At 46.9% G+C, this 115,343-nt stretch carries 110 protein-coding genes and 1 other annotated feature (1 of these 111 running past the window's edge); of the genes, 72 read left to right on the forward strand and 38 right to left on the reverse strand.

The features are described 5' to 3' along the window. Positions 1-329: 329 nt before the first annotated feature. The 3 genes from MZO40_RS09465 (at position 330) to MZO40_RS09475 (ending at position 2,900) form a co-directional block, all read left to right on the forward strand. Positions 330-518 carry a hypothetical protein gene (locus tag MZO40_RS09465; protein ID WP_088770550.1) on the forward strand — a complete coding sequence of 63 codons (189 nt, stop codon included), beginning with the start codon at positions 330-332 and terminating at the stop codon, positions 516-518. Between the two features lie 481 nt (positions 519-999). Next, positions 1,000-1,260, forward strand: a complete 261-nt coding sequence (locus MZO40_RS09470; protein ID WP_003639915.1) for a DUF2187 domain-containing protein — start codon at positions 1,000-1,002, stop codon at positions 1,258-1,260. Positions 1,261-1,487: 227 nt separating this feature from the next. Continuing rightward, positions 1,488-2,900, forward strand: coding sequence for an MFS transporter (locus tag MZO40_RS09475; protein ID WP_050339926.1), 1,413 nt, complete (start codon positions 1,488-1,490; stop codon positions 2,898-2,900). A 208-nt stretch (positions 2,901-3,108) separates the two neighbouring features. Here MZO40_RS09475 and MZO40_RS09480 read toward each other — a convergent pair whose 3' ends face one another. Beyond that, positions 3,109-4,017 carry a metal ABC transporter solute-binding protein, Zn/Mn family gene (locus tag MZO40_RS09480; RefSeq protein ID WP_050339925.1) on the reverse strand — a complete coding sequence of 303 codons (909 nt, stop codon included), beginning with the start codon at positions 4,015-4,017 and terminating at the stop codon, positions 3,109-3,111. A gap of 169 nt (positions 4,018-4,186) precedes the next feature. On the opposite strand from MZO40_RS09480, the gene MZO40_RS09485 reads away from it, so the two are divergent. The 14 genes from MZO40_RS09485 (at position 4,187) to MZO40_RS09545 (ending at position 16,236) form a co-directional block, all read left to right on the forward strand. Beyond that, positions 4,187-4,723 (forward strand): CvpA family protein, encoded by a 537-nt coding sequence (locus tag MZO40_RS09485; RefSeq protein WP_050339924.1) that lies wholly within the window; start codon positions 4,187-4,189, stop codon positions 4,721-4,723. Between the two features lie 395 nt (positions 4,724-5,118). After that, a complete protein-coding gene (locus MZO40_RS09490) occupies positions 5,119-7,320 on the forward strand; it encodes a glycoside hydrolase domain-containing protein (RefSeq protein ID WP_105961288.1) in 2,202 nt (733 codons plus the stop codon). Positions 7,321-7,403: 83 nt separating this feature from the next. Continuing rightward, positions 7,404-7,925, forward strand: coding sequence for a hypothetical protein (locus tag MZO40_RS09495; protein ID WP_088770553.1), 522 nt, complete (start codon positions 7,404-7,406; stop codon positions 7,923-7,925). A 196-nt stretch (positions 7,926-8,121) separates the two neighbouring features. Then, positions 8,122-8,349: a transposase gene (locus MZO40_RS09500; protein WP_088770554.1), complete on the forward strand. Its 228-nt coding sequence runs from the start codon at positions 8,122-8,124 to the stop codon at positions 8,347-8,349. Then, positions 8,349-8,807 (forward strand): transposase, encoded by a 459-nt coding sequence (locus MZO40_RS09505; protein ID WP_323128386.1) that lies wholly within the window; start codon positions 8,349-8,351, stop codon positions 8,805-8,807. Before MZO40_RS09500 ends, MZO40_RS09505 begins: the two co-directional genes overlap by 1 nt. Beyond that, entirely contained in the window at positions 8,747-9,055 is a 309-nt protein-coding gene (locus tag MZO40_RS17605; RefSeq protein ID WP_157685987.1) for a transposase, read from the forward strand. The genes MZO40_RS09505 and MZO40_RS17605 overlap by 61 nt, the downstream gene beginning before the upstream one ends. 534 nt (positions 9,056-9,589) lie before the next feature. Beyond that, positions 9,590-9,958 (forward strand): dihydroneopterin aldolase, encoded by a 369-nt coding sequence (gene folB, locus MZO40_RS09510; protein WP_105961287.1) that lies wholly within the window; start codon positions 9,590-9,592, stop codon positions 9,956-9,958. After that, entirely contained in the window at positions 9,948-10,460 is a 513-nt protein-coding gene (folK, locus tag MZO40_RS09515; RefSeq protein ID WP_105961286.1) for a 2-amino-4-hydroxy-6-hydroxymethyldihydropteridine diphosphokinase, read from the forward strand. Before folB ends, folK begins: the two co-directional genes overlap by 11 nt. Beyond that, positions 10,453-11,022: a GTP cyclohydrolase I FolE gene (gene folE / locus MZO40_RS09520; RefSeq protein WP_003639909.1), complete on the forward strand. Its 570-nt coding sequence runs from the start codon at positions 10,453-10,455 to the stop codon at positions 11,020-11,022. Before folK ends, folE begins: the two co-directional genes overlap by 8 nt. Positions 11,023-11,030: 8 nt before the next feature. Then, positions 11,031-12,395: a folylpolyglutamate synthase/dihydrofolate synthase family protein gene (locus tag MZO40_RS09525; RefSeq protein ID WP_105961285.1), complete on the forward strand. Its 1,365-nt coding sequence runs from the start codon at positions 11,031-11,033 to the stop codon at positions 12,393-12,395. Beyond that, a complete protein-coding gene (locus MZO40_RS09530; protein WP_105961284.1) occupies positions 12,392-12,979 on the forward strand; it encodes a non-canonical purine NTP pyrophosphatase in 588 nt (195 codons plus the stop codon). The genes MZO40_RS09525 and MZO40_RS09530 overlap by 4 nt, the downstream gene beginning before the upstream one ends. Positions 12,980-13,003: 24 nt before the next feature. Further along, a complete protein-coding gene (gene folP / locus MZO40_RS09535) occupies positions 13,004-14,152 on the forward strand; it encodes a dihydropteroate synthase (RefSeq protein WP_105923979.1) in 1,149 nt (382 codons plus the stop codon). Then, positions 14,145-14,678, forward strand: coding sequence for a DNA-3-methyladenine glycosylase I (locus MZO40_RS09540; protein WP_101874133.1), 534 nt, complete (start codon positions 14,145-14,147; stop codon positions 14,676-14,678). The genes folP and MZO40_RS09540 overlap by 8 nt, the downstream gene beginning before the upstream one ends. A 1,252-nt stretch (positions 14,679-15,930) precedes the next feature. Next, the gene (locus MZO40_RS09545) at positions 15,931-16,236 is read left to right on the forward strand and encodes a hypothetical protein (protein WP_050339918.1); all 306 of its coding nucleotides are present in this window, start codon (positions 15,931-15,933) and stop codon (positions 16,234-16,236) included. Between the two features lie 112 nt (positions 16,237-16,348). Here the strand turns inward: MZO40_RS09545 and MZO40_RS09550 are convergent, their stop codons facing one another. Together MZO40_RS09550 and MZO40_RS09555 are read right to left on the reverse strand one after the other, a co-directional pair. Then, positions 16,349-16,513, reverse strand: a complete 165-nt coding sequence (locus MZO40_RS09550; protein ID WP_003639902.1) for a hypothetical protein — start codon at positions 16,511-16,513, stop codon at positions 16,349-16,351. Between the two features lie 193 nt (positions 16,514-16,706). After that, entirely contained in the window at positions 16,707-17,594 is an 888-nt protein-coding gene (locus tag MZO40_RS09555; protein WP_065674889.1) for a cation diffusion facilitator family transporter, read from the reverse strand. Positions 17,595-17,733: 139 nt separating this feature from the next. Between MZO40_RS09555 and MZO40_RS09560 the strand changes: the two genes are divergently transcribed. The 4 genes from MZO40_RS09560 to MZO40_RS09575 all read left to right on the forward strand — a co-directional run bounded on the left by MZO40_RS09560 (position 17,734) and on the right by MZO40_RS09575 (position 19,924). After that, positions 17,734-18,081 carry a helix-turn-helix transcriptional regulator gene (locus MZO40_RS09560; RefSeq protein ID WP_050339916.1) on the forward strand — a complete coding sequence of 116 codons (348 nt, stop codon included), beginning with the start codon at positions 17,734-17,736 and terminating at the stop codon, positions 18,079-18,081. Between the two features lie 120 nt (positions 18,082-18,201). Then, positions 18,202-18,840 carry a hemolysin III family protein gene (locus tag MZO40_RS09565; protein WP_105960726.1) on the forward strand — a complete coding sequence of 213 codons (639 nt, stop codon included), beginning with the start codon at positions 18,202-18,204 and terminating at the stop codon, positions 18,838-18,840. Positions 18,841-19,215: 375 nt separating this feature from the next. Beyond that, a complete protein-coding gene (locus MZO40_RS09570) occupies positions 19,216-19,524 on the forward strand; it encodes a multidrug efflux SMR transporter (protein ID WP_252133245.1) in 309 nt (102 codons plus the stop codon). 16 nt (positions 19,525-19,540) lie between these two features. After that, positions 19,541-19,924, forward strand: coding sequence for a multidrug efflux SMR transporter (locus MZO40_RS09575; protein ID WP_105960724.1), 384 nt, complete (start codon positions 19,541-19,543; stop codon positions 19,922-19,924). Positions 19,925-20,078: 154 nt separating this feature from the next. Here MZO40_RS09575 and MZO40_RS09580 read toward each other — a convergent pair whose 3' ends face one another. Next, entirely contained in the window at positions 20,079-21,203 is a 1,125-nt protein-coding gene (locus MZO40_RS09580) for a vitamin B12 independent methionine synthase (protein WP_105960723.1), read from the reverse strand. Between the two features lie 452 nt (positions 21,204-21,655). On the opposite strand from MZO40_RS09580, the gene MZO40_RS09585 reads away from it, so the two are divergent. Further along, positions 21,656-22,699, forward strand: a complete 1,044-nt coding sequence (locus MZO40_RS09585; RefSeq protein WP_105960722.1) for an AI-2E family transporter — start codon at positions 21,656-21,658, stop codon at positions 22,697-22,699. A 122-nt stretch (positions 22,700-22,821) separates the two neighbouring features. On the opposite strand, the gene mazE is transcribed toward MZO40_RS09585, so the two are convergent. Then, complete coding sequence (gene mazE / locus MZO40_RS09590; protein WP_088770565.1) at positions 22,822-23,037, reverse strand: type II toxin-antitoxin system PemI/MazE family antitoxin; 216 nt, start codon at positions 23,035-23,037, stop codon at positions 22,822-22,824. A 206-nt stretch (positions 23,038-23,243) separates the two neighbouring features. On the opposite strand from mazE, the gene MZO40_RS09595 reads away from it, so the two are divergent. The 3 genes from MZO40_RS09595 (at position 23,244) to MZO40_RS09605 (ending at position 25,313) form a co-directional block, all read left to right on the forward strand. Next, entirely contained in the window at positions 23,244-23,405 is a 162-nt protein-coding gene (locus tag MZO40_RS09595; protein WP_157685989.1) for a hypothetical protein, read from the forward strand. 390 nt (positions 23,406-23,795) lie between these two features. Beyond that, complete coding sequence (locus MZO40_RS09600) at positions 23,796-24,527, forward strand: hypothetical protein (protein WP_252133246.1); 732 nt, start codon at positions 23,796-23,798, stop codon at positions 24,525-24,527. 144 nt (positions 24,528-24,671) lie between these two features. Further along, positions 24,672-25,313 carry a GNAT family N-acetyltransferase gene (locus tag MZO40_RS09605; RefSeq protein WP_050339934.1) on the forward strand — a complete coding sequence of 214 codons (642 nt, stop codon included), beginning with the start codon at positions 24,672-24,674 and terminating at the stop codon, positions 25,311-25,313. A 67-nt stretch (positions 25,314-25,380) separates the two neighbouring features. On the opposite strand, the gene MZO40_RS09610 is transcribed toward MZO40_RS09605, so the two are convergent. Continuing rightward, positions 25,381-27,423: a KUP/HAK/KT family potassium transporter gene (locus MZO40_RS09610; RefSeq protein ID WP_003639894.1), complete on the reverse strand. Its 2,043-nt coding sequence runs from the start codon at positions 27,421-27,423 to the stop codon at positions 25,381-25,383. A 513-nt stretch (positions 27,424-27,936) separates the two neighbouring features. Between MZO40_RS09610 and MZO40_RS09615 the strand changes: the two genes are divergently transcribed. Continuing rightward, positions 27,937-29,115, forward strand: a complete 1,179-nt coding sequence (locus MZO40_RS09615; RefSeq protein ID WP_252133247.1) for a hypothetical protein — start codon at positions 27,937-27,939, stop codon at positions 29,113-29,115. After that, entirely contained in the window at positions 29,105-29,710 is a 606-nt protein-coding gene (locus tag MZO40_RS09620) for a hypothetical protein (protein WP_252133248.1), read from the forward strand. Before MZO40_RS09615 ends, MZO40_RS09620 begins: the two co-directional genes overlap by 11 nt. Before the next feature lie 133 nt (positions 29,711-29,843). On the opposite strand, the gene MZO40_RS09625 is transcribed toward MZO40_RS09620, so the two are convergent. Then, positions 29,844-31,265, reverse strand: a complete 1,422-nt coding sequence (locus MZO40_RS09625; RefSeq protein WP_105921004.1) for an amino acid permease — start codon at positions 31,263-31,265, stop codon at positions 29,844-29,846. 805 nt (positions 31,266-32,070) lie between these two features. Between MZO40_RS09625 and MZO40_RS09630 the strand changes: the two genes are divergently transcribed. Further along, the gene (locus MZO40_RS09630; protein WP_105960720.1) at positions 32,071-32,541 is read left to right on the forward strand and encodes a hypothetical protein; all 471 of its coding nucleotides are present in this window, start codon (positions 32,071-32,073) and stop codon (positions 32,539-32,541) included. A gap of 242 nt (positions 32,542-32,783) precedes the next feature. On the opposite strand, the gene MZO40_RS09635 is transcribed toward MZO40_RS09630, so the two are convergent. Next, the gene (locus tag MZO40_RS09635; RefSeq protein ID WP_021337322.1) at positions 32,784-32,933 is read right to left on the reverse strand and encodes a hypothetical protein; all 150 of its coding nucleotides are present in this window, start codon (positions 32,931-32,933) and stop codon (positions 32,784-32,786) included. 135 nt (positions 32,934-33,068) lie between these two features. On the opposite strand from MZO40_RS09635, the gene cls reads away from it, so the two are divergent. Beyond that, complete coding sequence (cls, locus tag MZO40_RS09640; protein WP_162937046.1) at positions 33,069-34,517, forward strand: cardiolipin synthase; 1,449 nt, start codon at positions 33,069-33,071, stop codon at positions 34,515-34,517. Positions 34,518-34,573: 56 nt separating this feature from the next. Here the strand turns inward: cls and MZO40_RS09645 are convergent, their stop codons facing one another. After that, positions 34,574-35,356 (reverse strand): tyrosine-protein phosphatase, encoded by a 783-nt coding sequence (locus MZO40_RS09645; protein ID WP_252133249.1) that lies wholly within the window; start codon positions 35,354-35,356, stop codon positions 34,574-34,576. A 604-nt stretch (positions 35,357-35,960) separates the two neighbouring features. Between MZO40_RS09645 and MZO40_RS09650 the strand changes: the two genes are divergently transcribed. The 5 genes from MZO40_RS09650 to MZO40_RS09670 all read left to right on the forward strand — a co-directional run bounded on the left by MZO40_RS09650 (position 35,961) and on the right by MZO40_RS09670 (position 42,529). Beyond that, positions 35,961-37,928, forward strand: a complete 1,968-nt coding sequence (locus tag MZO40_RS09650; protein ID WP_088770570.1) for a peptide ABC transporter substrate-binding protein — start codon at positions 35,961-35,963, stop codon at positions 37,926-37,928. Between the two features lie 102 nt (positions 37,929-38,030). Beyond that, positions 38,031-39,521 carry an ABC transporter permease gene (locus MZO40_RS09655; protein WP_105960987.1) on the forward strand — a complete coding sequence of 497 codons (1,491 nt, stop codon included), beginning with the start codon at positions 38,031-38,033 and terminating at the stop codon, positions 39,519-39,521. 1 nt (position 39,522) lies between these two features. Beyond that, entirely contained in the window at positions 39,523-40,488 is a 966-nt protein-coding gene (oppC, locus tag MZO40_RS09660) for an oligopeptide ABC transporter permease OppC (protein WP_105960988.1), read from the forward strand. 12 nt (positions 40,489-40,500) lie between these two features. Continuing rightward, positions 40,501-41,592 (forward strand): ABC transporter ATP-binding protein, encoded by a 1,092-nt coding sequence (locus MZO40_RS09665; RefSeq protein ID WP_105960989.1) that lies wholly within the window; start codon positions 40,501-40,503, stop codon positions 41,590-41,592. Continuing rightward, positions 41,582-42,529 (forward strand): ATP-binding cassette domain-containing protein, encoded by a 948-nt coding sequence (locus MZO40_RS09670; RefSeq protein WP_105960990.1) that lies wholly within the window; start codon positions 41,582-41,584, stop codon positions 42,527-42,529. Before MZO40_RS09665 ends, MZO40_RS09670 begins: the two co-directional genes overlap by 11 nt. Positions 42,530-42,747: 218 nt before the next feature. Here the strand turns inward: MZO40_RS09670 and MZO40_RS09675 are convergent, their stop codons facing one another. Beyond that, positions 42,748-43,719 (reverse strand): GMP reductase, encoded by a 972-nt coding sequence (locus MZO40_RS09675; protein WP_162937100.1) that lies wholly within the window; start codon positions 43,717-43,719, stop codon positions 42,748-42,750. A 49-nt stretch (positions 43,720-43,768) separates the two neighbouring features. Continuing rightward, positions 43,769-45,058 (reverse strand): adenylosuccinate synthase, encoded by a 1,290-nt coding sequence (locus MZO40_RS09680; protein WP_105960991.1) that lies wholly within the window; start codon positions 45,056-45,058, stop codon positions 43,769-43,771. Between the two features lie 316 nt (positions 45,059-45,374). On the opposite strand from MZO40_RS09680, the gene purB reads away from it, so the two are divergent. Continuing rightward, on the forward strand, positions 45,375-46,673 hold the full coding sequence (gene purB, locus MZO40_RS09685) for an adenylosuccinate lyase (RefSeq protein ID WP_050339902.1): 1,299 nt from the start codon (positions 45,375-45,377) through the stop codon (positions 46,671-46,673). A 955-nt stretch (positions 46,674-47,628) separates the two neighbouring features. On the opposite strand, the gene MZO40_RS09690 is transcribed toward purB, so the two are convergent. Continuing rightward, entirely contained in the window at positions 47,629-48,963 is a 1,335-nt protein-coding gene (locus MZO40_RS09690) for an NAD(P)/FAD-dependent oxidoreductase (protein ID WP_105960992.1), read from the reverse strand. A gap of 136 nt (positions 48,964-49,099) precedes the next feature. On the opposite strand from MZO40_RS09690, the gene MZO40_RS09695 reads away from it, so the two are divergent. Next, positions 49,100-50,218, forward strand: coding sequence for a glycerate kinase (locus MZO40_RS09695; protein WP_105960993.1), 1,119 nt, complete (start codon positions 49,100-49,102; stop codon positions 50,216-50,218). Positions 50,219-50,436: 218 nt separating this feature from the next. Here MZO40_RS09695 and MZO40_RS09700 read toward each other — a convergent pair whose 3' ends face one another. From MZO40_RS09700 to MZO40_RS09710, 3 genes are all read right to left on the reverse strand, one after another. Beyond that, positions 50,437-51,378 carry an alpha/beta hydrolase gene (locus MZO40_RS09700; RefSeq protein WP_101874121.1) on the reverse strand — a complete coding sequence of 314 codons (942 nt, stop codon included), beginning with the start codon at positions 51,376-51,378 and terminating at the stop codon, positions 50,437-50,439. A gap of 449 nt (positions 51,379-51,827) precedes the next feature. Next, positions 51,828-52,154 carry a TM2 domain-containing protein gene (locus MZO40_RS09705; protein WP_065674885.1) on the reverse strand — a complete coding sequence of 109 codons (327 nt, stop codon included), beginning with the start codon at positions 52,152-52,154 and terminating at the stop codon, positions 51,828-51,830. A 904-nt stretch (positions 52,155-53,058) separates the two neighbouring features. Then, complete coding sequence (locus MZO40_RS09710) at positions 53,059-53,757, reverse strand: zinc metallopeptidase (RefSeq protein WP_105960994.1); 699 nt, start codon at positions 53,755-53,757, stop codon at positions 53,059-53,061. Positions 53,758-53,923: 166 nt separating this feature from the next. Here MZO40_RS09710 and MZO40_RS09715 point away from each other — a divergent pair, with 166 nt between their 5' ends. From MZO40_RS09715 to MZO40_RS09730, 4 genes are all read left to right on the forward strand, one after another. Further along, positions 53,924-54,091 (forward strand): hypothetical protein, encoded by a 168-nt coding sequence (locus MZO40_RS09715; RefSeq protein WP_003639876.1) that lies wholly within the window; start codon positions 53,924-53,926, stop codon positions 54,089-54,091. A 705-nt stretch (positions 54,092-54,796) separates the two neighbouring features. After that, positions 54,797-55,636: a DegV family protein gene (locus MZO40_RS09720; RefSeq protein ID WP_050339898.1), complete on the forward strand. Its 840-nt coding sequence runs from the start codon at positions 54,797-54,799 to the stop codon at positions 55,634-55,636. A 176-nt stretch (positions 55,637-55,812) separates the two neighbouring features. Further along, on the forward strand, positions 55,813-56,541 hold the full coding sequence (locus tag MZO40_RS09725; RefSeq protein WP_050339897.1) for an LrgB family protein: 729 nt from the start codon (positions 55,813-55,815) through the stop codon (positions 56,539-56,541). A gap of 19 nt (positions 56,542-56,560) precedes the next feature. After that, on the forward strand, positions 56,561-56,980 hold the full coding sequence (locus MZO40_RS09730; RefSeq protein WP_050339896.1) for a CidA/LrgA family protein: 420 nt from the start codon (positions 56,561-56,563) through the stop codon (positions 56,978-56,980). 463 nt (positions 56,981-57,443) lie between these two features. On the opposite strand, the gene MZO40_RS09735 is transcribed toward MZO40_RS09730, so the two are convergent. Beyond that, positions 57,444-57,986, reverse strand: coding sequence for a GNAT family N-acetyltransferase (locus MZO40_RS09735; protein WP_165861064.1), 543 nt, complete (start codon positions 57,984-57,986; stop codon positions 57,444-57,446). Positions 57,987-58,395: 409 nt separating this feature from the next. On the opposite strand from MZO40_RS09735, the gene MZO40_RS09740 reads away from it, so the two are divergent. The 3 genes from MZO40_RS09740 to MZO40_RS09750 all read left to right on the forward strand — a co-directional run bounded on the left by MZO40_RS09740 (position 58,396) and on the right by MZO40_RS09750 (position 60,220). Then, positions 58,396-59,268, forward strand: coding sequence for a metallophosphoesterase (locus MZO40_RS09740; protein WP_162937045.1), 873 nt, complete (start codon positions 58,396-58,398; stop codon positions 59,266-59,268). Positions 59,269-59,324: 56 nt separating this feature from the next. Then, complete coding sequence (locus MZO40_RS09745) at positions 59,325-59,564, forward strand: PLD nuclease N-terminal domain-containing protein (protein ID WP_181186370.1); 240 nt, start codon at positions 59,325-59,327, stop codon at positions 59,562-59,564. Positions 59,565-59,863: 299 nt separating this feature from the next. Further along, the gene (locus MZO40_RS09750; protein ID WP_101874116.1) at positions 59,864-60,220 is read left to right on the forward strand and encodes a bacteriocin immunity protein; all 357 of its coding nucleotides are present in this window, start codon (positions 59,864-59,866) and stop codon (positions 60,218-60,220) included. A 92-nt stretch (positions 60,221-60,312) separates the two neighbouring features. Here the strand turns inward: MZO40_RS09750 and MZO40_RS09755 are convergent, their stop codons facing one another. Then, positions 60,313-60,795: a Fur family transcriptional regulator gene (locus MZO40_RS09755; RefSeq protein ID WP_003639868.1), complete on the reverse strand. Its 483-nt coding sequence runs from the start codon at positions 60,793-60,795 to the stop codon at positions 60,313-60,315. A gap of 190 nt (positions 60,796-60,985) precedes the next feature. Between MZO40_RS09755 and MZO40_RS09760 the strand changes: the two genes are divergently transcribed. Then, the gene (locus MZO40_RS09760) at positions 60,986-61,555 is read left to right on the forward strand and encodes a hypothetical protein (RefSeq protein WP_105960997.1); all 570 of its coding nucleotides are present in this window, start codon (positions 60,986-60,988) and stop codon (positions 61,553-61,555) included. 248 nt (positions 61,556-61,803) lie between these two features. On the opposite strand, the gene MZO40_RS09765 is transcribed toward MZO40_RS09760, so the two are convergent. After that, a complete protein-coding gene (locus MZO40_RS09765; protein ID WP_105921685.1) occupies positions 61,804-63,084 on the reverse strand; it encodes a hypothetical protein in 1,281 nt (426 codons plus the stop codon). Between the two features lie 341 nt (positions 63,085-63,425). Between MZO40_RS09765 and MZO40_RS09770 the strand changes: the two genes are divergently transcribed. The 7 genes from MZO40_RS09770 (at position 63,426) to MZO40_RS09800 (ending at position 69,884) form a co-directional block, all read left to right on the forward strand. Then, positions 63,426-63,977, forward strand: a complete 552-nt coding sequence (locus MZO40_RS09770) for an NADPH-dependent FMN reductase (RefSeq protein ID WP_056952637.1) — start codon at positions 63,426-63,428, stop codon at positions 63,975-63,977. Positions 63,978-64,012: 35 nt separating this feature from the next. After that, positions 64,013-64,279 (forward strand): hypothetical protein, encoded by a 267-nt coding sequence (locus tag MZO40_RS09775; RefSeq protein ID WP_252133250.1) that lies wholly within the window; start codon positions 64,013-64,015, stop codon positions 64,277-64,279. A gap of 97 nt (positions 64,280-64,376) precedes the next feature. Next, on the forward strand, positions 64,377-65,045 hold the full coding sequence (locus MZO40_RS09780) for an endonuclease III domain-containing protein (protein WP_088770591.1): 669 nt from the start codon (positions 64,377-64,379) through the stop codon (positions 65,043-65,045). A 245-nt stretch (positions 65,046-65,290) separates the two neighbouring features. Beyond that, entirely contained in the window at positions 65,291-67,282 is a 1,992-nt protein-coding gene (locus MZO40_RS09785) for a PTS glucose transporter subunit IIABC (protein WP_105960998.1), read from the forward strand. Between the two features lie 283 nt (positions 67,283-67,565). Continuing rightward, a complete protein-coding gene (locus MZO40_RS09790; RefSeq protein WP_252133251.1) occupies positions 67,566-68,363 on the forward strand; it encodes an SDR family oxidoreductase in 798 nt (265 codons plus the stop codon). A gap of 159 nt (positions 68,364-68,522) precedes the next feature. Continuing rightward, positions 68,523-68,978, forward strand: coding sequence for a MerR family transcriptional regulator (locus tag MZO40_RS09795; protein WP_050339885.1), 456 nt, complete (start codon positions 68,523-68,525; stop codon positions 68,976-68,978). 75 nt (positions 68,979-69,053) lie between these two features. Further along, positions 69,054-69,884, forward strand: a complete 831-nt coding sequence (locus tag MZO40_RS09800; protein ID WP_105961000.1) for a Cof-type HAD-IIB family hydrolase — start codon at positions 69,054-69,056, stop codon at positions 69,882-69,884. Positions 69,885-69,995: 111 nt separating this feature from the next. Here the strand turns inward: MZO40_RS09800 and MZO40_RS09805 are convergent, their stop codons facing one another. From MZO40_RS09805 to rlmD, 3 genes are all read right to left on the reverse strand, one after another. Next, positions 69,996-70,850, reverse strand: a complete 855-nt coding sequence (locus MZO40_RS09805; RefSeq protein ID WP_105961001.1) for an NAD(P)H-binding protein — start codon at positions 70,848-70,850, stop codon at positions 69,996-69,998. Between the two features lie 310 nt (positions 70,851-71,160). Continuing rightward, the gene (locus MZO40_RS09810) at positions 71,161-71,604 is read right to left on the reverse strand and encodes a hypothetical protein (RefSeq protein WP_252133252.1); all 444 of its coding nucleotides are present in this window, start codon (positions 71,602-71,604) and stop codon (positions 71,161-71,163) included. 30 nt (positions 71,605-71,634) lie between these two features. Next, positions 71,635-73,080 carry a 23S rRNA (uracil(1939)-C(5))-methyltransferase RlmD gene (gene rlmD / locus MZO40_RS09815; RefSeq protein WP_252133253.1) on the reverse strand — a complete coding sequence of 482 codons (1,446 nt, stop codon included), beginning with the start codon at positions 73,078-73,080 and terminating at the stop codon, positions 71,635-71,637. A 149-nt stretch (positions 73,081-73,229) separates the two neighbouring features. Between rlmD and MZO40_RS09820 the strand changes: the two genes are divergently transcribed. The 3 genes from MZO40_RS09820 (at position 73,230) to MZO40_RS09830 (ending at position 75,872) form a co-directional block, all read left to right on the forward strand. Beyond that, a complete protein-coding gene (locus MZO40_RS09820; protein WP_105961003.1) occupies positions 73,230-73,880 on the forward strand; it encodes an ATP-binding cassette domain-containing protein in 651 nt (216 codons plus the stop codon). After that, entirely contained in the window at positions 73,877-74,632 is a 756-nt protein-coding gene (locus MZO40_RS09825; RefSeq protein WP_003639855.1) for an ABC transporter permease, read from the forward strand. Before MZO40_RS09820 ends, MZO40_RS09825 begins: the two co-directional genes overlap by 4 nt. A gap of 157 nt (positions 74,633-74,789) precedes the next feature. Further along, complete coding sequence (locus MZO40_RS09830) at positions 74,790-75,872, forward strand: YdcF family protein (protein WP_105961004.1); 1,083 nt, start codon at positions 74,790-74,792, stop codon at positions 75,870-75,872. A gap of 194 nt (positions 75,873-76,066) precedes the next feature. Here the strand turns inward: MZO40_RS09830 and lepA are convergent, their stop codons facing one another. Together lepA and MZO40_RS09840 are read right to left on the reverse strand one after the other, a co-directional pair. Further along, positions 76,067-77,854, reverse strand: coding sequence for a translation elongation factor 4 (gene lepA / locus MZO40_RS09835; protein WP_105961005.1), 1,788 nt, complete (start codon positions 77,852-77,854; stop codon positions 76,067-76,069). Beyond that, positions 77,851-78,513, reverse strand: a complete 663-nt coding sequence (locus tag MZO40_RS09840) for a TetR/AcrR family transcriptional regulator (protein ID WP_105961006.1) — start codon at positions 78,511-78,513, stop codon at positions 77,851-77,853. Before MZO40_RS09840 ends, lepA begins: the two co-directional genes overlap by 4 nt. 293 nt (positions 78,514-78,806) lie before the next feature. On the opposite strand from MZO40_RS09840, the gene MZO40_RS09845 reads away from it, so the two are divergent. Next, complete coding sequence (locus MZO40_RS09845) at positions 78,807-80,015, forward strand: ATP-binding protein (RefSeq protein ID WP_105961007.1); 1,209 nt, start codon at positions 78,807-78,809, stop codon at positions 80,013-80,015. Between the two features lie 49 nt (positions 80,016-80,064). Here the strand turns inward: MZO40_RS09845 and MZO40_RS09850 are convergent, their stop codons facing one another. After that, positions 80,065-80,997 (reverse strand): YafY family protein, encoded by a 933-nt coding sequence (locus tag MZO40_RS09850; protein ID WP_105961008.1) that lies wholly within the window; start codon positions 80,995-80,997, stop codon positions 80,065-80,067. 122 nt (positions 80,998-81,119) lie between these two features. On the opposite strand from MZO40_RS09850, the gene MZO40_RS09855 reads away from it, so the two are divergent. After that, positions 81,120-81,596, forward strand: coding sequence for a GyrI-like domain-containing protein (locus tag MZO40_RS09855; protein WP_088770607.1), 477 nt, complete (start codon positions 81,120-81,122; stop codon positions 81,594-81,596). A 109-nt stretch (positions 81,597-81,705) separates the two neighbouring features. On the opposite strand, the gene MZO40_RS09860 is transcribed toward MZO40_RS09855, so the two are convergent. The 12 genes from MZO40_RS09860 to MZO40_RS09915 form a co-directional block, all read right to left on the reverse strand. Next, positions 81,706-82,644, reverse strand: a complete 939-nt coding sequence (locus MZO40_RS09860; protein ID WP_101874105.1) for a DUF4097 family beta strand repeat-containing protein — start codon at positions 82,642-82,644, stop codon at positions 81,706-81,708. Next, complete coding sequence (locus MZO40_RS09865; RefSeq protein WP_252133254.1) at positions 82,628-83,266, reverse strand: DUF1700 domain-containing protein; 639 nt, start codon at positions 83,264-83,266, stop codon at positions 82,628-82,630. The genes MZO40_RS09860 and MZO40_RS09865 overlap by 17 nt, the downstream gene beginning before the upstream one ends. Continuing rightward, a complete protein-coding gene (locus MZO40_RS09870; protein ID WP_050339868.1) occupies positions 83,263-83,580 on the reverse strand; it encodes a PadR family transcriptional regulator in 318 nt (105 codons plus the stop codon). The genes MZO40_RS09865 and MZO40_RS09870 overlap by 4 nt, the downstream gene beginning before the upstream one ends. Before the next feature lie 337 nt (positions 83,581-83,917). Beyond that, on the reverse strand, positions 83,918-84,277 hold the full coding sequence (locus MZO40_RS09875) for a helix-turn-helix domain-containing protein (protein ID WP_105961010.1): 360 nt from the start codon (positions 84,275-84,277) through the stop codon (positions 83,918-83,920). Positions 84,278-84,302: 25 nt separating this feature from the next. Next, positions 84,303-85,067, reverse strand: a complete 765-nt coding sequence (locus MZO40_RS09880) for an ABC transporter permease (protein WP_216681095.1) — start codon at positions 85,065-85,067, stop codon at positions 84,303-84,305. Between the two features lie 26 nt (positions 85,068-85,093). Continuing rightward, a complete protein-coding gene (locus MZO40_RS09885) occupies positions 85,094-85,834 on the reverse strand; it encodes an ABC transporter permease (RefSeq protein WP_050339865.1) in 741 nt (246 codons plus the stop codon). Further along, positions 85,824-86,711, reverse strand: a complete 888-nt coding sequence (locus MZO40_RS09890; protein ID WP_252133255.1) for an ABC transporter ATP-binding protein — start codon at positions 86,709-86,711, stop codon at positions 85,824-85,826. The genes MZO40_RS09885 and MZO40_RS09890 overlap by 11 nt, the downstream gene beginning before the upstream one ends. Before the next feature lie 306 nt (positions 86,712-87,017). Then, positions 87,018-87,827 carry a transporter substrate-binding domain-containing protein gene (locus MZO40_RS09895; RefSeq protein ID WP_105921035.1) on the reverse strand — a complete coding sequence of 270 codons (810 nt, stop codon included), beginning with the start codon at positions 87,825-87,827 and terminating at the stop codon, positions 87,018-87,020. Between the two features lie 52 nt (positions 87,828-87,879). Next, positions 87,880-88,111, reverse strand: a binding site (T-box leader). 146 nt (positions 88,112-88,257) lie between these two features. Further along, the gene (locus MZO40_RS09900) at positions 88,258-89,019 is read right to left on the reverse strand and encodes an amino acid ABC transporter ATP-binding protein (protein WP_105921036.1); all 762 of its coding nucleotides are present in this window, start codon (positions 89,017-89,019) and stop codon (positions 88,258-88,260) included. An 11-nt stretch (positions 89,020-89,030) separates the two neighbouring features. Next, the gene (locus MZO40_RS09905; RefSeq protein ID WP_003639843.1) at positions 89,031-89,738 is read right to left on the reverse strand and encodes an amino acid ABC transporter permease; all 708 of its coding nucleotides are present in this window, start codon (positions 89,736-89,738) and stop codon (positions 89,031-89,033) included. Between the two features lie 65 nt (positions 89,739-89,803). Then, positions 89,804-90,604, reverse strand: coding sequence for a transporter substrate-binding domain-containing protein (locus MZO40_RS09910; protein ID WP_050339862.1), 801 nt, complete (start codon positions 90,602-90,604; stop codon positions 89,804-89,806). Positions 90,605-91,148: 544 nt separating this feature from the next. Next, the gene (locus MZO40_RS09915; protein WP_105921672.1) at positions 91,149-92,375 is read right to left on the reverse strand and encodes a PLP-dependent aminotransferase family protein; all 1,227 of its coding nucleotides are present in this window, start codon (positions 92,373-92,375) and stop codon (positions 91,149-91,151) included. Between the two features lie 140 nt (positions 92,376-92,515). On the opposite strand from MZO40_RS09915, the gene MZO40_RS09920 reads away from it, so the two are divergent. Further along, positions 92,516-93,412 carry a LysR family transcriptional regulator gene (locus MZO40_RS09920; protein WP_050339860.1) on the forward strand — a complete coding sequence of 299 codons (897 nt, stop codon included), beginning with the start codon at positions 92,516-92,518 and terminating at the stop codon, positions 93,410-93,412. A gap of 889 nt (positions 93,413-94,301) precedes the next feature. Here MZO40_RS09920 and MZO40_RS09925 read toward each other — a convergent pair. Further along, on the reverse strand, positions 94,302-95,132 hold the full coding sequence (locus tag MZO40_RS09925; RefSeq protein WP_105961012.1) for an alpha/beta hydrolase: 831 nt from the start codon (positions 95,130-95,132) through the stop codon (positions 94,302-94,304). 633 nt (positions 95,133-95,765) lie between these two features. On the opposite strand from MZO40_RS09925, the gene MZO40_RS09930 reads away from it, so the two are divergent. The 15 genes from MZO40_RS09930 (at position 95,766) to MZO40_RS10000 (ending at position 114,927) form a co-directional block, all read left to right on the forward strand. Then, positions 95,766-97,556, forward strand: coding sequence for a hypothetical protein (locus tag MZO40_RS09930; RefSeq protein ID WP_105961013.1), 1,791 nt, complete (start codon positions 95,766-95,768; stop codon positions 97,554-97,556). A gap of 493 nt (positions 97,557-98,049) precedes the next feature. After that, complete coding sequence (locus MZO40_RS09935; protein ID WP_105961014.1) at positions 98,050-99,054, forward strand: glycosyltransferase family 2 protein; 1,005 nt, start codon at positions 98,050-98,052, stop codon at positions 99,052-99,054. Beyond that, complete coding sequence (locus MZO40_RS09940; protein WP_105961015.1) at positions 99,054-101,129, forward strand: hypothetical protein; 2,076 nt, start codon at positions 99,054-99,056, stop codon at positions 101,127-101,129. Before MZO40_RS09935 ends, MZO40_RS09940 begins: the two co-directional genes overlap by 1 nt. A 464-nt stretch (positions 101,130-101,593) precedes the next feature. Continuing rightward, positions 101,594-102,877, forward strand: coding sequence for a NupC/NupG family nucleoside CNT transporter (locus MZO40_RS09945; protein ID WP_105962017.1), 1,284 nt, complete (start codon positions 101,594-101,596; stop codon positions 102,875-102,877). 1,273 nt (positions 102,878-104,150) lie between these two features. Further along, positions 104,151-104,885 (forward strand): 16S rRNA (guanine(527)-N(7))-methyltransferase RsmG, encoded by a 735-nt coding sequence (gene rsmG / locus MZO40_RS09950; protein ID WP_021337279.1) that lies wholly within the window; start codon positions 104,151-104,153, stop codon positions 104,883-104,885. 17 nt (positions 104,886-104,902) lie between these two features. Continuing rightward, positions 104,903-105,754: a nucleoid occlusion protein gene (gene noc, locus MZO40_RS09955; protein WP_105921044.1), complete on the forward strand. Its 852-nt coding sequence runs from the start codon at positions 104,903-104,905 to the stop codon at positions 105,752-105,754. 2 nt (positions 105,755-105,756) lie between these two features. Then, positions 105,757-106,524 carry a ParA family protein gene (locus MZO40_RS09960; RefSeq protein WP_003639831.1) on the forward strand — a complete coding sequence of 256 codons (768 nt, stop codon included), beginning with the start codon at positions 105,757-105,759 and terminating at the stop codon, positions 106,522-106,524. After that, complete coding sequence (locus MZO40_RS09965) at positions 106,514-107,404, forward strand: ParB/RepB/Spo0J family partition protein (protein WP_050339853.1); 891 nt, start codon at positions 106,514-106,516, stop codon at positions 107,402-107,404. The genes MZO40_RS09960 and MZO40_RS09965 overlap by 11 nt, the downstream gene beginning before the upstream one ends. A gap of 79 nt (positions 107,405-107,483) precedes the next feature. Further along, positions 107,484-107,675: a DUF951 domain-containing protein gene (locus MZO40_RS09970; protein WP_003639829.1), complete on the forward strand. Its 192-nt coding sequence runs from the start codon at positions 107,484-107,486 to the stop codon at positions 107,673-107,675. Between the two features lie 29 nt (positions 107,676-107,704). Beyond that, the gene (gene ychF / locus MZO40_RS09975) at positions 107,705-108,805 is read left to right on the forward strand and encodes a redox-regulated ATPase YchF (RefSeq protein ID WP_105960752.1); all 1,101 of its coding nucleotides are present in this window, start codon (positions 107,705-107,707) and stop codon (positions 108,803-108,805) included. Between the two features lie 19 nt (positions 108,806-108,824). Beyond that, complete coding sequence (locus tag MZO40_RS09980; protein WP_003639827.1) at positions 108,825-109,550, forward strand: DUF1129 domain-containing protein; 726 nt, start codon at positions 108,825-108,827, stop codon at positions 109,548-109,550. A gap of 470 nt (positions 109,551-110,020) precedes the next feature. Beyond that, positions 110,021-111,172, forward strand: coding sequence for an IMP dehydrogenase (locus MZO40_RS09985; RefSeq protein ID WP_021337277.1), 1,152 nt, complete (start codon positions 110,021-110,023; stop codon positions 111,170-111,172). A 492-nt stretch (positions 111,173-111,664) separates the two neighbouring features. Next, the gene (locus tag MZO40_RS09990; protein WP_003639824.1) at positions 111,665-112,354 is read left to right on the forward strand and encodes a response regulator transcription factor; all 690 of its coding nucleotides are present in this window, start codon (positions 111,665-111,667) and stop codon (positions 112,352-112,354) included. Positions 112,355-112,368: 14 nt separating this feature from the next. Further along, positions 112,369-113,529 carry a cell wall metabolism sensor histidine kinase WalK gene (locus MZO40_RS09995; protein WP_050339852.1) on the forward strand — a complete coding sequence of 387 codons (1,161 nt, stop codon included), beginning with the start codon at positions 112,369-112,371 and terminating at the stop codon, positions 113,527-113,529. A gap of 63 nt (positions 113,530-113,592) precedes the next feature. Next, complete coding sequence (locus MZO40_RS10000; RefSeq protein ID WP_088770622.1) at positions 113,593-114,927, forward strand: D-alanyl-D-alanine carboxypeptidase family protein; 1,335 nt, start codon at positions 113,593-113,595, stop codon at positions 114,925-114,927. 154 nt (positions 114,928-115,081) lie between these two features. On the opposite strand, the gene MZO40_RS10005 is transcribed toward MZO40_RS10000, so the two are convergent. Beyond that, positions 115,082-115,343 carry the 3' portion of a GDSL-type esterase/lipase family protein gene (locus tag MZO40_RS10005; RefSeq protein ID WP_105960755.1) on the reverse strand. Its footprint extends 413 nt past the window's final position, so only the last 262 of its 675 coding nucleotides appear in the window; its start codon lies beyond the right edge, outside the window; the stop codon is at positions 115,082-115,084.

The following is a 115,343-nucleotide window of genomic DNA, read 5'->3' on the forward strand; positions in this document are numbered from 1 at the left end:
ATGTCGAACACAGAAGTTAAGCTTCTTAGCGCCGAGAGTAGTTGGGGGATCGCTCCCTGCGAGGGTAGGACGTTGCCATGCAACCTAAGGAATCGTTAATTCGGTTCCTTTTTTTGTGTCTCGAAGTACCGGTCAAAGATAAAACGAAAATTTGCCTTAAAGACTGTCGAACGTTACAATGGGGTGTAAAATTTGAAATTGCACGGTCGTCTTCTGCGTGTGTTCAAGTTGAGACTTCATAAAGATTCTATCAACTGCACTTAATGAAGCGCCAAAATATAACACTTTCACCGCTGAAACAGCTATCCGTTAAAGGAGATGCCAGATTAATGGACGCACATAAAATAGATTTGAAAAAACTAAATGAGGACAAGCAGAAAGCATTCGATATTTTTGGGAAATATGGTAGTTTTGCCGCGTTGTATCGGGAAGGGACGGAAGCAGACATTCATTTTGTTGATAACTATATCTCGCTGGCAGCAGTCTATGAACAAAGAAAGCTAGTTGGGTTAGAATGACCTAGTGTTATGTGCATATGACTGTTGAGCGGATTCTGAATTGATGACTGATTTAGAGCGAGTGTCTGCAGTAACTGCTAGTAAGATGATTTAATGCGACCTTAAACGGCGATTGTCGATGCACTAATCACGAGTGAAGTGTTTGATAGACGGTTTAAGTACCGGTTGCTGTGAAGCAGTTAGTCATCATTTAGGACCGTACGTCTTTTAACTGACTCGTCATGACTGCGACAGCTATTGTTATGGCGTTACTGGAAAATATTAAAGTATCGCTCGTTGACTGATGAAAATAAACATCGTCTACGAATAGTTTGGCGTACGTATCTGGTTAGATCAATTACTGACACAGGACTAAGGTCATTTAATTTGGACGGTAACTGTCGCAACCATGTAAAAATCTTGTAAATTCGGGAGCAATAATTGTTATTCTTCCAATTACATGCTATGTTATTAGCATATTTTACGAAGTGGAGTGATAGTTATGGCTCAGATTACTGTGGGGGATCGGGTTAAGTGCCAGAAAAACGGCAATACCGATTATGATTTTTATGCTAAAGTTGAAAAGATTTATGAGAACTCCGCCTTTGTCACCATTACACATTACGATGTCCGTGATGATATCAACGTCTCGGAATTACAATATCGTGCGGTGATTGCGCTTAAGAAAATGAAGATTGCGAAACCAACTGCAGGGGAAGCTAAGGAATTACAAGCTGTTAGCCCTGCGATGTTGGCTGAATAAAAGAGATGATTAATGGAACCTTGTCCAGATAATGGACAGGGTTTTTATTTTGGACCCAAATTTGCGAGTTGGTAAACAACACTTATTAATTGTGCACGTTGTTTTATTTGGCCTGGCAAACTTTTTTTGTTTTTGATTTCGCGAATCACCTGTACAACGGGGTTGAGAATGGTACAATAGATATTAGTACTTGATAATAGTTCTAAAGTAAGAAGGAGGAGTTTTTGATGCAGACAACTGGTCAAAACACAACGTTAACCGGACGGCGGCGGTTCTGGTTCATCTTCACATTACTGTTGGGGACTTGGACGATGTCAATCAGTCAATCATCACTATCGACCGTCTACCCGACGTTTATGCGTGATTTCGGCATTTCAGCGTCGACGGTTCAATGGCTGACGACGGGCTTTATGTTGACGATGGTCGTCATGATGCCCATTAGTCCATGGTTACTCAATAATATTGGTTTTAAGAAATTATTCTTAGCGGTGCTGGTCCTATTTGATGCCGGTTCCATAATTATTTACTTTGCACCCAGTTTTGGTGTCATGATGATTGGGCGGTTGATCAAAGCGGCCGCTGTCGGTGTGCTATTTCCGTCATATCAATCGATTTTACTCACGATTACGCCAGAAGAGAAGCGTGGTAGTACTATGGGGGTCGCTGGGCTAGTCATGGGGTCAGCGCTCGCCTCAGGGCCCATCATTTCAGGGGTCGTCCTGAAGTTTACCGATTGGCACGGCCTATTTATGGTCTTCATTACCGTTGCGACATTACTGATTTTAATTAGTTTTGCGACGATCAAGGATGTGATGGTGAATAAGCCATCGAAATTAGACCTGATTTCAATCGTCACGTTACTTGGTTTTGCTGGGATTTTGTACGTGGTTAATGAAATTGGTAAGGCTGGCGTGAACTGGACCTATGCATGGATTTTATTGATTATTTCCATCCTGGCAGTGGCCTACTTCACGTATCGGCAATTCCATTTGGAAACCCCATTACTGGAGTTACGGGTTTTAAAGACGTTTAACTACGACTTAGCCATTTTTCTGACTGCAATTTCGTATGTTGCCCTGATCGTGGTCACGATTATCTTCCCACTGTACTATCAAGGTGTTCTGAAAGTTTCACCGTTCGTTTCAGGGATGTCACTGGTTCCTGGTGCGGTGCTCCTCAGTATCTTGAACCCGTTGACAGGGAAACTCGCTGAAAAGATCGGTTATAAGCAAATTATGTTATTGGGAATGGCGATGATCGTCTTGGGCTGGCTGATTTTAGCGTTGGTCAATGCCAAGCTCAACTTGCTCACGATGATTCTGTTGGCAGCCTTGATTGAAGGTGGCAATGCCTTTGTCATGATGCCAGCGGTTACCCTCGGTGCCAACTCATTGCCAGACGAGCTGATTTCACACGGAACGGCCGTTATTACGACGGTTAGACAGATTCTGGGTTCAGCTGGTGTCGCAGTTGCGACCTTGGTCCTCTCTAACGTGACCCTAGCCCAAAAGCAAGCTGGCGCCTCGACGTTAGCTGCTAATTTAACCGGGTACCACACCGTCTTTTGGATGATGCTCGGAATCGAAATCGTTGGGCTAGTTCTCGCGTTATTGTTGCGTGATGGGCGGAAACAGGCTTGATGCGGTTGCTAGTGGTGCTTAGCTGAGGGCGTAGACGCGCTTTGTTCATATAGCCAAATCTGGCAATAGTCGATTGTTCAGAGTCTGCTCAGATTTTCAAAACTAAACAACAGGTTGTGATCAAAAATGGTTCATGTCATTTGCGTCACAACCAAAATAAGGCCATCAATCTCATCTCCTGGGATTGATGGCCTTATTATTTAACCACTTATTTCTTCGCGGCTTTCTGAATCTTTGCCAACTGGTTGTATTGGCTGAGCATCCAGCTTTCATACGTCTGGTTGGCTGGCAGAGTTTCAGTCACTTTGAGGACTGGAACGTCGTATTGTTTAGCTAATTTGACCATGTTCGTGACTAGGTTACTGTCACTTTGGGTGTTTTCAACAAAGAAGGCGATGCGGTGGTGCTTGATGGCCTGTTGCATTTGCTGAATATCCTTCGGGGACGGGTCGGTGCCTTCCTCGATGGCCCGGGCAAAATGATTGTTCGTGATGTGATAACCCATTGCCTTGAGTGAATAATCGAAGACGGGTTCACTGACTGCGACGCGCTGACCCTTAGCTTGCTGTTTCAGTTGCTTGATTTTGGTTGTAATGGCCCGAGTGCTAGCCTGATATTTTCGGGCTTGCTGGTAAAAGTAACGCTTGTGTTGCGGCTGAATCTTCGACAGGTCCGCCGCAATTCTGGTGGCTAACTTGGGCATCGTCGTAGGATCGTACCAAACGTGTTCGTTGGCGCCGTCCGCCTTCTTGGCAACCGAGGTGCCGACGTTGATGACGCGGGCGCCGGCTTGCTTGTTGACGGTTAACTTTTCCATCCAGTCATCGTAGCCGAGGCCGTTATAGATGATGAGCTGCGCGCTACTGGCTTGTTTGGCCGTATTGACGGTTGGCTCGTAGTCATGGGGATCGACACTGGGACGGTCGATGATAGCCGTGACTTTACCATACTTGCCCGCAACCGCCTTGGCCGTTTGACCATAAAAATCGAGACTAGTCAGAATATTGATTTTATTATTGCTCGTTTGACTTGATGTGGTGGTGCTTTGGCAGCCTGCTAATAAGCTACCGATGCCTAATAGCAGGACCAAAAACAGCCATCTACGTCGCTTAATCATGTCTTGTTACCCCATTCTCTTTAAATCGTAACCATTACTGTTCACTTTACAGAAAGAAGCTTGGTGCGTCAAGTGTTTAAGATAAACTTTAGCCTAGTTTGAAAGTGGTAAATAACTAATGAAAGCTGGTAAAATAGGCGTACTTAGAATACGGAAAGTGGGGGTTGAGATGATATTTACGATCGTGATTTTACTATTATTAGTCAGTGCCATTTTCCGAGGCTTCCACCGCGGATTCGTGATTGAAATGTTGCACCTGATTGGGACTGTCGTGGTCTTGCTGTTTGCAAGGTTGCTCTATCAACCAGTGGGTGCAGCAATCAGTAATTTACTGACTGGCTTGAATTTGATTGAGGGTTCAGCCATGAGTACCCTAATTATTAATCTGATTGCCTTCTTCGTGTTGATTTCGCTGGGGTGGTCCGTGATTCGGTTACTTGGGCGCGTCTCACGCAGCATTACCTGGCTACCAGTCATCAAACAAGTGAACAGTGTTGCCGGTGGTGCGGTCGCGTTTGTGATTACGTACCTGGTTATTTTCGTCGTTCTGTCCCTGGCTAACTTGGTCAAGACTGATTTTATCCAAACACAGATGAACAACTCACCGTTAGCGACATATATTGTCAAACAAACGCCGGGACTGACGAGTCAGTATCTAAGTCATCTAGTCAATTTCGACGACGGAACAACGACATCTGATTCATAAGCGTCGAGAGCACGTATTACGCTAGTTAATTTGTCATGAATTACGATTAAAACATGTTATTTCCAAGTTCAAGTGCGGCCAGCTGAGACCCGCTGGAAACAGTGCGAGTTAGCGTAAATTTGCAGTCGTGTGTCGTCCTACGCCGGCTTCCAGGCCTATCATATCTTTTTAAGTACACAACAGTAATATAAAATGTTAAGTCATTATATTCTTAACTAATATAAGTCTCCTTAGTACCAGTTTTAAAAAAATCGGTTTAAGAAATTCCAAAGGTGGGTTTCTAAGAATGTGAACATTTAAAGACTTTTTTTGTATATTTTATACCATCACTTGTTTATTGCATAAAGCAGCTCATAATAAAAGTATGTCAAAATACTTTTACGGAGGTAAATGTTATGGCTGATCAATTAGTATTAGACACGCAACAATGGTTAAATTCCACTTATGGCGATGTTGATGGTTTTGGTAGCGTTCCTGAAAATGGGCTTACCGGTTGGGACACAATTTATGGTCTAACCCGTGGCTTACAACATGAACTTGGTATTACTGATTTAGTAGATAACTTTGGTCCCACAACTGCTAAGCTTTTTGATGAAATTGCTGACGATATTGTACCTGGTTACTCAGGTAATATTGCATACATCATCCAAGGTGGTTTTTGGTGTAAGGGTATCGATCCCGCCGCTTTTGATGGGAAGTTTACTAGCGATACTGCTTCTGCCGTCACAACGATGAAAGAATACGCCGGATTGAGTGATACTTCCGGGACTCTGGACTCACAGTTCATGGCCGCGCTGCTCAATATGAGTGCATTCACCTTAGTAGCTGATGGCTATGAAAAAATCCGTACGATGCAGCAACAATTAAATCATGACTATCTGGCTTATACTGGCATTCTCCCTTGTGATGGCGTATACCAGCGTGACACAAATACCGCTTTGATTTATGCTTTACAGGCCGAAGAAGGACTTGATACGGATACCGCATCAGGAACTTATGGGCCAATGACCCAAGAGTTGACTCCAACTGTTTCAACTGGTGATGATAATAATTTTGTCCGTATATTGCAATGGGGCCTTTATGTAAATAACCAAGCGTATACGGGTGATTTTGACGGCAGCTATACTTTAGACGTATCAAGTTCAGTAGCAACTTTTGAGAGTGATATGGCCCTTCCAGAAACATCTGGCGCATCGGCAGGTTTAGATGTCTTCATGAGTCTCTTAACTTCCGCTGGCAATCCTGATCGCGACGCTGTGGCTTGCGACACCTCGCATCAAATAGATGCGAATGAGGCTGCGGCACTCAGCTCCGCTGGTTACAAATATGTTGGTCGTTACCTAACTGGTACTGCTGGTACTGGGAGTAGTGAAGTTGATAAAAATTTAACCACCAGTGAAATCAGTATTCTAACTAATGCTGGTCTAAAGATCTTCCCAATCTATCAAGATGGCGCATCCGATGATGAAGATTACTTTACCCAAACCAAGGGTAGCAGTGATGGCCGTAAAGCTGGTTTAGCCGCTATGCAATTAGGCTTTCCGGATGATACGATTATCTACTTCGCTGTGGACGTCGATATTCAGGATGGTGACATAGCAGGCACGGTCGAACCATACTTTACAGGTGTTGCCAACGGGATCAATAGTTTCGGTTTTAAAGTCGGTATTTACGCTACCCGAAATGTTGCCAACACGATTATTACGGATGGGTTGGCCGACAAAGCGTTCGTTTCCGATATGTCTACTGGATTTTCTGGCAATCTCGGTTTCCCAATGCCAAGCGAATGGTCTTTCGATCAGTTCAATGAAGTCACTTTTGACGATTTCTACATCGATAAGGTAGCCTCTAACAGTAGTCGTTCGACAGCTGTTGATGATTTTTCAGCTGGTAGCAGTGTTGGAGGTAGCGATGATTTAGCTAAAATAAATGAAATTGTTCAAAGCCTGAGTGAAACTGATAGTATTTTTTCATTCGTAAAAGATATAACCATTGAAGCAACCAGTAAAACTTACAAAGTTGAAACTCCTGCTGTGGATCTATCTTTAACAGTTGACCTGGAAGGCAGTATTAGTGATGACGATGGTGACACTTCAATTAATTATAATGTTAATGATGGTTCCGTTAATTTCACATTAGATGATGAAATCTCGCAAATCATTGCTGAAAACACAGCTGGATTTACTGATACAACGGTGACCGCTTCATTGGATGGAATAGCTTCAGTAATAAAGGATGGTGACATCAAGTCTGGTATGTCTGTTAAAGCAACCGGTACATCTATCACATTTAAGGTCGATTCTACATTTGAACATGAATCAACAAATGGTAAAACCTACGAGATAGAGTATGAAGTTACTTTGGTAGCAGAGTTCCATTCAATTATCAGTCCTTTACCAGCTTGGGTCACCGCTGTACAAGCGGATGAACACAACACCTCAGTGGACGATGCAAAAGCAAATGCACCTGAAATCACAACTGTGTTACTGCGTGTTGGTACTGCTGCAGTTGTTGCCCTCGCAATAACTGGTTTAATAATGACAGCCACATTTTTACCGTCGATCATCCCAGGGTTAATTGCCTTAGCTGCTGCGTAATAATGGAAAATACTATATAGTTAGACGAAACGATTGGAGCCATCCGATCGTTTTTTATATTAAAATGAGGACTGGTAAATAATATGGACACAACACAATTTTTATTTTTTGTATGGATTATGTTTTTGGCAATTTTCATTCTGAGCTTGCTCTTTGCACTCTTTACACCAAAGGTATTTACTTACACATCACAAAATTCAAAATCTAAACAACTAATCCGTAAGATACTGATAACTAACCCAATTAGAGAATATAGACGACAGTTAAAAATAAGTATACTTTTTAGTACGCTGGGACTAATAGTAATGTGGATCGGAATTATTTTATTTGCGTTTAAGTTTGAGACTGTCTCACTTTTTTTACTTGCCATTGCATCGGCATCATATATTTTTATCGGGGTTGTCACTCCTTACTATGAATATAAGTACTGGTCAAGAGCAGAAAAAGAAGAATTTGGGACGCTACCACATAAATCCTTTATAAAATTAATGACATTTCGAACAATATGTACGATAACTTTGACTCTTTTATTTTTACTACCAGCAATTTTCAACTCTGAATTTCATGATATTTTATTTAATATTTTATTTAATATTTTTTCTTAAATCAAACCATTCTGAAGTTCTGAAGTTGAACAAACCAGATTTATTCACAGAGAAGGCCTGAGATTTGCTCATCGCTTCAGCGATAAGGAATCCCAGGCCTTTTTGTTTTTTTACCTATTTTGGTAAAAAAACAAAAAAGAAACTCCACTTATGTTATTGTGAAGTCACCACAACAAAACAACAAGGAGAGTTTCCAATGACAATCTTACATAAAACCAATTTAATCAGCAATCCCAAAATTCGTATTAATAACCGAGGTGGCCGGTTAACGGTCGATGGTGGAATGACACTCATCACTGAATTCTTACACAAATTGCATTTTGATGAGACTGTGAATGAGCTTATCCACTTCAGTAATAAGCGTAAATTTTGCCAACACACTACAACACGATCAAGCAATGGAATTAATTTTAAATACCAATAATCTGGGTTCACAACCGACTATTACTACGTTTAGCGGATACCATGTTCAAACGTCGTAACCAGCAAATCTTGATTTTGGACATCGATTCAACGCAGGCCGATACTTATGGTAAACAAGAAGCAGCTGGTTATAATGCTCATTATGGAATTGATGGCTTTCATCCCATCTTAATTTTTGATAGTATAACTGGCATCTTGCTAGCAGTCAGACAGCGTCCCGCCATATATGACTTATGTGAAGAAACCGGCTGTCAGTTTTTAGTCAAATTAAAACACAATTCGCGATTAACCGACTTAGTTCAACACCAAGTTACTTATGACGATAACACTGATTTTTCAATGGCTGAAACGCAAATCTTTGAACTAGATTATCAAGTAGAAACTTGGTTGAAGCCTTATTGGGTCGCCGCTCAGGACACACGAAATGGCGGCAGTTTATTTATGACTACGAGTCAGTAGTCGCTAATCTGACAAGTACTAAAGCAGCTGATTTATTTGCGGCCTACGACAAACGGGGCAGTGTCGAAAATAACATCAAAGAGACTAAACTAGGCTTTTATCTGGATAAAATTAATAGCCATGTCTACCTAGCTAATACATTCTGTATGTTATTCAGCGCACTAGCTTACAATATCGTTCAAGTTTTTAAGCAATCCGTTTTACCACCGGCAAAACGTGATTTCCAAAGCACAACATTGCGTTTGTGACTGTTTCAAATTCCAGCAGTACTCGTCAAGCATGCCCGAAAATTCATTTTAAAACTCAGTAGTAACAACGTTTTTGACAACTTTTACTGAGAAACGTTAGCCAAATACGAGTTTTATAGCCGTAGTCTAACGGATTGTTTTTAATTTTTTTGTTCATCCGAGGCGTAGTCCGCCGAAATTAACGAAATGGCGCTCAATATGAGTCGCAGTTTCTAGCTTTGATTGGTTCAGCCTCAAAAAACGAGATTTGAGTGAGTAAAATACTCATTCAGATCTCGTTTTCCGTTTCTGGTGCTTAAAATAAATTAGTTGATTGTAGCTCAAAGACGTGGTCGGATTCGAAGCCGTAAACGTCTTTTTTTAGTGGAATATTGAAAGTCAGAGACAGCCACAGTAGTATAGTCGTCAAACCATTTTTACGGTTTCCGAACGATTATGAGTTTTTGGGGGTTATTTGGCCGATTACTATCACATTGCCGGTGCTTCATGCTATGATTATAAGTAAAAATGAGCAAGAAAGAGGTTGGGATACTTATGGGCATGATTCGTATTAACAACTTACGGTTTCACACGTTTAACGGTGTGCTTCCTGAGGAGCGGCGCAACGGCCAACAACTAGGATTGGACATTGCCATCAAATATCCCATTGAAGCGAAGGTCCGTCACGACGATGTGCACGAGACGATCAATTATGCGGCCGTGCGGGACGTCGTTGATGATTTTGTGACGACGCACTCGTACAAGTTGATTGAATCGTTGGCCAACCATCTGTTAGAGACGCTTTTGGCTAGTTTTCCGACCGTCGATGCCATCAATATTAAGATTCGAAAGTATAGTGTACCGATGCCCGGCATTTTTGATAACGTGGAGATTGAGGTGGAGGGAACGCCACATGTCGACTAATCAAGAACGCGTCTACCTGAGCATTGGGTCTAACATTCACCCGCGCGTTCAAAATATTCGAAAGGCGCTGAGCCGTCTGCGTGCGGTGGCTGGAGTGACAGTGATTGCGGAATCCCATTGGTACGAAACTGAGCCGTGGGGGAATCGCGAACAGGCAAATTTTTACAACGTATCTGTCTCGTTAGTGACCACTTTGACGCCCGCTGAGTTGTTAGATGAATTACATACCATTGAACAGGCTGGTCATCGGCAACGGCTAGTCCATTGGGGGCCACGCACGATTGACATGGACATTATCTTTTGGGGCCAGCGTCGAATTGCGACAGTTGACTTGACGGTGCCACATGCACAAGCAGCTAACCGGAATTTTGTACTGTTACCAACGGCTGAGATTGCCGCGGATGATCCGTTGGTGGGCCCTCAAGTTGCGCGCATGATTGCGGCTAATCAGGACCAGAGTTGGATTAAAAAAGTGAGAAATGTGAGTGAGTTAGATGATTGATGAGAAGAACAAAGCTAAGATAGAACACGCGGTGCGTGAGATTTTGAGCGCTGTCGGTGAAGACCCTGACCGGCCAGGATTGGTTGAAACGCCAGCCCGGGTCGCACGGATGTATGCAGAAGTATTTGCGACTAAGACCGCCGCACCATTTGATAATTACAAGTTATTTAAAGTTGAGAATCCAACCGAGATGGTTTTGCTTAAAGATATTCCATTCTATTCAATGTGCGAACACCATTTACTACCCTTCTTCGGAACGGTTCAAGTTGCCTATGTGCCGCAGCATGACCAAGTAATTGGGTTGAGCAAGATTCCGCGGCTCGTCGATTATTGCGCCCAACAACCGAACGTTCAGGAACGTTTGACCGTTTCAATTGCGACTGAATTGCAGCGCATCCTCGACCCAGCTGGCATTGCCGTTTCAATCACAGCGCGGCATATGTGCATGGAGATGCGCGGTGTCAGCAAGCCCGGTGTCCAGACGGAAAGTAGCTATTATAGCGGTCAATTCAAGACGGATATTGAGTTAAAACGGGAATTTCTACAACGAATCGCAAAGTAGGTGATTAATTGGACGCAGCGACGATCGAACGACGCTATCAGAAATTATTAGGTCAGCTGAACCAAGCCATGCTGGCGAACAATCATCAACGGGTCCCACTGTTACGGCGAATCATGGCGCATCTCGGTCACCCAGACCATTACTATCACGTTATCCATATCGCGGGGACCAATGGCAAGGGCTCGACTGGGGCAATGCTCAGCAGTGTTTTGCAAGCTCAGGGATACCGCGTCGGGCGTTTTAGCAGTCCCGCCATTAATGACGCGCGTGAACAACTGCAATTCAATGGGACGTGGATCAGTCCAGCAGACTTCATCGATACTTATCATGAAATTTTGCCTGTTCTGAAAAATATGGGCTTGGCGGCCAGCGATGTCTCCGTGTTTGAATGGTTCTTCCTGATCAGTGTGGTCTGGTTCCGCAATCAAAACGTGCAGTGGGCGGTGATTGAAGCCGGTCTCGGTGGCTTGTATGATGCGACCAATGCGCTGGCTAGTCCCCAGCTGACGGTGTTTACCAAAATTGCCCTCGACCACACGGCCATTCTCGGACCAACGATTACGGCGATTGCCCAGAATAAGTCTAAAATCATCAAGCCGCACACGACGGTCGTCACTTTGGCGGACCAACATCCCGATGCCTTGGCTGTCTTACAGACCGAAGCGCTCAATCAAGGGGTGCGGTTAGTTACGGCCAAGCACGCGCAATTGACCATCACGCAGCAGACATTGACCCAGATGACCGTCGATGCGTACAGCCAGTGTTTTGACTGGACACAGCTGACGTTAGGACTCGGCGCGTCATATCAGTTGCAGAACCTACAGCTTGTGTTGACCGTCGTGTCCGTGTTGCAGCACCAGCAAGTTAACCTAACAAACGCCGCGGTCCGTACGGGATTACAGCAGGTCAGCTTACCCGGTCGTGCGACGGTCTTACAGACGGATCCGCTGATAATTGCGGATGGCGCCCATAATCCAGATGGCATGCAGGCACTAGTTTCCAGTGCACAAACGTTGCTTGCTGGGCGACACTTGATTTGGGTCGTCGGGGTTTTGCAAGACAAGGCATATACGGACATGTTGGCAGCACTGCTTCCCGCAGCCGACGTGGTCATCACGAATACGCCAGCGAATCCAGAGCGCGCTTTACCAGCAGCACAGTTAGCCCGAACGGCGACGGCCATGCTGACGCCGGCGTTTATGACGGCTAACGCGATGACAACGGCGCCTGAAATCTTGACGGCAACGACCATCACGGATGCGTTAACGCAAGCCCAACAGCGAGCAACGCCTAATAGTGCGATTCTGGTCACCGGGTCGTTTTACGTCATTCGTGAATTGCAACAAGCTGGCTGGAAGGGGTTGAGCCAATGACCGTTGACTGGCTGATTGCGTCAAATAATGCGGGGAAGAGTCGTGACTTGCAGGCTTGTTTGGCCTATGCCGGCGTGACCGCGCAACCTTATTTTAACCAATTCGACCGCCTGACGTTTCCGGCCGAAACGACGACCAGCTACGTGGATAACGCGATCGCGAAGGCCCGTTTTGGTGCTTCACAGCTTGGTGTTCCGGTGATTGCCGATGATAGCGGCATTGAGATCCCGGCCTTGCCCAGACAATTCGGCGTCACGACCGCTCGTGATTTAGGGGTCGCGGTCAGTGGCTTTGACCGTAATCAGGAAATTTTACAAGCCCTTCGTCAGGTTCCAGATGGGCAACGCCAAGCCGTCATGCGAGCAACCTTAGCCGCTGCTTGGCCGGATGGTCGGGTCGTGGTCGTTCAGGGGACCGTTGCGGGCTACCTGGCACATTTTCAGTTAGGCCAATACTCAGGAGGCTTTGACCGGTTGTTTTGGCTGCCACATTATGGTCGGACGTTAGCCGAAATCCCCGCACCATGGCGAATCCCATTGACGCACCGGGGACGCGCCGCACTAAAACTAATCACAAAACTTTAAAAATTGAAAGGATCGGTGGAGTAGATGTTAGTACAAGATATCACCAGTTCATTAGCACAAGCAACGGATTTTGCGAGTCAGGCGTTGAATGCTCAGGTTCAACGGCACCAACAATTAGTTTTACGTTTTAGTGATTATAATCGTGAACAGCAGCAAGGCTTGACCCAACTCTGTCAGCAATTAGATGGTGTGGTTCAGGCGAGTCCCGAACAGCTGACGGTGCTGCTGAATCAATCTGCAGGCCGGCGTTTGGCCCAACAATGGTCGACCGTCTTCACGGACCAAGCGACCGTTCAGATCCAATTGACCCAAATCATGAAGCAATACGACGTGTTCTGGCAGGCTGGCGAACACCGGTTTAACTTAACGAAGAAGCCGATGATCTACGGCATTATGAACATCACGCCTGATTCCTTCTTCGATGGCGGACAGTACAAGACCAAGGACGACGTGTTGAACCACGTCGACGCGATGCTGCAAGCAGGCGCAGACGTCATCGAAGTCAATGGTCAAACGACGCGGCCAGGCTTTACCGAAGTGACGCCGGAAGTTGAGTTGGAACGGACGTTACCGTATATTCGGGCAATCAAAGCGCGGTTCCCAGAAGCCGTTTTAGCAGTCGATACTTATAAATACGACGTGATGGAAGCCGTTTTGGCGGAAGGTGTCAGCATTATCAATGACGTCAACGCCTTCACGGATGATCCGCGGAAGCTGAAGTTGATGGCGGATAGTCAGGTCGGATTACTAACGATGCATAGTAGTCGCGAACAGGAATACACTGATTTGACGAGCAGTATGCGGCATTTCTTTGAACAGAACCTCGCTGCGCTGACGAGTCACGGGATTGATATTGAACGGATCGCCTTAGACCAAGGCATTGGCTATTCCCAAGTCGCACATGGCGAACAAGACTACGTGATGATGCGCAATATTGACGAATTTAATTACTTACGGCGTCCAATGATGGTCGCAATCTCGCGTAAAGGTTACCTAGGTCTGTTGCTTGGACTGAAGAAGGAAGACCGGCTGCCAATGACCTTGGTCACCGAAGCCGCCATGATGCTCAAGGGCGGTCGTATCATTCGGGTGCACGATGTTGCTGAGACCAAGCAATTGATTACGCTACTCGGGCGCATCGAGAACGGCTACTGGCTCGCTAACCATGATTAGTCCAGACGACTTTGATGAGGTTACAGTCAATGGCGTTCGGGATTACGATGCCTATTTTGGAACACCGACTCACGATGATCACGTCTTATTTGAGCTATTAGTCGTCGGTATTCTGCAAGTCGGCCTCAGTTGGCAGGTGGCCGCGAGTCAGTTACCGATTCTGCGGCAACAGATGGCCGGACTACGGATAGATGCGGTCGCGGCCATGGATGAACCGGACTTTGAACGCTTGATGCGCACCCCTAAAGTGATGCACAATGGGCGCAAATTACGCGCCATCATTCAAGATGCGCGGGCGATTCAGCGATTGCAGGCGGAGTATGGTCACTTTAGCACCTATCTGTGGGCATTTGTCGATGACACGCCGTTCATGATGCCGGCGCCGGATGACGATGAAGGATTGCCAACACGTTCACCCCTCGGGACCCGGGTCGCCAAGGATTTACATCGGCACGGCTTTACCTTCGTCGGACCAGTCGTCACACACATGTTTTTACTGGCGGCGGGATTGATTAAATTGAATTAGTAAGCATTAGGCTGGCGGATGCTGGCCTTTTTTTATTGGCGTTAAGTAGTTGCAATGTGCTAGTCAATTTGTCATGAATCCTGATTAAATCATGCCAGGTTGGATTCCTGTTCGTCAGCCGATGCGCGTCTTAGTCCGACTTCCGGGGCCGGCTGACAACGCTGGAACAGGGCGGACATCGATTTGAACTCACGCAGAAAATCACTGCGCAATTTCAAATACGAGTCTTCTTCTAGCCCGGGGACCCCACCCGGACAAGAAGAATTTCGCCCTTGAGCATTGTCAGCCAGCCCCTACAGTCGGGAACCCGCTCGAATGGCAGATGAACGGCCACCTATCTGGGTACAATTGACCATTGAATATAGGTGAGAGGACTTTCAGGCAGACCTTTTGAATTGGTATCGTTGATGCTTTACGACATTTGAGTACTGAGAAGATTGCCCAAATATGATTCACTATATTTAACAGACACTAGTCTTGAATTCATTCGATACAATTACTTTCATTTAGAGTGAAAGATTTTGCCATATCAGTCAACTAGCGAAAATTCAGATAAGTTCAGTGAAGCTGCTGATTCGAAAAGTTAAAACATGGATAAAAGATTTTAGCTATCGTTAGAACCAGTCTGACAGTCGAATGTCAAAATGACCTTGTATCCAGGAACCAACGATTGATTCAACAAAAAGTTGGGTTCGCACATGTCCGCCTTTCGAATAGGATCCCGGCTGGAAGGTATTCTGGGCAAGGCCCAGTGCTTCTCAGAGTGTGAGGTTCAGACGGGTTGGGACTGAGGATTAGCCTAGCTAGAGCGTTAAGCGGTGCATTTCCGCTTGGCGTTCTGGCGTAGCTAACCGGAAGTTCCAGTCTGACCAGAACACGTTTCATCCATATCGCAGGCAACGTGAAAGACCAGTATTTAAGACGTGGGTTGTCGGCTTAAATCTGTGTCCACCACGTCACGGCCATTGCCCAGAATGCCTGGAAGTCGGCGTAGGACGAGCCTATCACTGAATGTTTACGGTAACTCGCACTATTTCCAGCGCCCCTCAGCTGGTAGCTCTTGAACTTAGAAACTAGCATGATTTAATCAGCTTTAATGCTAAAGAATAACTAGCATAACGCGTGTATGTATAAAATGATTACTAACACTCAGATATGCAAAACCGGTGTGATGATGATCTAATCGGGGTTTGATTAATGGCGATAATTAATTCGATAAATTATGATTACTATAAGAAGGGAGGAGCTCGACATGCTATTGAAATCACCACTCATGATTGCAATTTGTATCGTTATCCTCGTCACGTTGATTGGGGTTCAGCTCTGGTTTCCGGCGAGTGCCTTTGTTCGGGGGCTGAACAAGTATAGTGGGCTGATTATGATCATCGTAATCATTGTTACCGTGGTGGTTACCAATCGCATGATTCAGCCACCCCATCAGCTCGTGACGGTGGACCTGCCGGCAGGAGTGTTAGTGTTAGGCTATGGTTATAGCTGGTGGCATCGGCGTAAGCAGAACCAGTCTAAACAAGTCACGCAACACAATCGTTCAAAGTAGTGCAGCTTTGGTAGTTAATTACGGAAAACAAAAACAGGCCTCAAAAGTGGACAAAATCTGCCGTTTTTGAGACCTGTTTTGATTGGATTCACGTTCACTTGTCGTTCGCTAGTTACCGTGTTGCCAGCGTATCTGGTAAGAACCACATCGTTATCAAGCCAAGTAGCCAAGCGCCTAAGAAGAACGTCATGGCAGCGGGTAATTGATAGCCCAGTACCCATTGGCATAATAAAATCAATATGATAATGATTCCGATACTTCGATTCAGTGTGCTCATTGCGGTCCCCTCCCAGTTGCGTCGTTATCCCCGATTTGTAAATAATAGTTAAATTATATAATGGCAGCTGCATTTTGTGCTTGAATGTGCGTTAATGTATTAATTTAACGTACGAACGTTGCGTGAAAGAGTGACAAACACAAAACGATACCGGTAATGTTGCGGTATCGTTGCAAAATCGTTATATAATGTCTTAAATCGAACTATCAGTGGTTTCATAGTCCACCTTTCCCAGTTCAATCTGAATCGTGATGTGGGTCAACGGGAATTGAGCGCTGAGGTCCTTGTTGAGTTGTTCCAAAAACGCGTTATTGTCGGCTAAAGTTGACCGGCAGAGGTGTACGGTCATCGCCGTTTCCGTCGTGCTCATGCCCCAGATGTGTAAATCGTGAATCTGGTTGACCGTGGGTTGGCTCGTCAAATAATCGGCGATTGCTTGGCGGTCAACGTTATTGGGGACGGCTTCTAGGGAGTAATTCATCGCGTCCCGTAATAGCCCCCAAGTCCCAACGAGAATCACGATTGCAATCAGTAAGGAGACGACTGGATCAAGCCAGAACCAGCCCGTTTGTAAAATGATGAAGCCAGCAATGACCACGCCCACGGAGACACCGGCGTCAGCGGCCATGTGGAGGAAGGCGCCCTTGATATTCAAATCGTGTTTTTGACCCTTCATGAAGAGGAGGGCGGTGAAGCCATTGATGAAGACGCCGACCGCTGCGACGATGATGACGTCCCACTCCGCAACCGGCCCTGGATTGCTCAAACGCTGAATGGCCTCGACCGAAATGGCCCCGATTGCGACGAGTAAGAAGACGGCGTTAAAGAGGGCCGCTAGAATCGACGAACTCTTGTAACCGTACGTATACTTGTCATTTGCGCTTTTCTGACCTAGCCACAGTGCGAGCCACGAAATGAGGAGTCCTAAGACATCGCTCAAATTATGCCCGGCGTCTGCGACCAGTGCCAATGATCCGCTCGCAAAACCGTAACCGGCCTCCAAAATGATGAAGGCGGAATTGAGGGCGACCCCTAATTTGAAAGCGCTGGTTTGTTGTTGGATCTGATGACTATGGGTCATATGAATCACCTACTTCTCAGTTGATTTAATGCGGTTAATCGCTATAATTTAGATATGAATGAACGGACATATGAATGTCTGTTCATGTGTATTGTAACACGCTTACATGCCCAACTCAATCAGAAATTGGAGTTTTATGATGGAAAATGAAATGCAACATGATGCGATTGTCAGTCGGTTGAATGAACTGATTCCACCGACTGATGAATTAAACCGAATTACCGCAATCTTTAAGGCGTTAGGCGACCCGACTCGCGCCAGAATTCTTTACGCACTAGCGGTTTCGAAGCTAAGTGTCGGTGAGCTGGCAACTGGGCTCACGCTGACACAGTCGAATGTGTCTCACCAATTAACGGTCCTCAAACAATTGAAGTTAGTTGTGGGGACTCGCAGCGGGCGCAATGTCCATTACCAACTAGCCGATAAACACATTATCCGAATTTTTCAGCAAGTTGCGGCACACGCAGAGGAAGCGGCGGATGAATAAGCAATATTCAAAGTGCTTATGAAAATAAATTCAGATTACCTAGTTTAGTAGACTAGATGTATTGATATTTACACGATGTGATGGTATGCTAGTGTCAACAATAAATATGAGGTGATCAACATGGCACAGTCGGCGCGGCAGTATCAAATAACTAACGAGGTCTTGAACTCAGTGACCCATGGTGTGGGGATTATTTTAAGTATCGTGGCGTTTGTTTTTCTGATGCTTAAAGCCTACGCGGATGGTCAATCCCTGGAATGGGCCGCGTTTATCATCTACGGGTGCTCACTGTTCGTGCTGTATACCTGTTCGACGTTGTTTCACAGCTTGTATTTCACGCGGGCGCGCGAAGTCTTTCGGATCTTCGACCACAGCGGCGTTTATATCCTGATTGCGGGGACCTATACGCCTTATAGCTTGCTGGCAATCAAAGGTTGGCTCGGGTGGACGATTCTAATAACGATTTGGGTGCTCGCCATTGCGGGGATTACCGTCAATGCCATCTGGCCGGGACGGTTGAAAAAAATCGAAACTGTGATTTACGTGTTGATGGGCTGGATGTGCCTCGCTGGTGGTCGCCAGTTGTGGACGCACCTAGGCGTGACTGGCTTCTGGTTGCTCGTTGCCGGGGGCGTTGCGTTTACCTTGGGGGCATTACTGTATAGCTTTCCACACATCAAATACCTTCACGTCATTTGGCACCTATTTGTCATGATTGGCACGACGCTGATGTTTTTCTCGATTTACTTTTATATTTAATCAATCAGATTCGTGGTCGGCCGGCTTGCGGATGAAAAGCCCTAACCGGCATCTTTTGGGGGATGCGGTCAGGGCTTTTTTTAGCTAAGCTAAAATCAGTAATTTCTGCCTAGATTACAGAAAATACGAACCACATTAGACAAGTTCTTTAACAAAAGTCATTCCTAATCGAATGGCTTTTTTGCGTTCACCACCAAATCAGGCGCCCTTTTCGGTCAGTTGGTTTGTTAATAACAAGATGAGATAAGCTAGCGGCAGAGGCGCACATTCAATTTGTCATCAAAATGTAATCAGCCAGGCGTTCCTTTTGATTGCGTTTTGAAATAAATTTCCGTAGAATGGAAGGACAGCGAAATTTTTAGTGAGGTGATAAAGATGGCATACGGGTTATTATTTGGTGGCATTTTAATGGAAGTTTTCGGGAGCTTTTTCTTAAAGCGCGCAAACGGTTTTCGGAACTTGATACCCACGTTAATGGTTTTAGTCGGGTATTTTAGTTCGTTAGTCCTCGTGACGTTTGCAATGCAACGCCTGCCGTTAGGGGTGACGTATGCCATGTGGGCCGGTCTGGGGACGTTTACGACCGTTGTGTTAGCGGTCGTGGTCTACCGGGAACGGTTGAGTTTGTCGCGTTTAAGCGGCTTACTTGCGATCGTGATTGGAGCGATTTTACTGAACATTTAAATACAAGGGGGAATTGATGATGCGTGCATGGATTCAATTAGTTATTGCAATTGGCGTTGAAATTGTGGGGACCAGCTTGTTGAAGTTATCGGCTGGATTTAAGCACCCCTTGGTTGGGATTCTAGGCATGTTGCTGTACGGGTTAGCGATTTTTAGCTTTTCGTTAGCGCTACGCAAGATTCCGCTCAGTATTGGTTATGCCATTTGGGCCGGGGTTGGTACAGCCGTCACGGGTCTCATTGGTATTTGGGCGTTTGGGGAAGTCTTGACCGGCTTGAAGACGCTCGGATTTATGGCAATTATTATGGGGGTCGTTTTGTTGAACAAACCACTCAAGGCCCCTCAAACGGCCCCAACAACATCGCGGACAGCGCGGTGGCGGACTCGTTATAATCGATAAAAATTAAAAAAGACCGAGTATCGGGCTTGCTTTGTGTGTTAAAGCAAGCGACTGATACTCGGTCTTTTAAAATGATTCAGGTTTAGGCACTGCATAAGGCTCCCATCGACTGCATATGACGGAGAACCTTGATTGCTCGGGCTGAACGCAGTACTTAGTCGATTGACCAGACTTCCTTGGCCGTCCCGATGACTAAGGCGAGTTTGGCCCATTGTTGTGCTTCAGTCAGTTGGTTGCCTTCTTCAGTTGAGGCAAAGCCACACTGTGTTGATAACGCCAGGTTACTTAGAGGCACCTTAGTCGTTGCCTCTTGGAGGCGGACTTTAATATCGGCGGTCTTTTCAAGCTCTGGGAATTTGGAAGTGACGAGCCCTAAGACGAGCCGTTTGTGAGCATCGTGATTCCAAATCTGGTCCAGAACTTCGAAGCCCCCGGCCCGTTCATTGTCGTATTCCAAGAATAGGCCGTCGTAATTGAGTTGACCTAAGTAGGGTGCAACGACGTCATAGCTACCTGAGAACAGGTAGGTGGACTTGAAGTTGCCCCGGCAGATGTGCGTCGTGACGGTCAAATCAGCCGGTAAGTCAGCTAGGGCCGCATTGATCACGGTGACCGCGTCGTTTGCCCACTTAGTATAGGTAGCGTGGTCGGCATCTGGGTCGTTGAGCTTGCTAATTAGGAAGGCCCAAGTCGTATCGTCGAGTTGGATGTAGCGACAGCCCAGGTCATAAAAATGCAGAATCGTTTCATGGTAAGCTTGGGCGAGATCCGTTAAGTACGCGTCCCAGCTGTCATAGAATTTGGACCAGTTATCACTGCGGTTGTCACGGAAGAGCATCGTGGGTGACGGAATCGTTTGTTTGGCCAAGACGCCTTCTGGGACGATCGATTGCAAGTATGAAAAGGCATCGAAGAAGGGGTGGTCAGGATTGTAGGCGACTTTGCCGATGAGCTCAGCGTTGTCCGTACGGGTATGGTCGCCCTTGAACTTGTAGCTTTGGTGGTAGTCATATTTGCCGACACCGGTTAGGCCCCAGAGAAAGTCCAAGTGCCACCAGCTACGAGAAAATTCACCGTCAGTGACAGCTTTGAGGCCTAGTTTGACTTGTTCGTCAACAATCCGTTTGATTTCGGCATGTTGAATTTCGAGTTCTTGTTCAGCAGTGATTTCACCAGCGGCTAATTGTTCGTGGGCTTTTTTCAAGCTAGCGGGGCGTAATAAACTGCCGACGACGTCAAAACGGAATGGTGCGGTTAAAGTGGTTGTTGTGGTTGTCATAAATCATCAGACTCCTTAAATTTAGTTGTGGGAACGAAAAAAGCGTCGTCCTGAATAATCAAATTATCCAGGACGACGCTGGGCCGTGGTACCACCTGAGTTCTAGACTAGCGAACCAGTCTACTCGAGACAACTGCCGAATGATAGCGCAATTGCTAACGAAGGTAACGGTTGTTACACCGGCACTGGTTCATGTTCAGACGCTGAGCACTCACCAGAACGAACTAGGGAACCAGACCATCTTCATTGGTTGTGCCGATACCGTTTCACCACCCCGGTACTCTCTTAACAGCGACGCCAACTACTCATCTTTTAATCGTTCTTTAATTATTGTCACCTATCATACTGGTAATTATTTTAAATGTCAAATTTAATTTAAAGCGGGGATGGATGAGTATGGTCCGCTTCGTGCCATGCTATAATGGCAAGTAACATGCGATTGGGGGCAAACTATGGATAGAATCATTCGATTTTTCAAGCGGGACGATGTCGATTTATACTTAACGTTGGCGTTGTTGATCATCATCATTTACTTAATGCGCGGCTTTGCGACGGTCGTGCTCTTAACCACGATTTTTGCGTATTTGGGGGTCAAACTCAGTCGCTGGCTGAATTTGCACACGCATCTGCCGTACTGGATTGCTGTGATCGTCGTCTATGTTGGAGTGATTGCGCTGTTCATTGGGGCACTCTCATACGCCGCTCCGACCTTGGTTGACCAGTTAAAAGTCATTCCTGATATGATTTCGCGGGCAATCACGCACCATCCCGTACTTAATAAGAATATAGATAAGTGGGTCAATCAAGCCATTCATAGTAGTGAGCTCATCCAAAATGGTAAGTCGTTGCTAGTAACTGGTATCAAGGGCTTAAGCGAAGTGGGGACTGGATTTACCCATGTCTTAATGGCCATTTTTTTGAGCTTTATTTTCGCCGTTTCGCGGGGACGGATGATGGTATTCGGCCGCCAATTCTTACAATCCAAGTTCAAAAAGTTCTTCGCTAATGTTTATTATCTGACGCATAAGTTCGTGATGATTTTAGGCCGGATTATTGAAACGCAGTTGGTGATTTGTACGATCAATACGATTCTGATGACGATTGGCTTCATGATTATCGGGATGCCAAGTATCATGGTGTTGTCGATCATCGTCTTTATCCTAGGCTTAGTGCCAGTCGCCGGCGTCCTGATTTCGATGGTGCCGCTCACCTTGCTCGGATTTGCGTCGGGTGGCCTGATTCGGGTCGTTTGGATCATCGTGCTGGTTATCTTGATTCACGCCTTCGAATCGTATTTCTTGCACCCACGGCTAATGGCGGACCGGACCGACTTACCGGTCTTCGTTACGTTTATCACGCTGATTATCATGGAAAGCCTACTGGGTGCTTGGGGCTTGATTATTGGGATTCCAATCGTTTCGTTCTTCTTAGATATTTTGGGCGTGCAGAATTCTGAACCGCGGCGGGTGACGTCGAGTAACAAGTCAGCATCATGATGGGTTTAAATCAATCTGAAGAATCAATTGGATGTTAGTCGTAGTCCAATATTAACTTTCTGATAGACAGAGGCTGCTAAAACACTTTAATATGATGTCTTTTTACTTTGGCAAATCAGTCATTATTCGACCTCATTCCAGTCAACATCAGGCCACGCTTCAGTCATTGGCTGTTTTGTGGGACCAGTATAAGGATTTTCAATACGTGGTACGAGTGTATATGATTCCCCATCTTTGGCTGGGATGAGTAACCAGCGTTGACCTTCTTTAAAACGTCCGTCTTTAGGTAGACTTAATGCCAATGAATTGCCGAGGCTAACTGTTTTTATCTCAACCATGTCAGTACCTCCTGTTAGTAAATATCTTCTTGGTATCACAAATATAACACGTGAATACCGGACAGCGTAGTTAAAACGATTGTGATAACTAGATGATGAGCATATGATTTATGAATACCTTTGAAATCGTACATCCGCGAAGTTGACCATTCATCGATTTGTGCAAGCTTACGAAATGTAATAATTTTAGTAAAGGAGCTGTTTTCATGAATGAAACAGTCAAGAAACAAAAACGATTGCAAGTTAATGTTTCACCCGAATTAGCAGAACAGTCGCAAAATATCTTTCAGAAACTAGGCTTAATAACACAGGATGCCTTAACGATCTTTTTTAAAGCAGGTCGTTGCGACAAAGGAAATTCCATTTGATATCCAAATGACAGCCGAACAAAAAAGTACAATGAATTTACGGGATGCTGTTAGCAAATTGCCAGTTCAGAAATTGCGGACTAAGCAAGACGTTGCAGATTGGCTCAATGAAGAAGACGCTGACTATGAATAATGGAGAAGTTGTGGGCGTATAGAATTCCGACCGCTGCGGGTGACGTCAAAAGTTAAATAATTATAGGTTACTACCTGCTGGGCGTTAATTGAAAAGGCGCTATGGAGAAGGTTCTGGGCGGCTTTTTGTATTGGCATCAGCTCATCTGAAGAGCGATTGAACAAGTCGTAATTGGATAATAAAAACGGCGTATCTGTTATTCGATGCTGAGCTGGGTGATTCTGCTATAATGAGTAAAAAGTAAATGGAGCGGCGTAATGAAGCAAAATGATGAACGGTCTAAGCTCGAAACAATGCATGAACTCGACTTTAGCAGATATGTGAGTCGTCACGATGTTGGACAAAAAGCGTTGAATAAAACATTGCGTAGAGCCTTTTTGCAACAGGGACAACAAGTGTTGGTGATTGGTTCAGCTAGTGTCGAAAAGGCCAGGGTTGTTTTGTGTAATCTGCACCAACTGGAACGAACCTACGCAACACACTTTGTCCGAATTGAGATAACTAAATCCACAACCGTTGAACGCTTTATTGCGGCTGTTTCGATTCAGTTGGGCTTCGCGCGTTCAACGCGAACAATGACGACACTGGTGGCAGAGCAGAAACTGATCGCTAATGTTCAGCAATGGTCGTCATCAGCTGGTACTGAGTCAAAAGTGGTGACGGAACCAGTTACGGAACGGTATGTTGGCACGGATGATTTCAAAATTTTAGAAGAGATTTTATTTAATCGCAATACAATTCTAGTAATTGATGATATTGAAAATTTATCAGCTGACGCTCAGGGGCTGCAAGCTAAGTTAGCAGAACTTGCTAAGAGCATGTCCAATAATGCTGTTGATTATGAAGATCCATATGCAAAACTCGTCTTTATCGGTACTGTAACGACTGCTGCAGAACTTCGGCAAGTAGTTCAATCCCTGCAGGCAGCTCTGATTCCGATAACGACTTTGTGCATTAGCGGAAGTAACCAGCTTAATCAGCAATCATAAGCATTCTCGGTCGTGTTAAAAAACACTAGATTAATCCATGGCGACACACTGCCGTGAAACTTTGATGCGCCTATCCGAGCAAGCGGCCGTTTCAACTCATCGGAAGTTCGTACTCAACGACCTGTGGAGGAAAGTGAATTGAACATAGCTAAAAATATCGTTATTCGTCAGGAACAACCGAAAGATTATCAGCAAGTCGAACTACTGACACGTCAGGCTTTTTGGAATTTATATGAGCCGGGCTGTAGTGAGCACTACTTAGTGCATGTGATGCGGTCGCATCCAGATTTTATTGCCGCACTAGACTTAGTGATGACGATTGACGACCAAATCATGGGTAATATCATGTATACGAAGGCGCGGTTAGTAGCGGCCTCTGGCGATATTAAGCCTATTTTGACGTTTGGCCCTGTAAGCATTGCGCCGGAATATCAGCGGCAAGGGTTCGGCAAGCAGTTACTGAACCAGTCGTTCAAGATTGCCAAACAGCTCGGCTACGATACAATCGTTATCTTCGGTATGCCCAGTAATTATGTTGCTCGCGGATTTGTGAGTGCTAAGCGTCACCAGATTGCAACGGCGGATGGCCGTTTTCCGGCCGCAATGCTGGTAAAAGAGCTAGTGCCAGGTTGCTTGAAAGGCCAGTCATGGACCTATCATGACAGTCCGGTCATGGCAATCGATGCCGCTGAAGTTGAAGTGTACGATCAACAATTTGAACCGTGGGCAAAACGCTGGCAGCCTAGTCAAGAAACCTTCAACATTATCAGCCATGCAACGCTATAACTTGATCATGATTCACAAAAGCTAGCAATCAAGCGCATTAATTGCCTTTGATTGCTAGCCTTTTTCATCAGGATTTAGTTGAATGTTTCTGCGGCGTCCGGGCGTGTCGAACCGTCAAGTTAAGCAGGGTGGCGTCCGTCGCTGGCTTGGTGAACAGCGGAATCGTTTCTTCCAGCACATCACTAAAGGCGAGGCCGTACCAGATGGCCGGTGACGGGGTGATGTTTTGCAATAAGACGCGTCCGCCAATCATTAGTCGGTCAAATTGACTCATGGTCGGGTTGCTGGCGAGGTCCATGATTTGTTGATTTTGGACGACAAACTTGAAATCCCCGACTTGCCGCGGTTGTGTAATGCCGTAGCGTGAATATTGGGGGTCGATACTGTGGTCCGCAATCAAGTTAGTGACGATTTGTCGTAAATAAAGGTTGATATGCTGGGATTTACGGAACCCTAAATTGAGCTGTACTTCCACAATGTTGCGTGTTCCAAGCATATCGACGCTGTAGCTACAGTCATAGGGCCGGTTCGTTTCGTTGATGGTGATAAACCAGTAGACTTTGGCGCGTTTGGGCCGCTTGTCTAAAATGGAGTACAGAATCGAACGCTTGACCCGGTGCTGGTGGTCGACCTTTGCCAAGTAGACTAGGTTAGTGGCGAATAGCGGCAGATGGTCATCGTGACTTAGTGCGATGAGCTGATTGCGATAATCCAGCAGACTGATTTGCTCGTTGGCTTGGTTGTAACGCAACCGCCGGCGATTACCGAAGAACCAGACGACCATGATTAGAAAAATCACGAGCGTTAATCCCAGTGTCAGATAACCACCATGTACAAACTTACGCAAACTGGCAGCTAAAAAGACCGTTTCCAGGGCTCCAAAGCCGCACAAGAGGGTGAGCGATAACGCGCGGTGGCCCTTCATATGAATCCATTGACTGAGCAAAATGGTCGTCATCAACATCGTTAACGTGATGGCCAGGCCGTATGCCGCTTCCATGTGGGCCGAGGTCTGAAATAGCCAGACGATGCCCAGGGTGACAAGACATAGTAGCCAATTGATTGCGCCGATGTAAATCTGGCTGCGCACATTGCTCGGATGTTTGATAATCATGCGTGGTAGGAATTTTAAACCAACCGCTTCGTCGACTAGTGTGTAAGAGCCTGTGATCAGCGCTTGTGAGGCAATAATGGCCGCAATGGTCGCGAGGACGATCATCGCGATTTGCCCCCCAGCAGGTACCATTGCGTAAAATGGATTGACGTCGGTGGCGTTACGCCAAGCAGCGGCCTGATAGTGGTTGAGCATCCACGCGCCTTGACCGAGATAGTTCAGAATCAGCGTCGTGTAGACGAAGGGCCAGGTGGCGTCAATGTTGGCCTTACCCACGTGCCCCATGTCAGAGTAGAGTGCTTCCGCCCCAGTCGTGGCCAGAAAGACGCTACCGAGAATAAAGAGCCCCATTTTATTGGCTGGGCTAAAGAGGACCTCGATCGCGTACAGTGGTGAAAAGGCCTTGAGAATCATTGGCGCCTGACTAATGTTGATGAGGCCAAAGAAGCCGATGACCGTAAACCAAATTAACATCATTGGACCGAACGAGCGACCGACCACGGCGGTACCGAAACCTTGAATCATGAAGAGCACGAGCAAAATACCGGTGACGGTCAATGGCACGAGCCACGGATGCAGCGAAAAGGCGCTGAGATTAGGGAGCCCTTTCAGTCCTTCAACGGCTGAAGTCACTGTCACAGCTGGCGTTAAGGTGCCATCAGCGAGTAACGCCGCTCCACCAATCAAAGCGACAAAAATCAACCATTTGGCCCGATGCCGAACCAGCGCGTAGAGAGCAAAGATGCCGCCTTCGTGGTGGTTATCGGCCCGCAATGCAATTAAGACGTATTTGACTGTAGTAATCAGCATCAGGGTCCAAAAAATCAGTGAAACACTCCCGATGACATAATCAGGCGTTGCGTTTTTCAACTGGCCCGCATCGTTAATCAGGGCGTTCATGACATAGAGCGGCGAGGTCCCAATATCGCCATAGACGACCCCGAGGGTGATTAACATCCCAATTAATGAACGCTCTTGAATCCGTTGCTTGCGCATGAGTGATTGACCCCACTTCCATCTAGAATGTGACTCATACTATACTAGCTTTTGACCAAAGTGGGTAACAAGACAGACTAAAACTTGCTTAGGTTAACCAATTTTAGTGCACGTTTCGTTAGGTGAACTTTGATTCGGGGGATGGCGCCGAAAATATAACGGACAGCGGACGCCGCTAATAGGCTACTGTTATTGGAATTCTGAGTCGCGACACTTGGAATTTGGACAATACTGAAAATGCGGTGTTGTATAAAATGTTTTTATTGATTGACATTTAATGTATTAATAATATGTGGCATGAATCAGTCAAAAAGCATATAATCGATTTTGATGTGATTAACGGCTCTAGCATGACATTCTGTCTGAATTGGTGTCTTGAGTACGGTTAGGAGCAGCCTTTAATATGATTAATTTCATATTTATTGGAGGCCGGGATAGTTGATGGTGCGGATAAGCCCCCCTTCAGAACATCGTGACTTCGAACTATTATTAGGTTGTGGGGAGAGAAAGAAAATGTCTAAGAATCGAACGGCTGTCACAATACTGACGCTAGCAACGCTAGTTTTGCTCAGTCCGTTATTACTTAATCAGCACGCCATCTTAGGTGTTGATGGGTATTTTCAATATAATCGAATTTATGAAGCAGCAATGCAAATAAGGCACGGTAATTTTAGTTTTATCAACCTTTATTCATTCCAGCAAGCTGGCCGGGTCGTGAATAGTTTGTATAGTCCGCTGATTACATACTTGGCAGGTGCGTTACTGCTATTACTTGGAACGTGGTTTAAATTTCAGCTGGTTAGTAATTTTCTACTGTACTTTACCAGCGGTTATCTCATGTATCGGGCGGCACAAAAGTTGCACCTACCGAAGAAGTTGTCGATTTCGTTGGGCGTTGTCTTTTTATCGTCAAATGCGGTCTATGGGTTTATTCTAGGAACCACGTGGCGGACGGTCGCACTGGGCTTGTTACCGATGTTCGTGGGCCCCATCATTGACTTATACAAAGGCGAATGGACGCTGACTAAAATGTTGAAACTCGGCGTGATGGTCGGTTTTTTCGCGCAATTTCAAGTATTGACGATCGTCCTCTTTTTACCATTTCTAGTGCCATTTGCGGTCCATGGATTGTTGTGCACTAAATATCGTATCGATTCACTGCTAAACCTAATGGCAGGGGCGCTGTTTGCGGTTATTCTCAGCCTGAATGCGTTATTGCCGATACTGGAAGTATATCGGGGTAACACGCTGATTTCGCCGGTTGCGATGGATTTGGTTGATAATGCTAGCAAGATTCTCCAGCCGCTTTATACCGGCGTAGAATCTAGCAGTGATATTGTCTTAACCGTGATTGTGTACACGATGATTGTTGGGCTGATTTTGTTTTGGTCGCAATTAAAACCCTTTACCAAGCTGTTCTCAATTACGGCGCTGGTCTATGTCATTATAGGGACGGCGTTGTTTCCTTGGGATTTGGTTCAAAAGGGCCATGCCGGTATTGCAGTCCTACTTACAGATGCCTCGTCGAATCTCGTTAGCAGGAACGCCATTTTTAATTGTCGCCACTGTACTGGTCTACTACGAAGCAGCACGGGACACGGAAAGTCAATCACTGAAAAAAGGCGTGATGGTTACCGGGCTGGTCTTGGGTGTGCTTTCGTTAAGCTTATGCACGCAAAAAGTGGCACATAATGTTCACTTTACAACGCAGGAGACCACGTCACTGGCGGATGGACTGCATACGCCAAAAGTTAACGTCCATTCCAAATTAACACGAATTAGTCAGTTACAGCCGGCCTTTCATACGCGGGATTTGAGTGTATTGATTGCCCAAGTTGATCGGACAACACCTGACTATGTGCCCGTCACGCATAAAATTGCTAATCTACCGGCAGTTTACTCGCAGGTTTATCGCCAGTACACGCAAAAATTCTCAGCGCAACGCCAGCATTTCAAATACAAAGTCATTCATAAAGGCATCCAAGTGAGCTGGAACGCCAAGCATGCTAAAATGCGTGAATTACCGGTGACGGCGTATAAACGGACCGTTTTGACCCTAAACGGCCGTCGAATCAATGCGGCGCAAATCAAGCATCACTGGGTGGGCAACATTTCGATTCAACAGAAGGTCGGTCGCAATGTCCTGACGATTAGCTATGCGGATAGCTTCATCACGAAGCTGGGCGACTTTATGGCTGAGATACTCTGGCTAGCGATCGCCGTTTTACTGATTTTAGCGAAGCTTCCAGACTGGCAGCGCATACGAGTTAAAGCGACTCAAGTTTAATCACTGAATCGCTTCGGCGGATGTCCGTTTTAAAGCGGTGAACCGAACTACTGTCATCGAACTAATACAACAAACTAGCGGTCACATTCCATGCATACGTGCATTGAACGTGACCGCTAGTTTTAGTAAATCATTAGTTATCGTCAGTTGCCGTGGCTTTCAATTGTGAATGCTTGACCGAGTAACTGAAGTAGACGACCATCCCGATGGCTAACCAAACCACGAAACGAATCCAAGTGACGGGTTTCAAGTTGATGAGTAGGAAGACACAGCAGATGATTGACATGATTGGAACGAACGGAACCCAGGGTGTCTTGAATGGGCGCCGCAAATCTGGTTGCGTTTTACGTAGCCGCAAGATGGAGAACGAAACTAGGGTAAAGGCCGTTAAAGTCCCGATGTTGACCAATTCTGCTAGGTCAGCTAACGGGATGAAGCCACCCATGATTGCGGCAATCGTTCCAAATAAGACGGTTGATTTGAGTGGGGCCCCGGTCTTCGCGCTGATGTCGCTGAAGACGTGTGGTAATAGGCCGTCGCGCGACATTGAGAACGAGATACGAGTTTGACCATACAGGCAGACCAACATGACGGTGGTCATCCCAAGAATGGCGCCCAAGTCGATGATGCCCGCCATCCAATTTTGACCAGAGTAGATCAAGACGGCTGAGATTGGATGGTCGATGTATTTCGCGAAAGTTTCAAAAGGCACCACGCCGGTCATAATCGCAGAAACGGCGACGTAGAGCACGGTACAGATCCCGAGTGAGAGCAACATCGAACGCGGCAAAGTCTTAGACGGTTCCAAGGTTTCTTCCACACTGGATGAAATCGCGTCGAAGCCGATAAAGGCGAAGAAGACACTGGAAGCCGCGCCAAAGACGCCTTTGAAGCCGAATGGCAGTAGTGGGTGCCAGTTGGCTGGTTTGACGAACCGCACCGCCGTGAAAATGAATAACAAGACCACCGCCAATTTGATAACGACCATGATGTTGTTGACGCGTTTAGTTTCCTTGACCCCCAGCGAAAGTAAGATGGTGATTAAAATAATAATCGTAAACGCTGGTAAGTTAAAATAGCTGGTCACGCCCGGAACAGAACCGGCCGCGGCAGATAATGCGGTTGGTAGCTTCAGTCCAAAGCCGGCTAAAAATGATTGAAAATAACCTGACCACCCAGCGGAGACGGTCGAAACAGCGAAGAGGTATTCTAGCATCAAGTCCCAGCCAATTACGAAGGCCACGATTTCACCTAAAGTCGTGTAGGCGTAAGTGTAAGCTGAGCCACTTTCGGGAACCATGGCCGCAAATTCAGCGTAGCAGAGTGATGCAAACAAGCAGGCAATCGCCGCTAAGACGAAGGAAATCATGAGTCCTGGACCGGCCGTCAAAGCGCCAGTTCCAGTTAAAACGAAAATCCCAGTCCCAATGATGGCACCAATCCCCAACATGGTTAGATCAAAGGTTTTGAGCTCTTTTTTGAGCGGACTGTGATAAGTGGCTAACATGGCATTAATATCTTTTTTGCGGAGTAGCCGCGTGTGTGATAAATCCATAATCATCGCCCCATTTCGATGTGATGGCTTAAGTTTAATTGGTTTTGATAAAGTTGCGATGGTTAATCTGACTAAAATAAATTTTGTGGTAGGTGATAGTAGCTAAAAATCAGATAATTGGACCTAATGACGCAAGCTATGGCAGCTGAACGTGGATTGTCTGACTAATCGTGATTAATTAGCCGTAACCTGTAACACTGATTAAACCGGTGTTATTGCGCATACGTTAGGGGTGGTATTTCTGACGGTTAACTTACCTTTGGTTGGGACTGTTAGTGGTCATTGGTTGAAATAAGGACATTTTTGACGAGGATGATTATCGGTAGTTGGGTATAGTTGCGAAAAATGGACTTCAAGGGAGTACATTGTGCTTTTAAAGCATGCTATGACGATTGTTTCCATGAATAAACTGGGATTATGATTATTCTGGCACTATTTCGATTAATTAAATTCGAAAATTAATTTTTTCTATATAGGAAACAGGTTGTGATAGATAGCTGTCACTCATATGGGATCGCAGGTTCACTACTCTGCACGCCTATCGACATAAATTCACTTATTTCGAGTATCGAATTGATTGCAACTTTACCATCAATGAATGCGACTGATCGCCATTATTTAGTGACAATGGATTGGGGGTTTGCTATGTTTGTTGTATTTAAGGGGGGGACACGATGAATTTTAGTCAATCTTCAAAGCTGCTTACAACCGTCGAATTACTGGGGAGCCCCGTGGATGGGATTTGTTCATTCATCGCACCGACAACATTGTCGAACTTATTTTACGAAATTGGTAGGTCATGACCATGTTTTCAGCGCATAAAGTGAAAATCATCGCGGGCATTCTTATTTTAATTTGCTTGATTGTCGGTTTTCGCGTATATCAGTATGTTCATGGTCTCAATCAGGCAAGGACTGCAGTAACCACGATGTTGAAAAGCAGTCCATATCGCGCACGGGTACCGAGAAACGCCATGTACAAAGTCAGCTCGGGTTCTTTTAGTGTCAGCGATTGGTATGAATGTACCTTTGCAACCAACAAAACGTTAACGGAAAGCAAGAAGTATCTGCAGTTTTTTTCGCTACCGCAAAAGAAGCTAACACTCAAAAACTGCCCAATCGTCTACCGTGTCATCGTTAGACCGCCAACTAAGAAAATCAAGCATTGGACGGGCAAAGTTTATCTCGATACCAATCAAGTATCCAGCACTTCTGCCCGCTCGCTTTATGTTCACAATCTAAATGGGCTGTCTGTACATAAATTATCGGCTCCGTAGCTAATGGGGGCACATAGCATCGACTGAAAAGGGCCTCAAGCTAAGCGCTGACTACCTCAAATGTATTCGTGAGAATCGTTCACAAATAGTCAGCGATTCAACCAAATTAAAGCGAGTCGTCAATTTATGATTTTGTAAAGTTGTACTGGCCAATATCGGCGGGCACAACTTTTTTATACATAGCGGGAGATCGTCAAAAAAGCGACCAGTCACACGACTAGCCGCTCCACAAGTTCAGTTTATTAGCGATGCCGGCGATAGTAGCGGTAAACGACGGCTAATAAAATAATAATTAGTAAAATACCAACGGCTGCGCGGGGACCCGCAATGTGTTCGGTCAAATGAAACATGCGAATCGGGCCGAGACCGTGGATTCCAAGCATTCCAAGCATTGAACAGCCCTCCTTAATCGTAATTATTAGCTTTTTGATAGGTAATTGCAAAAATAACATTCGCAAAAGATTATTATCTTACTACCAACTGCGGTAAAATAAAACCATCATAAAAAATTTAGGTGGGTGCCTCCATTGCAATATATTCAGCCAATCTTATATACGATTATTATTATAAACGCGGCCGCGGCTTTTATCACCGTTTTTCGGGATGGGGATCGCGATATTGCCGCGACTTGGGCTTGGCTTTTAGTGTTGATTCTATTGCCAGTTGTCGGGTTCATTGCGTACGCCTTCGTTGGCCGGAAGTTGCCGAAGAATCGACTGTTCCGGTTACGGAAGGAGACGCAGATTCGACTGGAGCAAATGATCCAGCGGCAACGAGAAGCGCTGGGGACCGAGTTGATGCCGGCGGATGCCGTGACGAGTTCCGTACGGGGAATGGTCAGTTTGTTTTTGAACTCTGATGGCGCGTTACTGAGTCGGAAGAATCGGGTCAAAATTTATACGGACGGTCACGAAAAGTTTCACGCGATGTTTCAAGACATTGAGGCGGCTAAGAACCACATTCATATTGAGTATTATACTTTTTATAACGACCAAATCGGGAATGAACTGTTGCACTTGCTGGAACGCAAAGCTGCCCAAGGCGTCGATGTCCGGGTACTCTATGATCCGTGGGGGTCAATGGGGACATTCCGTAGCTTCTTTAAACATTTAGAAGAACTTGGCGGCCACGCGCGGCCGTTCCTGGGTGCGCATTCCGCCGTCTTAGACTTCCGACTGAACTTCCGGGATCACCGTAAAATCGTGGTGACGGATGGCCGGGTCGGCTACGTCGGCGGGTTTAACGTTGGTGATCAGTATCTGGGACGTAATAAGAAATTTGGCTATTGGCGAGATACTCATCTACGTATCGTGGGCTCTGGCGTCTTCGAGCTACAAGAACGGTTCATCCGCGATTGGAACGCGACTGACCCTGATCACCGTATCGTGCCCGACGTGAATATGTTCCCAGTTATTCGGGTAAAAGGGAACACGTCATTACAAATCGTTTCAAGTGGTCCGGATAGCGATGGCCAACAAATCAAGCTGGGCTATATCAAAATGATTATGACGGCGCAGCACCGCTTATGGATTCAGTCGCCGTATTTGATTCCAGATGATTCGGTACTCGATGCGATTAAAATCGCCGCAATGTCGGGTGTCGATGTTCGAATCATGGTCCCAGATAAGCCTGATCATGCATTTGTCTATCGTGCGACGCAGTACTATGCGCGTGAACTCGCGGATGCCGGTGTGAAAATCTATTATTATAATAATGGGTTTATCCATGCCAAGACCATCGTCATTGATGGGCAAGTCGCCTCGGTCGGGTCCGCCAATCTGGACTTCCGGAGCTTTAAGTTGAATTTTGAGGTCAATGCCTTCTTGTACGACGCTGACCTTGCTCAAGAGTTGGAACGCATCTTCTTGGATGATCAAAAACTCAGTAGCCTAATCACCGTTCAGGACTTTAAGAATCAGTCCTGGTGGTTGAAGTTCAAGCAGACGTTCTCACGGCTCCTGTCTCCAATCTTATAATTTTAAAAAGCTGATTTCGAAATGAAAAACTTCGAAATCAGCTTTTTAGTGGACATTCAATCTAAATATAGTCGCCGTAAATCGTTAATATCGGCGACGGAGAGACCTAACACTTGTCGCAAGTAGCCGAGGCCGTCTCCGTACAAATCATCAAAGACTCGAAAGACCATCTTCATATTGTCGGCTTCAACGGCCATGGCGACGTTAAATTGGCTCGCCAGATCGCCCTTGTTGGCCTTGGTAATAATCGTCGCGGTATCCATACTGTCCGCGGCCATAAAGACGGCGTTCGTCAGGAGATAGTCTTGCATGATCGTCTCGCGGGGGACGTCTAAAGCCGTCATGATAAGGGCGCCGGCCACTCCAGTCCGGTCTTTGCCCGCAGCACAGTGAAAGAGTACGGATTGGTCCGGCTGGTCATTAGCGAGTAGCGTGGCGAACAAGTTTTGCCAGACTTTCACCGCGTGTGAATCTGTGACCATCTGCGCATAAGTTTGCGCATTAAATGAGTCATCGATGACCATCCGCTTGATCAGGCGTTTCAGTCGGCGGTCAAAACGGCGATTGTCTGTAAACGGGTAGACGGAAGTATTGATGTATTTCGTCTTACGAGGATACCGGTCTGGCGACATTTCGGCCTCGTTAGCTTGCCGCAGATCGATATCGTAACGCAGCCCGTAGTCGTCCAAATAAGCCAGATCATGGTCAGTCAGCAACGACATCCCCCCACAGCGGAGGAGCTTCTGCCACTTGATCATTTGGCCAGCGGTCGTCTCATACCCGCCTAGTTCGCGAAAATTGATGCCGTGTTCTAATCGCAAGACCCGATTGTGTTCCATATTGATTACCTCGATTAGTATTTTAACGTATTGCGCTTGTTATTATCCTACGTTAATGATGATTGAAACGTACCAGAGTCTTAAGCTGAAAAGTGGCCAGCTTAGAACCGCTGGAAACGGTGCGAGTTACTGGAAACTTGCAGTGGTAGTTGCGTCCCACACCGGCTTCCAGGCAGCCCCGGAGGTCGGACTAGGACGCGTGTCGGCTGACGAACAGGACGCCAACTTGGCACGTATTAATCACGATGCATGCCAAATTAACGAGCGCAATACACATGATTTAGCTTTATTATAACCGCTTTCATCTGCGGTGTCAGTTAGCAACTGATCAGGTGGTGGGGCAATCGATCGTGCTGCAATGAAAAGACTAGGGTTAGTTTGGAAAATTCACAACTAAATGATGGTTAGAATAAATTATTTTAGCAGTTATATCTTGATTTAGCGGGATTATTCCAGTTTGTTAATGAAAGGACACTATGAAAATAATGAGAAAATAGCTTGAAATCACTTGCTTGACCGCCTATGATTGCGACACGTATTTTATTTAGCACCAACTGGTTTTGCACTAACGAAGGATTATCGGACAAAAGGGATGGGGACTTTTATGAAAGCAAAAAAGGGTTGGTTAGCAGCGACCTTCTTTGCTGGGACGCTATTGCTAGCAGGGTGTGGTAGCTCTAAGGCGAGTGACCAGAAGCAGGATGCAACTAACCATTATAATTATGTGTATGTGTTAGACCCGGATAATTTTGATTATACCGCTTCATCTAAGCAGAACAACTCGGATGTGGTCTCGAACTTCGAGGATGGGCTGCTAGAACGAGATCCATACGGAAAGTTAACGGGGGACTTAGCGAAATCGTGGTCGGTCAGCAAAGACGGTAAGACCTACACGTATCACTTACGTAAGGGCGTCAAATGGGTCGACAGTGAAGGCAATCAACACGGGACCGTCAAAGCACAGGATTTTGTGACGGGACTTAAACACGCGGTCGCGGCCAAATCCGAACAGTTATACGTGGTTCAGAATAGTATCAAGGGATTGAACGCGTATGTGACGGGTAAGAGTAAGGACTTTTCGACGGTCGGTGTCAAGGCGTTGAACGATGATACGGTGCAATACAAGCTGAACAAGCCTGAAACGTACTGGAATTCCAAGTTGACGTACGGCGTGATGTACCCAGTCAACGCACAATTCTTGAAGCAAAAGGGATCCGATTTTGGCAAAGTGTCTGCAGACAGCATTTTGTATAACGGGCCATACGTTTTGGCTAACTTCACTTCGAAATCAGTCTTGAAGTACAAGGCCAATCCTAATTACTGGGATAAATCACATGTCTACTTGAAGACCATCACGCTGACCTATGACGATGGGAGTAATCCAGATGGACTCTATAAGTCGTTTGAAAAGGGCAATTACAGCTTTGCACGGGTCTATCCAGGTTCCGCCGGCTACAAGACGGTCTTGAAGCAGAATAAGAAAAATATTATCTGGACGAGTCAAGATTCAAGCATCTTTAATTTCACCTTTAACCTGAATCGGCAGTCTTATAACTACACCTCCAAGAAGACGGAACAGCAAAAGCTGGATACCCGGAAGGCGATTTTGAATCAGAATTTCCGGTTAGCCATTCAATTTGCCTTTAATAAAGCCGACTATAACGCTCAGGTTAACGGGAAAGTCGGCGCGGATAAAGGGCTACGTAACGAAATCACGCCACCATCCTTTGTTTCGATCAATGGCAAGGATTACGGTACGCAACTGCAAGCAGACGTTGCGAATACGGACTTTAGTGATATTAAGTTGGCAGATGGTCAGGACGGCACGTACCAACCAGCTAAAGCGAAGAAGTATCTGGCAAAAGCGCTGGCTGAATTGAAGTCGCAAGGAGTCAGTGGCCCAATTCATCTCGACTTACCGGTGGACGAAAAGGCGTCCTTGAATTTGAATCAAGCTAAATCGTTCAAGAAGTCCGTCGAGACCACGTTAGGTAAACAAAATGTGGTCATTGATCTACAACTCCTGAGTGACGATAAGTTCAATGCTGCGACCTTTAACGCGACAACGGGTAAGACGGATGACTTTGACCTCAGCAATGCGTCTGGTTGGACACCAGATTACGATGATCCATCAACATATTTGGAAATCTACAATCCAACTTCCGGGGCAGAATTGTTCACCTTGGGCTTGGATCCAACGGCGAAAGCAGATTCTTCAGCTTCCAATGCCGCCGCAATCAAGGCAGTTGGGCTTGACGAATACGGTAAGTTATTAGACAAAGCTGAAGCCATTAATACTGATCCGGCCGCGCGCTATAAGGCGTTTGCAAAAGCCGAAGCTTGGTTACTAAACAGCGGGATCACGATTCCAGTCAATTCTGGTGGTGCCGGTGCCATCGTCAGTCGCGTTGCACCGCTCAGTGGACCATACGCACCATCCGGGATTGGTGATGGTCGTTACAAGTTCTTAAAGGTTCAAAAGAAGCCAGTCACCACAGCTGAAGCCAAAAAAGCGAAGGCTGAATGGCTTGCAAAGCGTAAACAAATTGCGCAGGAGGCCGCGACGAATTAAGTCGGCACTTGCACGGCGGGAAGAGGGCTAGCGATGGACTAGCCTTTTTTCTGTATCTAATAGTTACGAGCTGTTTCGACGATTCACAAGGAAGTGATAATAGTGAAGAAATACTTGTTTTTTCGCGTGCTACGGTCGCTGCTGAGTATCTTCTTGGTGACGACGCTGACCTATATCATGATTTATTCACTCGTCCCGCGCCGTGATATTTTTAAAGCCGACCCGATGATCAGCAAGCTGAGCACTAGCCCTGACCAGCTCGTCGATTATAAGAATACGGCCTACGACAAGATGAATTATATCGATTATCTGGATACTAAGTCACTGCTCAATCAAGCCAGTCGTCCGGGGCAAACGGTGACCGCCGCCCATACAGCCATCAATACTGAGCGGCTGCGTCAGTGGGCCAGCCAGCATCGCTATACGCTCCATCGGTATCCGCAGAGTGGCAGCTATTATGCCACCCGCGAGTTACCGCTGTGGCAACGGGTGACCAAGTTCTATTCGGGCTTGATTCAGATCGATACCCCCTGGGCGGTGCATGATCCAGCTAATCCGAAGCTGCCCCGTTATCTAAAAGTCAGTCATGATCCGATTGTCGGCTGGGCCTTGATTGGGTCTGGAACGCGGTATAAGTATCAATTGTATGCCAATTCAACGTTTCCATTCTTGCATGAAAACTTCATCCATCTGAATTTGGGAATTTCGTACCCGACCTATGCGGGAACGCGGGTTACAGAGGTCATTGGCAGTCATCAGGGTGAAGCGGTGACCCATCAGTATAAGTTTGCGAATGGGCAGAAGTTATTCAGCACGGATGACGTGTATACGCGTCAGTATCAGCCGGTCAAACGCCAGGATCCGGCGCTCAAAGCGCAATATGGCGACAATTATACGGCCGTCTCACAACAACACCAAGACCCGTCGATGATTGGAACTTCCTTCAAAGCTGGGTTGGGTGCATTACTAATTGCTTACTTAGTTGCGATTCCTATGGCGATTTTGATGGCGCGCTACAAAGGTCAGTGGTTTGACAAACTGGGGACGGGTATCGTGACCGCCCTAATTGCAGTACCTAGTCTGGCGTTCATCTATGCCTTCCGCTACCTCGGCAGTGCGGTCTTCAACTTGCCGGATAGCTTTCCAACGAGTGGTGCGGGAGCCCTCGTATCCTGGATCTCGCCAACCTTGATTTTAGGCCTACTATCAGTTTCCGGCCTAGTCATCTGGTTTCGGCGTTACATGATTGACCAACAGTCTGCAGATTACGTTAAGTTCGCTAAGGTCAAAGGGCTGACGGATAACGAAATTTATCGCAAGCATATTTTTAAGAACGCCTCGTTACCAATCGTACAAGGGTTGCCCGGTTCGATTATTGGGCTGATTGGTGGCGCAACGATGACTGAAACGATTTTCGCGATGCCCGGGATGGGGAAGATGCTACCGGATGCGATTTTAGCACACAATAATCCGATCGTGATTGGCTTAGTCTTTATTTTTACGACGATTGCGGTCTTTTCAATTCTGTTAGGGGATATTTTGATGACGATTGTGGATCCACGAATCAAATTAACAGCGACGGGAGATGATTGAAATGGTAACCAGTCCAGATAAACAGCATGCACTAACTAGTCAGGAGCAACTCACGGCGGCGGATTTTAAGTTCGTTGCGTTGGATGATCAGGCGACGGAGAAAATCGATACGCCGACGTATTCCTACTGGCGGTCCGTGGCGCGGGTGTTTTTCGCGAATAAACTGACGATTGCGATGTTTATTCTGATGCTCGTCATCTTGTTGCTAGCGTTCATTCAGCCGCTGTTCAGTGGCTATAGCCTGATGAATGTCAGTAACATCAATGATTTTAGCGCCCGATATAATTGGCCTAGCTGGCACTATTGGTTTGGCACGGATGCTGATGGTAAGTCCCTCTTTGATGCCATCTGGGCGGGGGCCCGCACCTCGATTTCGATTGGGGTGATCGCCTCGCTCATTACAACGGTGATTGGCGTGGCGGTTGGCGCCTATTGGGGGAATTCTAAAAAAATCGATCGGCTCATGTTGGAGATTTATAACGTCTTGTCCAACGTGCCCAATCTGCTGATTATCATCGTTTTATCGTATACCTTTGGCAATGGCTTTTGGAATCTGATTTTTGCGATGACGGTCACGACTTGGTTGGATACGGCGTATTTTATTCGCGTGCAAGTCATTTTACGTCGTGATCGTGAATATAACATTGCTTCCAAGACGCTCGGGACCCCAACGATACGGTTGATTGGCCGCAATATTCTACCGTACCTGACATCGGTGATCGTGACCCAATTATCCCAGTTATTACCGGCCTTCATTTCGTTTGAAGTCTTCCTCTCGTTTCTGGGCGTTGGGTTGAGTGCCAACGTGCCGTCACTGGGACGGCTGATTTCACAATATTCGCCAGATATCACGAGCTATCCATATTTGTTCTGGCTACCCGTGCTCGTGCTCGCCTTGATCACGGTGTCGCTGTATATTGTTGGGCAAAATCTGGCGGATGCGTCGGATCCACGGACTCATCGTTAGGGGGATGGTGTGATGAAACAGCAAGTTGTGTTAGCGGTTGATGATCTGTCAGTTAGTTTTCGCGTGCGCGGCCAGGATTTACAGGCGATTCGGCACGTTTCCTTAGCCTTATATGATCAGGAAATCTTGGCATTAGTCGGCGAATCTGGCTCTGGCAAGTCGGTGCTGACCAAAACGTTTACCGGCATGTTAGAAGATAACGGCCGCATCACCAGTGGCCGCATCATGTATGGCGACACCTGTTTGAGCGATTTAAAACGGGATCGGGAGTGGGATCAGATTCGGGGCAAGGGGATCACGACCATTTTTCAAGACCCGATGACATCGCTTGATCCTATCAAAACGATCGGATCGCAAATCGCAGAAGTCATCATCAAGCACCAGCAGAAATCGCCGGCAGAAGCAAAGGCCCAAGCAATCGAACTGATGACGCGGACGGGGATTCCGGATGCGGCTGAACGCTACAACGCCTATCCATTCGAGTACTCAGGTGGCATGCGCCAGCGAATCGTGATTGCTGTCGCACTCGCTTGTCATCCGCGGATCCTGATTTGTGATGAGCCGACCACCGCACTGGATGTCACGATTCAGGCGCAAATCCTGGACCTGATCAAACAACTGCAACGTGAGTACCATTTTTCAATTATTTTTATTACCCATGACTTAGGCGTCGTGGCCGCCATCGCAGACCGAATCGCGGTGATGTACGCCGGACAAATCGTGGAGTTAGGGACCTGCGACGAAATTTTTTATGACCCACGGCATCCGTACACCTGGAGCTTGTTATCGGCGTTGCCCCAACTGGCGACCGCTGCCTCCGGACTCTATTCGATTCCCGGTACGCCACCATCGCTATTCCACGATATTGAAGGGGATGCCTTTGCGCCCCGTAATCGCTATACGTTAGCGGCTGATTTCAAGCAGGAACCACCGAAATTTGACGTTAGTCCGACGCATTGGGCGAAGACGTGGCTACTTGATCCGCGAGCCCCGAAAGTCGAAAAACCAGCACTAATTCGCAACCTCCACGCGCGGCTCGTGGCGTTGACAAAGTCGGAAATGCAAATCAGTCAAAAGACAGGAGGGCCCACTAGTGATGAATGAAAAGCAGGCGCTGTTGACGGTTAAAAACTTAGAAATTGCCTTTGGCGCCGGTAAACGGCGATTTGTGGCGGTCAAGGATGCTAATTTTGACCTGTATCCAGGTGAGACGCTGGCCTTGGTGGGTGAATCTGGTTCGGGCAAGACAACGATTGGGCGTGCGATTTTAGGCATTATTCCGACTGCAGCCGGCACGATCACGTTTCATGGTCAACCCATCAATCAGGGCTTGGCAGCTAAAGCCCACCGCGATGTGATGCGCAAGATTCAGATGATCTTTCAAGACCCCGCGGCCTCGCTGAATGAGCGGGCTACGATCGATTATATTATCTCAGAGGGACTATTGAATTTTCACCTGTATCACTCTGAACAGGACCGGCGTGAGCAAGTCGCACGGATGATCAAAGCGGTCGGCCTGTTGCCCGAGCATTTATCTCGATATCCGCATGAATTCTCAGGTGGACAGCGGCAACGAATCGGCATCGCCCGTGCCCTGATTATGCGGCCGGAGTTAGTCGTGGCGGATGAACCGATTTCGGCACTGGACGTTTCGATTCGGGCGCAGATTCTAAACTTGCTCAAGCAATTTCAGCAGGAAAGTCAACTATCATACCTGTTCATTGCACATGATCTCTCAGTGGTCCGCTTCATTTCAGACCGAGTCGCGGTTATTCACAACGGCCGTATCCTAGAGCTCGCACCGACCGCGGAGCTCTTTGCACATCCGCTACACCCGTATACCCAATCGTTGTTGGCAGCCATTCCGATTCCGGACCCGCAGCTGGCGCGCCAGAAACAACTGGTCGCCTATCATGAAGTGGTCCATGAAGACCCGGTTGATGCGCCCCATTTTAGCGAAGTCGTACCGGGACATTTCATTTATGCCACTCAGACGGAGCTGGCGGCTTACCGGACCCAGTTAGCAGTCATGCGGTCGTGAACTAGGACGGTTAGCTGGCCGGCTGCAGGCTTGGCGGTAAGTCGGGCAGAAGTCTATTGGAATTGCCGTACTACGCGTTTGAAAGCTGGAAAAATGGCCGGAAACGGCGAATATGGCGACGAAACCGCGGGACTAAGGGGCAACGCTAAGTCATCGCTGGCACGAGGTTCACACCGCAAAAAAATGCCGCAAACCAATTTGGTTTGCGGCATTTTTGCTTAATCACCGTTATAGATGGAATTCTTAACGACCACGTAATCGCACTTGGTAATGGCCTTTAAGTCGCGGCCACCCGCGTAGGAGATCGATGATTGTAAGTCTTCTTGCATTTCGTTGAGGGTGTCGGCTAAGTGGCCACGGTAAGGGACCAACATCTGCTTGCCTTCAACGTTTTTATGTTCGCCTTTTTGCGTTTCACTGGCTGAACCATAATATTGTTTATAAGTCTTGCCATCGATTTTTAAAATGTTGCCGGGTGATTCTTGGTGCCCAGCTAACATCGAACCAATCATGACCATCGTCGCACCGAAGCGGATGGACTTGGCAATGTCGCCATTGGTCCGGACACCGCCGTCCGCGATGATTGGCTTACGAGCGGCCTTGGCGCACCAGCGGACAGCCGCTAACTGCCAGCCGCCCGTTCCGAAGCCCGTCTTGACCTTCGTGATGCAGGCTTTACCAGGGCCCACGCCCACTTTGGTGGCATCCGCGCCGGCGTTTTCTAGGTCACGCACGGCGGCCGGGGTGGCAACGTTGCCGGCAATCACGAAGCTGGCTGGTAGGACGTCCTTGATGTGTTTGATCATGGCAATGACGCTGTCAGCATGACCATGCGCAATGTCGATCGTAATGTATTCAGGGACAATCTGATTAGCAGCGAGGTCGTCGATAAAGTCGTATTCACTCGCTTTGACACCGACCGAGATCGATGCATACAGCTTGTCAGCGTGCATCGTTTCGATAAAGGCCCGCCGTGTTTCTGGCGCGAAACGGTGCATGATGTAGAAGTAGTCGTTGGTCGCAAGCCACTTGGCAATGTCGTCATTAATGACGGTCGCCATGTTGGCAGGCACTACTGGAATTTTAAAGCGCCGGCCGCCGAGTTCCACGGTGGTGTCAGCTTCGGAACGACTGTTAATCACACACTTGTTTGGAATTAATTGAATGTCTTCGTAATCAAAAATTTCCATACCCATTCTGTTACAACTCCTTTAAAGTTCGTTGGAAAGGTGGTCGTCCTTATCCCCAAATGTCGTGGTCGATCACGTTGGTTTGTTCACGGTCGGGACCGACAGAGAAGGTCGCAATCTTAACGCCAACGAGTTCTTCTAATTTACGTAAATAATTTTGGGCATTCGTTGGGAGTTCTTCAAAGGTCTTGACGCCCGTAATATCTTCGTCCCAGCCAGGTAGTTCTTCGTAAATCGGCTTGCAAGCTTCCAATTCCTTCAGGCTGGCTGGGTAGTGATAGATGGTTTCGCCGTTCAGGTCATAAGCGGTACATACCTTGATGGTTTTCAAGCCAGTCAAGACGTCCAAGCAGTTCAAGCTGAGGTGGGTAAACCCAGAGACCCGTTTGGCATGCCGTAACACGACGCTATCAAACCAGCCGATTCGCCGTGGCCGCTTCGTAACGGTACCGTATTCGTGGGCCGTTTCACGGATGAAATCACCCACTTCATCGAAGAGTTCAGTTGGGAAAGGTCCGTCACCAACGCGAGAGGTGTAAGCCTTTAAAACACCGACACAGTTGTCGATCTTAGAAGGGCCGACGCCACTACCAATGGTGACCCCACCGGCGACTGGGTTTGAGGAAGTGACGTAAGGATAAGTCCCTTGGTCGATATCCAACATCACGCCTTGAGCGCCTTCAAAGAGTACCCGTTGACCGTTATCGAGGGCATCGTTGATCACCACGGAAGTATCCGTCACGAATGGCTTCAAAGTTTGCCCATAAGCGTAATAGTCATCAAAAATATCTTCAAATTTAAGTGGTTCCAGATCATAGAGCTTGGTAATGATTTGGTTCTTTTCGGCTAAGTTGCGTTTGAGTAATTCGGCAAACGTGTCCTTGTCGAGTAAGTCAGCCACCCGAATCCCGATTCGTTCGGCTTTGTCCATGTAAGCTGGGCCGATCCCTTTGTTAGTCGTCCCAATCTTACCGCCAGCCTTGGCCTTTTCTTGGGCACCATCTAAGGTGATGTGATAAGGCAAGATGACGTGGGCCCGATTTGAAATTCTCAGGTTATCAGGGTTAACGCCGTTATCGCGCAAATATTGTAATTCTTCAACTAATGACTTGGGATTTAGCACGACGCCATTTCCGATTACGGCGAGCTTGTCGTGGAAGAAAATCCCAGATGGAATCAGCCGTAATTTGAAAGTTTGTCCATTAAATACGATGGTGTGGCCGGCGTTGTCGCCGCCTTGGTAACGTGATACCACATCTGCTTCCTGACTCAAAAAGTCCGTGATCTTTCCTTTACCTTCATCGCCCCACTGGCTACCTACTACTACGACTGATGCCATATTCTTCCACCTCATTAAATAGTTTAATTATGAATAATTAATCCTAGAGAGTAGTCAAACGTTCACTACTCCAACAGAAATGAGTATAGCAACTTTAGCCCCAAAACGCAACCTGAAATCCGAATGTTCTTGTTTTAGTGTTAATTAATTGTTCATAGTTAGACACAATTGTTGTCGATTAACCGGAAAAACATGATAATGAAATGAAAAAAGACGGGATATTTTCATTGTTCGTCCCTATGATTAAATTGGCTGATGTGATATAATAATGTTCGTGTTTTGTTAGTGATTACCTAAATAGAAATGAGGATTAGCAATGATTGATCGTTATACGCGTCCCGAGATGGGCAAAGTATGGTCGTTAGAAAATCAGTATCAAGCGTGGTTGGAAGTAGAGATTGCTGCAGACGAGGCTTGGGCTGAATTGGGGAAGATTCCGGCAAGTGATGTTGCTAAAATTCGAGAAAATGCCAAGTTTGATGTTGATCGGATCGCGGAAATCGAAGCCGTAACGCATCATGATGTGGTTGCTTTTACGCGTGATGTTTCCGAATCATTAGGCGCCGAACGTAAGTGGGTGCATTATGGCCTGACAAGTACTGACGTGGTCGACACTGCTCAGGGGTACCGTTTGAAGCAGGCCAACGCGATTATTCGCCAAGACTTGCAGGACTTACGGGCGACACTAGCACAACAGGCGAAAAAATATAAATATACGGTTGAAATGGGCCGGACGCACGGGGTCCACGCTGAACCAACTACCTTCGGCTTGAAGATTGCCCGCTGGTATTCAGAAATCAACCGGGATATCGAACGCTTCGAACACGCAGCTGCGGGCGTTGAAGCGGGTAAAATTAGTGGTGCCGTGGGGACGTTCGCCAACATCCCACCGTTTGTCGAAGAATTTGTCTGCAAACGACTCGGCTTGCGCGCACAAGAAATCTCAACACAAGTCTTACCACGTGACTTGCACGCGGAATACATTGCGAGCTTAGCCTTGATTGCAACCAGCGTTGAAGTGTTTGCAACCGAAATTCGCGGCTTACAAAAGTCTGAGACCCATGAAGTTGAAGAATTCTTCAATAAAGGACAAAAGGGGTCCTCAGCGATGCCGCATAAACGTAATCCAATCGGTTCTGAAAATGTGACTGGGTTGGCACGCGTTATCCGTGGTCACATGATGACGGCCTACGAAGACGTGCCATTGTGGCATGAACGCGACATTTCGCACTCATCTGCAGAACGGATCATTTTACCAGATACGACGATCTTGGTGGACTACATCTTGACGCGAATCAACAAGATCATTAAGACGTTGACGGTCTTCCCAGAGCGGATGAAGCAGAATATGGATGCGACTTACGGGTTGATCTATAGTCAACGCGTCTTGTTAAAACTGATTGATACCGGCATGTCACGTGAAAGTGCCTATGACCTGGTTCAACCGTTAACGGCTAAGTCCTGGGATGAGCAGCTCCAATTCAAGCCACTCGTCGAAGGCAACGCCGAAATTCGCGAACACTTGGACCAAGCCGCTATCGATGACGCCTTTGACTACCATTATCACTTACGTCACGTTGACGAGATTTTCGAACGATTAGGATTAGACGATTAATTTAAAACTAATGAAGCCCCAGCGAATGATTCGCTGGGGCTTTTTGGGGCATTTTGTTACTGTGTTTTTAAGTTCAAAACCAGCCAGCTTGGAACCGCTGGAAACAGTGCGAGTTAGCGTAAACTTGCAGTCGTGGCGTCGTCCTACACCGGCTTCCAGCCGGGATGGTATTCGAAAGGCAGACATGTGCGGACTCAACTTTTGGTTGGATTAGTCGTTGGTTCCTTAGTACATGGTTATCTTGATATTCAACTGTCAGACTGGGTTCTAACAATAGTTAAATGTCCTTACCCATGGTTTAAGGTTTTTGACAAGCAACTTCACTGAAATTACCTGTCAGAATTTTCGCTAGTCGTCTGAGATAACAAAGTCTTGAATTATAAACGAAGGCAATTTTATTGAACAATTTCAAGCTAGTTGTAATTGGAAGTAGTGAATAATATTCAGGTAATCTTCTCAGCGTTCAACTGCCTTAAAGAATTAATGATACCAATTTGAAGTTTTACTGAAAGTCCAGTCACCTATATCCAGTGGTCAATTGCACCAAGTTAGGTGGCCGTTCATCCGCCATTCGAGCGGGTTCCCGACTGGAGGGGCTGGCTGACAATGCTCAAGGGCGAAGTTCTTCTTGTCCGGGTGGTCTTCCCGGGCTAGAAGAAGACTCGTATTTGAAATTGCGCAGTGGTTTTCTGCGTGAGTTCAAATCGATGTCCACCCTGTTCCAGCGTTGTCAGCCGGCCCCGGAAGTCGGACTAGGACGAACAATGCTGACGGACAGTAATCCGAATTAACTGGCAAGCTTTAATCATGATTCATGACCAATCACTAGCACAATGCGTAAGTGTAACGTAACAAAAAGCGATTCAAAGCAGTTGGCCTTGAATCGCTGTATTTTATGCCGAGACTGTGATAACGAGACAAGTCAAATCATCGTGTGAAATCAATCATTGACTCCTTAAGCTCGGTGCCAGGCGGCATAGCCGATGGTTGGGAAGATGCCGATCAGGCGGTCGACTTGGTCCCGGTCCAATTGATATTCAATGGCTGGTAATAGCGCGTTGACCGCGTTTTCGGCCTGGTCGCTGATTTCAGTGACGCCGACGAGATGGCCGTCCTTGTCATGAACTTGTTTGCTAGCGGCGATCGGTTCACGGGAGACTTGGTAATACCAGTAATTGGCTAAATCATTTTCGGCCACGTCCAAACCAGCTTTTTCCGCGTCTGGAATCTTCATCCCGGCTTGAGCGATTCGTGGTGAGGTGAAGACCACGGATGGAATGACCGGATAGTCGATGGGGTCAGTGGTCTGACCAGAGAATAGGCGCATCAAGTATTTGGACTCGAAGTAAGCGGCAGGGGTGACCTTTGGCAAGTCGTTGGCGAGCACGTCACCGGCCGCGTAAATGTTATCGATGTTGGTTTGGAGATAATCGTTAACGTAGACCCCGTGGCGGTCGTATTTGACGCCGACTTGGTCCAAACCTAAGCCGTCTAAGTTCGGGATCCGGCCGGTGGCATCTAAAATCCAGTCAGTCGTTAACTGTTGATCGTCGCCATAGTGCACTTGAAGTTGGTCGGTCTGTTGTTCGAACGCTTGAACGTTCGCATTTTTGATGAATTTGACGCCTCGTTCGGTTAAGTCAGCAACGACTTGTTCAACGTAAGGTTGATAGAAGTCGCGGAGCGCTTGGTCACCGTGAAGCATCACTGTCACGTTAGCGCCAGCGGCATTGGCAATCGTCGCGAATTCCATGCCGATATAGCCTGCCCCAATGATGACGAGGTTTTGCGGCAACTGCTTGAGGTTCATGAAGTCGCTGCTGTCATGGGCTAATTCAGTACCCGGAATGTCCAAACGGTGGGGCTTCAAGCCAGTCGCAATCACGATCTTTTCAGCGGTGATCGTTTGGTCGTCATCCACGATTACGGTGTGGTTATCTTTGAACGTCGCGTGGCCATGAATAATCTTGGCGCCACCATCTTCCAAACGAGCGGTTAGACCAGCTGGTAAGGGGTCGATGATTTCTTGTTTATGCGCCACGTTGGCCGTCCAGTTGATGGTCGGCGCACTACTTAACAGGTCGTTCAAGCGAGCAGCTTCACGGGTGAGTTTGACTGGTTCATCGAGCGTGATTTTGGCATTACACCCGCGATTAGGGCAGGTCCCACCAATTAAACCACTTTCAATCACACCGACGCGGACCCCGGTCTTAGCGAGTGGGGCTGCGCCATCAAAGGTCGCGTGGCCCGCACCAATGTATAATACGTCGTAATCGTACTGAGTTGCCATAACTTATCGTCCTCCATATGAATTATTTGATACTTTAAGCTTAACGATTTTCATAAATGTTGACAACTGATATGAATTGCCGATTAGACGTTGGTTCTCTATACTGGAAAGTAGTTATTGAATAGGGGACGATAAAATGCACGCATTAATTGCCATTGATTCTTTCAAAAATTCCATCACGAGTATTCAGGCCAATCAGCTGGTGGCCCGGCGTTTTGAAGCACACGGATTAGCAACGACTCAGGTGGCGATCGCGGATGGTGGTGAAGGAACGGTTGCGGCCTGGTTGGCGAATCATGCTGGTGGTCAGTCGATTACGGCGCAGACCGTCGACTTAGCCCAACAGCCGCTTGAAGCAACATATGGCTATTTTGCGGCTGAAAAACTAGCTGTGATTGAGGTCGCCGCTGCATCCGGCATTCAGTTTGTCACGGAGCAGTTGACCCCGTTAGCCACGAATACTTACGGGACGGGCCTGTTGATCAAGGACGCAATCAAGCACGGGGCACGTAAAATTATTCTGGGCCTCGGTGGTAGCGGGACGGTCGATGGGGGTGCCGGCATTTTGCGTGCGCTCGGCTATCGGTTCCTAGATGCCGATGGAAACGAACTCGCGATGATTGGTGCTGATTTAGGCAAAGTGGCCACCATTGAGACGCAGCAAGTCTTACCACAGCTCGCCGACGTGACGTTTATCAGCGCGGCGGACGTGACGAATCCGTTGACTGGGACCAATGGCGCGGCGAGAATCTTTGGCCCGCAAAAAGGGTTGCCTGCCGCCCAAATCGACGCACACGATGCGGCCCTGGCGCACTATATGACGATTGCGAGTGGCCAAGTGAGCGCCCATGCTGGTGATGGTGCGGCGGGTGGAATTGGCTTTGCTTTGCGCTATTTCTTACATGCTCAGGTGCAATCTGGCTTTCAACTACTCGCCGACGTGAGCCAATTGAAGGCCAAGGTGGCGCAAGCTGATTTGGTCATTTCGGGCGAGGGCCAAGTCGACGACCAGAGCTTTATGGGCAAAGTCCCGATTCAGTTGAGTCAAATGGCACAGGCAGCTGACAAACCGTGTTATCTCCTCGTTGGCCGGCAAAAAGGGACTAACGCAACGTTTGCCGAACAGGGCGTCACTGCCGTCTTGCCCATCGTTGACCAAGTCATGACCTTAGACCAAGCCATGGCACAAGGACCGGCCAATCTGGAACGGATGGCTGACCGGTTAGCCCGAATTATCAGTCGGACTGCACGCTAGTAAACTGTGAGAAAAGCGAACCTGCTGGCAGACAAAACAACCTGAGGTGTGGGAAGTGCCCCCGCTGGTAGACAAAAACTGAGTGCCGCATCGTGATTCACACGGTGCAGCACTCAGTTTGTTATTTAGTTAGTTTTATTGTAAAGGTCTCGTTAAACGCAACGCTCAGTCGCTACAGTTGCCTACTAGCGCTGTTGTAGAGACGACAGACGGCTGGCTTAGTCTGCAGGCACGTATTGGTCTAAAAAGGCGGCGATATGCCGTTGATATTCGGCCGGGCCAATCCAGAAACTTTCTGCGTGCGTGGCATTAGGGACTTGCCACATCTGCTTGGGACCATTAGCGGCTTGATAATTTTCTTTGAGCATCCAGCTGGGCACGTAGACGTCTTTTTCGCCGTGGATGAAGAAGATTGGGAGGTGATTCCGTTTTAGCTGTTCAACGGAACTGACATCACTCAAGTAGTAGCCCATTCGGTGGCGGTTAATGAAGCTGACGATCGGTACAAAGGGGTATTTTGGTAAATGAAATTGGCGTTTTAGTAAGTACGCTAACTCTTCTTCGATACTGGAGTAACCGCAATCGGCGATGATTGCCTTGACCTGTGGCGGTAGCTCTTCACCACTCATCATTTCAACGGTCGCGCCACCCATGCTGACGCCGAATAAAATGATTTTGGTGTGCTGACCGTTGATGCGAAGGACTTTATCGATCCAGCCGAGGTAGTCGCGGCGATCTTGCCAGCCAAAACTGATATATTTACCAGCACTCTGGCCGTGACCGCGGTCGTCTGGCAATAAGACGTTGTAGCCCATTTGGTGAAACATATAGGCGTAGTTGGCCATCGTCTCGCCGTCGCCCTTATAGCCGTGGGAGATGATGACGGTACGGTTGCTGGTCGTTTTGGCGGGCACGTACTGCGCAACGAGGTGGTTCGCTTCGTCTTGCACGTTGAGTTGCCACTGTTTGACTGGCTGACGATGCAGCCAATCGACGTAAGCGTAGTACGCATCGGCGTATTTTTGTTTGTCTGCGGATGTTTCAGGGACGTAATCGACGCGTTTGAAAGCAAAATTATAGAGCTTTTCACTCGCAATTAGGGCAGTTGAAAAGATGGCTGCCGGGGCCCCAATTCCTGCCAACACGCGTGTTTTCTTCATAATCTATCACTCCTAATCTCTCATAAATATGATACGCCGATTGGAAGAAATATGAAAATATTTATCACGACAAACAAAAAGGCCACCGCGGCGGGCGATGACCTAGAAATTGACCTGGTCGCTAGGTGGCATCCCCAGCGAACTTGCTTTTCATTAACTTTGGAGGAGTAAATGAAAAAGGTTCAAGTGGCTGAAGGAGATGTCCAGTCACTATATGTTTAGTATAGTAGTTTGACCGTTAAAAGGTAACTAAATTGCATACTTGAGCGGCTAAAAATCAGAAAATTGCTTGTGGGTGGTCAATATTGCGGTGTGGCTGGGTTAATAAGTGCAATCCTGGCCGGTGTTTGGTGCTGGTTAGTGGCATTTTTGTTGATTTAAACCTGGTCATAACGTTTGATGGTTGCTAGCGATTAGCCACGCAGTTAGCACGCCATACTTACACGACCTTACCGCTTGTTCAAGATGGTTTGAATCGTGTTGGCTTCAATTTGTGAGCGGTCATCTTGTAGCCAACCGTTGATCAGAAATAAGTCAACTAGTGCCCAGATTCCCGTCACAATGGCACCAAAGCCTAATGTCAGCACCGTAATCAAGGTCATGGCGATTGCCGAACCAGTTTTGCCCACGTAGTAACGATGAGCGCCTAATGTGCCGATGAATAGGCAGAGTAGGTAGGTAATCAATGCTGACTTCTTCCGTAGTTCGATTTCAGAGTTAAGCACAAGTACTTCTTCATTGGTCAATTGTCCCCGTAAATTCGCGTTATTGATCATTGTGTATAATTCCCCTTATGTTGTGGTACTAAAAGCACCGATATTTTGACAGAATTCTATCATACAACAAGTCAGTCAATTAATTAACTAATATTTTAATTAAAATTAATCATTTATGACATCAATTGTTAGAGCGGTAGCTAAAATGAAAATTATCGCCTTAGCCGGTGGTCCTTTTAGGGTGAATACATTGCCGTGTCATTTATTTTTTTATTGAAAATCTCCTCCAAAAGTTCCCCCAATCGTGGAAATTATATGCATATATACAGAATTCTGGAATTATCAAGCAATTATATATCAGCGATTCAAACTGAAAAATGCATAAAAAACAAAAACCACCGTATCGGGGAATACGGTGGAAAAAGGAGTAGGGTAAACATGTGACGGGGAATCACATGTTACTATGAATTTCATTACTTTGGAGGAGTAAATGAAAAATTTTAGGTTGTGTTATAGCTGATTGAGTTAACCTCAATTGCTATGATGTAATCATACCGAGGTTGTGTGAAGAATTTGTGACTGAATGTCTCTAATCCCGTGAAAAAAAGGGAAAGGCTTTGTTAAGCATTTGAAGAATTATCAGGTAGCGTAGGTTGTAACGAGTGGACCTATGCTGCGTTAATGCCTAAATGAAGCGGCAGTCGTAAGAAATCCAACAGTCAATTGCGTAGGTTATTCTGCAAGTCTCCTGAAAACTAGACGGAATCGATTTACCTGCTCACGAACACAACTCTAACCAATGACGTACTCATGAACACAAATCCGACTAATGTTAGGACGCAAGGGCCGAGCAGCCCAAGTGAAACTTAAAAGAACGCCCGATTAGCAATCAGTTTGACAAAAATAATTGTTAATCGGGCGTTCTTTTTAAAGTAGATCATTGATCTGATCGAGCAGATGCAAGTTAGTTATCGTCGCGATTGCCACCGAACAAGATGATCAGACGCAGCAATTGTAAGAATGTTGACAGTGCCGCTGCGACGTAGGTCAAGGCAGCCGCAACGAGTACTTTACGCACCATTGGGACTTCATCGCGGGTTAGCACTTGACCATCTGATAAAATCTGTAAGGCGCGACGTGAGGCGTTGAATTCAACGGGTAGCGTGACTAATTGAAATAGTAACGCCAATGAGAAGAGCGCAATTCCCAAGTGAATCAGGGACTGGTTGTAACTAAGCAAGACGCCAATAATGATCAGCGGTAATGATAGTGACGACCCTATGTTGGCGACGGGAACTAAAGCAGTCCGTAGTCGCATTGGCCAGTAGCCGACGTTATCTTGAACGGCGTGCCCACATTCGTGAGCAGCGACCCCGATTGCGGCGACTGAAGTGGAGTCAGCGGTTGCTTCTGACAAGCTGAGGACTTTTGTCTGTCCATTATAGTTATCGGTCAGGTCACCGCTGATTTTTTGGACGCCCACATCGGTAATCCCAGATTGACCGAGGATGAAACGGGCCGCATCGGTCCCCGACGTTCCGGATTGGCTCCGGTAGGCATCATAGTGGCGGAAAGTACTGTTGACGTAACCCGAGGCAGCCATTGAGATGACCAACCCAAGGATCACGAGTAAATAAGTTGGGTCAAAAAATGAATAGAACAAAGTCCAATCCTCCTATTGGTTTGATGTTAATCCGTATTTTATCAGATTTGTGGCGACATGCCTACTGAAGAAAGTCATTGTAAAGTGTCTTTACTATCCGAAAATGTCGGCAGATTATATAATGAACCCAGTTAATCGCTATTGGCAAAGTGAGAAGGAGTTTTCTATGGAAAAGACGTATCGGACCAAGACGTATGGAGAGATGCCACTTAAGTTGGATACTGGAAAAGGTTGGATTTTTCCTAAGGGTGTAGAAGTCAAAGCCCACGTTGACTTAGAAACTGGGCAAGTGAGCTTTTTTATCGCCCCGGAAGACCTTGAGAAAATGAAATAGTTCATGTAAGTATGGTAATGGCGGTGTTCAGTGACTGGTTTTGGCCGGTGACTGGGCGCCGCTATTTTAGTTTACGCGGCGATTGTTTAAATTATTCAGAAGTTTTCGTGCGTCGAATGATTTGCGCGTTAGTTTAACGACAAGTTCGAGCAAGATGCCCACTTAAAATTTGAAAGTTGGTCATCGGTAATTTTCAGCCGGCCCCGGAAGTCGGAATATGGCGCGCACCGACTGACGAACAGTAAGTCAACAAATGGCATGATTTAATCCGTTTTAATGCTAAAGGATAACTAGCACAATACATATCAGAACAAAATAAAAACCTCCGTATCGGGGAAATACGGAGGAAAAGGGAAGTAAATCGGTAAAAATGTAATTAAGTACACACACATCATTACTTGGGGAAGTAATCATTAAAGTTAGGGGGTCGTTAAGGATTGGGATTTCCTTAATGACTATAAACATAGTATAGCGGCGATGCATGAAGAAAGTGTGACGGGAAATTTTTAAAAACGTGATTTCCCGACGAAAAAGTGCGGTCAGTTGAATGCTAAATATGATGATTTTTACAAAGTTTATAACAAAATAAGACTAGTCGGAAAGGCAGAAGTGGCTTGAAACGTTGATATAACAGGATAAATACGATGTGGTTTGGTCGAGATGCTATAATTGGGCACAAATTGATTGAAAGGTGTTTTCTAAAATATGACAATTAAAATCGTCACCGATTCTTCGGTCCAATTAACGGCGGCCGAGATTGAACAGTATGATATTGAAGTTGTTCCGTTACTCGTGGGGTTCGGTGGCGACTTGATTGCGGATACAGCGGTCAGCGCGGCTGAATTCGATCAACAGATGGCAGTCAGCCCGATTCTGCCTACGACTAGTCAACCGCCAATCGGTGACTTTGTGACCTGCTACGACGCGCTGACGAAGGATGGCAGCCAAGTCTTATCCCTTCATCTGACCGAGACGTTGAGCGGAACGGTGAACGCAGCCCGTCAAGCAGCTAAGTTGGCTAGTGGTGATGTGACCGTCATCGATACCCAAGCCGCTGACCGGGGCATGTCTTTTCAAGTGTTGACGGCTGCGCGGATGGCCCACGCCGGAGCGGATATGGCGGCCATTTTAGCTAAAATCGCGGTGATTCGGCAACACACCAAGACTTATTTATTCGTGGATACCCTGGATAATTTGGTCAAAGGTGGCCGGGTGCCGAAGTTGGCAGGGGTGGTCACGAACTTGATCAAATTAAAATTTGTCTTTGAATTAGTCGATGGAAAATTAAAATTCTATACGCGCGGTCGGGGGAAGAAAGCGCTGATTAAAGCGCAGGCCCAAATCCTAGACCAATTGGCGGATGCGACCCGGGTCGAAGCAGCCGGAATTTCGTACGTGGGGGAACCAAGCGTTGCGGAAGCGCCTGAAAAGCTCCTTCAGCAGGTCGTGCCCCAAGCTGATTTACTGGTTGCGCGAACTAGTCCAATTATTGCGACTCATACGGGTGTTGGCGCTTACGCGTTGATGTTCTATACCGTCGATTAAATTTGACAGGACGCACTACTATTAAAGAATGCTTTGATGTGTTATAATTAATGAATAATAAATAAGAACCGTGTTGGTGCACTGTTCTGAGCCTAACCACCATTTTAATGATGACTAGACCCGGATGGGGCACCTTTTTTGTCACTCTTTTTCACCAAAAGAAAGTAGGAACTTATGTGAGTTATCTTCTCAATAATCCGTTTTTCGGGATCGGGTTGTCGGTCTTAGTTTATGGGATTGGCGAGTATTTCTATCACAAAACAAATCGCTTTGTGTTATTCCAACCATTGTTCTTTGGAATGCTGCTCGGGATTGGTTTATTGGTATTGATTGCGTCGATTCTTAAGGCACCCGTGCAAAAAGTTTATGAAGCGTACCAAGTTGGTGGCGATTGGCTATTCTGGTTTGTGGCGCCGGCCACGGTATCGTTTGCCGTCCCACTGTATAAGCGTAATGATATTTTTAAGAAACACTGGGATGTCATCTTGATGGCCCTCGCGATTGGTTTGTTATTGTCATTATTCGGGATTTACGGTGTGTCTCGCTTACTTGGATTGACCGATGCGGCGCTGGGCGCGATGTTAGTTCAAGCAGCCACGACCGCGATTGCCTTGCCTGTCGCTGAATCGGTGGGCGGGGATCAAGCAATTGCCGCGTTTGCCGTGATTCTGAATTCAGTTCTGATTTACGCGTTAGGCGATCATTTCATTCGGTGGTTCAAACTCCACAAAAATCCGCTGGGCGCGGGACTGGGCTTTGGTATCGCGGGTAACGCCGTCGGGGCCACCAAAGCGATTGAAGTCAGCGAGGCCGCGGGTGCGACAGGGGCGATTGCCTTCGTCGTTGCGGGAATTTTGGTCAATTTTATGGTTCCAGGTTTTGCACAGTTGATTGGGTTAGGCTAGACGGTCCGGGAGGGATTCGATGAAAAAAGGCGCATTTATTAAACAAATTGTCATTTATGGCTTGATTTTGTTAGCTAGTAGTTTGATTGCTAATTTAGCCAACAAACTCTGGCCCGCATTTCCAATGCCAACGCCGCTCATTGGGATGATCATGTTATACCTGTTGTTGACGTTCAAAGTGGTCAAGCTTGAGCAGGTTGCCGGCGTTAGTAACTTTTTCGTTCAATTCATCAGTCTGATTTTTATCCCATCAGGAATCGCGTTGGTGACGAAATTAGACGTGTTGAAAGCGGAAGGTGTTCAAATCGTGATTGTGATTATCGTTTCGACGTTGATGTTATTGCTATTTACCGCGGGAATCGCCTGGATTTTGATTCAGGTCAAAGAATGGCTAGCAGCGCGACGAAGCAGTAATCAGATGGAAGTTGAAGAAGATTAAATCTTGGTGGCACATAATTTACTTGCGAGTAGATTGGGTACCAGTTGGATCTAATCGAAACGAGGGCGCTTGAACTCGTTTTGGCTATGACGAACTCGTGATAGCAGGCCGTTACCGGTAATTATCGGTAGCGGCTTTTTTAGATACGGGCGAAAACAACACGCTGTTGAATGGCCGCCATCCTTGCCAGGTTGCGTTTGGATAATAAAAAAGCCACCACATCAGCGGATGTAGTGGTCAAGGAGTAGGAAACATCAAAGTGGGGGCTTTGATGAACCCCATTCATTAGACTTGGGGGAGTCTATGAATGAAAGTGATTATTGTGGTACGTTATGGCAGCAACGCACCCATAATCTAAAAAACTAAAGAATATTAAGGATCGATAGTTAGTTGGTCACTTTCTATCAATCTGCGACTATTATAATTGCAAAAGTTATTGGCTGCAACTAATTGAGCTGATTAATTAGTTTAAAGTGACTCTAGGCTGAAAATCCTCGGCAAATAATCCCATGTGATGAAGGTCGATGCGTTGCCCGTCACGCTTGATAGCGCGCTTGTTTGTGCCCTCAAATTCGAAGCCACTATTCTGATAAACAGCGATGGCCGCGGTGTTTGTTGCGATGACGTCCAAACAGACCTTATAAAGGTTCAATTCGTTAAAAGCATAGTTGAGAATCAAGCTCAGCGCTTCGGTCCCATAGCCATGACCACGTTCTTCTGGGTCTCCAATTGCAATCGCCAGCTGGGCAATCTGGTTGTTCCATTCGATGTTGAAGAGGGTCACGAAGCCCATTAAGTGGTCGTCTTCAAGACTATGAATATGAAAATAGTATTCCGTATGACGGTCCAGGTTGCGGTAAGTCCGTTCAAGGTCTTCGCCCGTAAGCGGCCGCGCCGCCGCGGTGTCCATTTTACGAACGAAATCAGCGTCTGTATACCAGTCACTGATTTCATCAAAGTCTTCTGGTTGTGGCACGGCTAAGGCCACGTGGGGCCCAACAAACATATTTTTCAAAATAATCCCTCACTTGTATGATCAAATCTTACTTCAATGGTGGCGACTTAACGGGTCGTTGTCAACTGTAAATTTTAGCACGATCACGCCTGGTCAGTAGTTACAGACCTAGTTATCAGTCGCGCGCTTGTTCAGCAGCTACAGACCTAGTGATCAGCCCCGTGACTGGTCAGCGACCGTAGACCTAGTTATCAGTCCCACTCTTGTTCAGCAACCGCAGACCTAACTGTCAGTTCCACGACTGGTTAGTAGGCCCAGCCATAGTTAATAGCGTCATGACTGGGCTAGTTGGCCGTGCGTAAAGAGACGTTTGCATAAACTTTACAGTTACTTTATATGAAGGTTGGTAAAACTTTACGTTGGCTCGCTATATTAGAGGTAACCATATGGTGATTAAAGTATGAGAGGGAGGATCGAATTGCGTCCTTTACAAGTTGTTCAGATTTCTGATCTACATTTAACCCCACGCGGCCAAGTTCCAGTACACGGCCAACAGTATGATCCCTGGGCCAAGTTAGCGAATATCATCGAAGACATCCGCCAATTACCAACATCACCGGATTTGATCGTCTTTACCGGAGACTTGATTCATGATGGCAGTGCCGATGACTATCAACGGTTGCACGCTATCGTCCATACGATGGAAGCGGAGTTCGATTGTCACGTGCGCGTGATTTTAGGAAACCATGACCAGCGCGCCGCTTTTTATGAAGGCTACTTGCCGGCGGACCCCGGCCCGTATTATGCGAGTCGGATGCGAATCGGCAATAATGATTTTTATTTCTTGGACTCCAAGGTCAGCGGCTACGAGGCCGGTTGGTTAGCTCCGGCCCAGCTGCAGTGGCTCGGCAAGCATTTACGCCAGGCGCCGACGAAACGGGCCTTTATCTTCTTACACCATCCGTTAGATGGGCCCACATTGACGAATATGCACTATGCGATCTTGCAAAATACCCCAGCGCTACTTTCCGTCTTACGCGGGCATAACTTGGGTGGCGTCTTTTCCGGCCACGTTCATTTTGCCACGCAGTACTTAATTGGGGACAATATTTTGAACGCGGTTGCAGGTTCGGTTGCCTACGCAATTGATTGCCACGATCCGCACCACCACTACGTCTATGAAGGTAGTAGTTACCAAATCATTACAATCGATCGTGGCCAGGTCGGTGTGACCACCCGGCAACTTATGCACGGGACCAAAGTGATCGACGAATTCACGATTGCTAGTACGAAATTTGTGGAACACACTCCCAAAGGATACCAGTCAAGATAGCGCTTTCTTGATTAAGCGCGTATAATGAAACCAACTAATCAGGGAGGTGCTTGACAATGCATTTATGTGGTCATCACAAACAAGAACGGCGTGCAATGCCACCGAAAGTCAAACGGCGCTTACAGCAACGCTTGCTACCGATTGCGGCATTAGAAATCACGGCAACGACGATTGTGGTCGCGGATGTGTTACGGGCGAAATCGTTCCGGCATGGTCATCGCTTAGGATGGTTGCTATTAGCATTTGTTCAACCAATCGGCCCATGGCTATATTTTATGTTTGGTCAAGAACGTTAGGCTAGCTAGCGAATTAATGGGTCAGTTGAAAAGTCTGAGTGTTGCTCGGGCTTTTTTCATTACGGAGATTTAAGCTACACCGGTTAAGAACCGCATGCTTCAGTTAAGTGAACCGTCTGAATATTGCGACATTGTTCGACTGATTTTGACGTTTATGAGTGAATCGTTGACGTTTATGATGATGATGCCCCGCTTCATTAGCAAGCGTGTACAATGAAGATGGGAATCAAAATAATTGTGACTTGAGATTAATTAGTTGTTATGAAAGCTCAAGTTTGCAAGTAGGGGGATTATTCGCGATGCAGAAAGAAGTAGAATTGCGGCAACAAGCACAACGGGATATTCAAGGACTGATTGTTAAATTGAGTGAATGGCCTGACCAATCGGGGGATTTGTTGGACATCATTGACGTTCTCGCGCAAGTCGATAAAAAGATCGGAACGGTTCGGAATCCGGAAGCACTGGTCAATCGGCTGGTCAACTATATCCGAAGTGTTGCCATTAAGGGCCGGTTGCACTTTCCTGATGACGAAGAAAAACTCATGATTGATTTGGGAACCATTGGTCAAAAAGCTGGACTAAACGGGGCCTACATGGCTGACTTTTCCGACAAATCACAATTTTACGGGATGTTGGAAGAGGTGCCACAACATTAGGCCGCGAGTGGGCGGATGTTGAGTTAACGTAAACGATAAAATGATTGCAACTTGATAACTCATCAGGTCGCAATCATTTCGTTTACAATCAATTATTCACTATGCGTCAACTTCAACCGTTTCAAATCAGTCGTCTTAGTGACATTAAGCAATTTCTGGCAGTCAGGGCACAATCCGTAGACTTCCATGTTATGGCCCGTGACTAAATAACCGGAGAGTTCCGCGGCCTTGGCTTCGACACTGCGGAGGTCTGGCTCAAAAACGTCGGTGATTTTACCGCAATTTTCACAAACAACGTGATAGTGTGGGCGCCCGAAAAAATCGTAGTGGGTGCCGGCATCGCCATTTTGGAGCTCGATGACGATCCCTAAGTCCACGAAGAGTTTCAAGGTGTTATACACGGTTGCGAGACTAAGATTAGGTAACTGACTTGCTAACTCCTGATAAATTGTTTCGACGGATGGATGATTATGGTGAGTAATCAAATAGTTAAGAATAATTTGCCGTTGCGGCGTTACACGAATCTTGTGGTCCTTTAATTGCTGCAAGGCTTGGGTCAACATATCTTCTGCCACGACGCGATACCTCCTTTTATCATATTCACCCTTATTAAACCACACTTTTTAGAAGGATTCCAATTTAGAAACATTACTAGATAAAACTTTTGACAAAATTAATTAACGAAATCCATGAAACCCCTTTACTGGGGGTGGATGAGTGAGTAAACTAACGATAATTAAGTTGAATTCTGATGGAGGTGGTCATATGACACAAGCAATTGTTCCAGCCTTACCAATTGAGCGCGCACGGTATGAGCAAGCCTATGTGCTCGGATTAGAAGCGATGACGCGTGTGATTCAGCGGCTAACAAGTGAATGTGAAGCTGGCGTGGGACCAGATGACCGGTTTCCAATCTTCGAAGTTAGTTATCAAATCACACCAACGGAACTGACGATGGCAACGATGCAAACGCGTGCCAATCAGCTGGCGATTCGTCCGGTCCTCTTGAGCGCTGATTCTCGCCAGATGACCTTGAGATTCCAGCTGTTACCACCGACTGGCAAAGCGGTCTGGACACCAACGGCAGGGGCACTCTGGCGCTTGTATGACGGCTTTCTCAGTAATTTACGCGGCATGCGCCTACCAGCAACTGCCATTCGCGTCAGTCTTGCAGCTAGTTCGCAAGCTGACGCCATCGTGACGCCGCTGCGCCCCAGTTTTCGGAACTATGCGATTCAGGGGCCCACAATAGTTCGTTATCAGCGACACAGGCATCCGCTGCCGACACAGTCACGGCGAGCGACCATTTATCAGCTGAGCCATTACTTACGCTGAAACGAGCGGGAAATCATCGTTCAGGTTGTATCTGAGTAGTCATCATGAATTGGCTGACAACCGCCTATGATTGGCGCGAGAGACTTCTGGCGTTCATCGCGGCGGATGGCTGGCCAGAGAATCAGGTTTCACATGAAATAGGCCGATTCAAGGCAGCCAGGTCACCCAGGCGCACTTACCAACCAAAACTAGCCTACTAAAAGAGCAGTCACTCCAAATCGGAAGTGACTGCTCTTTAGGTTACAAAATTAAGCTTGATGACGCAATGTCGTTGCATCGGTTTCGGCCACGGCTGGTTGTGGCTTGGTTTGGGCCCAGACGAGTAATTGCGCCTGGATGTTCTCCAAAATCTTCATTGAAAGCTGATAATCGCGTTCGGAGCCGGTACTGTTGAAGCTTAACGTACATGTTCCGGCGAAGGTGCTTGCGGCAATCTCCATGGTTGGTGAGGGATGGAAAGCACCGGAAAAGACGCAGTTAACGACTGATAGGCCGTGAAAACGCAGGCGTTGTTGGTCGATCACACCAAAGTTGGTGTAGCGCAAGGCGGGCTGTGGGAGCCAGCGATTGGTCATTTTGCGCATGACGGTAATTGGCATCGTGTGGTTCATTTTTTGTAAATTGCTGAGACGATATAGGAACGCGACCCGGGTTCGTTCAACCGTCAATAAATCGTGGACTTGCTTCACTAAGTCGTTGAAGGGTGCGTCGATATCAACATGGATCGTGAGAAAGACGTTGACGGTCAGGTTAGCGACTTGGGTGACGTCTTCAGCTTCAGCGGTGAATCGGCGTAAATCAATTGGGCAGGGTAACGTCACCGTGGTGTGGCCAGTCAGGACTTGGAGGGCTTTGGCGTAAGCAGCCAGGATTGCTTCGCTAATACCGACATCTTGAGCTTTAGCCACACGACGGACGCGCATGAATTGCGTACTGCTCAGCATGACGTGACCACCGTGGCGGAGATTGATACCCGGATAGTGGGGTAGTTTCACCATGCCAGTCACCATTGGGGCGTGTCCGCGTGGTCGGGAGAATTGCCGCTGAATCTTGGTGATAATTGGCCGTAAACGACGCTCATTATGGAGGTTAGTCAGGTCTTCTTCATTGTAGGCTTGTGCGAGTAAATATAAGTATTCTTTGAAGCCCCGATTGTCAGTCAGCAGGTGACTCATAAAAGCCTGCAAGACATCGTAATCGCCATGATGGATGACGAAGAGTCGCAACTGGGGCCCGTTCGTAAAGTCAAAATCAGTATTTTCAGGACTGTACGGGCTCTGAACTTCTTGGATAACTTGGTTGACTGGTTGATCAGTAACGACGAAGCGATTACGGTCAACTTGGTAGTGGCCGAAAATCTCGGGCACGACTTGTGCGGAAGTGAGAACGGCAGCCTTGAGTCGTTCAACATCGATCTGGCTGGAAAAGACGATGCGTGAACGCATGAGTGGTGCGGTGCCAGTTGTATGTAACATATTTAAAAAATCAAGTGCTTCACCACGATAATACACGATTAACCCCCCAATCATTTTCTCTAATCATTAGTATAGCAGACTCAATTCAATGCGATAGGTACGGCAGTTTGTTTTTGGAAAAAGTTAAGAAACATTTTTGAAAATTTATTAATGTGCCGTTCAAACCGGGCTTGAGTCACTCATGATTGAAAATCATTAGGGTGCTGGCCTGCGGATTAAAATAATTATTGTCGTCAACGTAAATGATTTCAACTAGTACGACGGTAGCACCAGTCACGTGGTCAACCAAGCTTGCGTTGGCCTAAAAGAATCGTATTTTTTTGAAACCGGTTCCGACCATTACCAGAAAAAGGGGTATACTAAAGTTAACTACAACTTAAAGGAGTTTGAACACGATGAAGATTGTCGCACTTGTCGGAAGTATTCGACGTTCCTCGTATAACCGGCGACTGGCAACGTTTGTCCAAAAACGTTATGCAAATCAGATGGACGTCACGATTCCGAATCTCAGTGAGTTACCTTACTACGATCAGGATATTGAATTAGAAGCACCGGCGGATGTTCAGGCATTCAAGCAGTCAGTCTTAGCAGCCGATGGTGTGATTTTTGTCACACCGGAATACAATCATAGTATTCCTGGGGTGCTGGGCAACGCCATTGACTGGTTGTCACGTGTCGAGCGACCGTTGATCGGTAAACCGGCGATGATTCTAGGCGCGACCATGGGCCCCTTAGGAACCGTACGGGCGCAGAGTCATTTACGCCAAATCCTAGATTCACCAGGCGTTGGTATGCGCGTCTTACCGGGCGATGAATTCTTGCTAAGCACCGTTCAAGCCAAGATGAATGCCGCTGGACAGATTACGGATGACAAAGTGGTGGCATGGCTCGATCATTGTGTTGCAGATTACCTTAAGTTTGCTCACCAATTAGCTGTTCGCGACTAATTCGGATCAATTATATGGATAAGGGGAAGTTTCAGATGAACAAAGAACGTAAGTTGATTTATGTCATTTTAAATGATGAAGATGTTGAATATGATTTGGAAGAATTACCAGATCAATACGTGGTCTATATTCGTCAGCAGGCTGGTGATCCACGCGACTTGCCGTTAGTGAACACTGAGATTCAAAACTTATTTAAGGACGCCGAATTGGACTTTGAAGAAAAGGTCAAACCAGAAAATCACAAGGCTGACATTGTCTTAGCCGTAAAGCGCAGCGTTGTTGCCGACGATTATCCTAAATAGCATCAAGTAATATGGTCGTAGCGGATCGGAATTTTGCCGCTACGGCTTTTTTTAGTTAACATGACGTTAGCAGAACTGATTCCAAGGAGCATAGAAAATGACAATTGAAACCTTATATCAACAACTATTAGCGGCGATGGGCCCGCGGCATTGGCTCGAAGATGGTGTCCCACCGGCCGAAACGCCGTGGGAGATTTTATGGGGTGGCATCCTAGTTCAGAACACCAATTGGCGCAATGTGGATTATGCGCTGGCGAATTTGAAGACGGCGACCGGCTTTGACCCTGAACGGCTACTAGCTTTAAGTGATGAGACGCTGACGAAATTGGTCAAACCCGCGGGCTTCTATACGCGCAAGGTACCGACATTGAAAAGTCTGGCGGCGTGGTGCGGCCGATATGAGTTTGATCTGGCACGGATGCGGGCGCTACCGGCAACGCAGCTCCGCAGTGAATTGAAGGCGTTACGAGGCATTGGCGATGAGACGGCTGACTATTTTAGCATGTACGTCTTTCATCAGCCGACGATTATCGTTGATACGTACTTGCGGCGCTTGTTCACATGGCTCAACCAACCGTTACCAAGTAACTACATGCGTGCGCAGCAGTTGATTATGCAGGCGTGGGACTACGATTTGACGACGGCATGGGAGTTTCACGCGTTGGTCGTGGATTTCGGCAAGGATGTCAAGACTGCGGCTGATTTTGCACACTCATCCTTGGCAACGCAACGATTAACACTTGATTCTAAAGGTTTGGCAAACTAATTAAGTAAGCTCTGAATCTAGTCAGAACCGCTGGATTTCAAACGGGTTTGATTGACCGTCCGAATGGGGGCGGTTATTATTAGATTTATAAAAGAAAGCGCTTTTATAGTTAAAGGCGTGACTTGGTGAGTTAGGTCAACGACGATTGGTTGTTCGGGGTCGTATTAGCTATTTTTAATCGCCAGTGGTCGTTGAGCTTGGTTTGTTAACAACGCGATTAATTGAGTCAAAGGGGGAGAATCGCTATGAAGCAAGTGCATTTATTAACGCCGGTCGCAGGGCAGCTAGTTCCGCTTAAGGCGGTCCACGATCCAGTATTTTCACAAGGTATGATGGGCGAAGGCTTTGGTATTGAACCAACTGAGGGCCAGGTCGTCGCGCCAATCAGTGGTAAGGTCACGATGGTGGCGGCTAGCCTTCACGCCATCGGGTTTACGGGGAACAATGGTCTGGAAGTGCTCGTGCATTTAGGAATCGATACAGTCGAATTGGCAGAGAACCCACCGTTTACAGTTACCGTCCATGTCGGGGATACCGTGGAAGCGGGTGACAAAATTGCCACGATGGATCTGATGGCGATTGCGAATGCGCATAAGGCCACCACCGTCATTATGGCCGTTACGAATTCGATGGATCACGTCACTAAGCTGACACCAGAAGTCGGCGAAGTCCGTGCGGGTGTTGTTGGCGCAGTCGTTGAACTCAAAGAGGACGTGCCGGAACAGCCTATCGTTAAGGGCCAGGGTGGCAAGTACGATGAACTCGCCACTCAAATCATTGCCCAAGTAGGTGGACCGGTCAATATCAAGAGTGTCATCCACTGCATTACCCGAGTTCGCTTTTACTTGAAAGACGAAGGCAAAGCGGACGATGACGCGATTCGCAATCTGAAGGGCGTTATCGATGTGGCCAAGGCGGGTGGCCAGTATCAAGTGGTGATTGGTCCCGCCGTTAACGACGTCTATGATGCGATCGTTGGTCAACTTGGCGCTGGCTTTGGTGACGCGGATGCCTCCGCCGTTGCGATGGAAAAGGAAGCGAACCGGCTCGCCTGGCAGAAGATGTCGCCGTGGCAGAAAGTGAAACACGGGTTTAGCAGTCTGATTGGGGTCATCACGGGCTCCATGATACCAGTGATTGGCTTGTTGGCCGCTTCTGGTATCTTAAAAGGGATTCTGTCGTTGTTGACTAATTTCAAGATAGTTTCGGCAACCACGCCGACCTACGTTATCATCAATGCGATGGGCGACTCGGTCTTCTACTTCCTACCGATTTTCGTGGGCTTCACCGCCGCCAAGAAACTCGGCTCGGATCCCGTTATCATGGGAATTGTTGGTGGGGTGCTCACTTATCCAGCCATCGTTGGGATGGCGACGACTGGTAAGGTGACCGGACACCTGTTAGGGATGGCAATCAATGCCAACTTCTTCGGAATCCCGGTACACGTGGCTTCCTACACGTACTCGATCTTCCCAATGATTGCGGGGGCCTGGTTAGCAAGTAAGTTGGAACCATGGCTCAAACGGGTGATTCCAACGGTGCTACGGATGATTTTTGTGCCACTGTTTGAAGTTGTCTTGATTTCCGGTGCGATTATCCTGATTCTCGGCCCAGTCATTACCGCGTTATCTGGCGCTTTAGCTGCCGGAATCGTGGCGATTTACAAACTAAGTCCGGCTATCTCTGGTTTGATTATTGGTGGCTTTTACCAAGTACTGGTTATCTTCGGCTTACACTGGGCGATCATTCCAATCGTGGTCAACGATATTACCACAACGGGTCACAGCTACCTGAACGCCATCGTTTCTGCAACGATGGTCGCGCAAGGTGGTGCGGTCTTGGCGATTGCGTTGAAGTCTAAATTCGCTAACATCAAGGAACTCGCATGGCCAGCCACGATTTCAGCATTCTGCGGTGTTACTGAACCTGCAATGTACGGGATCAACTTGAAATACGGTCGGGCCTTCATCACCGCAAGTATCGGTGGTGCGGTCGGCGGTTTCTTGACCGGACTCTTTAACGTCAACATGTGGGGCTTTGCCGGCTCCCTGATTGGATTCACCTCCTTCTTCAATCCGAAGGGCATCGACTTCAGCTTCTACGGTTTCTTGATTGCATCTGCAGCTGACTTGATTGTCGCCTTCGCATTGACTTGGATGTTCGGCTTCTCAGACAGTGACGTTAAGAATGTGAAGACGGCGCCGAAGAAGAAGCATCTTGGGCAGCAGGTCGCATAGGTCAAACGGGTCGCATTGAATGGTTTACTGAGATTCGGCTAAAATTTTTAGCGTAAAATTGAGCTCTTATTGGCAGTCATCGTAAATTGGTGGCTGCCAATTTTTTGTGGTCGCAGCGGTGACGGTTGGGGGACGATGACTTAAGCGCAGTGCACGCCAGTTTCTAAGTCAGCAGGAAACAGACTTTTATGGTACCTTCCTGACCATAAGCAGTTTTGATTGACAAACGCAACTAAATCCGTTTTAATGTAACTAATGAAGTTACAATGAGGAGCGGGTTAAGATGAAATATGCGATTACAGGTGCTACGGGTCATTTGGGGCAACAGATTGTTGCGGCTATCAAACCGTTAGTGGACCCCAGCGACTTATATTTAGGCGTTCACACGCCTAGTAAAGCACGGGCTTATCAACAACAGGGCATGCAGGTGATGGCAATTGATTACCAACAGCCAGAACGATTAAAAGCTTTCTTCCAAGATAGTGATGTCTTGATTTATATCCCAAGTAAGAGCCACGACAGTTATTCGCGGGTACAAGAGTTTGAGAATGTCTTAGCGGCAGTCCAGCAAGCGAATGTGCAGCATTTGTTAGTGATGGGCTTTATTGCTGACCAAGCCAACAATCCATTTGCCTTGTCAGCATTTTACGGCTACGTGCCACGGCGGTTAGCTGGTACTGACCTCAATTATACGATTGTCCGCAATGCGCTGTACGCTGATCCGTTGGTGCCGTATTTACCAGAATTAATCGAGCGGCACAACGTCATTTATCCGATGGGCGACCAGGCTTTGAGCTTTATCAGTCAGTCGGATAGTGCCGCGGCGTTTGCCAAGGTCGCAACGACGCCAGATTTATTACAACGCGGCCGCATCTACACGCTGACTCAAGAGCAGGCCTACACGATGCCAGAATTGGCGGCCGTTTTGAGTCAAGTCAGTGGACAACCGATTGGCTATCAACCGGTATCGTTGCAGGCTTTCAGCGATATGTATAATCAGAATAATGAAGGTCCGATGTTAGCGTCAATGTACGCGGGTGGGGCCATGGGATTGTTAGCAACGGTCAGCGATGACTACTAGCAGATTATGGGCCAGCCAGCACAATCCTTAACTGACTACTTACAAACGACGTACCGTCTTAGCTAATTAATCACACAAAATTCCCAGTGAGTTAATGGTGGCGACTAGATTCCATGCTATAATCTAGTGTAATAGCAATTTTGGAAAGGAGGCGCCAGCATGGCAAACGGGACGCGTAGAGATTTACGCGAGCTATTCCATAAGGGTCAACTAACGATTGGCATTAGTGAATTGAGCAGAATGACTGGTGTCTCGCCACGACAACTGCGGTATTGGCAAAAAAAGGGGTACATTATTCCTAAGAATGAGGATGAGCCAGGTCAGGCACGCATTTATACCATGAAAATGGTTATCAAAGCGGCCGCGATGAGTAACTTACTCCAAACTGGTTATACGTTGAAGGCGGCGGCCGCTCAGGTGGATGAGCGGATGCGACCAGCCCAAACGATGTATCACGTCATCTTTGATCGGTATCAAGGGTATCAAGTGGCGGACGATGGCCAGATTCTAGTCGATTTGGGGCCATTTGACCCCCAACCCGAGCAGGAATTATTTGCCAAACTCGTGGGGGACAAAGTGGTGTTTGATTTGAAGAATCGGCGGGAATTAGAGTAGTGAAGTCCTTAGGTCTGGGGGAATCTCAGGCCTTTTTGTGACGGATAGGCAACTTGTGAAAGTAGGAAAAGCAAGATGAAAACAATTAAACTAATCGTAAGCGACATCGACGGTACCTTAGTTGACAGCCACGGCCAATTATTACCCGCGACGATTACGGGTGTTCAAGCGGCGGTCGCAAAGGGTGCAAAGATGGTGTTAGCTTCAGCGCGCTCACCCAAAGGGATGTTTGGTATCGCCCAGCAGTTGGGGATTAATTCTACAATGATTGCGTATAACGGGGCGCTAACGGCAACCACTGATGCCAATGACCAACTGACAGTCTTTGAGGAACGGGCGGTTGCTCCTGAATTGGCACGGTCGGTCCAGGCGTTGATCGCCCGAGAATGGCCAACTGCTTCCATCAATATTTATACGAATAATGACTGGTTGGTGGCCAGCATGGGTCAGTGGGAGCAACAAGAAGCTGACGGCATCGGCTATCAACCACACGTGGCTGACCTTGCCGACTGGCTACAAGTGGCGCCAACGCCAGTGCACAAAATTATGATTATGGCGGAGGCTGCTGTGATTCAAGCAATCGAGCAACGACTACAAACGTCTGAATTTGAGGACTTAGCCGTTTATCGTTCTAAGGCGACGTATCTAGAAATCGTGGCCACCGGTGTCACCAAAGCCGCTGCTTTGAAAAAACTGTTGGCGGATGAACAACTCACAACAGCTGAAACGCTGGGGTTCGGCGATAACTTCAACGATGTTGCGATGCTCCAAGAAGTGGGCGTCGGAGTGGCGATGGGCAACGCGCCTCAAACTGTTAAGGATACCGCGGATATGGTAACGACTGATAATGATCATAATGGTATTCAACTAACCTTAGCACGGTATTTTGCTGATGTAACGCGTTAATTAGTACGTTCGGCTGAGAAACGTTAAAATAATACAAAAGAGGAAGTCCCCAATATGTGGGCTTCCTCTCTTTGCTGTATCCAAAATAGTGTCTGATGGATAGCTGGCTTATTATGAGCGCGCTAAGATTTCTTGAATGGCCGCACTAGCTTCCAATGGTTGATGTCCCAAGACATTTGCCAAGTCTGCTGACGTTTCAGCTAGGGCACCATCATTGATTGGAGCTTGAAATGAGGCAAATAAAGCAGCGGTATCATAATCGAGGCCAGTCGCTTCAAGGGATTGCGTGTATGCTTCCTGACTGACTTGCGTAATCTTAAATCGGTTACCAGTTGCTTTTTGAAGTGCTTGACCGAGTTCGGCATAGGTGCGAGCTGCTCCTGCAAATTCGTACACTTCTTGAGGATCTTCTGCCATCAAAACGTTCGCGGCAGCCGCTGCGTATTCTCGTTCCAAGGCCCAGCCAGCCGTATTGTTAGCCCAATACAGGGCTTCTTGATTATGATTGCCGCTTTGTAAGAATCCCATTTCGTTTTCCAAATACCAGTTGTTGCGCAGAAAACTGTGCGCAATATTGGTCGCTGTAATGGCATTTTCGGTCGCACGATGGTCACTAGCGAGGGCACTAACTGCTGTCTGTGCGTGGGGGAAACTAGTGTAGGCGACAAATTTAACATGTGCGGCGTTGAGTGCGGTCACGACATTTTTATGAGCAGTGGCCCGGTCAACGGGACCGCCGGGTTGTGAGGAGACGAAGAGCACGCGTTCGACATCTTCGAAGGCTTTCGTCATGGCGTCGACATCATCATAATTTCCGATTCGAATTGGATTATCAGGAAATAGTTGCGTGGCTTTGTCCTGATTACGAGCAATTACTAACACATTTTCAGGACCGATTTTAGCATTAAGCGTACTAACGGCACTTTGGCCAAACTTGCCAGTAGCGGCAGTGACAGCATATTTCATAAGTAAAACATCCTTTCAGCTTGCTGTATCAATAAAAATTACAGTAATCAGCTTATCACATGTAACTTCAAAGTCAACAACTTTGCTTGCAACAATTGGAAAGACTGCTACTTATACGCCGAATATCGGTTGGTTTCCTAGAGAAATAATGGCTGTGATTCTGTCGTAATGTGTTACTAATGTAGTTTCACCATGGATTTTGGGTTGCCCGCAATAGCCGCCGTTTTTGATTCATGTCCAAAAAAATAGGATTAAACAACATTGCGTTATCTAATCCTATTGATGAAAATCAGTGGTAAATGATGTGGCGTTATTTATTATTCAGCGAAGTCAAAATCCGCTGCGCGACCTGGCTGTTAAAGTCGTTGGTCTGCAAGTGTTCGAAGACTTCTCGCATAATGTGCATCAGTTGTTCGTCTGACAATCCTTGAGCAGACAAGGTATTCAGCATGACTTGCAAGAGATCTAGGGGCAATACTGGACGCTGGTCAGGATGGGCGCTGAAAAATTCCTGTACCGCTTGGTCGTGTAATTGCCAGTATACGGGGTTTTGCACGTCGTCGAAAATCGTTTTGAGTTGTTCCAGCGCCGGGGTCAACGGAATGTTTTTGGCGATGATCGTCGTCAACACGCCATCACGGGCTGGAATGCGAACATCCGCCACGTAATCCTTTAACAATAAGAAGTGCGTCTTGAACGGTGGCCGTAGTGTAAAGGTCATCGTGAGTGCAATTTGGCTATCAGTAGCTGCCATGGAGATTCCCCCTTCGAAAAAATAAATTAATTAATGGCGTTTCGTAAAGCGTACGACCGCCTCACAGCGCGCCGTTTGCGGGAACATATCGATCGACTGAATGTAGTCGACTTGGTAGCCGCGCGTCAATTCTTGTAAATCACGCGCAAGGGTCGATGGATTACAAGAAATATAGACGAGTTTTTCGGGTGCGCTTTGTAAGATAGCGTCGATTAACACGCCGTCCAGGCCGGTACGTGGTGGGTCGACGACCATCGCGTCCGGTGTGAATCCGCTGGCTAACCATTGTGGCAGTAAGACTTCGGCTTCGCCAACTTCGTAGTGGGCGTTCGTGATTTGGTTGCGTTTCGCGTTAGCGTTGGCATCCGCAACCGCGGCCGGAATCGTATCCATACCCCGAACTTCTTTGGCGACATCCGCGAGTGACAGGCCAATCGTTCCGACCCCCGAATAAGCGTCGACTAAGGCCTCGTTAGGTGCTAAGTCGAGTGCTTCGCGTGCCAACCGATACAACTTCTTGGTTTGTTGCGGATTCAGTTGGAAGAATGCCCGTGCAGACAGGTCGAAGACTAAGCCGTCGAGTTCTTCCGTAATCGTTGGTTTACCAGCGAGTAAGGTGGTTTGATCACCCCATATGAGGGACGTCTTACCAGCGTTAACGTTTTGCATGACTGAGACGACCATTGGTAACTTTTCAGCAATCTTCATCAACAGTTGGTGCTTCTTGGGTAGCTTAGGCGTATTGGTGATGAAAACTAGTTGGACTTCACCAGTTGCGGCGGCTTCGCGAACGACCAACGTTTTAACGATGCCTGAGTTGTGAGTTTCATCGTAAATCGGCACTTCGAGTTCTTCTAACCAGGCGACGACTTGACGCATCACCGTCATGGTTGCTGGCATTTGAACGGAACAAGTCGGTAAGTCGACTAGGTCATGACTATTTTCTTTGTAAAGTCCGGCGGCGACGTGACCATCGATCATCCGAACTTGAAATTGGGCCTTGTTGCGGTAGGCATACGGGTCAGCCATGCCAATCGTTGGCCGGACGTCGTAGTGGCGATAACCGGCTGGTCGATATTTTTCGAGTGCTTGGCGAATCAAATCTTGTTTGAACGTTAATTGTGCCGGGTAGTCGAGGTGTTCGAGCTCGAAACCACCCACTTCGCCCGCGTAGACGTCTTGTGGATCGACGCGGTCCGGGCTTGGTTTACGAATACTGCGAATTTTAGCTTCCAAATACCGCGGATGGACTGCGGTGACTTCAGCGACCACGACTTCTTCTGGTAGGGCGCCTTTGACGAACGTAATGACGTGCTTATAGTAACCGATTCCTTCGCCATTGATGCCGAGGCGCCGAATCGTGAGTGGAAAACGTTGGCCGATCGTAACGGTCGACTGCACCTTCTCGGCCGGTTGCTGCCGGCGTCGATCATTGTGTGATCGGGATTGGTGCGAATAATGGTTAGATTGTGGCATAAGTTTAATTTTGACCTCGTTTTTCTGTGAACTGTGTTAACTCCCATTATAGCATGGCGGGAAAGCGACAATCACTGAGTAGTTTTCATTGAAAGCCGATACATTATCAGGTTATAATGATTCTAATCTAATAACGGGGGTGGCTAGAAATGAAGGCGTTAATTTCGTTGTCACAAGTTAATTATCAAGTTGCGGACCAGCACATTTTGCATGATATTAATTGGCAGATTCCGGCGGGGGCTCACATCACGTTGACCGGGCCGTCGGGGGGCGGCAAGAGTACTTTATTGCGAATCATGGCGGCCATGATTTCGAAAACGAGTGGTGACTTGCAGTTTGAGGGCCGACCGATTGAAAGTTACGACCCCATTATGTATCGGCGGCAAGTCTCGTATTGTTTCCAACAACCGACCTTATTTGGCGAAACGGTGGCGGACAACTTGGCCTTTCCCTATCAGATTCGCAAACAACCAATGGATACCAGCCGCGTCGTGACGGCTTTACAGAACTTTGGTTTGTCAGAACGGACCTTACACCAACCCGTCACCGAGCTTTCCGGTGGGGAGCGGCAACGGGTGGCCTTGATTCGAAATGTCTTATTTTTACCGCAAGTCCTACTTCTAGACGAAGTGACCGCGGGATTAGATGAAGCGAATAAAGATATTGTCCACCAGTGGTTACGGCGACTTAATGAGCAGGAACACGTCACGACCATCATGATTACGCACGATACGACGGAGATTGCCGCAGCCGACCAGCTCGTGAAAGTTGTCGATGGACGCTTGGAGGTGCACGCATGAATTTAGCAGTTAATAACACATCGTTGTTTCTCGCAGCCATGTTAGTCTTAGTTGCGCTCGGGATTAGCTTGTGGCAAAAATTGGGCTTAGACAAGGACATTATTATTGGTGTCGTTCGCGCAGTCGTTCAGTTGTTCATTGTCGGCTACTTGTTGAAGTACATTTTCCGCGTTAATAATTTATGGCTGACGCTAGCGATGATGGGCTTCATTATCTTTAATGCGGCGTGGAATGCGAAAAAACGTGGCCCGGGCATCGACCACGCGTTAGGAATCTCACTATTAGCCATCTTTGTCAGCACCGGCGTGACGTTGGGCGTACTCGTTTTATCAGGAGCCATCAAGTTTATTCCGTCCCAGATGATCCCGATTTCTGGGATGATTGCGTCGAATTCGATGGTCGCGATTGGGTTGGCCTACCGTAGCTTAAATAGCCAATTCCACGATCAACGTCAGGGCGTGCTGGAACGACTGGCACTCGGAGCGGGCTTGTTAGATGCCTCGATTGCCATCGTCCGCGAAGCGATTCGTACTGGAATGTCGCCCACGATTGATTCTGCCAAAACGGTCGGGTTGGTCAGTCTGCCAGGTATGATGTCTGGGCTGATTTTTGCCGGTGTCGATCCTGTGCGGGCCATCAAGTACCAAATCATGGTGACATTCATGCTCTTGTCAGCGACGAGTTTGGGCTCGATTATCGCGTGCTACTTGGCTTACCGCAACTTCTATAATGCCCAGAAACAATTGAAGTAATGTGATGGCCATGCAGCTTGGGTGGGTCATTGCTGGTTTTAGGCTAAATGATGACAATTATCAAATCAGTTAGGCCGAAGTAATGGTTCCTGATTGCAGTCCCGCGGCGACTCCGATATGATGGGAGCTGAATAAAACGTTATGCGGGGGTGTTGATGTGAATAATGCGGCAGTGTGGGTCCCAGTTCCAGCCGTGTTTTACTGGGGTTGGCTAGTGCCAATCTTCTTTGGGACTGGCTTTGGGTGGCGGTACCATCGCGATAAAGTGCGCTTAGGTAACGGCATCTGGTTTTCGCTATTTTTCTATTCCTTTTTAACCATGTTAGCCGTGACGATTCTCGGCAGTAATATTCATTGGCTGATCATCGTCAGTGGCACACTATTTGTATTACTGTTGAGTTTGATTGGGCTGATTTTTGCGTTACAGGCCTTTCTTCTACTGTGGAACGCTTGGATTATGTGGCGCCATGAGAGCCATACCTTGGCCAATATGTTGACCTTGTATCTGGGGTTAGCGATTCTGATTTTGCCATTTATCGGCAATCGGGTGAGTCAGTATGTCCCACAACCAGTCAGCCATTTCATGGCGATTTTTCCAAACCTTGTAATACTCTATGTGGGATTTTGGTTCTATAACTATTTGACGATGCTGACGATTTATCAATTTAACTGGCCGCGATTACGGCAAGATTACATTATTGTCCTGGGGGCGGGCTTGCTGGATGGTAACCGGGTCTCACCATTGCTAGGTCAGCGGATCATGCGTGGCTTGCGATTTTATCAAAAGCAACAGCGCAAGACGCAGCATCCCGCCATCATGATTTTTTCTGGTGGTCAGGGTGGCGACGAGACAGTCCCAGAAGGCCAAGCGATGCTAGATTATGCGATTGCCCATGGTTTGCCGGCGTCGGCTGGTTGGGCGGAGACGAAGTCCAAAACGACGCTGCAAAATATGCAGTTTAGTAAGCAATTGATTGACCAGGGCCCAATCAAGCAACCGCGCACGGTTTTTGTAACGAATAACTACCATACGCTGCGAGCAGGGATGTTTGCCAAGCAAGCGGGGCTCAAAGCGGATGGCATCGGAGCGCGCACGGCACGGTTCTTCTTGCCTGATGCGATCCTGCGAGAATACATTGCCATCTTCGTCCGCAATAAGTGGTGGCACGCGCTGGCGGTGGTAGGACTGTTGATTATGTCGCTACTGCTGGTGTGGTTTGATGCTTATTATGCTGGGTGATGACAGAACGGCTCGTTATACGCCCGGGTTAAAGTCGGTAGCGACAATCGTTTTAGTGAGCTAGGTCCAGATAATGCTAGATTAAAAGTGGCGCCTCAAGAATTGATTGCAAAATTCTTGAAGCGCCACTTTAGGTTTTCGGTGGATCAAAATGAACAAGTTGTTGGCCGTAGTTGGTCGGGGTCGTGTATGTGTTAGATACCAAGAATCGTATTGAACACGCTTTGCGGTAATTTGATAGTGTTCTTGGTAGCACGCCGTTTGTTCGCGCTTTGGCGGCGTAACAGGGCGGCCTTCTTGGAAACGCTATGCTTGTCACCGTTGACGGCCGCATTTTTACGTAATGGCGGCACATCCACGCGCGCTAGGACTTTCCCTTCGACGATCGCCTGAACGGGTGTTGGATATAATTGGCGTGGCACGGTTGATTTCAGCCCAATGACTAATTGCTGGGTCATTTGTGGCGCGTCTTCGCGATGAACGACGAAGGTGAGCGCGTCCACGGGGGCGTAGTTGATATCGACTTCTACTTTGACGAGATCACTCACTTCATTATCGTAAAAGGTCGTGTTGAGACTTGCAAACCCATGTGAGACGGATTTGAGTTCAGAGAAGAAGTGGGACGCGATTTCAGACAACGGAATTTTGACCACAGCAACGACTAGCTCGCCATTGTTCGATAAGTCGATTAGGGTCCCTTTGTGTTGTTCAGCGAGCTTCAGTACCGCGTTCAAACTAGCATCGGGCGTCGTAATTTCGGCTTTCATGAAGGGTTCTTCGACGTGCTCGATCAAGCTGAAAGCGGGAAATTGCACTGGATTGTTGACGACGACGTGCTGCCCGTTTTTGAGCGTCACGTGATAGGTCACATTCGGCGCGGTCGTCAGAACATCGATGCCATACTCATCCTGCAGTCGCTCACGGATGATCTGAAGGTGAAAAGCGCCCAGAAAGCCACAACGAAAGCCGACGCCGAGCGCTTCTGACCGTTCTTCAACGAATGTAAACGAGGGGTCGTTCAAGTTCAATTTTTGGACGGCCGCTTTGAGTGCGGGGAAATCATTGTTTTGCGGATACAAGCCAGCGAAGACCATTGATTTTGCAGGTTCGTATCCGGGGAGGGGCTGACTAGTCGGTGTCTCCGCGGATGTTAGGGTGTCGCCGACGCGAATTTGTTTGGGGTCTTTGATGCCCGTGACCACGTAGCCCACATCGCCGGCATGTAAGCTGGTTTGGGGCAACATGTTCGGTGTCATGACGCCAATTGATTTACTGGTGAAATGACAGTCAGCAGCCATTAAATTGAGCGCTTGTGGGGACTTGAGTTGACCGTCAATCAGTCGAACGTAGGCGATGACGCCTTGGTAAGGGTCGTACAGCGAGTCGAATACTAAGGCCTTTAGCGGAGCGGCGGCATCTCCAGTGGGTGCGGGGAGCCGGGTCCGAATGGCTTCTAAGACGGCGGGAACGCCTTGGCCCGTTTTGGCAGAGATCAATAAGACTTGGTCTGGTGTAAACGCTGAATCGAGGTCGTGTAATCCTGCTAAGGCAGCTTCGATATCAGCTGAGGCTAGGTCGACTTTATTGAGCACGGGGATCAGTGGCAAATGGTGCTTTTTGGCAATGCGATAATTGGCGATGGTTTGGGCTTGGACGCCCTGAGTCGCATCGACTAATAAAATTGCACCCTCTGTCGCTGACAAACTTTTAGCCACTTCATAATTAAAATCAACGTGCCCCGGGGTATCAATTAAATTGTATTCGTATTCCTGCCCATCTTCGGCCTGATAATAATTGCGAACGGTCCGTGCCTTGACTGTGACGCCATGGGCTTGTTCAACTGCCATATCATCTAACAGCTGGGCCCGTTGTTCGCGCGTGCTGACAGTCTTGGTCAGTGCCATGATTTGGTCTGCCAAGGTCGATTTGCCGTGGTCAATATGGGCGATAATAGCAAAGTTACGAATATTGCGCTGGTTCATTTTTTCGAAAACTCCTCTAAATATTGGATTAAATAAAATTTGATCTGTTGTTGTGCTTCAGGGACCAGTTGGATTTCAAAATCCGGATAGGTCCGTGCTAACTTCTGGTGATTAAAACTCGTCAACGAGGCCATGTTCATGAGACCGCTGATGATGCCGCTTTGCACGATAAATAGGTGACTGAACTGGGCCTGTGCCAACAAGTTGTCGGTTTGGACCACTAACTGTTGACCCAAGCGCTGGCTGACGGCATACAACGCATCTCGTTGTGCGATGGTCTCGGCCATGTTCGCTTTACCTTCAAGGATGGGCCCGCGAATCGCATTCAAACGAATCAAAACGTCATGCTGCTCGATCAATCGTTTCGTCTGCTCGACCATCCAGGCGATATACTCAGATGCTGAAAAGTTTGCTTCTTGTGTCAGTGCTGCAATTAGCTGCTCAAAATAGCGCTGGTAATCTTCCAACAAGATGGTCATGAACAGGTCTTCCTTGGTGGCAAAGTAGCGAAACGTCGTGCCCTTAGAACTACCCACAGTTTCAGCAATCTGCTGCATCGTAATTTCCGTATAGCTGTTATGAGCAAACAAATCGATGGCGGCCTGCATGATTGCCTGCCGTTTGGCCGCTTTTTGGTTGGGGGTGTAAATATTAGCCATGCTGAACACCTTCTTTTTAAAAATGACTGGTGGTTATCTTTGGATAGGGTACACCAAAAATAACTGGTGGTCAATTTTGATGATCAATCTAGTGGAAGCTAAGCAGTCTGGTCGAATATGGAAGTATAGTTCCATATTTTAGAAAGTTGGGTGTAAATGGAAGTATAGTTCCATATTTGAGAAAAATGAGTCTAAATGGAAGTATACTTCCATATTTAACAAATGACAGCTAAAATGGAACTATACTTCCATTTCAGAAATTAACCGCTAAATCCAAAAGTGAGGTGCTGTCCATGATTAAGCGTGCGGAATATCTAAAAAAACTCATTCAATTTCGAGATACCGATTTGATCAAGGTTATCACGGGCGTTCGGCGCTCCGGTAAGTCGGTTCTGTTGATGCAATATCGAGATTACTTAAAGTCCCAAGACGTTGCCGACAATCAAATTATTTATTTGAACTTTGAAGAATTGGAACTTTTGAGCGTGCGTACTGCTGACGCGTTAGTCAAAGTATTACAGCCTAAGCTGGATAAGCAACGCCACCAATATATCATGCTGGACGAAATTCAAATGGTCGACGGCTGGCAGACGGTGGTCAACGGTATTCGCGTCAGTTATGATTGCGACATTATTGTGACTGGTTCTAATGCAAAGATGTTGTCTGGTGAACTAGCAACACTCTTAAGCGGGCGTTATGTGGAGATTCCCATTTATCCATTTTCATTTAAAGAATTTTTAGCAGCTAAGGAGATCACGTCCGATTCACGTGAGGTGGACCAAGCGTTTTTGGCCTATGAAAAGTACGGTGGCTTCCCACTCGTTACCTTAAGTCCGGTAGCGCTGAAAGATGACATTTTATCGAGTTTGTATGACACGATTACGTTAAAAGACGTCGCAGAGCGAGCACAGGTTCGTGATATTATCTCACTGCGAGCGCTAGTCGCGTTTTTAGCCGATAATATCGGTCAATTAGTCCAACCTGCCAAGGTTGCGGGCGTATTGAAGAATGAAGGCATCTCGATTAGTAATCATACGGTTGAAAACTACCTACAGTTGCTAGAAGATGCGTTCTTATTCTACCGGGCGCGACAATACGATTTACGTGGCAAGAAGTATCTGAGAACTGCTGGTAAATATTTTATCGTGGATCCCGGGTTGCGACGGACGGCAATCGGTCGGCGGCCAGGCAATTATGCTGGTCAGCTTGAGAACGTGGTCTACGTAGAATTACATCGACGGGGCTACACAGTAGACGTTGGCAAAATGAACACGAAGGAAATTGATTTTGTGGCCCGTAAAGTTGACCGCGTTTTATACGTTCAAGTATCTTATGAAATCCCGGCCAATAGTCGTGAAACTGATGATTTACTGCAATTACGAGACAATTACGAGAAGTTATTGATCACGCAACGACATTATCCAGACATTCACGATGTTGACGGGATTCCGGTCATTAATATCGTAGATTGGTTATTACGTGATGCCCCTAGTGAGATGTAAACCAGGTTTAGCGGAACAAGCCACGCCGAAATGCTCATTTTATGACGATTTAGTTATACCGGCGCTTCAAATAATCGCGCAATGCTGCCGGTATCTGCACCACCGTGACATCTTCACCGAGAAACTGCAACCAATCACCAAAGAAGGCAATTTCATCAGTTGTTGATGGTAGGTAGTGTCTCAAAATGCCTTGCATTTGGTAGGGATCGGTGTAGGCAAGTGAGAGTGAGAATGGGTGGTAACGTTTAAAACGGCTGACGGCGGTCGCCCCGAGTTGTAGCACGACATTTGGTTTGGGTGTGGCCGCTTTTAATTTGTCGGCAATCGTCTGGGGATCCAAATCGTTCTGTGCGGCTGCCACGCCAGTAATCTTGGCTAAGGGTGATTGGACTAAAGTCGTGGTGTCTAACTTAATAAATTCAAGCCACCACTGACTTTGTTCATGATATAGATGGGTAACGGCAATTTGATAGGTTTGACCGTGATTATCCGTGATCTGCATACACTGGCTGATAAGTAGCTGTTGAATTAGGGCCTCGAGGACGGGGTCAGGTAAGTCAGCGCGGTCAAGTAAGTTGGGATTTTGGGGATGAGTCCCATCAAAGACTAATTGTTGACTCAGGACTAGTAAATCGTCTTGTTGGGTGATTGGAATTAGACCAAGCAACTTTTCAGTAACGGTCCGACGGCTAGTGAGGTAAGGCAGCTGTTGGTTGCGGGTTGCCATAAATGCAATGAACATCATTTTGATTTCGTCGGTCGTAAAATGAATGGCTGGGAGCACTTGATTACGCATGACCACGTAGCCACCGTTGCGACCTGGTTCGGATACGAGCGGTAGTCCTAAATCTTCGATTGTCCGAACATAACGAATAGCGGTTGAACGCGAAATGTCGAATTCTTGCATCAGTTCTTTGAGTGTAAACTGGGAGCGGTTGTTGATATAGCGCATAATTAAATTAATGCGAGTTGTTTTATTCATCGGAAACCTCCTCTTAAATTAATGCTCTTGAATTAAAGGTGTCATTTTTTGATACGGTTTGTTGCTATTATAAAGGCAATCAAACGGAATACCAAGGTAATTCCCAGAAAGTAGGATTAATTATGACAACTTATCAAATTGAAACAAAGGAACAATTTACTGTTGTGGGCTTGGAACTGACGATTAAGAGTCAGTTCAATGATTTTGCCGGAATTAGTCGTGAAAAGGCTGATTTTTGGCAACGCATCGAGGCGGATGGGGCGTTGGCCGAACTCAAATCTGGCGCCAAAGATGATTGTTTGTACGCGGTAAATGAAGCCGTCAATAATAAGATGATGTACTATGCAGCTGTTTTGCCCAAAAACGATACCCTCCGTGCTGACCGACGCATTGATTTTCCTAGTGGGCCTTATCTAGTCGTTACGGGAAGTGCAACGTCCCAAGATGAATTGGCTGGCCAACTAACTGGCGCTGTCTTTGGCGAGATTTTACCCCAACTGACCAGTCATCGTTATGTTGGTGGTCCCAACGCGATTCAAATCCAAGCTGTTGGTGACCAATTCAAAGGCGTCGCATTAGTCCCAGTCGTTGCCAACTAGGCCGCTTCAGTTCAGTCGCTGATTACTAAACATGTCAAAAAGCGCGTTCAGACCAAGTTCCTAAACAGGTCTGAACGCGCTTTTGGGTTTGGTGAGAAATCAAGGGTGGTTAATTACTGCTGGTAACCGTAATATCGCCGTCGTTGGTTGAAAGTCGATACTGGCTGGCAGCGGACGGATTCACTTGGTAGACGCCGTTGTCATTGGCATGGTGGCCGAAGATATTGAGGTCGCCGTCGCTGGTGTTAGCGTGAATCCCCGTTGTCCGGGGTGCCGTTCCACGGATGTCGCCGTCACTGGTTGAAGCCGACAGACTGTCTGTGATCCGATTATTATTGAACAAGATGTCGCCATCACTAGTAGTCATCCGCAGGGCTTTGAACCGGTTGTTGGTCAGGTGAATATCACCTTCATCGGTCGTGATTTTAGAAGCTGCGGTGGTGAAGTGGCTGTTAGTGACGCTGACATCGGGGTCACCGGCAATTTGCAGACTAGGGGCCGAGACCCGTGATAAACGGATGTTGCCACCTGATAACGCCATGGACTGATTGATTTTAACGTTGCTCAAATTAACGTCAGCATCATCGTTGAACACGTTTAATTGGTCGACAGTCACATTTTGTAAGGACAGGTTGCCGGTCTGATCGGATTCAGCGGTCACTTTTTCAACCGTAGTCCCCTTAGGAACCGTAATGGTCGTCGTATCGGTATATTGACCAGCGTTGCCGAACATGAAGCCGACACTGTGCGAATCGTCGGCAGTCGAGGTAATCGTCAAATGCCCGTGACTAGTTTTGATTTTTGGAAACGTGCGGGCGGCCGTCACGGTAATCTTGGTGCTCGTCCCTTGCTTGATGATGATATTGCTGCTGGTATCAAGCGTGATTTCCTTCAACTGACTAACGTGGTAACTACGACTGCGATGACGCACGATATGAAAGCCTTGTTCCCAATAAATGCTTTGAATCCCGTTATTAGCGATGCCAAACATCGTTAAGATGAGGCCCAACACTAATAAAACAACGCCAATTCTAATTGTCTTTCGCATGATGACGACCTCCTCTCTCTGCACGATTCTTCTTGACGAACCGGTGGTATAAGTTTTGCACGATTTTGGCGATCCCTTGAATAATCAAACTGATGAGCCAGATGAAGAGTGGCATGATCAATAATTCCGCACCAATAATCGCGAGTCCGCTACCGAGATAGAATAGGGCAACCCAGAGTGACTGACCGAAGACCCCGATTCCAGCGGTCAACATGGCGAAAGCTAATAGGGTGACGGCTACTAGGATGGCACCGACCGCGATAATAACGGCAAAGGCCGACACGGCGATGGCAAAGAACACGGCCAGAATTGTAATCAGGGCCGGAATGGTGATTGGCGTTGAGAGTAATGCCAGAACAATCAACCAGATCGTGCGGACGTTAGCTTGTGATTTTTGCCGTTTGGATGTATTGGCACTGAGATTCTCGTTGAAGCGAATGGAATAATCCGCCAGCACCTTGCGCGCTAACTGCTTGGGTAACCCTAATTCAGCCACACAGTCATCGTAATTGTCGATGCCCGCGTCGAGCAGATATTCGCGATAAAATTCAACAACCTCATCGCGTTCGTCGTCGGTCAGCTGAACGAGTAAGGCTTCAAATTTGGATAAGTAGTCGTTCATCGGTGATCCTCCCCCTGTAATAGTTGATTGATAGCTAGGTAATACGTCTGCCACTCGGTCTGAATCGTGGCCAGTTGGGTCAACCCCGCGCTAGAAATTTGATAATAACGGCGGTTGCGCCCTTGATAGGCCTGGTCATAAGTGGTGACCCAGCCATTCTTTTTCAGTCGTCGTAACACTGGGTACAGTGTGGATTCAGAGACCTTAATGGCTGCCTGTAGTCGCTGGGTCAGTGCATAACCGTAGTAATCCTGGTCTTTAAGACAAGCGAGCACGCAGCCGTCGAGAAGCTCAGAACTGATTTGAATCGCCATTATTATCCCTCCTGTTATATTATACGTCGTATAGTATCGTTCACAGAGTAGTATACAGGTCGTAGTTGGGGATTGTCAAACGGGAATCGTGAGTTGTTGATCCTTGGCAGCTAGGGGATTTTGGATAACTAAAACAGGGCAATCAGTTGGCCGGTTGTTTGTTGCGTCTAGACTGCCAATTAAGCCGGAGTCAGTGGGGACAACCTATTAAACGGTAAATCGTGATACTAGCGTGATCGTCAACAATTTGCGGTCACACAAAAAGACGGTCAAGAAGATCGGCCGCCATTTTAACTAATAACACGTTAATAGAATAGGCAAAACAAACTGGTTTCTGTCAGAATGCTGAAAAGAAACCAATCACGAAGACAATCAGTAGAATCGCCCACCAGTAACCAGCTAAGAAGTCCCAAATGTTCATTTTGCCTAATTTACGGACGTAGCGGTTGTGCTTGGGGTCAAAGACGAATTCGGTCGAATCGACTTTTTCTTCCGGTTTTGCGCCAAAGACCAGTGTATCTAAACCGACGTTAAAGATATCGGTGAGCTTAATCAAGTTGGTGAGGTCGGGGGTTGAATCACCGGCTTCCCACTTTGAAATCGCCTGGCGCGAGACAAATAGTTTCGTCGCTAAGTCGTCCTGGGTCGTGTTAGTTGATTTGCGAAGTTTTTTTAGTTGGGTGGGGAATTGATTCATGGTAGCGTCCTCCAAATAAGTAGTGTTAGAAATATTTTTTTCTGAAAATCAAGTAGCCTAAAGTAACGAACAGTAAGGTGTAGCACAAGGTTCCCGTTAGTAATTGTGCGTTGGATAACTGGCTCGTCGCATAGTAGGTCACGTAGTTATAGTATTCCCGAGTTAGGTTAATCATGTTGAATGGATTCCATTTGATAAGCGGCAGCCAATCCCGGTAATTTAAAAGTGAACTAGAGACAAATTGGCCCATAAAGACAATCAGCAGGCTGATAATCGTTACGGTGGCATTACTGTTGATCAGGCACGAAAGTAAGAAAACTAAACTAATGATGAACATTGTCGTTAGTAAATCCACGCCAACGGTTTTCAACATATTTTCCCAGAGTGGCTCATGGTAAAGGTAAATGGTGGACCAGGACACGTGCGAGTTTAAGGGCGCATATCTGAGGCCAATCGTAAATAAGATGGCGATGGCGTGGAGAAAACAATCGTAGCAGAACAGCACCAGATATTTGGAGAGGTAAACAATCGCTTTATTGGGTGATTTGGTTAATAAGGTTAGAATCGCGTTGTTTTGAAACTCCATCGAAAAGGTCGTCGCGCCCACCACGACTAGTAATAAGATGATCCAGTCCGGCGAGTTGTAGTTTGTCACAGTTAATAGCTTACCTTCATTGTAACCGATTCCGTATCCGGTGATCACCATTAAAAGCAATAAGATAATTGGTGCCCACCACGTGATTTTTCGATGGCCTAGTTTGTAGAACTCTTGGTAGAGATTGCGGCGCAACATAACGAGGCTCCTTTCAAAATTAATTAAATCGCACGAACTTTAAATTGATGATAGCCAATTATTAGAAAGATGATGCTATAGACGAGCGTTCCGAGAACGAGTTGGCTATTTGTTAACAGTGACAGGTCTGCATAAGCTGGTGATGATAATTGCTGGGTCACAAAGACCATGTTGAAGGGGTTCCACTTTAGAATGCCTGCTAATGACGAAAAGGTCTTGATGATTGCGACTGAGAGACTGGCACCCCAAAAGACGATGATTAGGCCGATACCAATGACGGCGGCGTTGACCTGAATCACCATTAGTAACATGAAGGCCAACGTGATTAAGAAAAATGAGTAAAGCAGGGTGCTGGTATTATTGATCAGGACGGTCTGCACTAATTGTGGCGTCCAAGGGTAGCGGTCCCCGGTAAAAATTGGCTTTAGGATCATCGTGATTAAAGCGGAAACGACTGTCAGTAACAAGCCGTAGCCTAAAATAACGATTAGTTTAGCACCGTAAATCGCACGTTTACTAGTACTCTTGTAGACTAATGGCACAATGGTGCGGTAGCGATATTCCATTGATAGAAATGCGGAACCGACCGCAATCAAAATGAGTGTTATCCACTGGGGTGCCCCAAATTCAAACGTGATAAGTTGGGATGATAGTCGTGTCGTTTGGCCACTGTAAATCATCAAAAGGGGTAGGACTAGGAGGCCCCACAAACCGTTCTTTTGATGAATAAACTTATATAATTCAATCCTGAGATTAGTTTTCATGATGAAGGCCTCGTTGGTTTTCCAGGATAGTAACGATCAGTTTTTCAAAACTCGTTTCGACTGGTGTCAGCTCAGTTAAGTAGAGGTCGTCTTGACGCAGAATCTTTTGACTATTAATTCGGTCAGCTTGCTTGATAATCAAATAAGGGGCCTCGACTGTAAATGCCACCTGCGCATTTTGAAGTGCGGTTATCGTTCGTGATGGATCGTTTGTCAGTAATCGATACTGCGTTTGATGGAGCTGGTTAAAGGTGATGATTGGCTGATTAATGATAATTTGGCCGTTGTTGACGAGAATGATGCGGGTCATGATTTTCTGCAACTCACTTAAAATATGGCTACTAATCAGAAAAGTCGTCCCCTGAGCTGCATGTTGCTTGATCAGATTTCTTACTAAAATCGTCGCTTCAATATCGAGACCATTCATCGGTTCATCTAGAATGACGAGTTGTGGCTGATTCAGCAGGGCAATGGCGATCCCTAATTTTTGCTTCATACCCAAGGAGTAATCTTTGGCTGGTCTGTCAATGTAGGGCGTTAATTCTAATTGTGTTACTAACTGCATCAGGTCAGTCTGGTCATGCGAGTATAACGTTAGGTTTTGCCGGCCTGTGAGGAACGGGTAAATGGCCGGATGCTCGATCAAGGCACCGACGTGGGTTAACGCGCTATGATTATTTTCGGTGACCAGCATTTGATTAATGCGAATCGTCCCAGTAAATTTTGTTAATCCCAGAATGGTTTTCATAATGGTAGTTTTACCCGCACCATTTGGTCCAATCAGCCCGACAATCTGACCTGGTGAAATATCAAACGTCGCGTGCATTACTATCGGTTTTCGTCGGATAAAGGTACTAACGTCTTGAAGCTCTAACATTATCCATCATCTCCAAATTCTAAGTTGATTTACGATTGAATGCTTCAATCGCTTCGCTACATCCAGCGTGGCTTTTTACCCCGTTACCTTCAAGCGGTTAAACGTAACATGGCCGCAAATGAAAGGAGAAGTAGCGCAACTTGGCGTGGCATAAAGGCACCGAAATGCTGGTGTGACGCGGTTAGATAGGTTGCCCGGTAATTATCAAACAAGATGATCTGAAACAGGTGATGAGACCAAAAAGTCCCACTAGAAAACTTCTAGTGGGACTTTTCAGTCGTGTTTTGCTTTAGCTAACCAGACAACTTATTTATCCGTCACGTTGCCACCAAAGTACTTGTTAGAAAGTTTCTTCAAGGTCCCGTCTTTCCGGAGTTCTTGAATGGCTTTGGAGATTTGTTTTTGGAGTTTGGCGTGCTTCTTAGTGAGGATGGCGCCAATCTTTTGTGTCTTGATTTCAGAACCGCCACTGATCAATTTCAAGTTGGCCTTTGGGTTCTGCTTGAAGTAAGCGTAGAAGGCTTCCCGTGAATTGATGGTCCCAGCGACACGGCCTTGATTGACCAGGTCGATCGATTGCTGGAAGCCGTCAGTTGGCGTCACGGTCGCGCCTAAACGTTTCGCGTCGGTCGCATTATTACTGGTCGTCGTTTGGGCGACTTTCTTACCCTTAATGTCTGTGATCTTATTGATGGATGAATTCTTCTTAACGGCCAATTGTGATTTCGAATAGATATAAGGCGTTGAGAAGAGGTACTTTTGTTTACGTTGTGCCGTTTCGGCAATGTCGTTGATGACCACGTCATACTTATCGACATCGAGTCCGGCAATCAGTGAATCAAACTTGGTTGGGACGAACTTGGCTTTTAAGCCTAATTTCTTGGCAACCGCTTTGCCGAGGTCGACTTCAAAGCCGGTCAACTTGCCGTCTTTGCGGTAACTGTAAGGTTGGAAGGTGCCTTCCAAACCAATTGTTAAGGTGCCACTCTTCTGCAAGTCTAACTGACTGCTGGCTGAAGAAGATTTGGAAGAACTAGAGCTGCCGCAAGCCGTTAAGGTCACGGTCAATGCAAGTCCAAAAAGTGCTAACGCAATGGTTTTAAGCCATTTTTTCATGAAATTACCCCCGTAATGTGTTGTGATTAAAAAAATCAGCAGTCATCCTGTCAAAAAGGACGACTGCTGATCGTGGTACCACCTTAGTTTCCAAGCGCGTGCACGACGCCTGGCTCTATGAGTTAATTAACTCAGTACGCTAACGGGTACGACACGTCACTGGCTTGCAACTGCTCACCAGCACCATTTAGAGACCATCTTCGCGGCATAATCCGACCGTTTCTCACCAACCAACGGCTCGCTAAGCGTGATTATTCCGCTACTCATCTCATCACAACGTTTTGATATTGAGGCTAGTTTACAAGAGTAAATGATAATTGTCAAATCATTTTGCCATCTTTGATTAACGATATTATCATTTTAGACAAAAAAAGACGCCCAGCCCAGGCGAGATGCGTTGGGATGGACGCCGAACAAAATCTAATTTAGTTTATTGGTTGGCCTTGTCCGAAATCGTCGTAAAGGTCATTGCGGCCAAGAAGTCGGCAATTCGTTGGGTCGGTTGTTTGAAGAATTCTGCGGGTGTGCCGTCGAATAAGATCTTACCGTCTTCGACAAACAGAATCTTGTCGGCCACCGCCCGTGCAAATTCCATGTTATGCGTCACAATGATCATCGAATCTTGTTCTTGAGCCAGCGCCAATAGCACGCGGAGGACGCCAGCTTCTAACTCAGGGTCCAAGGCACTCGTGGGTTCGTCCAGTAAAATATATTCGGGATTCATCGCGAGTGAGCGCGCGATCGCCACCCGTTGTTGTTGCCCACCAGATAGTTGGCCGGGGTAAGCGTCCGCCTTATCCTGTAAGCCGACTTTGTCCAGTAGGTCTAAGGCCGTTTTTTGGGCAGCCGCAGCGTCTTGTTTCAATACCTGTACGGGGCCTTCCATCACGTTTTTCAACACGCTGAGGTGGGGGAAGAGGTTGTAGCCTTGAAAGACCATCCCAGTCTTGCGCCGAATCGTCAGAATCGTTTTGCTCGTCAGCGGCTTAGTGAAGTCAATCGTTTCGTCGTTGAAGTGATATAAGCCGTTTTCAGGGCGCTCCAGTAAGTTGAGGGACCGGAGTAAAGTCGACTTACCAGACCCGGAAGGCCCGACGATAACGGTCGTTTGATGTTCCTTGAACTCAGTATTGATGTCAGTTAACGCCTGGTGATTGCCAAACGTCTTATTAAGATGCTCTAACTTGATCATTGTGCAACCTCCTAGTTAAGTGGCCGTAAGTAGCGGGACGTCCGTTTTTCCAAGTAGCCTTGTAGCCAGCTGAGAATCGTACATAAAATCGCGTACAGCGCGGCAACCAGCGAGTACATCACGAGTGGTTGGTAGTTCTGCGCGGCAATCTGTTGACTAACTTCGAACATTTCGATGATCGTGATTGAAGCGGCCAGTGACGTATCCTTCACCAGACTGATGAAACTGTTGGCCAGTGGGGGTAGTGAGACGCGAGCGGCCTGTGGCAAAATGATGCGTTTAAGGACTTGCGACTTAGTCATCCCGATGGAATAGGCGGCTTCCCACTGACCTTCAGGAATCGAGAGAATCGCGGCCCGAATCGTTTCAGCACAGTAAGCCCCGGTGTTTAACGAGAAGGTCGCGATACCGGCAGTCCAGGGGTCCAACTGAATCCCGTTTGGAAAAACACCCTTGATTTTGAGGTAGGGTAAACCAAAGTAGACGATAAAGAGTTGAACTAGCAGTGGTGTGCTCCGGAAGAGCCAGACGTAAAAGTTAGCGATAGCTTTGAGAATCAAGAACCAGCCGCGCCGAGTCGAGATTTTGACGAGTGCGGTAAAAACGGCCAGAATCAAACCGAGAATAAATGAAATAATGGCAATCGGAATGGTGTATTTGATCCCTGCCGCAACGATTTGAGGGGTCGATGTAACGATAATGTGCCAGATTGAATCCATAGGGTGCCTCCTGTGATAGTTAGATTATGGTGCTATGTATCCCGCGTGAATCGCGGGCGTGGTCATTACTTGTCAGTAACGTTACCACCAAAGTACTTGTTAGACAATTTCTTCAAGGTTCCATCCTTACGAAGTTCTTGGATGGCTTTTGAAATTTGCTTCTGGAGCTTTGGATGTTCCTTAGTGACGATCGCACCGATTTTTTGAACGGCAATCTGGTCACCAGAATTGATCAACTTAATGTTGGCTTTCGGGTTCTGCTTCAAGTAAGCATAGAAGGATTCCCGGGAGTTAATAGTCCCAGCAGCCCGCCCTTGTTCAACTAACTCAATCGATTGTTGGAAACTGTCGGTTGGGGTAACGGTCGCGCCTAAACGTTTCGCATCTGTAGCGTTGTTACTAGTGGTCGTTTGTGCCACTTTCTTACCCTTGATCTGGGTAATCTTGCTGATGCTTGAGTTCTTCTTGACTGCCAGTTGGGACTTAGAATAAATGTACGGCGTTGAGAAGAGGTACTTCTTCTTACGTGCAGCCGTTTCAGACATGTTATTCATCACGACGTCAAACTTGTTGGTGTCCAGTCCGGCAACTAATGAATCGAACTTCGTTGGGACGAACTTAGCTTTTAAGCCCATCTTCTTGGCGACAGCTTTACCAAGTTCAACTTCAAAGCCAGTTAACTTACCATCTTTACGGTAACTATAAGGTTGGAAGGTGCCTTCCAAACCAATCGTCAACGTCCCCGATTTTTGTAGCCCTAAGTCGCTGGACTTACTGCTACTAGAGTTGCTTCCACAGGCGGTCAACGTGACGGCTAACCCGAGCCCCAAAATCGCAACACCTAATTTTTTAACCCATGTTCTCATGATTCACACTCCTAGAAATTTTTCACGACACTCCTAGTTTATCCGAAAATGAATCTGTTAACAAAAAATAAGCATTGGATCTCCAATGCTTATTTCATAATCGGCTAGTATAGCGTTAGTGTAGCGAATCGGCGCAGGACTGTCAAACCTTTTTTGGCGGCCAAAAGGTGGTTCGTAGTTGCTACAACGGCTATTTGGCCATTGACAGCGAGGATGTGTAAAAGTTTACCCGCTAACTGGCAATCGTCACGGCGCTTCAGTCACTAGTTGGCTTGACGGTGGAAGAGGCGTCAGCCCACATGACGAACCGGCGCGATACGATTGGGACTAGATGACGAACTAGTGCTAGACCAACGCTGGCTTGGCGGCCAGCACCGGTTGGGAATGCACCATTAATATGAGTTGGTGAGCGGATGCTGTGGTCAGTCGTGGTCACTACAATCTCAGGCCACGAAAAACGATGGTATTTTCAGATCTACCTTCCTTAGAATGAAAAATGCGGCGGCAGTCGTGGTTGACCGTCGTCGCATTTTGAGTGGGCTAATTAGAATGGTGTTGCCAAGGCAGTCGTTGGTACCGTGACTTGAACCGGTTGGAGAATTTGTCCAAGTCGCTGGATGCCTTGCGTGATGGTTGCCACGTCGGAGTTGGTAAAGTTCAAGCGGAATCCGTTCGTGACTGCACGGCTAGCAAATTGGCAAGCCGCTGGGACGTAAGCGACGTGCGCCTGTGGCAGAACCACGTCATTTAATAGGGCTTTGGCGTCCACGCCAGCTGGTAAGGTGACCCAGATGAAGAAACCACCGTTTGGCCGCGTGTATTGCACGTTCTTTGGGAAGTAGTTATCGAGTGCCGTCAGCATCGCGTCGCGTTTTGTCCGATATGCACCACTAATCGCTGCGACGTGTTCATCGATGTCGTGGCTGTCTAGGTAGCTGTTGATGGCCGCTAAAGTCACATTTGGTGATTGGACATCGATGGCGGATTTTAGTCCGACCAATTCTTGCATGATGGTGTCACTCGCCACGATCCAGCCCGTCCGCAAAGCGGGTGAGAGAATCTTGGAAAAACTGGAGATAAAGATGACCCGACCTTCAGTATCGTAATGCTTGATGGCAGGAATGTTTTGCCCGCTATAACGAAGGTCCCGGTATGGGCTGTCTTCCAAAATAATGACATCATATTGATTAGCAAGAGCAACCATTGCTTGGCGACGTTTGGCACTCATCGTCGTCCCGGTCGGGTTGTGGAAGTCAGGAATCGTATAAATCAATTTGATTTCAGGATGAGCTTTCAAGGTCTTGCGAAGTTGCCGAATGTTCATGCCATTATCATCCACTGGAATTTCATAATAAGTTGGTTCGTAAGTGTCAAAGGCGGCGAGGGCTCCCATGTAGGTTGGACCTTCAACGACCATTGCATCGCCGTGGTTTAATAGTAGTTTTGCAACTAGGTCGATGGCTTGTTGCCCACCTTGAGTCATTAGGACGTTGTCAGCACTGACTTGCACATCCGCATGAGTTGCCATGCGGTCAGCGATTTTTTGCCGTAGTGCCGGTAGCCCTTGCGTGGATGAATATTGGAAGATGCCCTGGCCGTCTTGTTCGATGGCGTCACGATAAGCTTGTTTCAAATCGTCATCCGGAAAGAGGTGCTGGTCCGGAAAACCGCCAGCGAAGGAAATGTTTTCCGGGTTTGCACTATTCTTGAAGATTTCATCGAGGTCTGAAGTGTCGTTGTTTAACACACGGTTCGCAAATAAGTTTTTCATGATAATTTCCCCCACTCAATTTTTTGTCCTTAAACTGTTTTCTTTGATTATCAATATGATAAAATAAACCTTGGGATTAGTAAAACTCAACTTTTTCAATATTAAGTGAATTCTATTCATCTAAGGAGGGTAAAAACACGATGGCTAACTTTGCTTATGAGGTTTTTTCGACTGTAGTTGCGCAACATACGTTTTACCAAGCCGCTGCGACGCTTAACGTGACGCCGAGTGCGGTCAGTCATTCCATTAATCAATTAGAGAAGGAGCTCGGTTTTCCGCTGTTCATCCGGAACCGTTCAGGCGTTGAACTTACTAGTGATGGTCGGCAGGTTTTGCCGTATGTCCAGGAAATCTTGAACACCGAAAGTAACCTCCGACAGGTCGCTGATAACATCCAAGGACTGCACTCCGGATCCGTGCGAATCGGCGGTTTTAGTAGTGTTTGCATCAATTGGCTGCCCCGAATTATTCGCGAATTTAACCGTGAATATCCCGATATTGAGATTTCAGTGATGCAAGGTAATTTTAATGAAATAACCAACTGGGCCAAAATCGGGACGATCGATATTGGCTTTACGTCGATGCCAGTCAATGAGAATTTACTCGTTCATTCGTTGATCAATGATCCAATCTACTGTGTCACGCCGGCAGACTTCATTCCTGAAAACGGGGAGTACATCACGACTGACGATGTGGCCGACAAAAACTTTATTCTGCAACAAAGTGACTATGACCGGGATACGAAGCTGGCGCTGGACCATTACCACGTTACCAATAATTTCTTGCGGTTCTCCATTGATGACCAATCGATTATTTCAATGGTGGAATCCGGCCTAGGAATGGGGATCCTGCCGCAATTAGCGCTACGCAAACTAACTGGGGATGTCAACACGTTTTCCTTCGCTGAACCGTATAACCGTGAAATTGCACTAGTTGCCAACAAGACGCAAGCGACGGCCCCTTCAACGGCGATGATGATTCGGGCCATCAAGCAGTTTCTGACCAAGGAATATCCAGACCAGATGCTGTGGCAATAGAACGGTAGCTTGCAGTCAACTGCATGTCATGAATTATGATTAAAAAGTGCGGGTAGATTTGCTGTTGGTCTGCCGAGGGCGCGTCCTAGTCCGACTTACGGGGCCGGCTGACAATTGCTGGAACAGGGCGGACATCGATTTGAACTCACGCAGAAAAACACTGCGCAATTTCAAATACGAGTCTTCTTCTAGCCCGGGAAACCCGCCCGGACAAGAAGAACTTCGCCCTTGAGCATTGTCAGCCAGCCCCTTCAGTCGGGAAGCCGCTCGAATGGCGGAGGAACGACCACCTAACTTGGTGCAATTGGTTATGGAACATTAAGAAACTGGACCTTCAGGCAAACTTTTTGAATCAGCAGCAACGCTGATTTACGGCAATTTAATACTGAGAAGATTGCCTGAAGATTATGGATTACCTCAATGAAAACTAGCTGAATACCATGCTTACGGTTAGACGGAAAAGTCGCGTTAGTCTTCCAATTCAAGACTTTAGGGCATCAGCTTAACCTAGAAAAATCCAGTAAAGTTGATGGTTCATAGAATAGTTGGCCGAGAACTCATTGGAGACCAGTCTCACAGTTGAATCTCAAAATACCCGTTTATTGAGAATCAACGACTGTCCATCAAAAGTTGAATTCGCACATGTCTGCCTTTCGAATACAATCCTAGAATGCCTGGAAGACGGCTTAGGACGCGTCTATCACAGAAGGTTTACGCCAACTCGCCCATTTTCCAGCGGTTCTCAGCTGGCTGCATTTGAACTTAAGAACTAGCACGTTTTAATCATCATTAATTCCGAATCACAATTAAGAATATAAAACCGGCTCCCTCGAATCAGGGAGCCGGTTTGTTAGATACGGTATTAGTATGGTACGCCTGACTGACAGGCTTAATTGATGAAGGATTGAATAATGTTGCCAATGCGCCGACTATTCAGTATGCCGGATTCGGTGCGCCAAGTGCGTACGACATGTTGCTGATAGCGTTTGACAGTCGGTTTGAAAATCGATTGGCCGGCTAAAGCGCTTTGGAGCGGGAGCGTTTGCTTGGATTTGGCACTTTTTTCAGCAATGATCAATACCTGTAACTTGGGATTGATGATCTTACGCTTGGCAATCAGTGTCTTGAGCGCAGCTGTCTGATTTTTTGCAGCCACTGGCGTTGTTTTGCGACGACGGTTTTGTGAGCCGGTCCCGTTGAAAGGGGTCGCGATTAAAACCAAATGTTGCGGTGTCAGTGCAATCGTGGTCTGTTCGACGTAAGAAGTGGCGGTTAGTCCGCCATCGCCATAACTGACGAGGTTGAACCGCCGGAATTTGAAATGCTGTTGAGCAAGTCCGAGCACCCGTTTGAGTAATTGCGCTTTTTTCGTTGTACTGATGCCAGTTGGCAACTGCACTTGAATGTAAGGGCGATTGTCGCTATTTAGTAGTTGTCCTTTGAATACCACGGTACCATTGGTGCTGGCTTTTGCCGTGACGAGCGTTTGTGAAGCACTGTTATGTTGAATATTGGCCGTTAATTGTTGATTTTGTTGATGCGTCAAGTGGCTATCTAGTAGTAAGACCATTGGAATGCGTTCAGTTGAGGTCACTGTTACCGCTGTGACCGGTTTGGCCTTACGAACTTGATGTTGCCACAAGATGACGCCCCCAATCATGGCTAGTAGGACGGCCAACCAAGCCGCACCAGTCAGGACTTGTTTCGTTGTTGCTTTCATATGCACTACTCCATCTTTTCGAATAAGCTTCATCTCAAATGTAAGCTACCCGCACAAAACTTGCAACTGTTTCTACATCTTTAAGACAGCAAAAGTCCCAGCCAACAAAATTTGGCTGGGACTCCTTAAAGGTATCAGTCTTGTGCTCCGAACAGGGCAGAGACTGATGCTTTAAGATTACATTTGGTACTCAAAAAGCATCACCCCCTTTCATTAATTGTCCGTAGTTTAGTCTCTTTTCCTGGTAAGGTCAACTAATTAGTTCCCAATCTTGCCAAACGCGGTATAATAAAGTTCCTTGGCAGGGGCACTCGGCAGTTGTCGAGTACTTGATAACTGAATATTCAGTTATGGCATTGGTTATTTGGCGGGGTGAATACTCGTGAGAAACCGTGCGGGAAAGCCCGATTTAATTGCGAATTGGGCTTTTTTGATGCGTTGATCACAAAATGGTTCACTATTTTCATTAGTTAAGTAGTATTGATATAATGAATCGTTAATGTCATAATTTGGTCTTCAAAGCGAGTGCGCGGAGAGCTTCGCTTTTTAGGAAGAGCAGTAGCGGGGTGTCAGTTAAGTTAACTTTCACTGAAGCTGTTAGAACATATTAATAAAAAAGGAGATTGTTTTATTATGAGGGCAAGTTGGCGGCGAACAGGCCGCGCGTGGGGAATCATTCTGGTGATCGCAATCTTAGCCGTACTACCGATTGCGTTAAACCAGGTTGGTATTTTGGGTGTTGACAGTTATTTTCAATATAATCGGATTTATGAAGCCGAGATGCAATTAAGACATGCTAATTTCAGCTTTTTGAATCTGTATTCGTTTCAGCAGGCTGGCCGAATCGTCAACCAAGTATACAGCCCGTTATTGACGGTAATATTTGGGGCCATCCTACTCGTTGCGGGAACCTGGTTCAAGTTTCAAGTGTTTTCAATGATATTGGTTAACTTTATCGCCGGAATTTCAATGTATTATGGTGCAAAACGGTTAAAGTTTAGTTTTGGTATTTGCGTAGCGCTAGCGGGGATCTACCTGTCATCGTTCTCGATCTATGGCTTTGTTTACAGTACCAGCTGGCGGGCGTTGGCTGTCGCTTTTGTACCATTATTGATTGGTTTCATGGTAGATTTCTACAGGGGAAATTGGTCGACGCGTGAAATGCTGGCACTAGGGATCATTATTGCCATCATCGCACAAGCACAAATCATTTCAGCCGCGTTGGTGCTACCGGCATTAGTGCCATTTTTTGTCATCGGTTTAATCAAAACGCAAGAGAAGTGGCGAGCACTTGCTCGTTTAGGATTGGCAATCTTGCTCGCCTTGTTGTTGAGTCTAAACGTGGTCTTGCCGTACCTGGAATTGCTTCAGGGGAGCCATTTATTACCACCGACAAATCTGCCATTAATTAATGGCGTCACTAATGCGATTGTGCCTTATTCCGACCATTCTAGTCCACTTAGCATTGCAATTATTAGCCTGTTTTTCTACATGGCACTGGCGACATTAGTGTTGTTTTGGCAGAAATTATCTGGGTTTGCACGGACGCTGACTATTGTGTCATTGATTTACCTCATTCTGGGGACGAACGTTATCCCATGGACAGTCATTGGGACACAGTGGCCAGCCCTGGAAAGTTATCTGCAGTTGCCACGACGGTTTATTATTGCTGGACTATCGTTCTTGCTTGCCAGTGATGTGCTGATTGTTCATGAACTGCGTGCACAGCAGCTTTTCCACTGGACACAGTCGGGGATTGCGTTGACCGTCACGATGCTGGCGATTGCCGGGGTTTCCTCATTAGCGGTAACTTCTGCCACGTTGGTCGCACGCCAAAGTGATCCCAATACGAGTATTGCGGCTGGACTCGCAACCAATGATAACAACGTCTATGCACATCGTTATCGTGGGAAGCAAATCAAGAAGATTACGGATTTACAACCAGTATTTCATGTGAGAGACAAAAGTGCGTTAGTTAGAGTTGTTGATCGACGCACACCTGATTACGTGCCAATCAAAGGGGCGTATTCAACTAAAAATGACTACTATAGTGCTTATGTGCGGTATGTCATCGCGCCTAAATCAAACTTCAAGCATCAAGTGTTGCCAGGCGGCGTCTTACAATTAACTTGGCGACAGAAAAAGGCGCATCAGATCAATGTACCCGTGGTTGTTTACGGCAATACACAAGTTAACCTAAATAACAAAGCACTGGCACATACCGGTTTGAAGACTTCTCTGATTAGTACGCCGACAGTTCAGGGGAAAAAGGGCATCAACCAAATTAGATTGTCATATCAGCCTAAGATGCTAACGTTAATCGGTATCTGGTGGTCTGTACTGGCATGGGGCGTCGTCGTGATTGCATTGATTTGGCGCGGCTGGCTTAAGCATCGTGATATTAAGCAATCCGAAGTTGACTAAGTAGTTTACTGGTTTGAACGCTTACTAAATCATGCTGCTCTAATTTGAATATTACGGTGTTGTGAAGAAAACCTGAGACGACTTTCATGAACCAAGACTAGGTGTGAGGACAACTATCTTGGACCTAAAGTGGTCGCGGGTTTTCTTTGTTTTATGTTCGATACAAGTCGGTCATTAATTAGTCAGTCTTGCCTTTGAGCAACTGATGATTGTGGCAGTATGATAACATGCGGCTGTGTTCGTGGCGAGTCATGGCATCATTTTCAGTTTTAAAATAAAAACTGTGTAAACTATTAATTAATGTTTGATATCAATGGTGCCTTTTAAAACTTATGTCAGTGATTTAATATAGTTATATTATGTGTGCAAGCACCGAAGATGAACGCAAAAGCTTAACTTTAGTGCTTGTTGATGTTAGGAATTAAATAAGGGGCAGGTAGCGGCGATGTATGACGCCGTAATTTACCGGTTTATTATAGGGGGAGTATTAAGAATGAAGCTGACAACGCTCACGATTGTGGTGCCATGCTATAACGAGGCTGAAGTTTTACCGACTTCGGCAGCGACACTACGTCAGATATTGCAGAACATGATTGACATTAAGCAGGTAAGTCAGAAGAGTAAGATTTTGTTTGTCAATGATGGTAGTCGCGATAAGACTTGGTCATTGATCCAACAATTAGAACGTGATAATGCGTTGTTTACCGGGTTAAAATTTAGTCGGAACTTTGGTCATCAGAATGCGTTAATGGCCGGAATGAAGGTTGCGGGGAAGTACTCAGATTGTGTGATTACGATTGATGCTGATTTGCAAGATGACGAGAACTTGATTCCTAAGATGGTCGCGAGCTATCAGGAGGGCAATGAGGTGGTCTTAGGCGTGCGCAATGATCGTTCGAGCGATTCTCATTTTAAACGGTGGACCGCCGAAGCATTTTACGGCTTAATGGGGAAAATGGGTGTTCAATTGGTCCCAGACCATGCCGATTTCAGACTGCTGGGACGACGCGCAATCGACGTACTAATGGAATATCAAGAAACCAATCTGTTCCTGCGCGGCATTGTACCGCAATTGGGCTTTAATACCGAAAAACTTTACTATCAACGCAAACCCCGACTCGCGGGTGAGACTAAGTACCCACTCAAAAAGATGTTGTCATTTGCTTTTGACGGTATTACCTCATTTTCGATTGCACCAGTAAAAGCAATTATGTCGTTGGGAATTTTAGTCATTGGGATTAGCCTCATCATGGTCATTTACGCCATCGTCCGCTTCTTCACCGGCAATGTCATCAGCGGCTGGACGTCGTTAATGACCAGCTTATGGTTTTTAGGTGGCATTCAATTAGTCGGTATCAGTGTGATTGGCGAATATATCGGGAAGATTTATGCGGAGGTCAAACACCGGCCGCGTTATATTATCGAACAAGATGACTATACGCCGACACAGCAAGCAGCTCAAACAGCCCAGCTGAATGAAATGGTAGGTGCGTCTTAGTGACTAGAAAGTTATTGATTGGCTTCAACTGGCTAGCCGCTGGTGTTTTAAGTATCGTTCTGTTGCTGGCTGCTTTAATGCCGACAGACTTCTTCAACAAGGAAGACTGGGCAAAACCAGTCATTCTGATTGTGACGGCGCTAGGCTTCTTGCTGATACTTAACGCGATCAAAAAGGCCTGTCAGAACATTTCGGCGCGCACTTATCGCTACTGGTTGTATGGGATTGCCGGATTGATCCTGATTGCGCAAGTGTGGGTGGCGGTCCATTTTATCGATGCGACGCGGGCCGACGTCTACTTTGTGCGTAACCAAGCGATTGCGCTCGCGCAAGGCAGTCATCGCTGGGCGTATTATTTCAAAGTTTATCCTAATAATGTGAATTCTGCGCTGCTGGAAAGTGTGTTCATCAAGCTCTTGTTAGGCATGGGCATCAAGGCACCGTGGATGATCCTGAACCTGTTGCGGTTTGCGTGGATCGATACTGGACTGTTGTCGGGATTGGTGCTGCTCAAACATTGGCAACATTGGCGTCCAAGTGGGTTATTGTTGATGCTGACTTGGCTGCTGAGTATCCCCGTCTATAGCTACGGGGTGTTTCCATATAATGATGCCCTCGTGATGCCACTGGCGTTAAACGTGGCGGCGTTAGGCTGGTTATTTGTGAACAAGCATGGCTGGCAACGGTGGCTTGCGGGTGTCGGGACCTGGTTACTGCTCGCAATGGGTTATGTGATGAAGAGCAATCTAGTGGTGCTAATCATCGCGGTCCTGTTAACGGTCGGCCTGATGGTGGTGCTCGACAAAACCAGATGGCGACTAGCTGTTGAATGGTTAGTGGGCAGTGTCGTGACATTGGGCCTGATCACGATGTTGATGACGACGGCAGCTAAGCATAACGGCTATGTCAAGGATCCTGAGCTGGCCACGCCGGTCACGAGTTGGATTGCCATGAGCTTGAATCCGGATACGCAGGGGCAATATCATGGTGCCGATTTTTATCCGATTCGCAATACGAAGACTCAGGCTGCTAAGAAGAAAATGGCAGCTGAGTCCATCAAGTCACGCGTTGAGCAGATGGGACCGCTTGGGTTAGTCGATCATTTTTATCAAAAACTAGGCGTGTTTTATAGTCATGGTGACTTCGACGCCATCAATTTGATTGCTCAGTGGCTCAAAGCGCCTTCACGGTATATTCTGCACCAACGGCACTATAAATTCTGGGCATTATTGCTGACACAGAGCTGGTATTTGGCCCTGCTGATTGGGAGTATATGGCAACTATTCACGCAGCGTAAACACTTGATTTCAACGGCGATGCTCAGCTTAGTTTTGCTTGGATTGACGGCCTTTCACGTGCTTATTTGGGAAGTTGAACCGCGCTATGCCTTGCCATTATTACCCATCATTATGTTGCTCGGGTGTGAGGGCTGGAGCACAATGCCAGCGCTGGCCTTGAACTTCAAACGACGATTGGCGGTCAGTTGGGTGTTGATGTTGGGCGCCTTGGTTGGCATGCTGAATCTGATGCAGATGAGCAAAAAAGTGACCGTGAACCAGATCTCGATTGCGATGCAGGGAAACGGGGCTTATTTCACCCCAAATACGTTGGGCGTTAAAACGCGCGATCACTTCGTTGTTCAACTTCATGGTGAACAAAGCAATCAGTTAGTGTTACACACCAAGTCGAAGAATCGCGTGACAATCGTTGTTAAGCACCAAGGCAGCGTCTTGAAACGAGTGACGGGTCAAGCTGAAAAGGTACAACAGATCGATTATCGGGCGGTCCATGCTAAGCAGCTGAACGTCACGATCATTAATCATGGTAAGACGCCAGCACTTTATGGTAGTGGGCTACTGCACTTTTCGAATGACACGGGCGCAATAACCAAGCAACCTCAAATGACCATGCAATGGAACGTTAATCGGGTCTTTAAGCCAAAGAACCCAACGCAAAAAATCAAGTTAACACCCAATAAGTCGATTGCGGCGATGACGGGGCTTTTCCTGGTGCTAGTGCTAGTCAGTATCTGGTATCGTCCCGCTGATGAGCTAAATCAACGCAAACGGGTTTAATACGAATATAGTAATGTCTTGTGAAAGGCTGTCTCGGTATTTTAACTGAGACGGCCTTTTGTGATTGAATCGTATTTGGGTTTACTGTTTGTCAGTCGGGAAGGGCGTTCTCGACTTCCGGGGACGACTGACAACGCTGAAAACTGACACGTTTTAATTATCGGCAATATCAAATATTAACGCGTAATAAATAAATTCTAGTAATGATAACGTGTGACCTATGGCAGATGGCAGCTAGCTGGACTGAATTTACGCTTTCAAAATGACAATCAACCGAAAGCGCGGGTTAAGCTTTAACGGCGTCTTATCAAATCTGGATTGGCCTTTTTACCAAATTGGTACGGTCTACTTAAGAACTTAATCTTTTCTTTAAAAAGTGCTACCGCATCAGGTCATTAAATGGTAAATTAATAGAAGTAGTTTTGTCATATTTCTTACATTCATAGGGAAGAGGGATTATTCACATGGTCTTTAACTTGGTAGTTAATATTATTGGGATCGTGGTTTTCATTGCCATTGCCTACTTATTCTCCAAGCAAAAGCACGCCATTAACTGGCGTTCAGTTGGTGTCATGTTAGTACTAGAAGTCTTATTGGCATGGTTCTTAACGGGGTCACAAATCGGTGTTGACGCGGTCAAAGCGGCAGCGGATGGGTTTACTTGGCTCGTTAATGTTTCATACGATGGGATCGCCTTCGCATTGGCTAGTTGGGTCAATGTTAAGTCGATGGACTTTGTCACTAGTTCATTATTACCAATCTTGTTGATTGTGCCATTATTCGATATTTTGACCTATATTGGCGTTTTACCATGGATTATCAAATGGGTCGGCCGCGGGTTAGCTTACATTACCGGCCAACCAAAGTTCGAATCATTCTTCGTTGTTGAAATGATGTTCTTAGGTAACACGGAAGCCCTCGCTGTTTCACAATTACAGTTGAAGCAGATGAAGGCGCAACGGAACTTGACGATCGCAATGATGTCAATGAGTTGTGTGACCGCGTCAATCTTAGGGGCATACATTAAGATGATGCCTGGTCAGTTTATTTTAACTGCGGTACCAATGAACGTTTTAAACGCCGCAATTATTGCTGCTATTCTGAATCCGGTCGATGTTAAGCCGGAAGAAGATACCATTGCTAAAATCTCTGGTAGCGCAGCTGTTGAAGAAACTACCGAGACCACTGAAACGAGCGGCTCTGAAGAATTAGCTCATGAACAAGTTAAAGAAGCTAAGCCAGCTCGCGAACCATTCTTCTCTTTCTTAGGCGATTCAATTTTAGACGCTGGGCGCTTGATTCTGATTATCGCTGCTAACGTTATCGCCTTCGTTGCGTTAGCGAAATTAATTGATAAATTATTAGGTTTGATCAACAGCAATTTATCACTTGAAAACATCTTTGGGGTCATCATGTTCCCGTTTGCTTGGTTACTCGGGTTCAATCCTAGTGATGCCTTCCAAATGGCCTCATACATGGGGACCAAGTTAGTTACCAACGAATTCGTTGTCATGGGTGAAGTGACCAGCAAAATCAATGATTATGCCCCTCACTTCCGGGCAGTCTTGACGGTCTTCTTAACTTCCTTCGCGAACTTCTCGACGATTGGGATGATTATCGGGGCCTTCAAGGGAATCGTTAGTCGTGAAAAGAACGACTTGATTTCACGGAACGTCGGTTACATGCTATTATCTGGTATTTTAGTTTCACTATTATCTGCTGGTGTCGTTGGCCTATTCGTTTGGTAAACCAACCAGTCATTATTTAATTACGGAGAGCGTCAGCATATGCTGGCCTCTTTTTTTATTACGCTTTTCGGTAGCTGGCATGACTTACTGTTGAAACGTGCCGATTAGTTCAGATGCTTGTTCGTCTGCACGTGCGCGCCTTAGTTCGACTTCCGGGGCCGGCTGACAATTGCTGGAACGTAGCCGACATCGATTTGAACTCACGCAGAAAATCACTGCGCAATTTCAAATACGAGTCTTATTCTAAGCCGGAAGAAAATCACTTCCGACTAAGAATAATTTGGCTACTGAGCATTGTCAGCCAGCCCCTACAGTCGGGAAGCCGTTCGAATGGCAGATGAACGACCACCTAAATTGGTTCAATTGACCACTGAATATTTAGTGACTGACACTTCAGGTAAAGGCTTAATCAGTACGGATGATGACTGATGGCATTTAGTTACTGAGAAGATTGCCTGAATATTATTTACCCATCTCAATGGCAACTAGTCTTGAAATTAGTCGATAACCTTGTCGTCATTTAGAATTCAAGACTTTGTTATCTGAGACGACTAGAGAAATTTCTGACAAATTTAGTGAAACCACGTGTCAGAAGTATTAAGTCGTGGTAAGAAAGTTTAGCGATTGTTAGAAACCAGTCTGACCGTTGAATATCAGAAATCCTTTGTTTCAAGAAACCAACGACTAATTCAACATAAAGTTAGGTTCGCACATGTCTGCCTTTCGAATACCATCCCGGCTGGAAGGTATTCGGGGCAAGGCCCAGTGGTGAAATTTCACTTAGCAAGCGTCTTGTGCTTGGTTAGTGAAAGACCAGTATTTAAGACGTGATTTGTCGGCTTAAATCTGTGTCCACCACGTTCCGGCCATTGCCCAGAATGCCTGGAAGCCGGCTTAGGACGAGCCTATCACTGCATGTTTACGGGTAACTCGCGCTGTTTCCAGCGGGTCTCAGCTGGCCGCCTTTGACTTTGAACTAATCGGCACGTTTCAACAGTGATTAGTACTGGTAATCATTAGCGGAGCATATGACAGTGTGGGCGATGTGATCGTGAGAACGGGAGGGCGGCAATGGGGTGCGAAAAAAATCATAATCGATATCGCTAGGGAAGATGACTGGAAAGGTAGTCTTTTCAAGGCTTTTCACGATTAAATCGGCGGGCCGCAACATTGATTTTGCGTGCTATTTACGTTAAAGTTATGAGGTGACGTGAAACATTAGGTTGTTTCACAAAAAGAGGACGAATGTGACCCTTTTAAGGAGTATTTACGAATGAATCCAGAAGAATTTACACAAGCGCTAGCTCAGCATGGTATTGCGTTAACGGCGAAGCAATTGGCGCAATTTGCAACGTATTTCAAATTGTTGGTCGCAACCAATCAGCAGTTTAATCTCACCACGATTACAGCCGAACCAGAAGTGTATCTGAAACACTTTTATGATTCGTTGACACCGGCATTTTACGTTCCGGCGTTGCGTGAACAGCCACTGACGATTTGTGATGTGGGTGCCGGGGCTGGTTTTCCATCCATTCCATTGAAAATCGCTTTTCCACAACTACAAGTGACGATCGTTGACTCGTTGAACAAGCGCATCAATTTCTTAAAGGATTTGGTGCAACAACTAGACTTGGAAGACGTTCAATTGTTCCACGATCGCGCGGAGACGTTTGCCGGTAAGAAGTCCGTGCATCGTGAAAGCTACGATGTGGTAACGGCCCGTGCAGTGGCGCGGTTGTCTGTACTGAGTGAACTATGTTTGCCGCTAGTGAAAGTCGGCGGGCAGATGGTGGCGTTAAAGGCGGCCAATGCCCGGACTGAAACGGCGGAGGGGACGTACGCGGTACAGCAATTAGGCGGGAAGATCGTACAGGACACGGCCTTTACGCTGCCGGTAACGGATGACCCGCGGCATATCATTGTCATTGACAAGCGCAAGCCGTCGCCAAAACGTTATCCACGTAAACCGGGAACACCGGCTAAACAGCCGTTAACGGCGCCAATGTAAGGTGGGGAGGTATTTCAATGGCATTTTCTTTATTTGGTTCCAATCGTGATAAACACAAAGATGAGACGGCTGCAGCGCCGACCGACCAGCAAATCGTTCGGATTCCGGTCACTGCCATTATTCCCAACCGGTTTCAACCTCGGCAAGTCTTCGATGAAGCTGGAATCAACGAATTAGCGACGACGATTGCTGACCACGGGTTGTTACAACCGATCGTCTTACGAGAATATGAACCTCAAAAATACGAGATTATTGCGGGTGAACGCCGTTTCCGTGCCGTTTCATCACTGCACTGGGCAGATGTGCCCGCTATTATTCAGAAAATGGACGATGGCGAGACGGCTTCAATGGCGCTGATTGAAAACCTGCAACGCCAGGATTTGACGTCGATTGAAGAAGCTCGGGCTTATCAAGAATTGATGGAACTCAATCACTTGACCCAGTCCGCGTTGGCGAAAGAATTGGGCAAGAGCCAGTCATTAGTAGCGAACAAGCTGCGATTATTGAAGCTTGCCCAGCCCGTCCAAACCGCACTACTGCAACGTCAAATCAGTGAACGGCATGGCCGTGCGTTACTCAATTTGGACGTGGCGCAACAGCCAGCTGTTTTGAAGCAGGTCGTCTCAGACCAACTGACGGTGAAGGAGACTGAGCAGTTAGTCGCAAAACAGCAAACGCCGCCCAAACCTAAACGGAAGCGGGCGCGCGGGTTGACTGGCGATACGCGCATTGCAGTCAACACAATCAAAAAATCAATCAAGATGGTCACGGATGCCGGCCTTCCAGTTAAAACGCATGAGGAAGAGACGACGGACGGCTATCGAATTACAATTGAAATTCCAAAAAATCAACCAAGGGGTGATCAATAATTATGGGAACCGTAATTGCACTCGCTAACCAAAAAGGTGGCGTTGGCAAGACGACAACGAGTATTAATCTCGGAGCCAGTCTGGTCGAATTAGGCCAAAAAGTCTTATTAATTGATACGGATGCGCAAGGGAATGCCACGAGTGGCCTCGGTATTCAGAAGTCGACCATTGAACGTGAAATTTATGACGTTTTGATCAATGACGTTCCCATCAAAGAGACGATTATCCCAACGAGTCACAAGGGCTTGGATATTGTGCCAGCGACAATTCAATTGTCCGGGGCTGAAATCGAACTAACCCCAATGATGGCGCGTGAGACTCGCTTGCGTGACGCAATCGATGACGTGAAAGCGGACTATGATTATATCTTGATCGATTGTCCACCTTCGCTAGGGCTATTGACGATCAACGCCTTTACCGCCTGCGATTCGATTCTGATTCCAGTTCAGAGTGAATACTATGCGTTGGAAGGACTCAGTCAATTATTAAATACGATCAAGTTAGTTCAAAAACATTTTAATAAACAACTCCGTATCGAAGGCGTCTTACTCACGATGTACGATGCCCGGACCAACCTGGGTGCGCAGGTCAACGAAGAAGTCCGCAAATACTTCAAGGATGCCGTTTATAAGACGATTATTCCTCGAAACGTTCGCTTGTCTGAAGCGCCAAGTCACGGTTTGTCAATCGTGGATTATGATGCGCGTTCGAAGGGTGCACAAGTATACTTAGCTCTAGCAAAGGAAGTGTTGGCTGCTCATGGCAAGTAAAGATAAAGATAATAAGGCACTAGGACGCGGAATTGGCGCGCTATTTGCCGATGTTAATGAACCAGCTAGTGAAGAGTCTGTCGTTGATTTGGACCTCAAAGATATTCATGCCAATCCCTATCAGCCACGGCGTACCTTTGACCAGACTGCTTTAAAAGAACTGGCGAGCTCAATTGAAAAGTCTGGCGTTTTCCAGCCAATCATTGTGCGGCAGCCGGATGCGGAAATCAACAAGTACGAGATCATTGCCGGCGAACGCCGTTTTCGGGCTTCTAAATTAGCCCATCAGACGACGATTCCAGCCATCGTGCGTGATGTCACTGAAGAACAAATGATGGAAGTTGCCGTGCTGGAGAATTTGCAACGGGAAGACTTAACACCGCTAGAAGAAGCCGAAGCTTACGATTCTTTGATGAAGAAGCTGAAGTTGACGCAAGCTGAGGTTTCCAAACGACTAGGCAAGAGTCGGCCTTACATCGCCAACTACTTGCGACTATTAGGACTTCCGGATGGCGTCAAGCAGTACATTCAAAAAGGACAGTTGTCGATGGGACAAGCCCGGACGCTGTTGTCGCTGAAGGATAAGACCAAACTAGCGCCATTAGCAAAACGGGTGGTCAAGGATAACTTAACGGTGCGGCAGTTGGAACAAATCGTCGCACGCTATAATGGTGAGGATCAAAAGCCCGCTAAAAAAGTGGCTGTTAAGAAATCACCGTACATTCGTGCCAGTGAGGAACAGTTGCAAGAAAAATTCGGGACTGCCGTTTCAATCTCAGCCAAGGCCAATAAGAAGGACCAGGGGAAGATTGAGATTCCATACTTATCTAACGAGGATTTGACACGTATTTTGGAAATTTTGAGTATTGACTTGAACTAGTTTGGACGCTTGAGCTGGACGCCAATATTCAGCTGAACGTTTAAACGGAAATAAATTAATTTATAAAGGAGCGTTGCGCATGTATGATTTAGGTGATATTGTCGAAATGAAGAAGGCGCATCCGTGTGGTGTCAATCGCTGGGAGATTACCCGGATGGGTGCCGACATTAAAATCAAATGTACGGGATGCGGTCACGTGGTCATGATGCCGCGTCGCGAATTCAATAAGAAACTCAAAAAAGTATTAGAAAGTAAAGCCGACCAAGCTTAATTATTAAAAAGGAAGAGTGAATAACCGATATGGCACTTACAGCAGGTATCGTTGGGTTACCAAACGTTGGTAAATCCACATTGTTTAACGCAATTACGAAGGCGGGCGCCGAAATGGCCAACTACCCATTCGCGACCATCGATCCAAACGTTGGGATGGTGGAAGTTCCCGACAAGCGACTCGATCGCATTCAAGAAATTATTCCAGCTAAGAAAGTCGTCCCAACGACGTTTGAATTTACCGATATTGCCGGAATCGTTAAGGGCGCTAGCAAGGGTGAAGGTCTGGGGAACAAGTTCCTAGAAAACATTCGCCAAGTTGATGCCATCGTGCACGTTGTCCGGGCTTTTGATGACGATAACATTACCCATGTGACGGGGAAAGTCGACCCACAGGATGATATTGAAACCATCAACTTAGAGTTGAGTCTGGCGGATCTAGAAGCCGTTGACAAGCGTTTAGCTAAGGTTCAACGGGCTGCTAAGGGGAATGATAAGGAAGCCAAGGCTGAATTGGCAGTTTTGGAAAAAATCAAGCCAGCCCTCGAAGCCGGGAAACCAGTTCGTTCCCTTGAATTCAACGAAGACGACCAACAAATCGTCAAGGGATTATTCTTGTTGACGTCCAAACCAGTGCTTTACGTGGCGAACATTGCTGAAGACGATATGGCGGACCCTGAAAGTTCCAAGTACTTCCAAGTCGTTGCGGACTACGCCAAGCAGGAAGGGGCCCAAGCAATTGGTGTCGCTGCTGAAACGGAAGAAGAAATCGCCGAATTGGATGATGACGACAAGGCTGACTTCTTAGCTGCGGAAGGTGTCGAAGAACCTGGTTTGAATAAGCTAATTCGGGCTTCTTACAAGCTCTTAGGCCTTGAAACCTTCTTCACGGCTGGTGGCAAGGAAACCCGTGCCTGGACGTTTAAACGCGGTACTAAGGCGCCTCAAGCAGCCGGTATTATTCACTCTGACTTTGAACGTGGTTTTATTCGGGCCGAAGTGATGTCATTTGACGCGTTGGATGAAGCTGGTTCGGAAGCAAAAGTTAAGGAAAATGGTAAGTTACGTTTGGAAGGTAAAGACTATGTCATGCAAGACGGTGACATCGTTGAATTCCGCTTCAACGTTTAGCTGAAAGGAGCAATGTATCGTGAGTGAGAGCGAAACTTCAAAGACACCAAGGAATGCAGCTGCTGGTGCTAAGCAGGTCAAAGCAGCTGAACGGCCGATTCATGAAGCCACTGAGCTGACTAAGCGGAATGCAGAATATATGCGGCAGATGCGCAAGTCATTGGACGCCACATCACTAACCGGTGAACGCAAAACGGCCGTGTTAGATGAAATGACGGCGACCCTCTTGGCTGAACAGGGCCGCGGCACGACCGCCCGTCAATTATACGGGACGGTCCAAGAACGAACAGAGGAAATCGTTAACCCGAAGAAGACACCGGTCGAACGTCAAAAGGCCAACTACTGGGTCACGGCGCTGGATAATGGGCTGATGTTATTCATGATCTTCTGCTTGATGTACGGGATCATGGGCTTCATCGGCAATAATGCCACTAAGAACTCCGCGGGTGCCAACGGGATCACCGCGATCTTGATTACGTCAGCCATCGGGGGCTTAGGGGTTGCGAAGTTGTTTGAATACCTCATGCCAACCAAGGACGGTAAGAAAGTTTCCCTCTGGAAGAAGATTGCCTGGTCAGTGCTAGCCATTATCGTTTGGATGTTGGTCTTCACGACGATGTCAATGATTCAAGGGCCATTGAACCCTGTCTTACCAGGTATCGCTTACTTGATCATCGCTGTCGTGGTCTTCTTTGTCCGGATGTGGTTAAAGCGCCGGTTCAATATTACGACGAGCATGTTTTAGAGCCACGACTGATTAGACTGGTGTGGATTACGCCTGAATTCAAACGCGGGCAGCCAGTCAATTAGCTTAACTGGGCGCTGAATGCACTCGGTAGTCTTAATAGTGACAACCCAAATTAAAAATGAACGTCCTCAAGTCAGACTTACAATTGATTTGAGGGCGTTTTTTAGTGGTGCTAGTAGTTATCGGGAGCGGTAGTCTAAGTCATTAGTTTGAAACGGTAACGCTCAAAGTTAGTGGGCATGGTCGAATGATATTGTGGTGAGAGCCGCTTTAGCATGTCTAATATCAGTGTCTGCTGGCGGCAGTGCCAACCAGCCGTTCCCAGCACTAGTTACGATGGCTGGTCAGGTTACGAATTTACTAATGAAAAATAAGAACTTTCTGAAAATGAACGTAACCCCTTGCATTTATGCGGATGTTTTGTTACCTTTACAGATAAAAATAAAAACATAAGGAGCTAACGTTCAATGTCTAATTGGGATACAAAGTTTGGAAAAAAGGGTTACACGTTCGATGATGTACTATTAATTCCGGCCGAAAGTCATGTTTTACCGAATGAAGTCAATTTAGGTGTTAAACTTGCCGATAATTTGCAGCTGAATATTCCAATTATCAGTGCGGGAATGGACACTGTTTCAGAATCCGCAATGGGAATTGCCATGGCTAACCAAGGTGGCTTGGCAGTTATCCATAAGAACTTAAGCATTGAAGCGCAAGCTGAAGAAGTTAAGAAGGTCAAGGCAGTCGTTAAGGATGATGACCATCCGCACGCCGCTGTCGACGCCAATAACCACTTATTAGCCGTTGCGGCCGTTGGGGTAACGAGCGATACCTTTGACCGTGCCGAAGCCTTATTTACGGCGGGTGCCGATGCGATCGTGATCGATACGGCCCATGGTCATTCAGCCGGTGTTCTGCGTAAGATCAAGGAAATTCGGGAACACTTCCCAAAGCAGACCTTGATTGCTGGTAACGTCGCCACCGCTGAAGGGACCCGTGCTTTGTTTGAAGCCGGCGTCGATGTTGTCAAAGTTGGTATCGGCCCTGGTTCGATTTGTACGACACGAATCGTTGCCGGTGTTGGGGTGCCTCAATTGACGGCCGTTTATGACGCAGCTAGCGTGGCCCGTGAATATGGTAAGCCAATCATTGCCGATGGTGGGATCAAGTATTCCGGTGATATCGTGAAAGCCTTAGCTGCTGGTGGTAACGCCGTCATGCTTGGCAGTATGTTAGCCGGCACGACGGAAGCGCCTGGTGAAGTGGTCTTTGACGATGGTCGTCAATACAAATTTTACCGTGGCATGGGTTCTGTTGGTGCGATGTCACAAGCTCATGGGTCATCTGACCGGTACTTCCAAGGTGGCGTGAACGAAGCCAACAAGTTAGTGCCTGAAGGGGTTGAAGGTCGCGTCCCATTCAAGGGTAGCGTCGATGATATCATCTTCCAGATGCTCGGTGGCTTACGTTCCGGGATGGGTTACGTTGGTGCCAAGGATATTGACGCGTTAATCGATAACGCACAATTCGTTGAAATTTCCGGCGCCGGTTTACGCGAATCACATCCACACGAAATTCAAATTACTAAGAATGCGCCTAACTATTCAGTTAATGGCTAAATCAAATTCGGGGATGTCCAGGTGATGGGCATCTCTTTTTTTGGTTGGGTGAGATTTCAAGAAATTTGTAAATGAATTAGGTAAGGGCTGTCAAGTTCATTATGACTGACTAAGCTCGTAATACAGCTATTTAATCTTGCTTATTATTTACTGTATCGCCTCATCACGCGTTTTTATTAGGCTGAACGGCCTGATTGCGCTATGATGGACCTATTAATTGGCTAATAATTCGGGGCGTCCTGCCACGTTGTCTGACGTGTTTGGGTCATCAGCAACGTAAGCGAAAGATTCGCTTACTGTGGTAGCGTTGTTGAACCGGTAAATAAAGTGAAACGCAATGAAGACTAGTATGGCGAATTCATGCGACGCCACCAAGTCGTTAACTCCAGCGACACATAATAGTTGCGTTTTCCCTAAAATCAACCGTTAAGTGCCAAGTTAGTCCGGTTTTTTGGTAAAATAAAAGCAGAATTATTTAAGGAGACTAATATAATGAAAATTTTAGTAGTCGATGACGACAAAGAAATTGCACAACTATTAGAAATTTATATAAAAAATGAAGGCTATGAGCCAATTAGCGCCTACAATGGCCGCGAAGCACTGACTAAGTTAAATACGAACCCAGATATAGCCCTAATGATTTTGGATATCATGATGCCCGAAATGGACGGTATCGAAGTCATCAAGGAAGTTCGGAAGGATTCACAATTGCCAATCCTTGTCCTATCCGCCAAAACTGGCGACATGGATAAGATTCAAGGGCTGATTACTGGGGCAGATGACTATGTCACCAAGCCATTCAACCCACTGGAAATCATGGCCCGGGTCAAGTCACTCTTACGGCGTTCTGAGAATAATGTCACGACCACTGAACCAGATGTGTTGGATATTGGCCCGTTGACGATCAACAAGGATTCGCATGAAGTTAAGACGCTGACTGGTAAGGATATTCAATTAACGGCCTTGGAATTCGGTATTTTATACCTATTGGCAAGTCACCCCAACCGGGTCTTTTCGGCGGATGATATTTTTGAACGTGTTTGGCAACAAGAGAGCATCGTGTCGGCCAAGACTGTGATGGTGCACGTGAGTCATTTACGGGATAAGATTGAAGAAGCGACGAACGGTGAAAAAGTGATTCAGACCGTTTGGGGCGTTGGTTATAAGATTGAAGCGCGTTAAGTGAGGGTTAACTTGTGAAATTAACGGGACGCGAAAAAAGTGAACTGTTTTTTGAAGGAGTAGTAACGGTTATTTTGCTACTCCTTTTAAACTTGTCGATCGTGGTCTTGATCAACAGTACGATTGCGCATAATCCGGGCCTCCAAAGTGGGATTTTCCAAATTAAACGGTCCATCAAAATTGGCCCGAACAATTACCAACTCTGGAGTTATGAGAATATCTTCATCGGCTTAATGCTGGTGGCAGACGGATTCGTACTGTATTGGCGGCTGATTCGGCGCTATAAACAAATGCAATTGCGCCACATTATTAGCGAATTACATTACATTGCTGCCGGGCACTTTGACCACCGGATTGATTTTAATCTGACTGGCGATACCCAACGCGTGGTTGAAAGCGTCAATGCTTTAGTCGATTCAGCAATTCATTCGATGGATGAAGAACGCGAGATCGAACGGTCCAAGGATGCGCTGATCACGAATGTCAGCCACGATATTCGAACGCCGCTGACGTCGATTATCGGCTACCTCGGGCTGATTGAGAATAAGCAGTACCAATCGAGCGAGGACTTGGTCAAATACGCGCATATCGCTTATTTAAAGGCCACTCAGATGAAATCACTGGTCGAGGACTTGTTTGAATATACGAAGTCACGGCAAACGGAGACGCCACTTGCGATTTCTAAGCTGAACCTGACAGCGATGTTGGAACAATTGGCGGCGAGTTTTGAATTGGAAGCCAATAAGAAGCATCTGACGATTCAAGTCGAGACAGGTCCGCAACCGATTTATTTAGAGGCGGATGCGGAAAAATTGGGCCGCGTGTTCAGTAATCTGATTACGAACGCATTCAAATATGGGACGGGTGCCAAAAATATTTTCTTGCAGGCCGAGCAACGCGATGATGAAGTCGTGATCCACGTCACCAACGATGGCAAACGGATCCCGGCTGAATCCCTGGGCCGGCTGTTTGAACGATTCTATCGGGTCGAAGAATCACGTTCCAAAGCGACGGGCGGGTCTGGACTAGGGCTAGCCATCGCTCAGAGCATCGTCGACCATCACGGTGGCTACATTTATGCGCAGAGTGATGATGAGCAGACGAGCTTTGTGATCCATCTTCCTGTGAAGCATGACCACCCATTAACAAAAAAACAGTCGAATATGATAAATTAGCTTGTTTCCATGCACATAATTATTTAAACTAAACATAGCATTCAGGAAAGGGATAATTGAGAAATGAGATTTGCGGGAAAGTTAAAGAAAGTTGTGATTGCCCTCGTTGCGGCGGTCACGTTTAGTACGGCTGGTTTAGGCATTGCAGGTGCTGATTTACAGGCCCAAGCCGCCAGCACACCATCGATTTCAGCGAAAGCGGCTATTGCCGTGGACGCGTCGACTGGTCAGATTCTGTACGACAAGAATAGTACGAAGCCAATGGCGATTGCCTCAATGACTAAGATGTTGAGTACGTACCTCATTCTTAAGGCCATCCACGAAGGCAAGTTATCGTGGAATCAAAAAATCAGTGTCAGCAAGGCTGTCGCTAAGATGAGTCAGAATACGGAATATGCGAACGTGCCATTATTATCAACCAAGACTTATTCCGTACGGCAATTGTACAATGCAACTGAAATCTACTCCGCTAACGCCGCCGTTACAGCTTTAGGTGACGCGGTCGCCGGTAGTCCACACAAATTCGTTAGTTTGATGCGGAAGACGGCTAAATCGTGGGGCATCACGGATGCAACGATTATTAACGCCAGCGGGCTGACCAACAAGGAAGTTGGGAGTACGATCGGTTACAGCAACGTCTCTGGTAGCACTGAAAACGAAATGTCAGCGCAAGATGTTGCCACTGTTGCGCAAAAATTATTATCCACTTATCCTGAAGTCCTGAAGACTTCTAGCATCGCCCATGCCTGGTTTGAAAAGGGTACGAGTTCCGCCACGAAGATGGATAACCGGAACTACATGCTGAAGGGCTTAGTTAAGCACTATTCTGCATTGCCTGTTGACGGGTTGAAGACCGGGACTTCCACTAAGGCTGGGAATGCCTTCACTGGTACGGTCAAATTCAGTAATGGTAACCGGATCATTACCGTCGTCATGCATGCTGGTGCCGCCAATGACAGTGGGACGGAACGGTTTACGCAAACGGCCGAAATCATGTCGTACGTCTACCATAACTTCACGACCACGACCATCAACAAGAACGGGACGATCAATGGCACCAAGTCGGTTGACGTTCAAGATGGGAAGGCATTGACTTCGAAGCTGGTCTCAAACAGTAAGGCCACAAAAGTCTACTTGCCAACTGGTTCTGATGCCAGTTCAGTTACTGGGAAAGTCAGCTTGAAGAAGTCAGCAACGACGTCTGGCAAGCTACAAGCACCGGTCAAAAATGGCAAAACGGTCGGGACTGCTAAGTTAAGCCTTAACAAGAAGACCATTCAAGTGGTCGATGGGACGACTAGCAAGACGATGACCGTCAACGTCACCCCTAAGAAGTCCATCGACAAAGCAAACATCTTTGTTCGGATGTGGCGTGGCGTTCGTAGCTGGTTTAACTAGCGCGTTACGTGACTGAAATTATCGTAAAGTCCGATTTGATTTTGACAATTAACGTTAATTGAATGACTTATTAAAAAATCGCTTCGCTAGAATTTGTAATTCTGGTGAGGCGATTTTTTTTGGATGCTAGTTCGTATCATTGGGCGAGTGATGGTTATTTCAAATAAGGTAACATATTATTAAAAATGATGTCATAGCCAGCAGGAAGTGGATGGAGACCGTCAAAAGTGAGTGTTTTCTTTAAATTACCCGCGGTATCCGTTAACCCAGCGTTTAAGTCAATGAAATCGAAGTGATGCTTTGTAGCTAGCGCTTTGACTTTGATATTGGCTGCCATTGTCATCGCATTAGTCCGATGTTGCGCAACATTCGGATGGGGATCATCAGTGGGATTAAAGTCGGCGACGGTGTTGATT

This window comes from Lactiplantibacillus sp. B652 (assembly GCF_023806745.1).
GTDB lineage: Bacteria > Bacillota > Bacilli > Lactobacillales > Lactobacillaceae > Lactiplantibacillus > Lactiplantibacillus pentosus.

Bases quoted from the DNA above. Each gene is read 5' to 3' on its own strand.
- MZO40_RS09555 (WP_065674889.1), bottom strand. From the start codon at position 17,594: ATGACCCATAGTCATCAGATCCAACAACAAACCAGCGCTTTCAAATTA.
- MZO40_RS09540 (WP_101874133.1), top strand. From the start codon at position 14,145: ATGATTAGTCCAGACGACTTTGATGAGGTTACAGTCAATGGCGTTCGG.
- MZO40_RS09775 (WP_252133250.1), top strand. From the start codon at position 64,013: ATGAACAAAGAACGTAAGTTGATTTATGTCATTTTAAATGATGAAGAT.
- MZO40_RS09470 (WP_003639915.1), top strand. From the start codon at position 1,000: ATGGCTCAGATTACTGTGGGGGATCGGGTTAAGTGCCAGAAAAACGGC.
- MZO40_RS09850 (WP_105961008.1), bottom strand. From the start codon at position 80,997: ATGAATAAAACAACTCGCATTAATTTAATTATGCGCTATATCAACAAC.
- MZO40_RS09985 (WP_021337277.1), top strand. From the start codon at position 110,021: ATGTCTAATTGGGATACAAAGTTTGGAAAAAAGGGTTACACGTTCGAT.
- MZO40_RS09785 (WP_105960998.1), top strand. From the start codon at position 65,291: ATGAAGCAAGTGCATTTATTAACGCCGGTCGCAGGGCAGCTAGTTCCG.
- MZO40_RS09860 (WP_101874105.1), bottom strand. From the start codon at position 82,644: ATGCGAAAGACAATTAGAATTGGCGTTGTTTTATTAGTGTTGGGCCTC.
- purB (WP_050339902.1), top strand. From the start codon at position 45,375: ATGATTGATCGTTATACGCGTCCCGAGATGGGCAAAGTATGGTCGTTA.
- MZO40_RS09500 (WP_088770554.1), top strand. From the start codon at position 8,122: ATGACAATCTTACATAAAACCAATTTAATCAGCAATCCCAAAATTCGT.
- MZO40_RS09760 (WP_105960997.1), top strand. From the start codon at position 60,986: ATGACACAAGCAATTGTTCCAGCCTTACCAATTGAGCGCGCACGGTAT.
- folK (WP_105961286.1), top strand. From the start codon at position 9,948: ATGTCGACTAATCAAGAACGCGTCTACCTGAGCATTGGGTCTAACATT.
- MZO40_RS09615 (WP_252133247.1), top strand. From the start codon at position 27,937: ATGTCTAAGAATCGAACGGCTGTCACAATACTGACGCTAGCAACGCTA.
- MZO40_RS09720 (WP_050339898.1), top strand. From the start codon at position 54,797: ATGACAATTAAAATCGTCACCGATTCTTCGGTCCAATTAACGGCGGCC.
- MZO40_RS09805 (WP_105961001.1), bottom strand. From the start codon at position 70,850: ATGAAATATGCTGTCACTGCCGCTACTGGCAAGTTTGGCCAAAGTGCC.
- MZO40_RS09895 (WP_105921035.1), bottom strand. From the start codon at position 87,827: ATGAAAAAATGGCTTAAAACCATTGCGTTAGCACTTTTTGGACTTGCA.
- MZO40_RS09780 (WP_088770591.1), top strand. From the start codon at position 64,377: ATGACAATTGAAACCTTATATCAACAACTATTAGCGGCGATGGGCCCG.
- MZO40_RS09645 (WP_252133249.1), bottom strand. From the start codon at position 35,356: ATGGAACACAATCGGGTCTTGCGATTAGAACACGGCATCAATTTTCGC.
- MZO40_RS09625 (WP_105921004.1), bottom strand. From the start codon at position 31,265: ATGGATTTATCACACACGCGGCTACTCCGCAAAAAAGATATTAATGCC.
- MZO40_RS09845 (WP_105961007.1), top strand. From the start codon at position 78,807: ATGATTAAGCGTGCGGAATATCTAAAAAAACTCATTCAATTTCGAGAT.
- MZO40_RS09840 (WP_105961006.1), bottom strand. From the start codon at position 78,513: ATGGCTAATATTTACACCCCCAACCAAAAAGCGGCCAAACGGCAGGCA.
- MZO40_RS09690 (WP_105960992.1), bottom strand. From the start codon at position 48,963: ATGGCAACTCAGTACGATTACGACGTATTATACATTGGTGCGGGCCAC.
- MZO40_RS09795 (WP_050339885.1), top strand. From the start codon at position 68,523: ATGGCAAACGGGACGCGTAGAGATTTACGCGAGCTATTCCATAAGGGT.
- folP (WP_105923979.1), top strand. From the start codon at position 13,004: ATGTTAGTACAAGATATCACCAGTTCATTAGCACAAGCAACGGATTTT.
- MZO40_RS09700 (WP_101874121.1), bottom strand. From the start codon at position 51,378: ATGAAGAAAACACGCGTGTTGGCAGGAATTGGGGCCCCGGCAGCCATC.
- MZO40_RS09495 (WP_088770553.1), top strand. From the start codon at position 7,404: ATGGACACAACACAATTTTTATTTTTTGTATGGATTATGTTTTTGGCA.
- MZO40_RS09570 (WP_252133245.1), top strand. From the start codon at position 19,216: ATGGCATACGGGTTATTATTTGGTGGCATTTTAATGGAAGTTTTCGGG.
- folE (WP_003639909.1), top strand. From the start codon at position 10,453: ATGATTGATGAGAAGAACAAAGCTAAGATAGAACACGCGGTGCGTGAG.
- noc (WP_105921044.1), top strand. From the start codon at position 104,903: ATGGCATTTTCTTTATTTGGTTCCAATCGTGATAAACACAAAGATGAG.
- MZO40_RS09545 (WP_050339918.1), top strand. From the start codon at position 15,931: ATGCTATTGAAATCACCACTCATGATTGCAATTTGTATCGTTATCCTC.
- MZO40_RS09485 (WP_050339924.1), top strand. From the start codon at position 4,187: ATGATATTTACGATCGTGATTTTACTATTATTAGTCAGTGCCATTTTC.
- MZO40_RS09870 (WP_050339868.1), bottom strand. From the start codon at position 83,580: ATGGCGATTCAAATCAGTTCTGAGCTTCTCGACGGCTGCGTGCTCGCT.
- MZO40_RS09600 (WP_252133246.1), top strand. From the start codon at position 23,796: ATGAAGCAAAATGATGAACGGTCTAAGCTCGAAACAATGCATGAACTC.
- MZO40_RS09935 (WP_105961014.1), top strand. From the start codon at position 98,050: ATGAAGCTGACAACGCTCACGATTGTGGTGCCATGCTATAACGAGGCT.
- MZO40_RS09790 (WP_252133251.1), top strand. From the start codon at position 67,566: ATGAAATATGCGATTACAGGTGCTACGGGTCATTTGGGGCAACAGATT.
- MZO40_RS09890 (WP_252133255.1), bottom strand. From the start codon at position 86,711: ATGTTAGAGCTTCAAGACGTTAGTACCTTTATCCGACGAAAACCGATA.
- MZO40_RS09930 (WP_105961013.1), top strand. From the start codon at position 95,766: ATGAGGGCAAGTTGGCGGCGAACAGGCCGCGCGTGGGGAATCATTCTG.
- folB (WP_105961287.1), top strand. From the start codon at position 9,590: ATGGGCATGATTCGTATTAACAACTTACGGTTTCACACGTTTAACGGT.
- MZO40_RS09680 (WP_105960991.1), bottom strand. From the start codon at position 45,058: ATGGCATCAGTCGTAGTAGTAGGTAGCCAGTGGGGCGATGAAGGTAAA.
- MZO40_RS09630 (WP_105960720.1), top strand. From the start codon at position 32,071: ATGTTTTCAGCGCATAAAGTGAAAATCATCGCGGGCATTCTTATTTTA.
- MZO40_RS09580 (WP_105960723.1), bottom strand. From the start codon at position 21,203: ATGACAACCACAACAACCACTTTAACCGCACCATTCCGTTTTGACGTC.
- rlmD (WP_252133253.1), bottom strand. From the start codon at position 73,080: ATGCCACAATCTAACCATTATTCGCACCAATCCCGATCACACAATGAT.
- MZO40_RS09650 (WP_088770570.1), top strand. From the start codon at position 35,961: ATGAAAGCAAAAAAGGGTTGGTTAGCAGCGACCTTCTTTGCTGGGACG.
- mazE (WP_088770565.1), bottom strand. From the start codon at position 23,037: ATGGTTGAGATAAAAACAGTTAGCCTCGGCAATTCATTGGCATTAAGT.
- MZO40_RS09565 (WP_105960726.1), top strand. From the start codon at position 18,202: ATGGCACAGTCGGCGCGGCAGTATCAAATAACTAACGAGGTCTTGAAC.
- MZO40_RS09960 (WP_003639831.1), top strand. From the start codon at position 105,757: ATGGGAACCGTAATTGCACTCGCTAACCAAAAAGGTGGCGTTGGCAAG.
- MZO40_RS09745 (WP_181186370.1), top strand. From the start codon at position 59,325: ATGCATTTATGTGGTCATCACAAACAAGAACGGCGTGCAATGCCACCG.
- MZO40_RS09715 (WP_003639876.1), top strand. From the start codon at position 53,924: ATGGAAAAGACGTATCGGACCAAGACGTATGGAGAGATGCCACTTAAG.
- MZO40_RS09610 (WP_003639894.1), bottom strand. From the start codon at position 27,423: ATGCGCAAGCAACGGATTCAAGAGCGTTCATTAATTGGGATGTTAATC.
- MZO40_RS09865 (WP_252133254.1), bottom strand. From the start codon at position 83,266: ATGAACGACTACTTATCCAAATTTGAAGCCTTACTCGTTCAGCTGACC.
- MZO40_RS09705 (WP_065674885.1), bottom strand. From the start codon at position 52,154: ATGATCAATAACGCGAATTTACGGGGACAATTGACCAATGAAGAAGTA.
- MZO40_RS09820 (WP_105961003.1), top strand. From the start codon at position 73,230: ATGAAGGCGTTAATTTCGTTGTCACAAGTTAATTATCAAGTTGCGGAC.
- MZO40_RS09635 (WP_021337322.1), bottom strand. From the start codon at position 32,933: ATGCTTGGAATGCTTGGAATCCACGGTCTCGGCCCGATTCGCATGTTT.
- MZO40_RS09490 (WP_105961288.1), top strand. From the start codon at position 5,119: ATGGCTGATCAATTAGTATTAGACACGCAACAATGGTTAAATTCCACT.
- MZO40_RS09665 (WP_105960989.1), top strand. From the start codon at position 40,501: ATGAAACAGCAAGTTGTGTTAGCGGTTGATGATCTGTCAGTTAGTTTT.
- MZO40_RS09925 (WP_105961012.1), bottom strand. From the start codon at position 95,132: ATGAAAGCAACAACGAAACAAGTCCTGACTGGTGCGGCTTGGTTGGCC.
- MZO40_RS09550 (WP_003639902.1), bottom strand. From the start codon at position 16,513: ATGAGCACACTGAATCGAAGTATCGGAATCATTATCATATTGATTTTA.
- MZO40_RS09970 (WP_003639829.1), top strand. From the start codon at position 107,484: ATGTATGATTTAGGTGATATTGTCGAAATGAAGAAGGCGCATCCGTGT.
- lepA (WP_105961005.1), bottom strand. From the start codon at position 77,854: ATGAACCAGCGCAATATTCGTAACTTTGCTATTATCGCCCATATTGAC.
- MZO40_RS09750 (WP_101874116.1), top strand. From the start codon at position 59,864: ATGCAGAAAGAAGTAGAATTGCGGCAACAAGCACAACGGGATATTCAA.
- MZO40_RS09920 (WP_050339860.1), top strand. From the start codon at position 92,516: ATGGCTAACTTTGCTTATGAGGTTTTTTCGACTGTAGTTGCGCAACAT.
- MZO40_RS09730 (WP_050339896.1), top strand. From the start codon at position 56,561: ATGAAAAAAGGCGCATTTATTAAACAAATTGTCATTTATGGCTTGATT.
- MZO40_RS09885 (WP_050339865.1), bottom strand. From the start codon at position 85,834: ATGAAAACTAATCTCAGGATTGAATTATATAAGTTTATTCATCAAAAG.
- MZO40_RS09915 (WP_105921672.1), bottom strand. From the start codon at position 92,375: ATGAAAAACTTATTTGCGAACCGTGTGTTAAACAACGACACTTCAGAC.
- MZO40_RS10000 (WP_088770622.1), top strand. From the start codon at position 113,593: ATGAGATTTGCGGGAAAGTTAAAGAAAGTTGTGATTGCCCTCGTTGCG.
- MZO40_RS09900 (WP_105921036.1), bottom strand. From the start codon at position 89,019: ATGATCAAGTTAGAGCATCTTAATAAGACGTTTGGCAATCACCAGGCG.
- MZO40_RS09945 (WP_105962017.1), top strand. From the start codon at position 101,594: ATGGTCTTTAACTTGGTAGTTAATATTATTGGGATCGTGGTTTTCATT.
- MZO40_RS09675 (WP_162937100.1), bottom strand. From the start codon at position 43,719: ATGGAAATTTTTGATTACGAAGACATTCAATTAATTCCAAACAAGTGT.
- MZO40_RS09560 (WP_050339916.1), top strand. From the start codon at position 17,734: ATGGAAAATGAAATGCAACATGATGCGATTGTCAGTCGGTTGAATGAA.
- MZO40_RS09770 (WP_056952637.1), top strand. From the start codon at position 63,426: ATGAAGATTGTCGCACTTGTCGGAAGTATTCGACGTTCCTCGTATAAC.
- MZO40_RS09695 (WP_105960993.1), top strand. From the start codon at position 49,100: ATGCACGCATTAATTGCCATTGATTCTTTCAAAAATTCCATCACGAGT.
- MZO40_RS09855 (WP_088770607.1), top strand. From the start codon at position 81,120: ATGACAACTTATCAAATTGAAACAAAGGAACAATTTACTGTTGTGGGC.
- MZO40_RS09735 (WP_165861064.1), bottom strand. From the start codon at position 57,986: ATGTTTGTTGGGCCCCACGTGGCCTTAGCCGTGCCACAACCAGAAGAC.
- MZO40_RS09595 (WP_157685989.1), top strand. From the start codon at position 23,244: ATGAATGAAACAGTCAAGAAACAAAAACGATTGCAAGTTAATGTTTCA.
- MZO40_RS09965 (WP_050339853.1), top strand. From the start codon at position 106,514: ATGGCAAGTAAAGATAAAGATAATAAGGCACTAGGACGCGGAATTGGC.
- MZO40_RS09475 (WP_050339926.1), top strand. From the start codon at position 1,488: ATGCAGACAACTGGTCAAAACACAACGTTAACCGGACGGCGGCGGTTC.
- rsmG (WP_021337279.1), top strand. From the start codon at position 104,151: ATGAATCCAGAAGAATTTACACAAGCGCTAGCTCAGCATGGTATTGCG.
- MZO40_RS09905 (WP_003639843.1), bottom strand. From the start codon at position 89,738: ATGGATTCAATCTGGCACATTATCGTTACATCGACCCCTCAAATCGTT.
- MZO40_RS09585 (WP_105960722.1), top strand. From the start codon at position 21,656: ATGGATAGAATCATTCGATTTTTCAAGCGGGACGATGTCGATTTATAC.
- MZO40_RS09740 (WP_162937045.1), top strand. From the start codon at position 58,396: ATGAGAGGGAGGATCGAATTGCGTCCTTTACAAGTTGTTCAGATTTCT.
- MZO40_RS09765 (WP_105921685.1), bottom strand. From the start codon at position 63,084: ATGATTGGGGGGTTAATCGTGTATTATCGTGGTGAAGCACTTGATTTT.
- ychF (WP_105960752.1), top strand. From the start codon at position 107,705: ATGGCACTTACAGCAGGTATCGTTGGGTTACCAAACGTTGGTAAATCC.
- MZO40_RS09825 (WP_003639855.1), top strand. From the start codon at position 73,877: ATGAATTTAGCAGTTAATAACACATCGTTGTTTCTCGCAGCCATGTTA.
- MZO40_RS09800 (WP_105961000.1), top strand. From the start codon at position 69,054: ATGAAAACAATTAAACTAATCGTAAGCGACATCGACGGTACCTTAGTT.
- oppC (WP_105960988.1), top strand. From the start codon at position 39,523: ATGGTAACCAGTCCAGATAAACAGCATGCACTAACTAGTCAGGAGCAA.
- MZO40_RS09990 (WP_003639824.1), top strand. From the start codon at position 111,665: ATGAAAATTTTAGTAGTCGATGACGACAAAGAAATTGCACAACTATTA.
- MZO40_RS09465 (WP_088770550.1), top strand. From the start codon at position 330: ATGGACGCACATAAAATAGATTTGAAAAAACTAAATGAGGACAAGCAG.
- MZO40_RS09810 (WP_252133252.1), bottom strand. From the start codon at position 71,604: ATGGCAGCTACTGATAGCCAAATTGCACTCACGATGACCTTTACACTA.
- MZO40_RS09575 (WP_105960724.1), top strand. From the start codon at position 19,541: ATGATGCGTGCATGGATTCAATTAGTTATTGCAATTGGCGTTGAAATT.
- MZO40_RS09530 (WP_105961284.1), top strand. From the start codon at position 12,392: ATGACCGTTGACTGGCTGATTGCGTCAAATAATGCGGGGAAGAGTCGT.
- MZO40_RS09480 (WP_050339925.1), bottom strand. From the start codon at position 4,017: ATGATTAAGCGACGTAGATGGCTGTTTTTGGTCCTGCTATTAGGCATC.
- MZO40_RS09875 (WP_105961010.1), bottom strand. From the start codon at position 84,277: ATGAATCAATTCCCCACCCAACTAAAAAAACTTCGCAAATCAACTAAC.
- MZO40_RS09910 (WP_050339862.1), bottom strand. From the start codon at position 90,604: ATGAGAACATGGGTTAAAAAATTAGGTGTTGCGATTTTGGGGCTCGGG.